100 protein-coding genes and 1 riboswitch (2 of these 101 only partly in view) are annotated in these 115,343 nt (G+C 49.4%); of the genes, 54 read left to right on the top strand and 46 right to left on the bottom strand.

Annotated features, from left to right (window positions below; genetic code table 11):
* Both ADH68_RS10270 and ADH68_RS10265 read right to left on the bottom strand, forming a co-directional pair.
* A protein-coding gene (locus ADH68_RS10270; RefSeq protein ID WP_068960596.1) for a transposase crosses the window boundary here: on the bottom strand, positions 1 to 381 show its beginning. The gene continues 1,002 nt to the left of window position 1, outside the view; the window shows 381 of its 1,383 coding nt (coding positions 1-381); it begins with the start codon at positions 379 to 381; its stop codon lies beyond the left edge, outside the window.
* 156 nt (positions 382 to 537) lie between these two features.
* The gene (locus ADH68_RS10265; RefSeq protein ID WP_068960889.1) at positions 538 to 1,005 is read right to left on the bottom strand and encodes a hypothetical protein; all 468 of its coding nucleotides are present in this window, start codon (positions 1,003 to 1,005) and stop codon (positions 538 to 540) included.
* 194 nt (positions 1,006 to 1,199) lie between these two features.
* Here ADH68_RS10265 and ADH68_RS10260 point away from each other — a divergent pair, with 194 nt between their 5' ends.
* The 3 genes from ADH68_RS10260 to ADH68_RS10250 all read left to right on the top strand — a co-directional run bounded on the left by ADH68_RS10260 (position 1,200) and on the right by ADH68_RS10250 (position 4,656).
* Positions 1,200 to 1,430, top strand: coding sequence for a hypothetical protein (locus ADH68_RS10260; RefSeq protein WP_068960890.1), 231 nt, complete (start codon positions 1,200 to 1,202; stop codon positions 1,428 to 1,430).
* A 65-nt stretch (positions 1,431 to 1,495) separates the two neighbouring features.
* The gene (locus ADH68_RS10255; RefSeq protein ID WP_068960891.1) at positions 1,496 to 4,063 is read left to right on the top strand and encodes a DUF5686 family protein; all 2,568 of its coding nucleotides are present in this window, start codon (positions 1,496 to 1,498) and stop codon (positions 4,061 to 4,063) included.
* Positions 4,064 to 4,152: 89 nt separating this feature from the next.
* On the top strand, positions 4,153 to 4,656 hold the full coding sequence (locus tag ADH68_RS10250) for a flavodoxin (RefSeq protein WP_068962061.1): 504 nt from the start codon (positions 4,153 to 4,155) through the stop codon (positions 4,654 to 4,656).
* 182 nt (positions 4,657 to 4,838) lie between these two features.
* On the opposite strand, the gene ADH68_RS10245 is transcribed toward ADH68_RS10250, so the two are convergent.
* From ADH68_RS10245 to ADH68_RS10165, 17 genes are all read right to left on the bottom strand, one after another.
* Complete coding sequence (locus tag ADH68_RS10245; protein WP_068962062.1) at positions 4,839 to 5,369, bottom strand: DUF5063 domain-containing protein; 531 nt, start codon at positions 5,367 to 5,369, stop codon at positions 4,839 to 4,841.
* A 20-nt stretch (positions 5,370 to 5,389) separates the two neighbouring features.
* Positions 5,390 to 5,986: a nicotinate (nicotinamide) nucleotide adenylyltransferase gene (gene nadD / locus ADH68_RS10240; RefSeq protein WP_068960892.1), complete on the bottom strand. Its 597-nt coding sequence runs from the start codon at positions 5,984 to 5,986 to the stop codon at positions 5,390 to 5,392.
* A gap of 82 nt (positions 5,987 to 6,068) precedes the next feature.
* On the bottom strand, positions 6,069 to 6,641 hold the full coding sequence (gmk, locus tag ADH68_RS10235; RefSeq protein WP_068960893.1) for a guanylate kinase: 573 nt from the start codon (positions 6,639 to 6,641) through the stop codon (positions 6,069 to 6,071).
* 51 nt (positions 6,642 to 6,692) lie between these two features.
* On the bottom strand, positions 6,693 to 7,568 hold the full coding sequence (locus ADH68_RS10230; protein WP_068960894.1) for a YicC/YloC family endoribonuclease: 876 nt from the start codon (positions 7,566 to 7,568) through the stop codon (positions 6,693 to 6,695).
* Between the two features lie 109 nt (positions 7,569 to 7,677).
* Entirely contained in the window at positions 7,678 to 9,315 is a 1,638-nt protein-coding gene (gene groL / locus ADH68_RS10225; protein ID WP_068960895.1) for a chaperonin GroEL, read from the bottom strand.
* Between the two features lie 42 nt (positions 9,316 to 9,357).
* The gene (locus ADH68_RS10220) at positions 9,358 to 9,633 is read right to left on the bottom strand and encodes a co-chaperone GroES (RefSeq protein ID WP_068960896.1); all 276 of its coding nucleotides are present in this window, start codon (positions 9,631 to 9,633) and stop codon (positions 9,358 to 9,360) included.
* Positions 9,634 to 9,866: 233 nt separating this feature from the next.
* Positions 9,867 to 10,580: a response regulator transcription factor RprY gene (gene rprY / locus ADH68_RS10215; RefSeq protein ID WP_068960897.1), complete on the bottom strand. Its 714-nt coding sequence runs from the start codon at positions 10,578 to 10,580 to the stop codon at positions 9,867 to 9,869.
* Positions 10,581 to 10,588: 8 nt separating this feature from the next.
* On the bottom strand, positions 10,589 to 12,112 hold the full coding sequence (locus ADH68_RS10210; RefSeq protein ID WP_068960898.1) for a sensor histidine kinase: 1,524 nt from the start codon (positions 12,110 to 12,112) through the stop codon (positions 10,589 to 10,591).
* A 312-nt stretch (positions 12,113 to 12,424) separates the two neighbouring features.
* The gene (locus ADH68_RS10205; protein ID WP_068960899.1) at positions 12,425 to 14,677 is read right to left on the bottom strand and encodes a glycoside hydrolase family 31 protein; all 2,253 of its coding nucleotides are present in this window, start codon (positions 14,675 to 14,677) and stop codon (positions 12,425 to 12,427) included.
* Between the two features lie 191 nt (positions 14,678 to 14,868).
* Complete coding sequence (locus ADH68_RS10200) at positions 14,869 to 16,410, bottom strand: calcineurin-like phosphoesterase C-terminal domain-containing protein (protein WP_068960900.1); 1,542 nt, start codon at positions 16,408 to 16,410, stop codon at positions 14,869 to 14,871.
* A gap of 20 nt (positions 16,411 to 16,430) precedes the next feature.
* Entirely contained in the window at positions 16,431 to 18,089 is a 1,659-nt protein-coding gene (locus ADH68_RS10195) for a RagB/SusD family nutrient uptake outer membrane protein (protein ID WP_068960901.1), read from the bottom strand.
* 18 nt (positions 18,090 to 18,107) lie between these two features.
* Positions 18,108 to 21,068: a SusC/RagA family TonB-linked outer membrane protein gene (locus tag ADH68_RS10190; protein WP_232321338.1), complete on the bottom strand. Its 2,961-nt coding sequence runs from the start codon at positions 21,066 to 21,068 to the stop codon at positions 18,108 to 18,110.
* Between the two features lie 36 nt (positions 21,069 to 21,104).
* The gene (locus ADH68_RS10185) at positions 21,105 to 22,709 is read right to left on the bottom strand and encodes a BACON domain-containing protein (protein WP_068960902.1); all 1,605 of its coding nucleotides are present in this window, start codon (positions 22,707 to 22,709) and stop codon (positions 21,105 to 21,107) included.
* Positions 22,710 to 22,722: 13 nt separating this feature from the next.
* Positions 22,723 to 23,703 (bottom strand): BACON domain-containing protein, encoded by a 981-nt coding sequence (locus ADH68_RS10180; RefSeq protein WP_088294809.1) that lies wholly within the window; start codon positions 23,701 to 23,703, stop codon positions 22,723 to 22,725.
* A 377-nt stretch (positions 23,704 to 24,080) separates the two neighbouring features.
* Complete coding sequence (locus ADH68_RS10175) at positions 24,081 to 25,001, bottom strand: NAD(P)-dependent oxidoreductase (protein WP_068960903.1); 921 nt, start codon at positions 24,999 to 25,001, stop codon at positions 24,081 to 24,083.
* 24 nt (positions 25,002 to 25,025) lie between these two features.
* Complete coding sequence (gene serC / locus ADH68_RS10170) at positions 25,026 to 26,093, bottom strand: 3-phosphoserine/phosphohydroxythreonine transaminase (protein ID WP_068962065.1); 1,068 nt, start codon at positions 26,091 to 26,093, stop codon at positions 25,026 to 25,028.
* Between the two features lie 185 nt (positions 26,094 to 26,278).
* On the bottom strand, positions 26,279 to 27,742 hold the full coding sequence (locus ADH68_RS10165; protein ID WP_068960904.1) for a DUF1846 domain-containing protein: 1,464 nt from the start codon (positions 27,740 to 27,742) through the stop codon (positions 26,279 to 26,281).
* Between the two features lie 341 nt (positions 27,743 to 28,083).
* Here ADH68_RS10165 and dapF point away from each other — a divergent pair, with 341 nt between their 5' ends.
* The 7 genes from dapF to ADH68_RS10130 all read left to right on the top strand — a co-directional run bounded on the left by dapF (position 28,084) and on the right by ADH68_RS10130 (position 41,968).
* On the top strand, positions 28,084 to 28,938 hold the full coding sequence (gene dapF / locus ADH68_RS10160) for a diaminopimelate epimerase (protein WP_198161551.1): 855 nt from the start codon (positions 28,084 to 28,086) through the stop codon (positions 28,936 to 28,938).
* A gap of 36 nt (positions 28,939 to 28,974) precedes the next feature.
* Positions 28,975 to 30,213: an LL-diaminopimelate aminotransferase gene (locus tag ADH68_RS10155; RefSeq protein WP_068960905.1), complete on the top strand. Its 1,239-nt coding sequence runs from the start codon at positions 28,975 to 28,977 to the stop codon at positions 30,211 to 30,213.
* Positions 30,214 to 30,249: 36 nt separating this feature from the next.
* Positions 30,250 to 32,439: a glutamine synthetase III family protein gene (locus ADH68_RS10150; RefSeq protein WP_068960906.1), complete on the top strand. Its 2,190-nt coding sequence runs from the start codon at positions 30,250 to 30,252 to the stop codon at positions 32,437 to 32,439.
* Positions 32,440 to 32,540: 101 nt separating this feature from the next.
* Entirely contained in the window at positions 32,541 to 37,049 is a 4,509-nt protein-coding gene (gene gltB / locus ADH68_RS10145; RefSeq protein WP_068960907.1) for a glutamate synthase large subunit, read from the top strand.
* Between the two features lie 62 nt (positions 37,050 to 37,111).
* The gene (locus ADH68_RS10140) at positions 37,112 to 38,539 is read left to right on the top strand and encodes a glutamate synthase subunit beta (RefSeq protein ID WP_068960908.1); all 1,428 of its coding nucleotides are present in this window, start codon (positions 37,112 to 37,114) and stop codon (positions 38,537 to 38,539) included.
* A 70-nt stretch (positions 38,540 to 38,609) separates the two neighbouring features.
* Positions 38,610 to 40,499: an amidophosphoribosyltransferase gene (locus tag ADH68_RS10135; RefSeq protein WP_068960909.1), complete on the top strand. Its 1,890-nt coding sequence runs from the start codon at positions 38,610 to 38,612 to the stop codon at positions 40,497 to 40,499.
* A 245-nt stretch (positions 40,500 to 40,744) separates the two neighbouring features.
* Positions 40,745 to 41,968, top strand: coding sequence for an IS4 family transposase (locus ADH68_RS10130; protein WP_068960910.1), 1,224 nt, complete (start codon positions 40,745 to 40,747; stop codon positions 41,966 to 41,968).
* A gap of 142 nt (positions 41,969 to 42,110) precedes the next feature.
* Here the strand turns inward: ADH68_RS10130 and ADH68_RS10125 are convergent, their stop codons facing one another.
* On the bottom strand, positions 42,111 to 42,884 hold the full coding sequence (locus ADH68_RS10125; protein ID WP_068960911.1) for a hypothetical protein: 774 nt from the start codon (positions 42,882 to 42,884) through the stop codon (positions 42,111 to 42,113).
* Here ADH68_RS10125 and ADH68_RS14285 point away from each other — a divergent pair.
* Positions 42,837 to 43,076 (top strand): PepSY-like domain-containing protein, encoded by a 240-nt coding sequence (locus tag ADH68_RS14285; protein ID WP_084274035.1) that lies wholly within the window; start codon positions 42,837 to 42,839, stop codon positions 43,074 to 43,076. The genes ADH68_RS10125 and ADH68_RS14285 overlap by 48 nt on opposite strands.
* A gap of 96 nt (positions 43,077 to 43,172) precedes the next feature.
* On the opposite strand, the gene ADH68_RS10115 is transcribed toward ADH68_RS14285, so the two are convergent.
* From ADH68_RS10115 to ADH68_RS10105, 3 genes are read right to left on the bottom strand one after another with little or no spacing between them, the layout of a single operon-like run.
* Positions 43,173 to 44,054 (bottom strand): carbohydrate kinase family protein, encoded by an 882-nt coding sequence (locus ADH68_RS10115; RefSeq protein WP_068960912.1) that lies wholly within the window; start codon positions 44,052 to 44,054, stop codon positions 43,173 to 43,175.
* Positions 44,055 to 44,088: 34 nt separating this feature from the next.
* On the bottom strand, positions 44,089 to 45,270 hold the full coding sequence (locus tag ADH68_RS10110; protein WP_232321340.1) for an MFS transporter: 1,182 nt from the start codon (positions 45,268 to 45,270) through the stop codon (positions 44,089 to 44,091).
* A 29-nt stretch (positions 45,271 to 45,299) separates the two neighbouring features.
* Positions 45,300 to 47,150, bottom strand: a complete 1,851-nt coding sequence (locus tag ADH68_RS10105) for a DUF4980 domain-containing protein (RefSeq protein ID WP_068960913.1) — start codon at positions 47,148 to 47,150, stop codon at positions 45,300 to 45,302.
* A gap of 286 nt (positions 47,151 to 47,436) precedes the next feature.
* On the opposite strand from ADH68_RS10105, the gene ADH68_RS10100 reads away from it, so the two are divergent.
* The 5 genes from ADH68_RS10100 (at position 47,437) to ADH68_RS10080 (ending at position 56,859) form a co-directional block, all read left to right on the top strand.
* A complete protein-coding gene (locus ADH68_RS10100; RefSeq protein ID WP_084274036.1) occupies positions 47,437 to 48,228 on the top strand; it encodes a substrate-binding domain-containing protein in 792 nt (263 codons plus the stop codon).
* 33 nt (positions 48,229 to 48,261) lie between these two features.
* The gene (locus ADH68_RS10095) at positions 48,262 to 50,193 is read left to right on the top strand and encodes a hybrid sensor histidine kinase/response regulator transcription factor (RefSeq protein ID WP_084274037.1); all 1,932 of its coding nucleotides are present in this window, start codon (positions 48,262 to 48,264) and stop codon (positions 50,191 to 50,193) included.
* A 236-nt stretch (positions 50,194 to 50,429) separates the two neighbouring features.
* On the top strand, positions 50,430 to 53,486 hold the full coding sequence (locus tag ADH68_RS10090; RefSeq protein ID WP_068960914.1) for a SusC/RagA family TonB-linked outer membrane protein: 3,057 nt from the start codon (positions 50,430 to 50,432) through the stop codon (positions 53,484 to 53,486).
* Positions 53,487 to 53,515: 29 nt separating this feature from the next.
* On the top strand, positions 53,516 to 55,285 hold the full coding sequence (locus tag ADH68_RS10085; protein ID WP_068960915.1) for a RagB/SusD family nutrient uptake outer membrane protein: 1,770 nt from the start codon (positions 53,516 to 53,518) through the stop codon (positions 55,283 to 55,285).
* Between the two features lie 122 nt (positions 55,286 to 55,407).
* On the top strand, positions 55,408 to 56,859 hold the full coding sequence (locus ADH68_RS10080; RefSeq protein WP_068960916.1) for a glycoside hydrolase family 32 protein: 1,452 nt from the start codon (positions 55,408 to 55,410) through the stop codon (positions 56,857 to 56,859).
* A 348-nt stretch (positions 56,860 to 57,207) separates the two neighbouring features.
* Here ADH68_RS10080 and ADH68_RS10075 read toward each other — a convergent pair whose 3' ends face one another.
* Complete coding sequence (locus ADH68_RS10075) at positions 57,208 to 58,305, bottom strand: DUF4831 family protein (protein ID WP_068960917.1); 1,098 nt, start codon at positions 58,303 to 58,305, stop codon at positions 57,208 to 57,210.
* Between the two features lie 25 nt (positions 58,306 to 58,330).
* Positions 58,331 to 59,845, bottom strand: coding sequence for a bifunctional ADP-dependent NAD(P)H-hydrate dehydratase/NAD(P)H-hydrate epimerase (locus ADH68_RS10070; protein ID WP_068960918.1), 1,515 nt, complete (start codon positions 59,843 to 59,845; stop codon positions 58,331 to 58,333).
* A 214-nt stretch (positions 59,846 to 60,059) separates the two neighbouring features.
* On the opposite strand from ADH68_RS10070, the gene tsaD reads away from it, so the two are divergent.
* The 5 genes from tsaD to ADH68_RS10045 all read left to right on the top strand — a co-directional run bounded on the left by tsaD (position 60,060) and on the right by ADH68_RS10045 (position 63,643).
* Positions 60,060 to 61,076 carry a tRNA (adenosine(37)-N6)-threonylcarbamoyltransferase complex transferase subunit TsaD gene (gene tsaD / locus ADH68_RS10065; RefSeq protein ID WP_068960919.1) on the top strand — a complete coding sequence of 339 codons (1,017 nt, stop codon included), beginning with the start codon at positions 60,060 to 60,062 and terminating at the stop codon, positions 61,074 to 61,076.
* Positions 61,077 to 61,103: 27 nt separating this feature from the next.
* Positions 61,104 to 61,601 (top strand): CinA family protein, encoded by a 498-nt coding sequence (locus tag ADH68_RS10060; protein ID WP_068960920.1) that lies wholly within the window; start codon positions 61,104 to 61,106, stop codon positions 61,599 to 61,601.
* 65 nt (positions 61,602 to 61,666) lie between these two features.
* A complete protein-coding gene (hpt, locus tag ADH68_RS10055) occupies positions 61,667 to 62,224 on the top strand; it encodes a hypoxanthine phosphoribosyltransferase (protein ID WP_068960921.1) in 558 nt (185 codons plus the stop codon).
* A gap of 265 nt (positions 62,225 to 62,489) precedes the next feature.
* Positions 62,490 to 63,074, top strand: a complete 585-nt coding sequence (locus tag ADH68_RS10050; protein ID WP_068960922.1) for an adenylate kinase — start codon at positions 62,490 to 62,492, stop codon at positions 63,072 to 63,074.
* Entirely contained in the window at positions 63,071 to 63,643 is a 573-nt protein-coding gene (locus ADH68_RS10045; protein WP_068960923.1) for a hypothetical protein, read from the top strand. Before ADH68_RS10050 ends, ADH68_RS10045 begins: the two co-directional genes overlap by 4 nt.
* A gap of 67 nt (positions 63,644 to 63,710) precedes the next feature.
* On the opposite strand, the gene ADH68_RS10040 is transcribed toward ADH68_RS10045, so the two are convergent.
* Positions 63,711 to 64,274 (bottom strand): porin family protein, encoded by a 564-nt coding sequence (locus ADH68_RS10040; RefSeq protein ID WP_068960924.1) that lies wholly within the window; start codon positions 64,272 to 64,274, stop codon positions 63,711 to 63,713.
* Between the two features lie 32 nt (positions 64,275 to 64,306).
* Complete coding sequence (locus ADH68_RS10035) at positions 64,307 to 64,579, bottom strand: HU family DNA-binding protein (protein ID WP_068962068.1); 273 nt, start codon at positions 64,577 to 64,579, stop codon at positions 64,307 to 64,309.
* A gap of 251 nt (positions 64,580 to 64,830) precedes the next feature.
* Between ADH68_RS10035 and ADH68_RS10030 the strand changes: the two genes are divergently transcribed.
* The 4 genes from ADH68_RS10030 to ADH68_RS10015 are packed head-to-tail and all read left to right on the top strand — an operon-like array spanning position 64,831 to position 69,757.
* Complete coding sequence (locus tag ADH68_RS10030; protein ID WP_068960925.1) at positions 64,831 to 65,607, top strand: rhomboid family intramembrane serine protease; 777 nt, start codon at positions 64,831 to 64,833, stop codon at positions 65,605 to 65,607.
* 13 nt (positions 65,608 to 65,620) lie between these two features.
* Entirely contained in the window at positions 65,621 to 66,430 is an 810-nt protein-coding gene (locus tag ADH68_RS10025) for a rhomboid family protein (protein WP_157755889.1), read from the top strand.
* The gene (locus ADH68_RS10020; protein ID WP_068960927.1) at positions 66,427 to 67,563 is read left to right on the top strand and encodes an endonuclease/exonuclease/phosphatase family protein; all 1,137 of its coding nucleotides are present in this window, start codon (positions 66,427 to 66,429) and stop codon (positions 67,561 to 67,563) included. The genes ADH68_RS10025 and ADH68_RS10020 overlap by 4 nt, the downstream gene beginning before the upstream one ends.
* Positions 67,564 to 67,588: 25 nt before the next feature.
* The gene (locus tag ADH68_RS10015; protein ID WP_232321342.1) at positions 67,589 to 69,757 is read left to right on the top strand and encodes a M3 family metallopeptidase; all 2,169 of its coding nucleotides are present in this window, start codon (positions 67,589 to 67,591) and stop codon (positions 69,755 to 69,757) included.
* 100 nt (positions 69,758 to 69,857) lie between these two features.
* On the opposite strand, the gene ADH68_RS13950 is transcribed toward ADH68_RS10015, so the two are convergent.
* The 12 genes from ADH68_RS13950 to ADH68_RS09960 all read right to left on the bottom strand — a co-directional run bounded on the left by ADH68_RS13950 (position 69,858) and on the right by ADH68_RS09960 (position 77,220).
* On the bottom strand, positions 69,858 to 70,121 hold the full coding sequence (locus ADH68_RS13950; protein WP_133165683.1) for a hypothetical protein: 264 nt from the start codon (positions 70,119 to 70,121) through the stop codon (positions 69,858 to 69,860).
* Between the two features lie 399 nt (positions 70,122 to 70,520).
* Positions 70,521 to 71,588 (bottom strand): hypothetical protein, encoded by a 1,068-nt coding sequence (locus ADH68_RS10005; protein ID WP_068960930.1) that lies wholly within the window; start codon positions 71,586 to 71,588, stop codon positions 70,521 to 70,523.
* Positions 71,589 to 71,600: 12 nt separating this feature from the next.
* Positions 71,601 to 71,798 carry a hypothetical protein gene (locus ADH68_RS14015; RefSeq protein WP_068960931.1) on the bottom strand — a complete coding sequence of 66 codons (198 nt, stop codon included), beginning with the start codon at positions 71,796 to 71,798 and terminating at the stop codon, positions 71,601 to 71,603.
* A gap of 5 nt (positions 71,799 to 71,803) precedes the next feature.
* Positions 71,804 to 72,112: a hypothetical protein gene (locus ADH68_RS09995; RefSeq protein ID WP_068960932.1), complete on the bottom strand. Its 309-nt coding sequence runs from the start codon at positions 72,110 to 72,112 to the stop codon at positions 71,804 to 71,806.
* Between the two features lie 14 nt (positions 72,113 to 72,126).
* Positions 72,127 to 72,804, bottom strand: a complete 678-nt coding sequence (locus ADH68_RS09990; protein ID WP_068960933.1) for a hypothetical protein — start codon at positions 72,802 to 72,804, stop codon at positions 72,127 to 72,129.
* On the bottom strand, positions 72,801 to 73,655 hold the full coding sequence (locus ADH68_RS09985) for a hypothetical protein (RefSeq protein ID WP_068960934.1): 855 nt from the start codon (positions 73,653 to 73,655) through the stop codon (positions 72,801 to 72,803). The genes ADH68_RS09990 and ADH68_RS09985 overlap by 4 nt, the downstream gene beginning before the upstream one ends.
* Entirely contained in the window at positions 73,652 to 74,209 is a 558-nt protein-coding gene (locus tag ADH68_RS09980) for a hypothetical protein (RefSeq protein WP_068960935.1), read from the bottom strand. The genes ADH68_RS09985 and ADH68_RS09980 overlap by 4 nt, the downstream gene beginning before the upstream one ends.
* A gap of 6 nt (positions 74,210 to 74,215) precedes the next feature.
* Complete coding sequence (locus tag ADH68_RS09975) at positions 74,216 to 74,680, bottom strand: hypothetical protein (protein ID WP_068960936.1); 465 nt, start codon at positions 74,678 to 74,680, stop codon at positions 74,216 to 74,218.
* On the bottom strand, positions 74,677 to 74,853 hold the full coding sequence (locus tag ADH68_RS13945; protein ID WP_157517405.1) for a hypothetical protein: 177 nt from the start codon (positions 74,851 to 74,853) through the stop codon (positions 74,677 to 74,679). The genes ADH68_RS09975 and ADH68_RS13945 overlap by 4 nt, the downstream gene beginning before the upstream one ends.
* A 3-nt stretch (positions 74,854 to 74,856) precedes the next feature.
* Complete coding sequence (locus ADH68_RS13940; protein WP_068960937.1) at positions 74,857 to 75,789, bottom strand: carboxypeptidase-like regulatory domain-containing protein; 933 nt, start codon at positions 75,787 to 75,789, stop codon at positions 74,857 to 74,859.
* Positions 75,790 to 75,791: 2 nt separating this feature from the next.
* A complete protein-coding gene (locus ADH68_RS09965; protein WP_068960938.1) occupies positions 75,792 to 76,592 on the bottom strand; it encodes a TonB family protein in 801 nt (266 codons plus the stop codon).
* 4 nt (positions 76,593 to 76,596) lie between these two features.
* Positions 76,597 to 77,220, bottom strand: a complete 624-nt coding sequence (locus ADH68_RS09960; RefSeq protein WP_088294808.1) for a radical SAM protein — start codon at positions 77,218 to 77,220, stop codon at positions 76,597 to 76,599.
* A gap of 156 nt (positions 77,221 to 77,376) precedes the next feature.
* Between ADH68_RS09960 and ADH68_RS09955 the strand changes: the two genes are divergently transcribed.
* A complete protein-coding gene (locus ADH68_RS09955; protein ID WP_068960939.1) occupies positions 77,377 to 78,273 on the top strand; it encodes a GSCFA domain-containing protein in 897 nt (298 codons plus the stop codon).
* Positions 78,274 to 78,357: 84 nt separating this feature from the next.
* On the top strand, positions 78,358 to 79,416 hold the full coding sequence (locus tag ADH68_RS09950) for a GNAT family N-acetyltransferase (RefSeq protein ID WP_068960940.1): 1,059 nt from the start codon (positions 78,358 to 78,360) through the stop codon (positions 79,414 to 79,416).
* 100 nt (positions 79,417 to 79,516) lie between these two features.
* Here the strand turns inward: ADH68_RS09950 and ADH68_RS09945 are convergent, their stop codons facing one another.
* Positions 79,517 to 79,942: a DUF4293 domain-containing protein gene (locus tag ADH68_RS09945; RefSeq protein ID WP_068960941.1), complete on the bottom strand. Its 426-nt coding sequence runs from the start codon at positions 79,940 to 79,942 to the stop codon at positions 79,517 to 79,519.
* A 300-nt stretch (positions 79,943 to 80,242) separates the two neighbouring features.
* Here ADH68_RS09945 and gdhA point away from each other — a divergent pair, with 300 nt between their 5' ends.
* On the top strand, positions 80,243 to 81,580 hold the full coding sequence (gdhA, locus tag ADH68_RS09940; RefSeq protein WP_068960942.1) for an NADP-specific glutamate dehydrogenase: 1,338 nt from the start codon (positions 80,243 to 80,245) through the stop codon (positions 81,578 to 81,580).
* Between the two features lie 93 nt (positions 81,581 to 81,673).
* On the opposite strand, the gene ADH68_RS09935 is transcribed toward gdhA, so the two are convergent.
* Positions 81,674 to 82,405, bottom strand: coding sequence for a C40 family peptidase (locus tag ADH68_RS09935; protein WP_068960943.1), 732 nt, complete (start codon positions 82,403 to 82,405; stop codon positions 81,674 to 81,676).
* A gap of 138 nt (positions 82,406 to 82,543) precedes the next feature.
* Here ADH68_RS09935 and ADH68_RS09930 point away from each other — a divergent pair, with 138 nt between their 5' ends.
* From ADH68_RS09930 to ADH68_RS09870, 14 genes are all read left to right on the top strand, one after another.
* A complete protein-coding gene (locus tag ADH68_RS09930) occupies positions 82,544 to 84,991 on the top strand; it encodes an endonuclease MutS2 (RefSeq protein WP_068960944.1) in 2,448 nt (815 codons plus the stop codon).
* A 113-nt stretch (positions 84,992 to 85,104) separates the two neighbouring features.
* Entirely contained in the window at positions 85,105 to 85,569 is a 465-nt protein-coding gene (locus ADH68_RS09925; protein ID WP_068960945.1) for a Fur family transcriptional regulator, read from the top strand.
* A gap of 28 nt (positions 85,570 to 85,597) precedes the next feature.
* Complete coding sequence (locus ADH68_RS09920) at positions 85,598 to 86,866, top strand: adenylosuccinate synthase (RefSeq protein ID WP_068960946.1); 1,269 nt, start codon at positions 85,598 to 85,600, stop codon at positions 86,864 to 86,866.
* A gap of 5 nt (positions 86,867 to 86,871) precedes the next feature.
* A complete protein-coding gene (locus ADH68_RS09915; protein ID WP_068960947.1) occupies positions 86,872 to 88,119 on the top strand; it encodes a DUF1015 domain-containing protein in 1,248 nt (415 codons plus the stop codon).
* Complete coding sequence (locus ADH68_RS09910) at positions 88,119 to 88,547, top strand: SoxR reducing system RseC family protein (protein ID WP_068960948.1); 429 nt, start codon at positions 88,119 to 88,121, stop codon at positions 88,545 to 88,547. Before ADH68_RS09915 ends, ADH68_RS09910 begins: the two co-directional genes overlap by 1 nt.
* A 94-nt stretch (positions 88,548 to 88,641) precedes the next feature.
* Entirely contained in the window at positions 88,642 to 89,547 is a 906-nt protein-coding gene (locus ADH68_RS09905) for an RnfABCDGE type electron transport complex subunit B (RefSeq protein ID WP_068960949.1), read from the top strand.
* Between the two features lie 9 nt (positions 89,548 to 89,556).
* Positions 89,557 to 90,918, top strand: coding sequence for an electron transport complex subunit RsxC (gene rsxC / locus ADH68_RS09900; protein WP_068960950.1), 1,362 nt, complete (start codon positions 89,557 to 89,559; stop codon positions 90,916 to 90,918).
* 47 nt (positions 90,919 to 90,965) lie between these two features.
* On the top strand, positions 90,966 to 91,919 hold the full coding sequence (locus ADH68_RS09895) for an RnfABCDGE type electron transport complex subunit D (RefSeq protein ID WP_068960951.1): 954 nt from the start codon (positions 90,966 to 90,968) through the stop codon (positions 91,917 to 91,919).
* Positions 91,916 to 92,587: an RnfABCDGE type electron transport complex subunit G gene (locus ADH68_RS14070; protein WP_068960952.1), complete on the top strand. Its 672-nt coding sequence runs from the start codon at positions 91,916 to 91,918 to the stop codon at positions 92,585 to 92,587. The genes ADH68_RS09895 and ADH68_RS14070 overlap by 4 nt, the downstream gene beginning before the upstream one ends.
* 3 nt (positions 92,588 to 92,590) lie before the next feature.
* Complete coding sequence (locus ADH68_RS14065) at positions 92,591 to 93,178, top strand: RnfABCDGE type electron transport complex subunit E (protein WP_068960953.1); 588 nt, start codon at positions 92,591 to 92,593, stop codon at positions 93,176 to 93,178.
* Between the two features lie 2 nt (positions 93,179 to 93,180).
* On the top strand, positions 93,181 to 93,762 hold the full coding sequence (locus tag ADH68_RS09885) for an electron transport complex protein RnfA (RefSeq protein ID WP_068960954.1): 582 nt from the start codon (positions 93,181 to 93,183) through the stop codon (positions 93,760 to 93,762).
* A 213-nt stretch (positions 93,763 to 93,975) separates the two neighbouring features.
* Entirely contained in the window at positions 93,976 to 96,603 is a 2,628-nt protein-coding gene (locus tag ADH68_RS09880) for a valine--tRNA ligase (protein ID WP_068960955.1), read from the top strand.
* A gap of 128 nt (positions 96,604 to 96,731) precedes the next feature.
* Positions 96,732 to 97,433 carry a hemerythrin domain-containing protein gene (locus ADH68_RS09875; RefSeq protein WP_068960956.1) on the top strand — a complete coding sequence of 234 codons (702 nt, stop codon included), beginning with the start codon at positions 96,732 to 96,734 and terminating at the stop codon, positions 97,431 to 97,433.
* Positions 97,430 to 98,026, top strand: coding sequence for a response regulator transcription factor (locus tag ADH68_RS09870; RefSeq protein WP_068960957.1), 597 nt, complete (start codon positions 97,430 to 97,432; stop codon positions 98,024 to 98,026). The genes ADH68_RS09875 and ADH68_RS09870 overlap by 4 nt, the downstream gene beginning before the upstream one ends.
* 163 nt (positions 98,027 to 98,189) lie before the next feature.
* Here the strand turns inward: ADH68_RS09870 and ADH68_RS09865 are convergent, their stop codons facing one another.
* From ADH68_RS09865 to porQ, 4 genes are all read right to left on the bottom strand, one after another.
* Positions 98,190 to 100,403: a DUF3857 domain-containing protein gene (locus tag ADH68_RS09865; RefSeq protein ID WP_084274040.1), complete on the bottom strand. Its 2,214-nt coding sequence runs from the start codon at positions 100,401 to 100,403 to the stop codon at positions 98,190 to 98,192.
* A 19-nt stretch (positions 100,404 to 100,422) separates the two neighbouring features.
* The gene (locus tag ADH68_RS09860) at positions 100,423 to 102,225 is read right to left on the bottom strand and encodes a transglutaminase-like domain-containing protein (protein ID WP_068960959.1); all 1,803 of its coding nucleotides are present in this window, start codon (positions 102,223 to 102,225) and stop codon (positions 100,423 to 100,425) included.
* A gap of 125 nt (positions 102,226 to 102,350) precedes the next feature.
* On the bottom strand, positions 102,351 to 102,908 hold the full coding sequence (locus ADH68_RS09855) for a Crp/Fnr family transcriptional regulator (RefSeq protein ID WP_068960960.1): 558 nt from the start codon (positions 102,906 to 102,908) through the stop codon (positions 102,351 to 102,353).
* A gap of 160 nt (positions 102,909 to 103,068) precedes the next feature.
* Positions 103,069 to 104,091, bottom strand: coding sequence for a type IX secretion system protein PorQ (gene porQ / locus ADH68_RS09850; protein WP_133165684.1), 1,023 nt, complete (start codon positions 104,089 to 104,091; stop codon positions 103,069 to 103,071).
* A 237-nt stretch (positions 104,092 to 104,328) separates the two neighbouring features.
* Between porQ and ADH68_RS09845 the strand changes: the two genes are divergently transcribed.
* The 10 genes from ADH68_RS09845 (at position 104,329) to thiC (ending at position 111,803) form a co-directional block, all read left to right on the top strand.
* Positions 104,329 to 104,832, top strand: coding sequence for an energy transducer TonB (locus ADH68_RS09845; RefSeq protein WP_084274041.1), 504 nt, complete (start codon positions 104,329 to 104,331; stop codon positions 104,830 to 104,832).
* Between the two features lie 137 nt (positions 104,833 to 104,969).
* On the top strand, positions 104,970 to 105,329 hold the full coding sequence (locus ADH68_RS09840) for a hypothetical protein (protein ID WP_068960962.1): 360 nt from the start codon (positions 104,970 to 104,972) through the stop codon (positions 105,327 to 105,329).
* 28 nt (positions 105,330 to 105,357) lie between these two features.
* Complete coding sequence (locus tag ADH68_RS09835; RefSeq protein ID WP_068960963.1) at positions 105,358 to 105,900, top strand: 1-acyl-sn-glycerol-3-phosphate acyltransferase; 543 nt, start codon at positions 105,358 to 105,360, stop codon at positions 105,898 to 105,900.
* Between the two features lie 3 nt (positions 105,901 to 105,903).
* Entirely contained in the window at positions 105,904 to 106,731 is an 828-nt protein-coding gene (locus ADH68_RS09830) for a nitrilase-related carbon-nitrogen hydrolase (RefSeq protein ID WP_068960964.1), read from the top strand.
* 27 nt (positions 106,732 to 106,758) lie between these two features.
* Positions 106,759 to 106,857, top strand: a riboswitch (TPP riboswitch).
* Positions 106,858 to 106,938: 81 nt separating this feature from the next.
* Positions 106,939 to 107,751 carry a bifunctional hydroxymethylpyrimidine kinase/phosphomethylpyrimidine kinase gene (gene thiD / locus ADH68_RS09825; RefSeq protein WP_068960965.1) on the top strand — a complete coding sequence of 271 codons (813 nt, stop codon included), beginning with the start codon at positions 106,939 to 106,941 and terminating at the stop codon, positions 107,749 to 107,751.
* Positions 107,752 to 107,837: 86 nt separating this feature from the next.
* A complete protein-coding gene (gene thiS / locus ADH68_RS09820) occupies positions 107,838 to 108,038 on the top strand; it encodes a sulfur carrier protein ThiS (RefSeq protein WP_068960966.1) in 201 nt (66 codons plus the stop codon).
* Positions 108,028 to 108,633 carry a thiamine phosphate synthase gene (locus ADH68_RS09815; RefSeq protein ID WP_068960967.1) on the top strand — a complete coding sequence of 202 codons (606 nt, stop codon included), beginning with the start codon at positions 108,028 to 108,030 and terminating at the stop codon, positions 108,631 to 108,633. Before thiS ends, ADH68_RS09815 begins: the two co-directional genes overlap by 11 nt.
* 17 nt (positions 108,634 to 108,650) lie before the next feature.
* Positions 108,651 to 109,274: a thiamine phosphate synthase gene (locus ADH68_RS09810; protein WP_068960968.1), complete on the top strand. Its 624-nt coding sequence runs from the start codon at positions 108,651 to 108,653 to the stop codon at positions 109,272 to 109,274.
* 31 nt (positions 109,275 to 109,305) lie between these two features.
* Entirely contained in the window at positions 109,306 to 110,076 is a 771-nt protein-coding gene (locus tag ADH68_RS09805) for a thiazole synthase (protein ID WP_068960969.1), read from the top strand.
* A gap of 23 nt (positions 110,077 to 110,099) precedes the next feature.
* Positions 110,100 to 111,803, top strand: coding sequence for a phosphomethylpyrimidine synthase ThiC (thiC, locus tag ADH68_RS09800; protein ID WP_068960970.1), 1,704 nt, complete (start codon positions 110,100 to 110,102; stop codon positions 111,801 to 111,803).
* A gap of 15 nt (positions 111,804 to 111,818) precedes the next feature.
* Here the strand turns inward: thiC and ADH68_RS09795 are convergent, their stop codons facing one another.
* Positions 111,819 to 112,538 (bottom strand): tRNA1(Val) (adenine(37)-N6)-methyltransferase, encoded by a 720-nt coding sequence (locus tag ADH68_RS09795; RefSeq protein ID WP_068960971.1) that lies wholly within the window; start codon positions 112,536 to 112,538, stop codon positions 111,819 to 111,821.
* A 211-nt stretch (positions 112,539 to 112,749) separates the two neighbouring features.
* Here ADH68_RS09795 and yihA point away from each other — a divergent pair, with 211 nt between their 5' ends.
* Positions 112,750 to 113,394 (top strand): ribosome biogenesis GTP-binding protein YihA/YsxC, encoded by a 645-nt coding sequence (yihA, locus tag ADH68_RS09790; protein ID WP_068960972.1) that lies wholly within the window; start codon positions 112,750 to 112,752, stop codon positions 113,392 to 113,394.
* A gap of 11 nt (positions 113,395 to 113,405) precedes the next feature.
* A protein-coding gene (locus ADH68_RS09785) for a RelA/SpoT family protein (protein WP_068960973.1) crosses the window boundary here: on the top strand, positions 113,406 to 115,343 show its 5' portion. The gene runs 270 nt beyond the window's last position; the window shows 1,938 of its 2,208 coding nt (coding positions 1-1,938); it begins with the start codon at positions 113,406 to 113,408; its stop codon lies off the right edge, out of view.

The following is a 115,343-nucleotide window of genomic DNA, read 5'->3' as shown; positions in this document are numbered from 1 at the left end:
GGCTATGCGCTGACGGATAGCACTGACTATCTTGCCGTTCTTTATGGGCTTGGCGGGATCTATGAGCACCCCGCAGAACATCTGCATGTGTATGTTGCCGTTGAGCATCTCGATCAGGCCGTCATCCGATTGTCCGGTATATGGTTTGAGGAACATCAGCGCCACCTCTCCCTCCGGCGGGAACATCGGCGTGTTGCCTTGAGGATGCGTTTTGGGAAAATGCGAGCGGATTTTCTCTGCCAGCTCCTTCAATGGCAGTTGCGCATGGATGCGCCCGAGCTCGCTTACGGCAAAACTCTCGCGATATTTTTGCATAAAATCGAACTCGGTAAACGGCAACGTGGCCGTAATCTCAGATATTTTCCGTAACTTCACGAACATTTATTTTTAAGAATTACCTCCGAATAAGCCCGTGATGGGTTCATCGGGGGTTCTTTGTAAAGTTACAAAATATCTATAACTCTGCCAAATAATCAGTTAGCCATTAACTGAATATCCCTACTTAAGAAGTATACCCATTCAGGCAAATTAGCAAATTCATCCATTTGCATTCAAATCTTTTCTATATTTCCAAACATATCCGTATGCACTTTTTTGACGGCCAACAAGGACATTTTTCACATTGTCTGCCCTTTTTACACCGAAATAGGTAGCTATTTCATCAAACGAATAAAATTCTTTAATGACATTCCCATTTTGGTCTAAAGCAACAATAGCGTTTGTTTCAGCATATTCATAAAGAGCTTGTTCTGCTATAGAAGACCCATTTTCTTGCAGAAACTCTTGAAACTCCATTTGAGTTTCCTCTTCAATATCTGCCCTAACACAATCAAGAGTTTCAGCTATTGCAAAGCCATCACCTAAACCATCAACGTCTTCTTCGAGATTATTTTCTTCTATATTCTCTATATTAAAAGATTTTGGGAAACAAAATAATTCATGGTTAATACATCTTTTTATAACAAAATCTTTTTCCTCATCATTAAGAGATTGTCTAAAATTCATATTACTTTGCTTTTGAGAGTCTTGTCGGTGTCTTTTTGTTTATTCTTCGGTCATGTAGCTACGGCTACACTCCCTCATCACAAGCAAAAATCCATCAGACAATCCTTCTCAAAATCGGTATCATATAAATTTAGACAATCTCTAAATGTTAATGCACAGCATACAATCAAGTTTATTCGCTATAGTACTATAATATGGGTGCTTTAAACATTCATAACGAAGAACTTATTTACGCGGTATTCGACAAAGTTACAATAAAAAATGAAATATCACCCTGTCTATTGAAGAGGAAAAGCGGATGTAGCGGATATGAGACAAAAAAATGGCTCATAGATATAATTTACGTCATACTTTACAAACTCAAAAACAGCTGTAAGTGGAACTTCCCACCCGCAATATCCCCAATATTAGCTAAAAACGCATAAAATACGTTGGCATGGCATGGATTATGGCGGAATGTAAGTACCTTTGCAGGTTGATTCACTCATAAATGGCATTCTTCCGCAACTATATCATATATCTCCCCCGCATCATAGCCATAATTCTGCTTGCCGCCACAGGGAGCGGCATCGTCATTGCTGACAATGTAGAGGTGAAGGGTGTGGTATTCGACAGCCGTAGCCGCGAACCTGTTCCCTACGCCGCTGTAGCGCTCACAACCACGCCGGGCGGCACTCTGACCGACGATGCCGGCCGATTCTCGCTACGCTCCTACTCACAGACCGACAGTGTAAGAGTAAGCGTAATGGGATACACCACCGCCACCATACCCATAAACCGCAGCTACAGCCTCCAGATGATTGTAGAACTCGACCCTACAGGAGTGCAGCTGGCCGAAGTAGTAGTAAAGCCCAAGAAAGAGAAATACCGCAAGAAAGGCAATCCCGCAGTGGCATTCATGGAGAGGATAAGAGCCGCACGCAACCTTACCGACCCCCACCGCAACCCCTACTACAATTTCGACAAGTATGAGCGCATGTCGATAGCCGTCAACGATTACAAGCCCGACACCACATCGTGGCTCGACCGGAAATTCGCATTCCTGCGCGACCATGTCGACACATCTGCCATGTCGGGCAAGCCGATACTCAACATAGCCATGCGCGAGAAGGCCTCGACCGTCAACTACCGACACAGCGACGACCGCGAGCGCGAACACGTAACGGGACTACACCATGAAGGCCTCGACGACATAATGTCCAATCAGGAAAACGTGCGCAAAGTGCTCGAGGACGTGTTCCGCGAAATCGACATCTATAGCAACGACATCACCCTGTTGCAAAACCGCTTTGTAAGTCCATTGTCGCCTATAGCCGCCGACTTCTACAAATTTTATCTCTCCGACACTGTGGTCGTGGCGGGCGACTCGTGCGTAGTGCTCAGCTTTGTGCCCCACACCCCACAGACATGGGGATTTCTCGGAAAGCTCTATGTGCCGAAGTCCGATTCGACAATGATGGTCAAGAAGCTCGAGCTGTATCTCCCCCACAGCATCAACGTCAACTTTGTCGATGGCATGACACTCACACAGACATTCGACCGCGCACCCGACGGATCGCGTCTGAAGACATCCGACGACATGTCCATGGAGTTGAGCATTCTCCCCGGCATGCCCGGCCTGTTCGTGCGGCGCAACACTACATACAGCCGCTTCAACTTCGACGCCCCTGCCAACGAAGACCTCGCGTTCGGCCATGCTGAATACCAGATTGTGGCCGACGACGCCTACTCGCAGGACAACGACTTCTGGAGCACACACCGCAATGTGCCGCTCGCCCGCTCGGAGAAATCACTTGCCACTATGGTAGAGCGCATGCGCCGGGTTCCGCTCTACTATTGGACCGAGCGCACACTCCGGCTGCTTGTAAGCGGATATGTACACACCGGCAAACCAAGCAAATTCGATTACGGACCTGTCAACACCTCAATCAGTTACAACACCGTGGAGGGTATACGTCTGCGCACCGGAGGCATGACCACCGCAGCGCTGTCGCCACGCTGGTTTGCCCGTGGCTACGTGGCTTACGGACTGCGCGACCACAAATGGAAATACCGCGGCGAGGTAGAGTACTCATTCCTCGACAAGAAGCTCCACAGCCGAGAGTTCCCTGTACACTCCCTGCGCTTCACATCGCTCTACGACATCGACCAGCTTGGCCAACGCTATGTATACACCAACGCCGACAACCTCTTCCTGTCGCTGAAACGCATGGAAGATACGCGCCTGACATACCAGCGCCGACAGCAACTCGAATACACACTCGAACTGCGCAACAACTTCTCGCTCGTGGCCTCCGCCGCCTTCGAACGCCAGGAAGCCACCCGCTGGATACCCTTTGTCAACGGCCACGGACAGAGTTTCGGCCACTACAACGAGGCCATGTTCGAACTGAAACTCCGCTATGCGCCGGGAGAAAAGTTCTACCAGGGCAAGACCAACCGCATGCCAATCAACCTCGACGCACCGGTATTCGAACTTACCCACACATTTGCTCCGAAAGGATTTCTCGGGAGCATGTTCACCATCAACCGCACCGAGTTGCGCTACTCCCAGCGCTGGTGGCTCTCGGCATTCGGCTACATAGATGCAGTTGTGAAAGGCGGCCACGTGTGGAGCAGCACACCATACATGAATCTCATGCTCCCCAACGCCAACCTCTCATACACCATACAGCCCGAAAGTTTCGCGTTGATGAATCCGCTGGAGTTTATCAACGACTCCTACGCCATGGTCGACTTCACCTATTGGATGAACGGCCTTATATTCAACCGCATTCCGTTGCTTGACCGACTGAAACTCCGCGAGGTAATCAACTTCAAAGGGCTGTGGGGACATCTAAGCCGGCGCAACAATCCGCTGTACAATCCGCAACTGTTTGTATTCCCGGCCGACGTCCACACCACCACAATGACCGACCGTCCATATATGGAGATAAGCGCCGGACTTGACAACATTTTGCGCGTGTTCCGTGTCGACTACGTGTGGCGACTCACCTACCGCGACAACCCCTATGCCCCGCGATGGGGCATACGTGTGGCTTTTCACCTGGCTTTCTGACGGTTCCGCGATTGAGCCACAGTCAGTCGGCAAGTGAGAACTTTTTGTCATTCTTCGTGTTATAATATCAGAATTATATATTAATGACAATGAAGAAAATAGGTATATTCTACGGATCAAGCACCGGCATGACAGCCGAGGTAGCAGAAGAGATAGCCAAAGCCATGGGTGTCGACACCGCCGACATCCATAATGTCGCGGATTCCGCCCCATCCGACGTCGAGCCATACGACGTACTGATTTTCGGCTCAAGCACATGGGGCTCCGGAGAGTTGCAGGACGATTGGTTTGATATGGTCGACGGTCTGGAGGCAACCGACCTATCCGGCAAGAAGATTGCACTGTTCGGCTGTGGCGACGAGTCAATGAGCGACACTTTCTGCGGCGCTTTGGGCGAATTATACACCCGCCTTCTCCCTACAGGAGCAAAATTCATAGGCCATTTCAACGCCGACGGCTACGACTTTGAGTCGACTGAGGCTTTCCAGGACGGCATCTACGTAGGGCTTATGCTCGATAACGTAAACAAAGAAGATCTCACCGCCGAAAGGATAAAGGCCTGGACCGACCAGCTCAAGAAAGAAATAGCATAATCCCAAGCAGCCTCATAGGCACACATTGCCAATGCCCGCAAGCGAGGCACAATACATAATACAAGAGTCTCAACTTACCCCGTCCGTATTAATGGAGAGAGGCCGGACGGGGGAGACTCTTTTTTTTATCTTCCGGAATTGGTAGCACGCTGCGCCGGCCACTCGATAGCCGGCCATTATTATTACTCGTCGGCTGTGGTGGAAGTATAGCGTATATGGTTGAGCGCACGCAACACGTTGCAGAGCACACGGCTCCAATAGGACTCAAAGTCATCTTTCACCGCAACAAGAGCCGAGAGCACGACCTCTTCAGGCATATCACGTATGGCATCAAGCAGATTGTACATCACCTGAAAGATATCGGCAAGACCTTCCGACACCGACGCCGCTATAGGCGTGTCGGAATATTTCATGTCCTCCTCGAAAACTTCCAGATATGTATCGTCAGGGCCAAGCAGATTCTCCACGCTACGCCTTACCGAGTCGTAGAAATCCTCGTCAAGACGCCCTTCGAGATACGCATCTTCAGCAAGAAACTGATTCAGTTGCAGGTCGGTGGCCGATATATATATTCTGGGAAGCAGGCGCAGCATATTCTCCACGAAAGGGATGCGTTCACTCTCGCGGGCACTTTCAAGCGCCTGACAATATTCATTTGACAGAGCTATGAAAGCCAGCGTGTTGTTGTTGAGCAATGATGATTGAGTGGTCATAAGATACATTAAGATTTATGTCACTGCACTGAGCCGTACAGTCCGTTTTCGATTATATATTGATATACCCCCGGAGGGAGGAAAAAGTTCATGTCGCGGCCGGCGGCTATGGCGTCGCGGATAAATGTCGACGACAGTTCTACCTGCGGAGCTTCGACACATGTGACTCCCGGAGTACCCTCACACCCGTCTGTCGAATATCCGGGACGCGGATAGACTATCAGACCGTGACGCGACACAATCTCGTCGGGAGAACGCCATTTACCGAACGATTCCCAGTTGTCAGCTCCGACAATAAGACGGAAGTCGCAGTCGGGATACATCTCCGATAGTCTGGCGAGGGTGTCTACCGTATAGCTCGGACGCGGCATCGAAAGCTCTACATCACACACGCGGAGAAACGGCGAACTCCCCACGGCTATACGCAACATCTCAAGCCGGTGGGCATCATCGGCCAGATTGAGATTTCGCTTAAACGGATTTTGGGGAGAAAGCGTAAGCCACACCTCGTCAAGGGCGCCCCATTGCGCGATATACGAGGCCACAATCATATGACCGGCATGCACGGGATTATACGAGCCGCCCATTATGCCTATGCGCTTGCGTTGTACCGACATAACTATACAATATTATCATGAACGGTCAATGAGCCAGGTATCATGCCTCTGTCAGTTGGAAGCGGTGGAGATACCCTGCCAATCAGTCGCGCTCGATGAAATCCTTAATAATCCTGTGGGCCTCTTCTACAGCATCGTCGAGACGGTCATTTACGACCGAGCAGTCATACTGCGGAGCAAAAGTAAGCTCATAGGCTGCCTTCCCCACCCTCTCCTCGATTACATCTGGAGCATCGGTGGCTCGGCCTTCCAGACGACGGCGCAATTCATCAATCGACGGTGGCACGATATACAATGTGAGTGCTCTGTCACCGTAGATACGCTTTACATTCAAGGCTCCCTTCACATCTATATCAAGCACCACATTTGACCCACCAGAGGTAATACGGTCAATCTCGCTGCGCAACGTTCCGTAGAAACGCCCGGGATACACCTCTTCATACTCCACAAAATCGCCGGCATCAATACGGCGTCGAAACTCTTCTGCCGTCAGATAATAATAATCCACGCCATGCTTCTCCGTGCCGCGCGGGGCTCGCGAGGTAGCTGAAATTGAAAATGCAAGATTGAGGTCGCCACGCTCCATCAGCCGTCCGATGATGGTCGACTTGCCACAGCCCGAAGGTGCCGAGAGTATTATGATTTTTCCATCCATAGGGGATAATATTCTCCAAAAATCAATGATAGAAAATGTATTTTCAAACGGTTACAGCACATTGAGCACCTGCTCTTTTATCTGCTCCAGTTCGTCTTTCATCTTTACCACAATGCGCTGCATCTCGGCATTGTTGCTCTTCGAGCCAAGCGTATTGATTTCGCGCCCCATCTCCTGGCTTATGAAGCCAAGTTTCTTACCCTGCCCTTCGCCGTTGGCCATTGTCTCCATGAAATAGCTGAGATGCTGCGACAGGCGTTGCTTCTCTTCGTTGATATCCAGCTTCTCGATATAGAAAATCATCTCCTGCTCAAGACGGTTTTTGTCGAGAGCCACACCTTCGATTTTAGCGAGATTCTCCTCAAGACGTGCACGTATCTTCTCTACACGCTCTTTCTCGTAAGGCTCTACTTCGGCAAGCAGCGCCCTTATACGCTCGATGCGCACAGTGAAGAATTCCCGAAGTCTTTCGCCCTCCTTGCTGCGAAATTGCACAAGAGCCTCAAGAGCCTCCTCCACAGCCTGATGCAAAGCCGCGATGTCATCATCGGTAAGAGTGTCGGGCAACTCGCTCTTTACAGTTTCAGGAAAACGCATAAGCACACTATACCAATCCTCGGGCCATGGAATACCCAATGCCACAGCCATCTCCTCAACCTGGGCCTTATATGCGGCCATAAGAGGAAGATTGAGCGATACAGTGGTCTCCACGCCTATCGGTTCGGAATATATCTGCATATCGACCTTGCCGCGCTGCAGACGCGATGACACCATATTGCGCAAATCAAGTTCTTTCTCGCGAAAAACGGCTGGTATACGTGTGTTTATGTCAAGTTGCTTTGAATTCAGCGACTTAATCTCGACTGTTATCTTTTTTGTTGGGATTGTAACGACAGCTTTGCCGAATCCCGTCATAGACTGAAGCATGGGCGTGATTATTTTTGACAAAATTACTAATTCCCCGCAAAAAAAGCAAGGGACACCGCAGCAAGAATTGCCGCAATGTCCCATTGTATAATTAGAAACAGACAGTTGATTACATCATGCCGCCCATTCCGCCCATGCCTCCGGCAGGCATTGCAGGAGCAGGATTATCTTCTTTCTTGTCGGCAATCACACACTCGGTGGTGAGGAACATGCCGGCTATAGAAGCGGCATTTTCAAGAGCCACACGTGTCACCTTTGCAGGGTCAATCACACCGGCAGCGAGCAGATTCTCATACTCACCTGTGCGGGCATTGTAACCGAAGTCGGCGTTGCCATCCTTTACTTTCTGTATAACAACGGCACCTTCCACACCGGCATTGGCCACAATCTGACGGAGGGGTTCCTCAATGGCACGGCGTATGATGGCGATACCTGTCTCCTCATCGTCGTTGTCGCCCTTGAGGCCGTCGAGAGCCGAGATGGCACGGATGTAGGCCACGCCACCGCCGGGCACGATACCTTCGGCGATTGCAGCACGAGTAGCGCTCAATGCATCGTCGACACGGTCCTTCTTCTCCTTCATCTCTACCTCAGACGGTGCGCCGATATGAAGTACGGCTACACCGCCTGCAAGCTTGGCGAGACGTTCGTGGAGCTTCTCCTTGTCGTAGTCACTTGTGGTAGTCTGAATCTGAGCCTTAATCTGGGCTACACGCGATGCGATAGCCTCTTTCGAGCCTGAACCGTTGACGATGGTGGTGTTCTCCTTGTTGACGGTGACAGTCTCTGCCTGGCCGAGCATATCGAGAGTTACCTTTGCAAGCTCCATACCTTTTTCCTGGCTTACAACGGTACCGCCTGTAAGCACAGCGATATCCTCAAGCATCTCCTTGCGACGGTCGCCGAATCCGGGAGCCTTCACAGCGCAAACCTTGAGCGAACCGCGCAGACGGTTTACAACGAGAGTGGCGAGAGCTTCCTGATCTACATCCTCGGCAATGATAAGGAGAGGACGTCCGGTCTGAGCCTCAGCCTCGAGCACAGGGAGGAGTTCCTTGAGGTTGGAGATCTTCTTGTCATAGATAAGGATGAAAGGACGATCCATGTCACACTCCATCTTCTCTGTGTTGGTAACGAAATAGGGAGAGATGTAGCCGCGGTCAAACTGCATACCCTCTACAATGTCCACAGTAGTCTCTGTGCCCTTGGCCTCGTCGACTGTGATGACACCCTCTTTCTTCACCTTGCGCATTGCCTCTGCGATGAGCTTTCCGATTTCGGCATCGTTGTTGGCCGATACGCGGGCTACATCCTCAATCTTCTTGAGGTCGTCGCCAACTTCCTCGCTCTGGCCCTTGATGCTCTCGACTACTGCTGCTACCGCTTTGTCGATTCCGCGCTTGAGGTCCATGGGGTTGGCGCCTGCGGTGACATTCTTGAGGCCTACGTTGATGATTGCCTGAGCAAGCACGGTAGCGGTGGTGGTACCGTCGCCGGCATCGTCGCCTGTTTTGGATGCTACCTCCTTGACAAGCTGTGCGCCCATGTTCTGGAACGGGTCCTCAAGCTCTACCTCACGGGCCACGCTCACACCATCCTTGGTAATATGAGGAGCACCGAACTTCTTGTCGATGATTACGTTGCGTCCTTTAGGACCGAGAGTTACCTTAACGGCATCAGCAAGAGCGTCGACACCTTTCTTGAGCTCTTCGCGAGCCTTGATATTGAATTTTATATCTTTTGCCATGATAGCTTGTGTTTTTAGTGACTAAATAAAATTGAATCTGTATTATTCGGCTATTACAGCGAACACGTCGCTCTGACGCATGATGATGTATTTCTCACCGTCAAGCTCGATTTCTGTGCCGGAATACTTGCCATAAAGCACCTCGTCATTGGCTTTAAGCACCATTTCCTCGTCCTTAGTGCCGTTGCCGGCAGCGATTACTGTGCCACGGAGGGGTTTCTCTTTAGCGGAATCGGGGATGATGATTCCCGAAAGTGTACGTTCTTCGGCAGGTGTGGGCTTGATAAGCACTCTGTCGGCAAGTGGTTTGACGTTCATATCAGTAATAAGTTTTTTAGTTTAGTTAATTCGTTCGTTTATTGGTTATGATCATGTGTGAGCGAAGGAGCATTGTCTGCCTCCGCCCCCACAATAAGTAACAACATATATCGTGCCAATGTTGAATTATGACAGAAATATGCGACATTTTGGCAGTATGCGCCGACCCGCGACACGGCCTGTCATGCCATTGTCGCGGGTCGGTATGCTATACTTTGACAACCGTGGGCCGATTACTGTGCCGGAGCTGTCTCTACTTCAGGAGCGATTAGCTTGTAGCCCTTGCCATGGATATTGATAATCTCGATGGCGGGATCGTCCTTAAGGTGCTTGCGCAACTTGGTGATGTAGACATCCATCGAACGTGCATTGAAATAATTATCGTCAATCCATATGGTCTTGAGGGCAAAGTTACGTTCAAGGATTTCATTGACATGGGCACAGAGCAGACTGAGCAGTTCCGACTCCTTGGTAGTGAGTTTGGTTACTTTGTCATCAATCATGAGCACTTGCTTCTGAGTGTCAAATGTGAAGCGTCCGATTTTGTACATCGTGATTTCCTTACCCTTCTTGCCCTTTACTCGACGCAGAATGGCCTCGATGCGGAATACCAGCTCCTCCATAGAGAAGGGTTTGGTTATGTAGTCGTCAGCTCCGATTTTGAAACCCTCGAGAATATCTTCCTTAAGCGATTTTGCTGTCAGGAAGATGATAGGAATTTCAGAATTGACTGTACGGATTTCCTGCGCAAGCGCAAATCCGTCCTTCTTAGGCATCATCACATCAAGCACGGCAAGATCATATTTGCCCTTGAGAAATGCCTTATATCCGGCTTCTCCGTCGGGATAGAGGTCGGCGTTGAAGCCCTTTGCTTGCAGATATTCCCGCAGCAACATGCCAAGATTCTCATCATCTTCGCATAAGAGTATACGCAAACGTTCTTCCATAGTTGTTGTCAGTTAGTAAGTGGTAATATAATTATAAATGTTGTTCCTTGTCCGAATTCGCTTTCCACTCGTATCTCGCCATGCAGCTCGCCTATCATCTTATGCACATAGGCCAGGCCGAGCCCAAAGCCTTTCACATCATGACGGTTGCCGGTAGGCACACGATAGAATTTTTCGAATATCTTTTTCAGTTCGTCGCGCCGTATGCCGATACCGTTGTCACTGACACGGATTTCAAGGCGTTCGGGGCTGATGTCGGCTGTGCTTACGCGCAAAGTCAATGGCACATCCTCGCGACGGTACTTGACGGCATTGTCAAGCAGATTGAATATTACATTTGTAAAATGCATCTCGTCGACTTCGACTATTGCATCGTCGGCCGCAAGATCACTCTCGATATGTCCGCCACAGCTTTCGACCTTGAGTTTGAATGTGCTCACTATATTGGAAATCGTCTTGTTGGCATCAATCTCCTGAAGGCGCAGAGTGGCTTTCTGACGGTCGAACATCGACATCTGAAGCACCTTCTCTACCTGGAAGCGCAGTCGCTTTGTCTCATCATTGATTACGGTGGAGATATGCTGCATCATAGTGGGCGATTTACGCACACTGTCATCATTGAGCATCTGCGCTGCAAGCGATATCGACGATATGGGTGTCTTGAATTCATGCGTCATGTTGTTGATGAAGTCGTTTTTCATCTCGGTGAGCCGCTTCTGCCTGAATGCTATTATGATAGTATACAAAAACACAACAAGCAAGATAAACGTGAACACAAACGACGGTATCATGAACTTTACCGACGACATGATATAATCTTTCTTGGTCGGGAAATATACCTTAATATAATATACCTTATTGGCCGGGTCGTTGGGGAACAATGTCTGGACAAACATATTGTTGCGCCCGGCATCGCTGCTATTGAATCCCGCGGTATGGTATATTGCGCGTCCGGCGCGGTTGACAACAGCAAACTCAAACGGCAGATTGAGCCCGTTGTTTTCAAACTCTCCTGCAAGATAACGAGCCACAGTAGCCGAATCGGCTCGCTCAGCGATAGGACGGTTGCTCGACTGGCTGAGGATATTCAGTATGACCTCGTTGAGCAGACCTTTCTGATACAGATACTGCCCCTTTATTGTCTCTTGAAGCGACCTGTAGCGGCCCGATGCGGTAGGAGAAATAGATGATGACCGGCCCCGAAGGTCGCCATGGATTGTAAGGTCGCCATGAAGGCCGTCAGGAGTGGTAAACGAATACTTCATGCTCCCCGACGTGGAGTTTTTCGACCCGGTATCAAGCGACCCGTATACACTCTGCTCTATCGCGGCGGCATCCTCTTCAAGGAAATGCCTTGTCTCATCCTGCTCAAGAGTCGATGTCACGGCATACAGGGAGCGGCGTACACCCTCTGCAAACTGGTCGTCGCGCATACGGATCATGTTTTTCATATACATAATCTGAATGTACAGCAACCCGCAGAAGGTCAATGCCATTATAATTGTAAGAATCCAGATAGTTTTCTTCTTCATTTTAAATAATATATACGTCTGTTGGGAGTCATTTATATTATATAATGTTAACAATTTATACGCGCAAATGTTTGCACAGCTTATAAGCGCTCCGGCATACTCGGTAAACAAGTATCTCGCATTTAACACATGAATGCAAAATTAACATTTACATTTAACACTTGCAACGATATGTCAGTTTTACTTCATGCCAAAAATCTTATAAATCGCCCGACGTGAGCTTAAATAACGTTAAATAAAAAAATAAACGCGGCTACATCACTCAAAGTTGACATAGCCGCGTAAAATTAGGGATAGAATGAATTCTATAGTCTACTTATCATATTCTATAGTAATACGACGTGACAATGGCATTGCAGGCACCGACACGACATGACAGCCCACAGTGTCGTCATACGAAGGCTTCACTATCTTGCCGTTGACCTTGACCTTTGCTCCGGACTGAAAGGCCGGAAGCTGAAGTCGATAGGCGCGACGTTTGACGAGTCCCGGATAACCGCCCTCGACAGGTTCGACCGAAACTATTGCCTTATTGCCCGACTGGATATAGCGCAAAGGAGTCGTGGCATATACCCCTTTCTGATAGTCAAGCGAGATGCCATCGTCCTCATATAGCGTAAATGTATTGTCGACATCCTTAGCAGCGGGATACACGCGCATGACAAGCGTGTCAAGAGGAGCCGACGCCGGACGCGGAGTATACGGCTGCATCGGAAGCACCCAGCCACCACGCACATAGAGCGGAAACTCATCAAGTGGCTTGGAGATATCGGCCGTATGTCCGCCCTGCTTCATTTCATGTGTGAAATAATCATACCATACCTCTCCGGCCGGGAACCATACCCGCTGCGAGGCAGTAAGATTGGCGCCTGTTCCGGGGCTCGATATCGGAGCGGCAAGCAGAATGTCGCCAAATGTAAACTGCTGCGGCTGGCCGAACGATTCCTTCTGGTCGCCATAGTCGATAAACATCGAGCGATTTAGCGGCACCATGGTATTGTGGGTCTGCCATACACTCGAATATATATAAGGCATCATCTCCGAACGCATATGATACATACGGCGCATGGCCTTTGTCTCTTTCTCGCCTGAAATCCACGGACGCCGGTCGAGACGTTTGTCCTTGGTGGAATGGACACGCAGAGCCGCCGACAGAGCGCCAAACTGAGTCCAGCGCACACTTAATTCAGGATTTGGCTCGCCTCGGAAACCACCGATATCATGCGCCCAGTAGTAGCAGCCGCCCTGACCGCTGCATGCCGTTAGCTTTACCTCAAACGCAAGCATCTCCCAATTGGCCTGGGCATCGCCTGAGAACTGAATCGGGTGCCTGTGGTCGCCCCACCCGGCCCAGCGACTGTAACCCGCGCCGCGGCGGTTTCCTTGCTGAGAGTCGCGATAGTAAAGTTCGTTGATCCATGACAGTGAAGTAGAATGATGTCCGCGTACGTGGGGATACAGATAATTCTGCTGCCAGTCGAGCCACCAGAAGTCCACCCCCATATCCTCGCTCGGACGATGGGCGTACTTGAAGAAATTATCCATATATCTGCGGTCAGAAAGATCAAACAGCGGCACCTCGCCATCCTTTGCCCCCATAGCAGCCGCAAACTCCGCATAATTGTGTTCGTGAGGACGTATACCGTCGTGAGGATGGTCGTTGAGCGACACCGTTACCCCGCGTGCATGCACAGAGTCGATAAGAGCCTTGGGGTCGGGTATAAGTTCGCGGTTCCATGTATAGCCGTTCCAATTAAGATGCCCGTTATGTCCGGTGCCGAGCGTAGCGTCGTTGGTATGCCAGCCCATGTCAAATACTATGTTGTCAAGCGGGAAATCGTTCTCGTCATATCCACGGATAATATCAAGAAACTCATCGGATGTATAGTCCCAGTAGCGACAATACCACACGCCATGGATATACTTCCGGGTCATCGGCACACGTCCGCTTATTGCTCCGAGAGATGCGAGCGCGCTCCGGTAGTCATTGCCGTAGATAAAGCAATACTGGTCCTGAATGTGTGTGTTGGTATCGCGCGGCCTTATCCATCCGTCGGGAGTAAGGAGATCAGTACGTTCATCGTCAATCATATACCATCCGTCGCGGCTGAGCAGACCGTCGTCCATCGGTATCTCACGCGTCACACGGTCAAGTGTCTCTACCGTACCGCCAAGATTGTTCTTGGGCAGAAAACGGTTGGTAAATTTCTTGCGTTTGCCGTTGAGATCGTAATAAACCATCAGATTGGATGTAGAGAACGGAAAACCGTCGTCGTGATAGTTTATTGTCAGAGCCGAGGTGACAATCTCATAGCGGTTATCGCCAAGGTCAGTAATCTTGATGCTATCCATAGGCAACATGCTCGTACGGTCGTAGGCAAACAGCGTGGGCTCATCGACAAACTTGCCATCCTTGGCAAACTCAAGACGCAAAAGCGTAGGCGTAATCACCGAAAGACGAGCGTTGCCGAACACCATCGGATTATCCTTCGGCATGGCAGCAAACCCCGGCAGTGACATCCCTAACACGGATGTCCCCAGAAGCAATGAATATAAGATTCTCATGTTTATTTAGAAAGAGGTATTAACACACGAATTTATACAATAAATATGGAATATTAAAAAATATATTTTAAATATAAAAACCGGGCATCAAAAAAGGAGAGCTACAAACCATTTTCTGATACCCGGAAGATAGGCTATAACAAAGATTATAAAATCATAGCGGAGATTGGAGAACGAGCTTCGAACTGTAGCTACTCATTGTTAACAGATGCATTGTAATTGTTGCCATAGCCATCAGTAGCACGCACATTAAGAGTCCGCCAGTTTTTATTGGCAGGCTTATATAGGAACATGTGGTCACAATTCTTTTCAGGCTCGGATGTCGGACGTTGTTCCCAAGAGTTGCTATACTCAAGTTCGCGTACAGCACGCGGGTCAAGAATATTGCGCACCGGATGAATCGGAGTCCAAGAGCCACCATCGACCTGTACATCAACTGTCCAATCGGTATGCCAATAAAACACATTGATAAGCAATGTTTCATCATCCCGTATACGAGGTTGCGCATCGGCGGGAGACGCAATAGTACCGGGCACACGACCTGCTCTGAACGTAGCTTCAGCGGGAAGATAAATCTTAATCTGATAGTCTTCAGGTGTATCACATCCGTAATATTTGTTATTTACCACCTTGCTACCGCTCATATTGAGCAGAGCATATCCACGAGGACTTCCATCATTGCATATCATGCCGTTCCACCATGCTCCCATAACAGCGCCAATCGATGACTCCCGAATATTGGAAGCGATATCATAATGCTGATTATTATGAAGATGCCCGGAAAGAATCTGTACCTGATGGTAATCTTTAACCAAATCATATAGTTCATGATTATTGGTGACATGACCTGAAGAATTCCTGCGTATAGTCGGAATATGAAGTCCGATAAGTATAGACTTGGATTTGTCCACATACTTTAAATCCTCTTTAAGCCAAGCCATCTGCTGGTCTGTAATAGTTGCAGCATAGTCACTGTGGGATGTATAAAGGACATCATCCAGAGCAACAATATGCCAGTCACCGATATTAAGCGAATAGTATGTAGGCCCCATGGCATCGCGGTAATTCTTATCAGTAGTAATATCTCCTGTACCACCCTTGTCGTGGTCATGATTACCTATAACAGATAGCATTGGCACACCAAGTTGGGCGATACGGTTGCGATAAGTACTATAGTGAGCGGGAGCGTTCCAACAGATATCGCCAAGAGATATTCCAATCATATTACCGGTAAGTGAGGCTACATAATTTTTCCAACCAGTATTGGCCAAGATGTCATCAAGCATGCTTATATCAGTATCTGTTCCAATCTGTACATCGGCAAGAGTAAGGAGAGTGAAGTCAGTCTTTTCCGGAGCAGATGCCAAGTCGAAATTGAGCTGTATGGCGGCATCCTGACTCAAGTCGATTGTCTTGTAGAATTTGCAGAAACCACCATCTACAGGAACTTGGCAATCGGCCGGCACCGACACAAACACATGCTGCCGGTCAAGCGATTGCATCTGGTATTCGCCTTTATCATTGGTAGCGACTACATTTACACCATCACTTACCACAACTCCGGCACGCGGACGTCCGTCAACTGTCACTCGGCCCACTACATTCATTCCGGGCTCGCGTTCAATATCAATAGGCACACTCTCACCAGGCTGACGATAGTTGATTTTGTCATCTTCACACGACAGCAATGAGAAAGCCAAAAAGGCTAATGCGAGATATTTCATGATTTTCATTTCAATCTAATATTAAGGCATTAATAACCGGGATTCTGAACAAGGAGTGGATTACCTGCAAGGTACTTGTCGGGAAGAGGAAACCGACATTTGTTCTTATCGTTGGTAGCGGAGTGTGCCCACCAGTCCTCAGTAGTCCAAAGTCCCCAACGAATAAGATCGGTACGACGGTGTCCCTCTCCAAGAAATTCAATAAGCCACTCGTCGGCCATACGATATATGTCAAAATTGTCGGGCACTGGATCGGGGTCTATACCATTTGCAAAGTTGCGTCTGCGCACCTCGTTGATGAGATCTGCGGCACCTTTTTTATCGCCTGCACGCCACTTGCATTCGGCCAACGCATAATATACTTCGGTAAGACGATAGATTGGCATGTCAGGATTCCAAAGCAGGTCGTAATCATCGTCTGTTGGAATAGGCGACTTCACGAGACATACACCTGAGTTTTCCTGCCCCTCCATCTCGTGACTCTTGGTGCCTCCCGGAACGTCGACACAATCGACACGTGTGATATCCTTGCCTGCAAATTCCTTGGCACCCTTGACAGTCTGACCGGTACGTGGACTGGTTAGCTTACCGACAAGGAACATGCCTTCATACTTTTTATTGCCAAGATATACATATGGTTTCTTGCGCAGGTCTGCGTCGTTGAACTTCTCATAACTATTCCCGAGTTTCCACTGGGTGTAGATGGCACCGTTGGCAGTAGGTCGCGACGGTGTAAGAATAAAACCATTGTATATTGACGCAGGGAAAGAAACATCGAAGTATGTCTTGGCGTTTTGGGGAAAGAAGTAGCGATACCACCAGTTCCACTCCATCAGCGAGTGTTCCGACATCAGGTTCCATATCGCTTCAGGCGACTTGTCATTATCAAAGCCATGAGGCCCAGACCACGTTGGGTCAAGCTCGTAAGGACCATAATCACCTCGTATCACGCTCTCAAACTCCTTGGCGGCGTCGGCAAAGCGATCCTTGCCGATATATGCTTCGGCATTTAGATACAGCATGCCGAGCATCACAGTAGCTCCGGCCTGAGTGATAAATCCGTCCTGAGCCTCATTGATTGATTTGCGTATCTTTAGATTGGGCCGTGAAGAAATAATGAGCTGCTCTATATGATTGAACGTCTCCTCATCAGAGGAGCGCCCGCGCACTGCATCGGAAGTAGAATATACCACAGGCACCCCGCCAAAGAAATCTAACGCACGCATATAATAGTATGCGGTAAGACAATCGAGCTGAGCAAGCTGCCAGGCCTTGTCCTGACTGGTAAGTCCGAGTGCCACATAGTCGACATTGGCAAGGTCCTCTCGTGAGGCTATCGAACGGGCCACACCCTGAATTGGAGCGATATAAGAGTTCTCAATAAAGCGGTCGACAGATGTCCATGTATGCTCCTGCAGGCGCACATACTCGCCGTTGTTGTAGAAGTCCTTGCCCTTTGTACGGAAGGGGCAGGTCATCTCGTCGGTAGTAAGTTCCTGAAGATACCAGCGGTCGTTGGACATAAAGTATTTCAGATGAGTAAACGGACGTCCGAGCACCGCATAGGTATTTTCCGGGGCGGTGAAGAAGTTATCTGGAGTGACCTTGGAGTAAAATTTCTCATCAAGATCGCATGATGTCACGGACGCAACAGCAAGGAGTCCGAATAAGGCATATTTCAGTTTCATTGTATTGCTTTTAGTGTGTTAGAAAGTAAGCTGAAGTCCCAGAGTCCAGCGTGTAGTCTGAGGATACATGGTATAGGTGCTCACAACATACTCAAAACCCGGGAAGAGACCGTTGATACTGACTTCCGGATTATAGCCTTTGTATTTGGTCCATGTGTAAAGGTCACGTGCCGTAACGTAGGCACGCACTTTGCTCAGATACTTGTTGTACTTGGACAGATTGAGTGTGTAGCCAAAAGTAAGCGCGTCAATCTTCAGGAATGTTCCATCGCTCAGGAAGTAGTCGCTGAGAATACGCTTGTCGTTGATGGCTGCATTGTCGGTATAGGCAATTTTGAGAAGATTTTCTGCCGATGACTGCTTGATGCCATGATAGAGATTTAGCTGAGAGAATACATCATAGTCAATCCATGAGCGGAGCGAAATGCCAAGGTCGAAGTTACGATAACGAAAATTGTTGTCCATCGACATGATAAGTGTAGGCACACCATTGCCTACATAATGCTTGTTGTCGTTGTTGAGATTCTCGGCGGTACCCGGTACAATGTTGTTATTCTTGTCGTAGATGAGCCATTTGCCATCGGAGTCAAGACCAGCATGCTTGAAAAGCCAGAACTCGCCTATTCTCGAACCATTGACGATACGTGATGCATTGCCCATGGATGCCGGAAATGCATCGCCGAGCACCACAGCATCCTCAGTGCCAAGATTGTCTATTTTCGAGGTGTTGTGGCTCATGCGCAATGTGGATGTCCAGGAGAAATCATTCATAGCGAAAATATCGCCAGAAATCTCAAATTCCCATCCGTTGTTGGTAAGCGAGCCAACGTTGGTCATCAGCACGGAATGTACCATGGGAAGCACAGGAGCGGGCACCTGGTAGAGCATGTCATCGACACGACGGTGATAAATGTCAAACTTGCCATAAATCCTGTTATTAAGAAACGAATAGTCTATACCGACGTTTAGCTCTTTCTTCTGCTCCCACTTCAAGTCTGGGTTCATGTTGATTGTTGTACCATAAGCGTTCTGCCAGATACCATTTACAGCCCACATGCCCTCAGTACCTACAGAATACATACGCACGGTGTATCCGGCACCGAAGTCGTTGTTGCCTGTAATTCCATAGCCAACGCGTAACTTCAGGTCGTTAATCCAAGTCAGATTTTCCATGAACTTCTCGCGCGAGATACGCCATCCCCCTGACACCGACCAAAAATCGCCCCATCTGTTGCGCGGCCCGAACTTCGAGGAACCTTCTCTACGATAGCTTGCCGTAAACATGTATCTGTCATCAAACGAATAGTTTGCTCTTCCGAATACAGAGATGAGACGCTCACGCGGATCCTTGCTTGATGACATATCGGCCTCCCCGTCCTTGAGGTCGGTACCGGCACTCATGTCCCATGGTCCCAATCCATCGACCGAGAAGTTAGCGTTACTCATACTGAATGCTTCGCCATTGGTCTCCCAGAAGCTCCATCCGACAACAGCATCGAACCGGTGCTTCCGGTTAAAGTCGCGCATGAATGTCGCATATGCTTCAAATGACTTGTTGTCGGTCTTGCTGAACGAGTGGCTTGCCTTTCCACGCTTGTTACCGGTAACACTGTTACGGTGTTCGAAGTTGTAGTATTCATACTTCTGATACTGACGCTGGTCAATACCCATTGTGCCTTGAATCCACAGGCCATCAAGGATGGTGACTTTCAGTGTGGCATCTCCGAGAAACCACTTGTCCTTGCCGTCAAATTTCTTGAGCATGATGTCGGCAACAGGATTCCAGGTAGTGCTACCAAGGCCATAGCCGCTGACATTGTACTTAGCCGGAGCCTCGGGATTCATCATCGGAATTGTCGGATTGAGTGTTAGCGCCTGCTGAAACGAATAACTGCCCGTGCGGTTGTCGCGATCAGCCTCGCGGAACTGAGTGCGGACACCTATTTCGACCCTGCCATCCCACATCGTATAACGCCCGTTGAGTCGAGCCGAATAATCCTTGCGGCCATCACCAATCACAATACCTTTTTGATCAGAGTAAACAAATGACGAATAGAGCTGGAGATTCTTTGTTCCGCCATTTATGGCAAGCGAATGGCGCTGTGAGAATGGATGGTCGTTGGTTAGTTGTTTATACCAATCGGTATCATATCCATAGTCCTGTCCAAGTCCATACTCGGTATACTCCTGCGAGGAAAGCAGGTCGAGATGCTTGCGCACACTCTCAGTAGAGAGCTCCATAGAGTAAGTTACCTGGGTCTTGCCCTCCTTAGCACGTTTTGTGGTAACGAGAATCACACCCGCTGCAGCACGTGTACCATAGATTGCACCTGCCGAGGCGTCCTTTAGAACATCAATGCTCTCGATATCTTCCTGATTGATGATTCGCAAGTCACCACCGGGCACACCATCTATTACCACAAGGGGGCCTTTCCCGGCATTGACCGAAGCAACTCCACGCAGCTGATAGCCGTTGGAGGCATTGGGCGAGGCACTGCCGGAGATTGTAAGACCGCTCACCTTGCCCTGAAGGGCGGTAGCAATAGTAGATCCGCCGAGACCACTGATAAGATTATCACCTTTGATTGAGGTAATCGATGAGGTTACGCGCTTCTTTTCCATTGTGCCATAGCCCACGACCACGACATCCTGAAGCACTGTAGAATTCTCCTTAAGCACAATGTCAATATGATTCTCAGAATCAACCTTTACGACGGTAGTCTCATATCCTACTGAACTTACACGAAGCGACTGCCCGGACTTTGCATTAATTGAGAAATTGCCATCGAAGTCGGCCGATGTGCCGACAGATGTGCCTACTACCATTATAGTGGCTCCCGTCAGAGGTTCTCCTTCAGGGTCGACAACAGTACCGGTGACTTGTGCGGAGGCGTTCATAGCACCAATTGACAAGACGAGCATAAGCAGCATTATCATGGCGCGACCGCATAAGGCCATATTTCGATATATTGATTTCATTACTTTTTATTTACATTAAATCTATATTGCATGGAATTAGTTAGCCACACGCTTGATGCTTACCTCATCAATAAGCCAACGACGATTGTATTTTGCAGCTGGATTCTTGTCCTTGTCGTCCATCACGGTGGGTCGGATGATAAAGCGGGTATCGGAGGTAACCTTGTTGACTGTTAAAGAAAGATTTTCCCATTTCCACTTCTTTGTTTTGTCTTGATTAGGCACTTTGAACTCAGGTCCGAGTTTTGCAGTCTGGCCGCCAACAATCTCACCGGGACCCTCGATTTCAACAACAAGAACAATATTATCAGTGCCGTTCTTGCAACCTTTGAACGATAATTCCACATTCGCACAATGACCATTCTCAATATCAAGAGGCACACCGGTCTTTAGGCCTACCGTGTTGCTGGAAGCACCCATACGCAGGTATCCGTCAAGAATAAATACCCAGTCGCGCTTATCGGATGTATATTCTTTTACGACCTCCCATTTACCACCCTGCTCAGCATAAAAATATGGTGCGTATTTTAATCCGTCGCCATCATATATATTCAGATTCTTGGCTCCCGAACCATTGATAAGATTCATCTGATCCATATTGTTGGCAAAAGAGGGGTCAGTCTTACGGCGCTCCTCGGCAGCATCATGACACCAGTCGAACGGTTCCCAGAAATAACTGTAGCCTACCTGACGGTTGTCAAACGGAAGATTCCCGGCCTGCAACACCATAAGAGTAAATATGGCTCCATGCTCCGAAGTCAGCACAATATTCCCCGCACGCGGATCTCCGCTGTTGGGCTGCACGTTGAGCGTGATATTTGTGGTACCCGGCTGCCCGTTGTCGGGAGTTACAGTAAGCCACTCCGGCTTCTCGGTTACAGACCATGCCTCGAGAGCCGTGACGGGAGCCACGAGAGGTTGTCCGGCAGAAGTAGCTGTACCGTCGATGTCTATGTCGATGGCATCTACAGGCACTGTGAAACCTTTGGCGTCCTGTGTGATTGTTATATCGACTCTCTTGTCGCCGATTGTCACGGTGACACGCCCGCTGCGTGTGGCACGGGTATCGTTGATGCCAACATGGAGAGTCACAGCCGTAGTACCGGCCTGCCCACTTGGAGGCTGAGCTGAAATCCAGTCGCTAGACTCAATCGACCATGCATAGGTTGAGGTGACATTGAAAGTCGGATTACCACCATTTGGCAGATTGCCAATCATATTAACATTAAAGTTGGAGACAGATGCCGACACATCTCCCTCAAGACGAGTTTGGTTCACATAAAGCAATTCCGGTTTTCCTCCTACTGCAGCAAGTTCGATGCAACCGCGACGATTTTGGTCGGTAGTGTTGGGCTCGGCAGTAAGGTGCATCACTACCCGTCCACGACAGCCTGAGGTATAGTTGAGCTTAACCCAGTCGGGACATATGCGCACGCTCCAGTCCCGATTGCAACCTAGCTCAAATGTAGGACGCTTGCCGTCTGCATCAAGACCCTCGGCATCAAGATTAAATATAGTCTGCGATGCCTCGATATAAGCCTCAGGCTCCTTATCATCGTCGCACGAAACAAGCAGGCTACTCCCGCTCAATAATATGACGCCACACATGAGCAGCGCCTTGAAATTGCGATACATATTCATATGTAGACAGATATCAGAGTTTAGTTTCCTTTAATGAAATCTCATTGAGCATCCAGCGGCAATAATCGGCAGTATTACCGTCGGTGCGCAATGCTATGCGTGTATCGGAGGATATATCTCGCAACACGTATTCTACAGTATGCCACATAAGTTGCACGGTAGGTGGTGTGAATACCGGACTCTTCTTTGCGCTTCCGGTCGCACCGACATAGCCGCTGCCGCTTTCAATTGACACCACGAATGGTACTTTGTCGAGACCACTCTTAAGCGAACCTTCCGGACAAATCTGCACAGTAATGACTGCATTAACCTTTTCCGTACCCAAATCAAGGCGTGGAAGTATCACACCGGCATCGTACGACTTATACTCCGGATGGTATTTCTTGAAATTATTATTGAAATGTATGTAACTAATATAAGCCGACACCTGTTTGCCCTGCATATTATATATTGTAAGGCCAGTGGCTTCCCAGCCTGACTTTATTGGGTCGGCAAGTACATCCTGTCGTTTTTTTCCGCTCGTATCCTGATCTCCCACCGGATCGGAATTAGGTTGGGCAAGAGGTATACACCATTCAAAATCCTGATGATAAAACAAACGCATTGGGTCGGGAGCCTGCTCGGTCTGAGTCACTACAAGCTCCTCGTAAAGATTACCGCTACGCACAAGCAAAGTGCCAGTACGCAGCGCACCACTTTCATTTTCTTTCGCAACAATCAGTACGTCGTTCAGACCGTGCCCTGTAGGTTTGTCGACGCCGAGCCAATCCTGCTCTGATGTTATTTCATAGCCCTTGTTGGCTATCACTCTGAACTTGACATCCTGGTCGAGAGGTGACCTGCCGTTGCGGGCAAGTGTGGCCTCATGAGTGTCAATGCTGAGACGCGCCACCGCTTCTTCAGCCTTATCCTCTGTGTTACAGGAGGTTATACCCCCCCCCCACAAAATCATGAAGGCCAGCGATGTAGCGACTTTCTTCTTCATGTAATTCATTCTAATAATGATTGGTATTAAAATTAAAAAATCGGCACGAAATCTAATAAGCGATATCGACCAAACCAAATAATATCAAGGAATTCTTGAATTTAAACAAAAAACACCTTGATACAACCGCATCAACCGCACGATACGATTCAAGACTTAGGCACTTAGAGCATAATGCTCTTATTCAGGATTAGATAATTGATATAATTAAAGCGCATTCGAAACATATTAATTTCGTTTCACAACAAAATTATATATTAAATAAATTTTATGCAAAAAAAATCTCCCAATATTTATATTATACTCCCCTTTTTAACATTTACACCTTTCAAATCGAAAAGGGGCTGTGTTAAACACAGCCCCTTTTATAAGATTATTTGCAAGAATTACTTGTTGACCTGGAAACGGTTGATGCCGTCGCGGAGGTAGGCCACGGTCTGGTTGGCGGCGGCGATACCGGCGTTGATGTTGGCCTCGGCGGTCTGTGCACCCATTTTCTTGGGGGTAAAGAACACGCGGTCGCCAAATTTCTCTTTGAGCACATCGGCATTATCGGGCTTGATATCAGCCATGTACTTGATATCCGTACGGGCTTCAAGTGCTTTTTCGAGACCGGCTTCGTCGATTACCTCCTTGCGGGCGGTATTGATAAGAATTCCGCCTTTGGGCATTTTGGTAATAAGGTCGTAGCCTATGCTGCCTTTTGTCTCGGGAGTGGCCGGAATGTGAATCGACACTACTTCATTACCTGAGTACAGTGTGTCGGTGTCATGCAGGGGAGTAACACCCTCGGCCTCCATGGCGCCATCGGGGCAATAGGGATCGAATGCGCTTACTTCCATGCCGAATCCCTTGGCCACGCGGGCTACGTTGCGGCCTACCTGGCCATAGGCCTGAATGCCGAGGCGCTTGCCTTTGAGTTCTGTGCCTGAAGTACCGTTGTAGTAGTTGCGCGCAGCCATCACAGCCATGCCGAATACGAGCTCGGCCACTGCGTTGGAGTTCTGGCCGGGTGTATTCTCTACTACTACATTGTGGGCAGTGGCTGCAGCGAGGTCTACGTTGTCGTAGCCGGCACCGGCGCGCACTACTATCTTGAGGTTCTTAGCTGCGTCGAGCACTTCTGCATCCACTTTGTCTGAACGTATAATCAGACCATCGGCGTTGGCTACTGCAGCGAGGAGGTCGGCACGGTCGGTATATTTTTCAAGAAGATCGAGTTCGTAGCCGGCTTCTTCGATTACCCGGCGTATACCGTCGACGGCTACTGCCGCAAACGGTTTTTCGGTTGCTACCAATACTTTCATTTCCGTAGTGATTAATGTAATGTATCAGTGTTTCTTTTCAAACTCGTTCATTGCCTCGACGAGCACTTTTACGCTCTCGATGGGGAGTGCATTGTAGAGCGATGCACGGAATCCGCCTACCGAACGGTGGCCCTTGATGCCCACTATGCCCTTTGTAGAGGCGAAGTCGATGAATTCTTTCTCAAGCTCCACATATTCGGGCTTCATAACGAAGCATACATTCATTATCGAACGATCCTCAGGCTCGACAGTACCTACAAACATCTTGCTGGAGTCGATGGCGCTGTAGAGCAGTTCGGCCTTGGCAAGGTCGCGGCGTTCCATCTCTTTCACACCGCCGAGTTCCTTGTAGTACTTGAGGGTCTGGAGAGCTGAATAGATGGGGAGCACGGGGGGAGTGTTGAACATCGAGCCCTTTTTGATGTGGGTGCGGTAGTCGAGCATGGTGGGGATAGCGCGGTCCACATTGCCAAGGGCGGAGTCCTTTACGATGACGATTGTCACACCGGCAGGGGCGAGATTCTTCTGCGCACCGGCATAAATGACGTCATATTTGCTTACATCGACAGGACGGGAGAAGATGTCGCTCGACATATCGGCCACCAGAGGTACGTTTACATCCGGGTCGAAGCGCACTTCGGTACCGAATATTGTATTGTTGCTGGTGAAGTGGAAATAGTCGGCATCCTCGGGTACTGTGAAGTTCTTGGGGATATAAGTATAGTTCTTGTCTTTTGAAGAGGCCACTACATCGACCTCACCGAATAGTTTGGCTTCCTTTATAGCATTTGCGGCCCATGTGCCGGTATCGGTATAGGCGGCTTTCTTCTTGAGCAGGTTGAAAGGCACCATGCAGAACTGCATTGACGCACCTCCGCCGAGGAAAAGCACGGAATATCCTTCGGGGACTTCGAGAAGTTCCTTTACAAGGGCCTGTGCTTCATCCATAACGGCTGTAAACTCCTTGCTGCGGTGTGATACCTCAAGAATGGACAGACCGGTTCCGGCGAAGTCCTTGATTGCCTCGGCCGTGTTCTTTATTGTGTATTCACTAAGAATCGACGGTCCGGCATAAAAGTTATGCTTCTTCATACAGAGTACTTTTATATATATGTAATTTGTTATGCAGTATGCATGCATTCACGGATTATCCGCTCTTGCATGTGCAAAATTACACAATTTCTCAAAAGACGCCCACCATTTGACAAGAAAAATACCCCCATTAACGAAATTTTTCTTTAATGGGGGCATTGATTATCTTTCAGGCGACTCCTCTGTCATTTCTTCTTTGCAGGGTCACAGGTGAGCCCTACTCCGAGTTTTTTGAATATCTTGTGGTCGACTTCGCCGAGCATTACTGTAGAATGCACTTGACATCCGTCAAGTTCGGGTAGCTTCTCCAGCGCGCGGCGGCAGTTTTCGTCGCGCGGACTCAGTACCGACAGGGCCACCAGCACCTCATCGGTATGTAGGCGTGGGTTGCGGCTGCGCAGATAGTTTATCTTAGTATGCTGTATGGGCTCTATGAGGTCCTGCGGCAGCAGCTTTACATCGTGACCGATGCCGGCCAGATGCTTGATGGCATTCAGTATCAGCGCGGCGCTCGGGCCAAGCAACGGCGAGGTTTTGGCTGTGATTATAGTGCCGTCGGCCAATTCTATCGCCGAGCATGGCACACCGGTCTCTTTCGAGCGTGCACGTGCAGCGGCTATAGTCTTGCGGTAGCTGAGGTCTATGCCGGCCTGATTGAAAAGGAGCGCAATCTTATTTACCTCGGCGTCATTGCTCTCGCCCAAGGCCATGCGGTTGAGCGCAGTAAAGTAACGGCGGATAATCTCGTTGCGCGAAGCATCACAGCATACATCATCGTCGCTGATGCAGAATCCTACCATATTGACTCCCATGTCGGTAGGTGACTTATATGGATTCGCCCCATAGATGCCGCGGAACAGAGCATCAAGCACCGGGAATATCTCGATATCGCGATTGTAGTTGACCGCTTTCTCTCCATATGCATCGAGATGAAATGGATCAATCATGTTTACGTCATTAAGGTCGGCGGTTGCAGCCTCGTATGCGATATTAACGGGATGCCGTAATGACAGATTCCATACCGGGAATGTCTCAAACTTGGCATATCCGGCCTCTATGCCGCGCTTGTGCTCGTTATAGAGCTGACTGAGACACACGGCCATCTTGCCGCTGCCCGGACCCGGAGCTGTCACGATTACCAGGGGCTCCTCAGTCTCGATATAGTCATTCCGGCCAAAGCCATCGTCAGAGGCGATAAGCCCTACATTGGCAGGATATCCGTCAATTATGTAGTGAACATAGCTCTTTATGCCCATGCGTTCCAATCGCTGACGAAACGCATCGGCACTGGCCTGTCCGTTGTAGTGTGTGATGACGATTGAATTGACTCTGAATCCCCGGTTCTGAAACTCACTTCTAAGTCTGAGGGCATCCATGTCATAGGTAATGCCGAGATCCTGCCTGACCTTGTTCTTTTCAATATCTACAGCACTGATTACTATCACTATTTCGGCATGATCTGCAAGCTGGCTCAGCATACGCAACTTGCTGTCGGGCTGAAATCCGGGGAGCACGCGGCTTGCATGATGGTCGTCGAACAGCTTGCCTCCAAGCTCCAGATAAAGTTTGTTGCCAAACTTTGCAATCCTGTCCTTAATATGGCTGGACTGGATTTTCACATATTTCTCGTTGTCGAATCCGTGTTTCATAACGGGACACAAAATTACGCAAATTCCATGGATTAACATCCCAATCAGACAAAAAAACTAAATAATGTTTATTATCCTTATTATAATATTAGGTATGACATAAGAGTCGGCTCTCTGTTAACATAGTATATCACCCGCACGACAATGCATCATAGCAAAATTTCACCAACGCCCATAAATATACAGCATTTTGCAAGCACAAACACAAAAAAGACTCATAATATCAAGAAATTTAAAGTTTTTTCGAAATTTTTTCACATTCCCTATTGCAGAGAAAACGGAAATTACTAATTTTGCAGACGTAACGGGAGCCGAATCCCCTACAACCAATCTCTAAACCTATGATAAAAGAGATTCCATTCACCAAGATGCATGGCATAGGCAACGACTACATATATATCGACTGTATGGAGCGTGTGCCGGAAAATCTGCCACAGCTTGCCATCGAGATGAGCGACCGCCACACAGGTGTAGGCGGCGACGGAATCATCCTCATCTGTCCTTCGGAATGTGCCGATTTCAAGATGCGTATTTTTAATGCAGATGGCTCCGAAGCGCGAATGTGCGGCAACGGCAGCCGCTGTGTCGGACGCTATGTCTACGAATCCCGACTGACCGACAAGACAACCGTCACTCTCGAGACACTTTCAGGAATAAAAACATTACGTCTCCACCCCGACCGTCAGGGCAACATAACATCTGTCACAGTCGACATGGGGATTCCCGTGACCGCTCCAGTCGAAGTCCCGGTAAGATTCAATGCTCCCAGGATGGTCAGCGAAAATGTACCTACATCCCAAGGTCCGGTAAAGATTACAGCCGTATCAATGGGAAATCCTCATGGAGTCATATTGGTCGATTCTGCCGATAATGCCCCCGTAGAAATTCTTGGCCCGGAACTCGAACACCATGTCATATGGCCTGACAGGGCAAACATCGAGTTTGTCGAAGTAGTAAATACCACCGAATTGCGAATGCGCGTGTGGGAGCGTGGCAGCGGCGAGACAATGGCATGCGGCACGGGAGCATGCGCCTCGCTTGTGGCATGTGTACTCAATCGGCTCACGGAGCGCCACGCCATAATACATCTGCTCGGAGGCGACCTCGAAATAGAATGGAATCCTGACGACTCACATGTGTACATGACCGGACCGGCCGAAACCGTATTCAACGGCACCTACCGCCGACTACTATAGATTAATATACAGGGACTGACAAATAATGGGATAACAATGATAAGGATTAACGATAACTTCCACCGGCTCGCGCCTACCTACCTTTTCACCGAAGTAGCCCGCCGACTTAAGGCCTACGCCACGGCTAATCCCGATGTGGATATAATCCGTATGGGCATAGGCGATGTAACGTGCCCGATATGTCCGGCCGCCGTTGAAGCAATGAAAAAAGCGGCCGACGACCAGAGCGACCCCTCCACATTTCACGGATATGGTCCCGAACAGGGTTATGAATGGCTACGCCGGGCCATAGCCGAAGGCGACTATATGTCGCGTGGAGTAAACGTGGATATCGACGAGATTTTCGTAAGCGATGGTGCCAAAAGCGATACAGGCAACATAGGTGATATCATTTCTACGGAATGCCGCGTAGCCGTCACCGACCCTGTATATCCGGTATATGTCGACACAAATGTAATGGCCGGACGTGCCGGTACACCCACCCCCGACGGATGCTGGAGCCGCATAAGCTATCTGCCGTGTATAGCAGAAAACGCATTCATACCGGCTCTCCCGACCGACAGTCCCGATGTAATCTACCTGTGCTACCCCAACAATCCCACAGGCACGACTCTTACCCGCGATGAACTCGCCAGATGGGTTGAATACGCACGTGCCCACGGTTCGCTTATATTATTTGATTCGGCCTACGAGGCATATATAACCAGTCCCGACGTGCCCCATTCAATATATGAGATTGAGGGTGCCCGCGAGGTAGCCATCGAATTCCGCAGTTTCTCCAAGACCGCCGGATTCACAGGGCTGAGATGTGGATACACCGTAGTACCTAAAGAACTGAAAGGTGTAGCGGAAGATGGTACCATTGTGAGTCTCAACAGCCTATGGCTACGCCGGCAATCTACAAAATTCAACGGTGCGAGCTACATTATACAGCGTGCAGCCGAGGCCCTCTATACTCCCGAAGGACACCGACAGGTAGCAGACACAATAGCCTACTACATGCGCAACGCAAGGATATTGCGCGAAGGCCTTGAGCAGATGGGACTGCATGTATGGGGAGGTATTGACGCTCCATACATATGGCTCCGCACTCCCGACAGCATGTCATCATGGGAATTTTTCGATTTTCTTCTCAACCATTGCCATGTGGCCGGTACCCCCGGCTCAGGCTTCGGCCCATCAGGCGAAGGATATTTCAGACTCACTGCATTCGGCCGCTACGAGGACACAGTGCGTGCGGTGGAGCGGATGCGCCAGCTTTCTGTAAATGAATAGATACAAACCAACTAATAATCATATATTCAAAGTGTTATGTCAAAGTTGAGATTTAAAGTAGTGGAAGAGGCTTTTGACCGTAAAGCCATACCTGTGGAAACTCCCAAAGAGCGTCCGACAGAGTATTACGGAAAATACGTCTTCAACCGTCAGAAGATGTTTGAGTATCTTCCCAAGAAAACCTATGATGCACTTGTCGATGCTATCGACAACAAAAAGACCTTGTCTCGCGAAGTCGCCGACAGTGTGGCCGCAGGCATGAAGCAGTGGGCCATTGACAACGGTGCGCGCCACTACACCCATTGGTTCCATCCACTGACCGACGGCACCGCAGAAAAGCACGATGCTTTCGTTGAGCACGACGGCAAAGGCGGCATGGTCGAGGAATTCACCGGCAAGCTACTTGTACAACAGGAGCCCGACGCATCGAGCTTCCCCAATGGAGGTATACGCAACACATTCGAGGCACGAGGTTATTCGGCCTGGGACATATCGTCGCCTGCGTTCATCCTCGACAAGACTCTCTGTATCCCGACAATCTTCATCGCCTATACCGGCGAATCGCTCGACTACAAGACACCTCTGCTACGAGCCCTCAACAGCGTTGACAAGGCCGCCACAGCCGTAGCCCGATATTTCGACCCCGAGGTAAAGCATGTCAACTCGTTTCTGGGATGGGAGCAGGAATACTTCCTCGTCGACGAGGCTCTCTACAGTGCACGTCCCGACCTGGTGATGACCGGTCGCACTCTCATGGGACATGAAAGCGCCAAAAACCAACAGCTCGAAGATCACTATTTCGGTGCCATACCCTCACGTGTCGAATCCTTCATGCTCGACCTTGAAATCGAGTGCCACAAACTCGGCATTCCCGCCAAGACCCGCCACAACGAGGTAGCCCCCAACCAGTTTGAGCTTGCCCCCATATTTGAGGAGACCAATCTTGCCAACGACCACAATCTACTGCTGATGTCGCTCATCGCAGAGGTGGCACGCCGCCACAATTTCCGTGTACTCCTCCATGAGAAGCCATTCGCAGGCATCAACGGCTCGGGCAAGCACAACAACTGGAGCCTTGGCACTGACAAAGGTGTGCTGCTATACGCTCCCGGCAAGACCCCAAAAGATAATCTGCAGTTTATAACATTCGTGGCCAATACAATGGCGGCGGTACATCGCCACAACGGGCTGTTGAAAGCCTCGATTATGTCGGCTACAAACGCCCACCGTCTTGGAGCCAATGAGGCGCCCCCGGCTATCATATCCATATTCCTCGGCTCACAGCTGTCAGAAATATTCGACAAACTCGAAAAAAGCGACTCCGACGATCTCATAGAACTGGCAGGGAAAAAGGGCTTGAAAATCAACGTAGACCAGATTCCCGAAATCATGGTCGACAACACCGACCGCAACCGCACGTCGCCATTTGCCTTTACCGGCAACCGCTTCGAATTCCGTGCAGTAGGCTCGTCGGCCAACTGTGCCTCGGCCATGATTGCACTCAATGCCGCCATAGCCGAGCAACTGATGGACTTCAAGACAAAAGTCGACGCACGCATCGCCGCCGGCGAAGGTCTCGACCACGCTCTCCTTGCCGAGGTAAAAGAGATACTGCGCGAGTCAAAGGCTATACATTTCGACGGCAACGGATACTCCGACGAATGGAAGGAAGAAGCCGGCCGCCGAGGCCTCGACTGCGAGACATCGGCACCAAAGATTTTCGACGCATATCTTTCACCCTCAAGCATCGAGATGTTCAGCAAGACCGGAGTATTCACCAAGCTCGAGCTCGAGGCACGCAACGAGGTGAAGTGGGAGATGTATACCAAGAAACTCCAGATTGAAGCCCGCGTACTCGGCGACCTCGCCATCAACCATGTAATACCCGTGGCAATCCGCTACCAGTCTGTACTCACCGACAATGTGTTCAAACTCAAGACTCTATTCCCCAACGAAAAGGGCGACAAGCTCGCCGCAATGGATCTCGACACCATCGAACGCATATCAACCCACATGGCCACAATCATGGAAGAGGTGAAAAAGATGGTCAATGCCCGCAAAGCCGCAAACAAGATTGATGACGAGAGGGAAAAAGCCATCGCATACCACGATAATGTGCTCCCCTGCATGGATGTCATCCGCTATCACATCGACAAGCTCGAGCTGATGGTTGATGACGAAATGTGGCCACTGCCCAAGTACCGCGAACTGCTCTTTATCCGCTAAACCGGACATATACACATACATGAATGGAGGCGGCATTACGCCGCCCCCTTCTCTTCTCTTCTCTCCTACCTCATTAAGGAAAGTTTTTTAAGAAAAAAGATATGCATAAAGGTTTGCCAACGTCCAGAGGGCTATATGACAGCCGCTACGAGCACGACGCCTGCGGCGTAGGACTGCTCGTCAATATCAAGGGCGTAAAATCGCATCAGCTTGTTGAAAAAGGACTGCAGGTGCTTGAGCACATGGTCCACCGAGGTGCCGAAGGCGCCGACCCCAAGACCGGCGACGGAGCCGGCATAATGGTACAGATACCTCACGAGTTTATTCTGCTGCAAGGAATCGCAGTGCCCGAAAAGGGCCGCTACGGTACCGGCCTTGTGTTTCTCCCGAAAGATGAGTACATACAGCAGACAATACTCGACATTATCGAACGCGAAGCAATGGAGGCCGGACTGTCGCTCATAGCCGTGCGCGATGTCCCCACCAACAACGACCAGCTCGGTATCGTGGCCCGCGGAGCCGAGCCGGCCATACGACAGATATTCATCGCCGACGAAAGCAGCGACGAACCGATGGAACCTCGACTGTATATACTGCGCCGACGCATCGAGAAGAAAATCGCATCGCTTGACATCCCCGACAAGGAGCAATTTTATATCGTGAGCTTGTCATCGCGCGTGATTGTATATAAAGGAATGCTGTCGAGTCTGCAACTGCGCTACTATTTCCCCGACCTGATGAATCCGCATTTCACCACCGGGATGGCGCTTGTACATTCGCGCTTCTCCACCAACACTTTTCCGACATGGGCACTGGCACAGCCGTTCAGAATGCTCGGTCACAACGGTGAAATCAATACCATACAGGGCAACCGCATGTGGATGAAAGCCCGCGAGTGTGTGCTGCATCCCGCTGTGCTGGGCGACAACGACGTAACTCCTATCATACAGCCGGGCATGAGCGACTCGGCCTCGCTCGACAACGTACTTGAGTACTTCGTCATGTCGGGCATGTCGCTCCCCCACGCCCTTGCAATGCTTGTGCCGGAGTCATTCAACGATCGCAACCCCATATCACCGGAGCTGAAGGCATTCTATGAATATCACTCAATCCTCATGGAGGCATGGGACGGTCCGGCCACACTGCTCTTCAGCGACGGACGCTATGCCGGTGGCATGCTTGACCGAAACGGCCTGCGCCCGGCACGCTATCTGATTACCAACAACGGCACTATGGTAGTGGCGTCGGAGATAGGAGTGCTTCCGTTCGAAGCATCGGAAGTGAAGGAGAAAGGACGCCTGCGCCCCGGCAAGATGCTGATGGTCGACATGGAGAAGGGAGAGATATATTATGACCCTGAACTCAAGGAAAAACTTGCCGGAGAATTCCCTTACCGAGACTGGCTGCAACGCAACCGCATCATACTCGACAAGATTACCACCGGCAGAAAGGTGGAGAACACGGTAGCCGACTTCCACAGACAGCTTAAGGCATTCTCATACCATCGCGAAGATATCGAAAAGATAATGACTCCGATGGCTGCTGATGCAAAAGAGCCGGTCAACTCTATGGGCTGCGACACACCTTTGGCAGTACTGAGCCGTGAGCCGCAGATTCTCTTCAACTACTTCCGCCAGCACTTTGCCCAAGTCACAAACCCGCCTATCGACCCGCTCCGCGAAGAGCTCGTGATGAGTCTCGACAGCTACATCGGAGCCATAAATCTCAACCTCTTTGAGCTGTCGCCCGAACTGTGCAAGATGGTGCTCTTGAAGCGCCCCATCATCACCAATCGCGAGCTCGACATACTCTGCAATCTGCGCTACAAGGGATTCAACACTCGCAAACTCGCAATGACATTCCCGGTCAAAGATGGAGCCCAAGGTCTGGAGGATGCCATCGAGCGTCTTTGCAACGAAGCCGAGCAGGCCGTCGACGAAGGCTGCAACTATATCGTGCTCTCCGACCGCGGCGTCGACCGGGATAATGCCCCGATACCGTCGCTGCTCGCCACTTCGGCGGTTCATCACCATCTGATTGACAGAAAAAAACGCTTACAGACTGCGCTTATAATCGAGACAGCCGGTGCACGCGAGGTAATGCACTTCGCTCTGCTCTCAGGCTACGGAGCCAGTGCCGTAAATCCCTACCTTGCGTTCGCCGTCATCAACGACCTGGTAGAACGCAAAGAGCTGCAGCTCGACTTCCACACCGCCGAAAAGAACTTCATCAAGGCTGTCGACAAAGGTCTGCTCAAAGTAATGTCAAAAATGGGCATATCTACCCTCACTTCGTATAAAGGAGCACAGCTGTTTGAGGCAATCGGCATCTCGGAGGAGCTGACACGCAGATATTTCGGTTCTACCGTAAGCAAAATCGGAGGTATAGACCTTGCCGACCTGACCCACGAGATACTTGCCACCCATACCGCAGCATATACCGGAGAAAGCGACCCCGACGAGCCGCTGCGCCATATCGGACAATACGCATTCCGCAAGGATGGCGAAAGCCACGCATGGACTCCCGAAGCCATAGCCACACTGCAGATTGCCACACGTCTGGGAAGCTATAAGAAATTTAAGGAATTCACCTCAATCGTCGACAATAAGCCGGCGCCCATATTCATACGCGACTTCCTCGAGTTTCGCAAAGGCTCACCTGTGCCTGTTGAAGAGGTCGAGCCGGAGGAAGCGATTATGCGTCGGTTCGTTACAGGGGCCATGTCGTTCGGGTCAATCTCACGCGAGGCCCATGAAGCGCTCGGTATAGCCATGAACGCCATCGGAGCACGCTCCAATACCGGCGAAGGTGGAGAAGACCCGGAGCGATTCAAGCCACGTGAGGATGGTTCGTCGGCACGTTCAGCCATCAAGCAGGTGGCATCCGGACGTTTCGGTGTTACTGCCGAATACCTTGTCAATGCCGACGAGATACAGATTAAGATAGCTCAGGGCGCGAAACCCGGCGAAGGCGGCCAGTTGCCGGGCTTCAAGGTCGACAAAATTATTGCCCGTACACGCCACTCTATACCCGGCATATCGCTCATATCTCCCCCGCCCCACCACGACATCTATTCCATCGAGGACCTTGCCCAGCTTATCTTCGACCTGAAAAATGTCAATCCTCAGGCTGCTGTGAGCGTCAAACTGGTAAGCGAGAGCGGTGTCGGCACTATAGCCGCCGGTGTCGCCAAGGCCAAGAGCGACCTGATAACCATCTCGGGCAGCGACGGAGGCACCGGTGCGTCTCCCGCCAGCTCAATCAGATATGCCGGTCTGCCTGTGGAAATCGGATTGGCTGAAACCCAGCAGACCCTTGTGCTCAACAATCTCCGCGGACAGGTAAAGCTCCAGGCCGACGGTCAGCTGAAGACAGCGCGCGACGTCATCGCAATGGCTATGCTCGGAGCCGAAGAATACGGATTCGCCACAAGCGCGCTGATTGTGCTTGGATGCGTGATGATGCGCAAATGTCATCTCAACACATGCCCTGTAGGTGTAGCCACACAAAATGAGGAACTGCGCCGACGCTTTGTCGGCCGCTCGGAGTATGTGGTCAACTTCTTCCGTTTCCTTGCACGTGAAATCAGGGAGACTCTGGCAGAGATTGGCGTCCGCTCGCTCGACGAAGTAATCGGACGCACCGACATGCTATGCGTCAAGGCCGACTATACCACACCAAAGACATCCCACCTCGACTTCTCGCGTCTGCTCTACATGCCGTCGGAAGCCAAGGTCAACGCCATAATCAATGTCGTGCCCCAGAAGCACGACATCGACCATGTACTCGACCGTGAACTGATTTCCAGAGCATATCCTGCCATTGAGTCGGGTATGCCTGTCGAACTCGAGTTCCCCATACACAATACTGACCGCTCTGTAGGCGCCATGCTCTCGGGCGTGATTGCAAGAAAGTATGGCAACGCCGGTCTGTCCGACGGAACAATATCATGCACGTTCCACGGCTCGGCAGGTCAGTCGTTCGGCGCATTTCTCGCCCACGGCATATCATTCAGGCTTGAGGGAGACGCCAACGATTATGTAGGCAAGGGACTGTCAGGCGGACGCATTGTAATAGTGCCGCCGACAGGAGCTAAATTCCTGCCACAGGACAATATAATCGCCGGAAACACATTGCTCTACGGAGCCACCTCAGGCGAAATATACATCAACGGACGTGTAGGCGAACGATTCTGTGTGCGCAACTCGGGCGCAATCGCCGTAGTGGAAGGTGTAGGCGATCATTGCTGCGAATACATGACCGGAGGACGTACTGTAGTGCTCGGCTCGACAGGGCGTAACTTTGCCGCCGGCATGAGCGGAGGCATTGCTTACGTATGGAATCCTGATGGCAATTTTGACTACTTCTGCAACATGGAGATGGTCGAGCTGTCGCTCATCGAAGATATGGCCGACAACCGCGAACTGTACCGTCTGATTGGCAACCACTACAAGCACACACGCTCACCACTCGCCGGAATGATGCTCGACAACTGGCAGCAGTATGTCGACCAGTTTATCAAGGTCATTCCATTTGAATACAAAAAGGTGCTCCACCAGGAAAAAATGGATCGCATGCAGGAGAAGATTGCCGGCATCGAGCGCGACTGAGCCATCTATCAGTCGGCCAAGATATTACCAACTAATCAAGAATACATAACGCAACACAATATATGGGAAATCCCAAAGCGTTTCTAACAATACCGCGTAAAGAGGCCGGCTACCGGCCCGTCAACGACAGAATAAAGGATTACGGAGAGGTAGAGCAGACTCTCAATCCGGAGGATCGCCGCCTGCAGGCATCGCGCTGCATGGAATGTGGAGTACCGTTCTGCCATTGGAGCTGCCCTCTGGGTAACAAGCAGCCAGAATGGCAGGACCGTCTTTACAAAAACGACATACGCGGAGCATACCGTCTGCTCACAGCCACTGATGACTTTCCCGAATTTACCGGACGTGTATGCCCGGCCCTGTGCGAGAAAGGATGCGTGCTCAACAAGGAGCATGAGCCGGTAACAATACGTGAGAACGAAGCCGCAATCGTAGAGCGCGCTTTCCTCGAAGGAGTGGTGGAGCCACGCATACCGTCGACACGTACCGGAAAACGGGTGGCCGTAATCGGTTCGGGCCCTGCAGGTCTTACATGCGCCAACCGTCTCAACCAGCATGGGCACATAGTCACAGTATTTGAGAAAAACGAAGCCACAGGCGGTCTGCTGCGTTTCGGCATACCTGATTTTAAACTCAACAAAAGCGTGATTGACAGGCGTGTGGATATTCTCAAGCAGGAAGGAATAGAATTCCGCACAGGAGTTGAAGTCGGTACCGACATTCCGTTGTCACAAATTACCGAAGAATATGATGCGGTATGTATAGCCATCGGTGCAGAAGTACCGCGCGACCTTCAGGTGGAGGGCCGCGGGCTGCACGGAGTCCATTTCGCACTCGAACTACTACAGCAACAGAACCGCGTAAATGCCGGCCTTGAGTTCCCGGCCGATATCCGTATCTCGGCCAAAGACAAGAACGTGCTTGTAATCGGGGGAGGCGATACCGGCAGCGACTGCGTAGGTACAGCCAACCGACAAGGCGCACGGAGTGTTACCCAGATTGAAATCATGCCTATGCCCCCCGAAGGTGAGAATCCCGACACCCCATGGCCCTATTGGCCTGTTGTACTCAAGACTTCCAGCAGCCATCTGGAAGGATGCACCCGAAGATGGTTACTCGACACTCGCCGTTTCATAGGAGACAGCGACGGGCGTGTAAGCGAAGTCGAGGTAGAGGAAATCGAATGGGTCAACGATGCCGCCACCGGCCGAAAGACTATAAAAAGGTCGGGCAAGACTGAGAAGATAAAGACCGAACTGGTGCTCCTCGCCCTCGGATTTACCAATCCAAGAGCCGAAGGGCTTCTTGAACAGGCCGGTGTAGAGATAGACGCGCGCGGAAATGTAAAAGTCAACGCCGACATGTCGACATCCGTATCTGGAATATTTGCCGCCGGCGATGCCTCGACCGGGGCATCACTCGTGGTAAGATGTATCGCATCAGGCCGACAGGCCGCTGAAGGCATACACCATTACTTATCGTCAAAATAGCATTTTCATATAGAGCCGCACACCTTCCGACAGGGATGCGGCTCTTCTATTATAACCAACTTACCGATAGATGGAACCTCTCAAACATGAATGCGGCGTGGCTATGGTGCGCCTGCTCAAGCCGCTGAGTTACTACAAGGAAAAGTACGGCACATGGCATTACGGCCTCAACAAGCTGTACCTGCTGATGGAAAAGCAACACAACCGCGGACAGGAAGCCGCCGGCGCCGGATGTATCAAGATGCACTCCCCCGCCGGCAGCGAATATGTGTATCGCGAGCGTGCGCTCGGCTCAGGAGCCATAAGCGAGATATTCTCGTCAATCAACCATCAGATAGAGCATGCCCGGCTCGGCGACCATAGCGCAGAATGGGTCGAGGAGGAAGCCCCGTTTATCGGCGAGATATACATGGGCCATCTACGCTACTCTACCACCGGGCGCAGCGGCATGAGCTATGTGCATCCGTTTCTGCGCCGCAATAACTGGTGCTCGCGCTCGCTTATGCTCTGCGGAAACTTCAACATGACCAATGTCGAAAGTATATTCTCTGAAGTGGTGGCCAAAGGGCAGCATCCGCGCATTTTTTCCGACACGGTAATCATACTTGAGCAGCTCGGCTACTCCCTCGACAAAGAGAACAGCCGTCTGCACCAGGAGTTCACCCTGCAGGGTCTTGACGGCATAGAACGCGCCCGTGCGATAGAGGACAATCTCGACATACCGTCTATCCTGCGCTCCACAGCCCCAAGCTGGGACGGCGGATATGTAATATGCGGAGCCGTCGGATCCGGTGACATATGGACATTGCGCGACCCCCATGGCATACGTCCGGCATTCTATTATACCGACGACGAGATTGTGGTTGTAGCCTCCGAACGCCCTGTAATACAGACTGTAATGGATGTCGCAATCGACGATGTGCACGAACTGGCTCCCGGAGCGGCTGTCATTGTGGCAAAGAGCGGAAATGTAAGTGTGGAGCAGGTGCTCCCGACTGCCTCCGACGCCCGCTGCTCGTTTGAGCGCATTTATTTCTCTCGTGGAAGTGATGCCGACATATACCGTGAACGCAAGGCTCTCGGATGTCAGCTCGCCGCACCTGTTACCGAAGCATTGGGAGGCGACCTTCGCCATGCAGTGTTCTCCTTTATTCCCAACACGGCAGAAGTGGCGTTTATCGGTATGTGCGAAGGGCTTGAGAGTGAACTTGACCATCGCCGGACAGAAGCAATACTTTCCGCACAGAAAAGGGACGAACTTACACCCGCAGTACTCGAAGAGATAATGAGCGACAAACTGCGCGTGGAGAAAGTGGCCATAAAGGATATCAAGCTACGCACGTTTATCGCAGAAGGTGCTACACGCACCGATCTCGCCACACATGTCTACGACGTGACATACGGTCTGATTGAACCGGGAGTCGACTCCCTTGTAGTGATTGACGACTCTATCGTGCGCGGCACCACTCTCCGCCAGTCGATTCTGCGCATGCTTGACCGTCTGTCGCCGCGACAGATAGTAGTGGTAAGTTCATCACCGCAGGTGCGCTATCCCGACTGCTATGGTATCGACATGTCGCGTATGGGAGAATTCTGTGCATTCCGTGCAGCCGTCGCACTACTGAAAGAGAGCGGACGCACACACGTGCTCGATGACGTATACCATCGCTGTCTGGAGCAGGAATCGATGTCCGATACAGAGATTATAAATTGTGTAAAAGACATATATGCACCCTTCTCCGACGAAGAGATTTCAGCCCAGATAGCGCGCATGCTTACCCCGGATGGAACACGCGCAGAGGTAAAAATCATATATCAGACTCTCGACGGACTGCACCGCGCTGTTCCATCGTCGCCTGGCGACTGGTACTTCTCGGGCGATTATCCTACACCCGGAGGCACACGTCTGGTCAACCGTGCCTTTGTCAACTACTACGAAGGCCATCCCGACCGCCGCTGACAATCCATTCCACTACAACAAAAACATAGAGTTAGTCTGTATCGTAATCAACATTCAATTACGACACAGACTAACTCATTAAATTATTGCTTTAAGAGTCTTGCCAGCACAATAAAAAATGACAATTATTATTATTACTGTCCGCTAAACTTTTTTTGAGCGATTGAAAAATTAGGGCTGACACCTATTGCAGGAGTCAGCCCTAAATGGTTATTTTGGTGTCGCCAAACAATCCATGAATAACCATGAGTAAAAGTAGTAATTTCTTCGGACAGCCGATATATGGACAGCTGATAAAATCACTCAATCGTGAAAAAATTGTTGAATTCAGCCGAAAACACGGCGGAGAGAAGTATGTAAAGAGCTTTGACGGCTATACGCATCTGCTTACGATGCTCTATGCCGTGATCCAGCGCTTCGACTCATTGCGTGAGATAGAGACATCTATGACAGCGGAGGTTCGCAAACTGCACCATGTCGGAATTGATACTGTACCAAAGCGCAGCACCCTGTCGGATGCAAATGCCCGACGGTCAGAGAAGTTCTTTGAGGATGTCTATCGCGACCTGTATGCAGCCAACAAAGACATTCTTTCATCGGACAGCAGACGCAACGGCACGGAAGAGTGGATAAAGCAGCTTAGGATTATCGATTCCACTACAATCACATTGTTCTCCAACGCCATTTTCAAGGGTGTTGGCCGACATCCCAAAACCGGAAAGAAGAAGGGAGGTATCAAGGTACACTCGGTAATACATGCCAACGAGGGCGTCCCCTGCGACGTGCAGTTCACTTCGGCGGCGACCAATGACTCTTTCATGCTTGCTCCGAGCCATTACAGCCACAACGAGATAGTCGCTCTTGACCGCGCCTATATCAATTATGCCAAATTCGAGGAACTGACGGACCGTGGCGTTGTATATGTCACCAAAATGAAGAAGAACCTAAGTTATGAGGTACTTGTAGACTGTATGCATCAGAACCCGCAGGGACTGATGGAATACCGTGAACAGGTCGTGGTGTTCCGTAAAGACGGCATAAACCACATCGCCAGAATAATTACATACGTTGACATCAAGAAGAACGGGAAGCCAAAACTCATATCGCTTCTGACCAACGACTTCGACATGCCGCCAGAGACAATCGTGGCGATATACCGCCGCCGATGGCAGATAGAGTCTCTTTTCAAGCAGATCAAACAGAACTTCCCCTTGAGATACTTCTATGGCGAGAGCGCCAACGCCATCAAAATCCAGATATGGGTTACACTCATCGCAAATCTGCTGCTGTCAGTACTTCAAAGCAAACTCGAAAGACGTTGGAGCTTCTCCGGGCTGGCTACAATCGTCAGAATTGTGCTGATGTATTACCTGAATCTCGAAAAGTTCCTCAATCAGCCCGATGCAGACCTGAAAATCATGCTCGCCGAAGCATCGGAATCGCCTCCCGAAGTTCCTGAAAACTGCTGAGGGGGCTTGTCAAATACAAAAAGTAAGCCCAACTTCTGCCGTTCAGGAAGTTGGACTCGCCTTTTTATGGTTTAGCGGACAGTAATAAATTATTATCTAATCAGCATCATACATCATATAAGATGCTTTTCTAAAATAAAGTTTATGGCTGCGTACATATCTCATTATTTCTAATATCCTTATCCGTATGCACAATGTGTTTTATCACACGTCGGACATTGCTCCACTTCGGGAATATGGCAAATGGACGAACCGAACTATAGCTTACAAGAATCACCAGCAATGATGTAAGCGCTACAATAATAAGAAGCCATCCGTAAATTTCCTTCATTGATACTACCAACGCCTGAGTCTGTACAATTCCATAAATCCGAGCAATCGGGATATGGGTCAAGTCGGGATTAAAGTCGACAATGTTGGCACTGAGCAAATCGGCATTCTTTGCCATAGTCCTACGCAAAATCTCGCCAATAACTGCGGGCCCAAATGTAGCCCCCATCACAGCTCCGGTGAATCCGTTTATAGTAAGAGCCTGCGGAAATACCTGAAACGGCAGCCCACTCTGGACTATTGATGTAAGAAATACAATCGAAATTATTACTGCCCCCGCTCCACGAATGAACAGCGGGACAAACAGCATCTCTTTCTCTACACCATAATCAATAACGAAGTAGAAATATGCAAGATATATGACAGCCAGCCCAAAGGCAATCGCAGTCATGGTCTTGTATCTCCATTTTCGGATAGCAAATGTGAAATATGTAAACGCACATCCGGCAATGATTCCGGCAAACACATACCAATTGAGATCAATGAGATTGGTCTCATCGAACCCGAGAATGTTTGCAGCATAGCTGTGCTCAAATACATGTTCTGTGGCAATAAGAGTAAAAAACACCAGATAAAAGCCGCCCATAACATTATCCCGGCGGCTATATCAAAATTTGTGTCAACCAACTTCTCAGGCCAAGACATCGTAGAAATTTCCCGTAAACGAGGAGGATATGAAATAGAATTAACAAATGGCACCGAGTTAAAACTCACTGAGGATGCCAAACCTCTCACCGAGCAACCTCGCCGTCAGAATGGTAATCGTCCACGCAAGTAATACATACTGCAATTCTAAATCCAACTAATTACAAGCAAAACCGCACGCCTATAAGTATTCTGTAGACGTGCGGTTTAGTTATGTGTTAATTAATTATCACTTGGTGTACTCATCAGGAAGCACAGGCATTGCACCATTGCATGTACATACAAATGCAGAAGTAGCAACAGCCCTGCGGTGAGCCTCTGCCACCGGCATACCCTTAAGTACACAGGATATGAATGCGGCGGTAAACGAGTCGCCGGCACCTACAGTATCTGCGACCTCAACCCTCGGAGTAGGCAGGAATGATACATTGCCGGGGGTAAATACGTAACTGCCATTGATACCACATGTAAGAATAAGCATCTTCAGATTGTATTTACCAAGGAGAATCCAGCACTTGTCCTGAAGGTCTATGCCTGGATAGCCGAACATGCGGCTTACAGTGACCAGTTCTTCATCGTTAATCTTCAGAATATTGCAGTGTTCCATCGATTTACAGAGAATCTCCTTATTGTAGAATCCCTGCCGCAAGTTCACATCAAATACCACAAGAGTATCCTCATCCCTGGGCATAGTGTCAAGGAAGCGGTTGATGGTTTCGCGCGACACGACATTGCGCTGGGCAAGCGAGCCAAAACATACGGCTTTTGTTTTTTTTGCAAGAGTCTCAAGCGAAGTAGTCCAGGGAATATTATCCCAGGCCACATTCTCCTTTATCTCATACTGAGGCACTCCGGCCTGATCAATCTCGACCTGCACGGTACCCGTAGGATAAGGCACCTTTTCGATAAGTTGCTTGAGTCCTTTTGAGGTCAGATTCTCAAGTATCTCATCGCCAAGAGCATCATCACCTACAGCGCTTACGACGCAACTTGGTAGACCAAACTGTGACACATGATAGGCAAAATTGGCGGGTGCTCCACCTATTTTCTTTCCTTCAGGGAGAACATCCCACAGGGCCTCTCCCATTCCTACGACTACATTGTTGTTCATAATGATGGTATTAAAATATTTATTGGGGTAACTTTTATTTCTTTATTTTTATTGTATAGTACATGAGATATATCACTCCGGCAGTCATTACGGCTACTGCACCGACCTGTCCTACCGCGTCAGCGGCAAAGCCCATGGCCAGAGGAAACACAGTGCCTCCAAAAAGACCCATAATCATCAGTCCCGACACTTCGTTTTTCTCATTGGGAGAAGTGTTGAGAGCCTGTGCAAATACCACTGAGAATACATTTGAATTGCCGAATCCGATAAGACCGATACCTATATACAGGGCTGTAAGAGTGTCACACACGAATAGCATCCCCATAGCCACAAGCATCATTGCGACACTGAACCCGAAGAACAGTCTGGGAGACACCGAGCGAAGGATAAAAGCACCGAGGAAACATCCGGCAGTACGGAAAATAAAATATATACTTGTTGCAAAACCGGCCTCTTCAAGAGGTAGTCCGAGGCGCTCCATTATAATTTTTGGAGCAGTAGTATTGGTGCCCACATCAATACCAACATGACACATAATACCTATAAAGCACAAGAGTATAAACGGACGACCCAACAATTTGATGCACTCTCCTACACCGGAGGCTTTGTCAGGACGCTCCTCCTGAATCGGAGTAGCGCCAAGCACCGATATAGACAAGAAACTTATAACTGCATAAATGATAAACAGCGATCGCCAGCCAAGGCCGAATGTAGGAATAGCAGTAGTGGCACCCCATGCGGCGATAATCGGCGCGAGAAAAGAGGCTATTGCCTTCACAAACTGTCCGAAAGTAAGAGTCGACGCAAGTTTGTCGCCACTTATAAGATTAGTCACCAAAGGGTTAAGCGATGTCTGCATTACTGCATTCCCGATACCTAAAAGAGAAAATGAAATAAGCATTATTGCATAGCTGTCGCCAAAAGCCGGAATGAATAGCGATACTGCTGTGATTACAAGGCTTATAAGCACTGTCTTTTTACGTCCAATCTTATTCATGAGCATGCCTGTCGGCACTGAGAAAATCAAGAACCAAAAAAAGACAAGCGACGGGAAAAGATTTGCCTCCGAGTCGGAGAGAGCAAGATCTTTCTGTACATAATTTGAAGCTGTGCCTACGAGGTCGACAAAACCCATTGCAAAAAAGCATAGCATTACCGGCACAATCTGCATCAGTGAAGTTTTGCGGTCCACGGCAAGCGGTTGTGATATTTCCATATGATTTAGTTTATTCTACTGTTATAATTTCAGTCATTAACATCCTTTATAGAGAATATTTTGAGATTCCTTATATCTGCCTTTCCACCATCCGCGCTGAAAGAGATACGATTGTAAGGAGCAGTAGGGAACACCAGATTGGTCATAGCGAATTTTCCGTCAGCTTCAAAAACCTCTATACTTGACCTGTCGACAAATATACGCAGTTTTAGAGTTGAATCGTCGTAGGAGAATGTCGGCGCGACAGTTACTGCAGGGAAATCCTGGCTGAAATCAGTAACTCCACTCTTGCGGCGATCAAAAGTAAGAGTACTTTCCGACGGATTATAAACCATATCTACATAATCTCCTTCATCATTCGACAGCATTACCGACACAGGAGCTCCTTTGCGTGAATCAATGTCAAGAAGAATCTCACATATTCCATCGTTGTCCGCTGGGAGTGATATTTTCCGTGGATTCTTACCGACAGATAACTTACTCTGACGGCTTACAAGACGGTCGCGGAGCATATCAACTTCGGGCGACGGAACGGTAGATACGTATATCTGTCCGTCAGAAGCCTTAAACAGCCCCATTTCACGCGGGAGTGTATTGGCGCTTCTGAACTGCATCGTCGGAACTTCGGCCGCATACTGCCAGTTGCTCATCCATCCTATCACAGTACGACGGTTGTCAGGAGCATCGCTCCAACTTACCGTAGCGTAATGATCCTTACCGAAATCCATCCATTTTGTAGGCACATTCCCATCAGCATCCTTGTCGGGAGTAAAAGTCTTGCCGTCAAAATCACCAATGAAATATTGAGCTGCGCTGCCGCCGAACGGACCGCCGGGATTGATATTGCATATCAGCATCCACTTTTTTTCTCCGGAACCCTCCACAGTGAGTTCAAACAGGTCAGGACATTCCCATACACCATCCTGCGCTCCAAGGCCTTTGCCAAAAGCGCTGTTCAGAGTCCAGTTCTTCAAATCAGGCGAGCGGAATATCAGCATCTCGTGGTCAAGAGCATGGGCGAGGAGCAAATTCCATTCTCCGGTAGCTGCGTTCCAGAACATATTAGGGTCGCGAGCCTCACTTTCAAGAGTGATTACCGGATTGCCGGGATATATCTCAAACGTCATTCCGTTGTCTTTACTGTGGGCAAGACTCTGTATCTGGCTTGCAGCCGCCGAAGTATATAGCGATATTATGGCATCCTTCCCGAATCCTGCGGTATTGTCCGGGTCAAGCACCGAACTGCCACTGAACACATATCCCAGCCCGTTTGGCTCGATAGCTACCGGATGATGCTCCCAGGTTACAAGATCCTTGGACGATGAATGCCCCCAGCTGAGATTCTGCCATTTTGAGCCATACGGATTCCACTGATAATACAGATGCCATATCCCATCTTTATATACCATGCCGTTAGGATCGTTCATCCATCCATACAGAGGGGTGTGGTGGAAAGCCGGACGATACTTTTCGCGATTTGAAGTGTCAAACGTGTCAACAAGAGCAAAACGTGACCAACAAGCATCCTCCTTGGCATCACGTACCGACGAACGACTCTGTGAAGTTACAATATTGAGTACAACGTCGTGACCGGCATACTGCTCCATGTCAAACGGCACACAATAATCCACCTTAGTTTTTGCCAGACGCACATGAAGAGTGCGGTCGAGCTTCCCGTCGACAAGTATATTTACGGTCGCATCATCGTTACTCTCCTGAACAGGCATCAGCAGAAACTTCCTGCCGCTGTCCACGCGCACAAGGGTATTGTTTACTCCAAGATGGTCCACAGTAACTCCGTCGGCACAATTGGCGTTCGATGCCATCATAAGAGAAGCTCCTGTCATAAGAGCGGTAAGTCCGGTTTTTATTTTATCCATATTGATTTTATACTGATGTGAGTGGTAAAATTTTCAGGTTAATGCAAATCTAAAACAATCTTTTCTCCATTGAATAAAGTTCCTGTCGACAACGGAATTGCCATGTGTTGTATCCGTTGCGTTTCCATACTGCAAAACTACTATATTGCCCAATTACAGCCTATAAAAAATCGTGCATTGTCTATTAAATTCGTTGTATGCACATCATTTTTATTATCATAAGCACTGTTTTTCATATGATTATCAATATCTTTGCAGTGTTGATTACCTTATATGCGCAATTCTCATGAAAAAGTTGTCTATATACCTGTTTATTATCACATTTCTCACCACTGCTCTTGCAGCATGTTCCGACAGCAGAATATATAAAATCGGAGTATCACAATGCAGTCAGGATGACTGGCGCTCGAAAATGAACGACGAAATCAACCGTGAAATAATGCTTCATGAAGATGCGGAAGTAGAAATTCGTTCAGCCGACGACAGCAATCCGAAACAGATTTCCGACATACGCTACTTCGCCGACAACGGGTTTGATATAATAATTGTATCGCCCAACGAAGCGCAAGCCCTCACTCCTATTATAAAAGAGGTATATGAATCGGGAATACCGGTAATAATATTCGACCGGAATATTATCGGCGATTCATATACCGCACATATAGGTGTCGATGACAAAAGCATTGGCCGGGAAGCCGCACATTATGCATTCCACATACTCACCGAGCCACCCAAAGTAATCGAGATATACGGACTGCGCGGCTCTACTCCTGCTGAAAACCGACACAACGGATTCGCAAATGAACTGACCGCCGGTGGAGGCAAAATAATAGCAAGCGAGGCCGGCAACTGGAATAAAGAAGAGGCAATACCTATTGTCGACTCATTACTGAAAGCTCATCCGGAAGCCAATCTCATATACGCTCATAACGACCGAATGGCTATAGCCGCCGCTGAAATAACTCGCCGTCATGGGCGCAATGACATAAAGATAATCGGAATCGACGCGGCACCCGAAATTGGTATAAAAGCAGTGGCCGACAGTATTATCGACGCTACATTCCTATATCCTACCTAAGGACACCGCTTAATACAAACGGCACTCGCGATATTGAAAGGCGAGCCATATCAGCGTGAGGTTGAGATACCGGCATCATCAGCAGTCGACCTCTCCAATGCCGACATATTGCTCCTTCAGAACGAGACTCTGACCGAAGAGACACGAAAAATGAAACTTCTGAAAGAGAAAATCGATGATTACTGGGCCAAACACTCGTCGCAGACATCGCTATTCTATGCAAGCATAGCTATGATCGTGCTACTATTCGGCGTATTCTTTCTTGTGCTAAGATCATTCTGGCAGCACCGCCGCCATCAGATGGCGCTCATGGAACGCAACAGACTACTGGAAGAACAGCGCGACATGCAAAAGTCTCTTAACGAAAAACTACAGGAAGCCACTCAGTCTAAACTTATGTTTTTCACCAATGTATCTCATGATTTACGCACTCCTCTCACACTTATATCCGAGCCTGTATCACAACTTGCGGATGCAAACAATCTAACGCCTCAGCAACATACACTAATCAAAATTGCCGACAAAAATGTAAAAATCCTTCGTCGCCTTATAAATCAGATACTTGACTTCAGAAAATATGAAAACGGCAAACTCGACCTGCATCTCTCTGAGATAGATTTCGGACATGCGATAAACGAATGGATGGAATCATTCTACGCTGTAGCCAGGAAACGCGATATCAGACTGTCGCTTGATACACCCGCTGGCGCACCTGTCACAGGAGCATTTGATGCAGAAAAAATCGAGCGTATATTCTTCAATCTGATTTCCAATGCATTCAAATATACTCCCGACAATGGCTCCATACATGTGTCATATAGCGTAGAAAACGAACGACTTACACTTAAAGTGGCCGACACCGGCGAAGGCATAAGCGAACGCGATCTCGGCAACATATTCGACAGGTTCTACCAGGCCGACCGTATACATCCAAGAGGATCTGGCATAGGTCTTTCACTGGTAAAAGCATTTGTAGAACTACACGGAGGCACAATCTCTGTAAAAAGCGCACTTAACGAAGGGTCGGTATTTACTGTCGAACTTCCCATAAGGCACATTTCCGACACGACCGTTGCCACCGAGCAAAATATCACCCCCGAGGATGTAGCAACAGAATTATCCGGAATCGAAGCCGACCTGACCTTTGATGCGGCGAAGCCTCTCTTACTGATTATTGATGACAATAAAGACATACTCCGCCTTGTAAGCGAACTCCTCAATACATCCTACAATATAATCACGGCTACAAATGGTCGCGACGGCATAAGAATGGCAACAAAATATGTGCCTGACCTTATCATTTGCGATGTCATGATGCCTGTGATGGACGGCATGGAATGCTGTCGGCGTATAAAGGAAGAGATATCCACCTCACACATACCCATACTCATGCTCACCGCATGCTCTATGGATGAGCAACGTATACAGGGATACGACAATGGAGCCGACGGATACCTTGCAAAACCGTTCAGCGGAGCCGTGCTGGCTTCAAGATGCGCATCGCTCATCTCCAACCGCAAGCGTATAAAGGAGATATGGAGCGGTGACACTACTCCTGCGGCGGCATCTGCGACTAAATGTATGTCACCGGACCCACAGAATCCGGCAAGCAAGCCGACATTACCGGTATCAGAAATCGACAATGATTTCTATCGTCGATTCATCGAAATATTAAAGGCCGATATGGGAAACTCCGATTTGAATGTCGACAAGATTGCTTCGAAGATGGGGCTTGAGCGCTCACAATTCTATCGCAAGATAAAAGCTCTGACCAACTATTCTCCGGTAGAACTGATAAGACGCATACGCCTGAAACACGGTCATAACCTAATCGTATCGACCGATAAAACGATAAGTGAGATTGCCTATGAAACCGGCTTCTCTACTCCGGCCTATTTCACAAAATGCTATCGCGATGCCTATGGAGAAACTCCTACCGAGGTACGCAATCGATTGGGAAAATAGCAATCCGTCAGTTCAGTGAATGTCTCCTCTGTGGGCATGACACATTCATACCCCACATAACAGTCATGTAAATCAACGGATTAATACCATTTCACAATCTATTATCACTTTTGTTGCATATTCTGTCAAAAATCGTGCGACACACAGATTTTGATAACCGACGCAACATCCATTATATGCTGCACCATATTGTGCGAATTAAATTTGCAGCATAAAATTTACCAACCAATATCAACATGAAAAAACAGATTCTCAGTGCGATTTTGCTGTTTGTCTTTGCAATTGCCGCACAAGCACAGAACATCACGGTGCATGGAACAGTGCTTTCCAAGACCGATGACGAGCCGCTGATTGGCGCAAGTATTATTTCAGATGTGAAAGGGAGCATGGGTGCCGCCACCGATTTCGACGGTAACTTTACCATGACAGTTCCCGAAGGCTCATACATAACGGTGTCGTACGTCGGCTATACTACAATGAAAGCTGCGGCTCAGCCCACTATGACAATATACCTTGAAGAGGATGCCGAACACCTTGACGAGGTTGTGGTTGTAGGCTATTCTTCCGAAAAGAAATCCGACCTCACAGGGTCAGTCTCTGTTGTAAAGATGAAAGATGTCGCCGACACTCCTACAGGCAATGTAATACAATCCCTGCAGGGACGTGTAGCGGGCATGAATATCACTACCGACGGTACTCCCGGTGGCCTGAGCACAGGCACATCTATACGTGGCGCCTCGTCATTCCGAAGCGATGCCAACGGACCGCTCTATGTAATCGACGGTGTGATGACCCGTGAGAATCCGGGGACAATTCTCAACAGCAACGATGTAGAATCAATTCAAGTACTGAAAGACGCCGCATCTGCATCAATCTACGGCGCACAGGCAGCCAATGGCGTAATCATCATCACCACCAAGCGTGCCAAAAAAGGCGAATGCCGCGTGACTTTTGATGCAACACTCACACTACAGACCTACCAGAGCGGACTTGACATGCTCAATGCCGACCAGTGGGGTCAGGTATATTGGTCCGCCTACAAGTATTCCTACGGCACCACCCCAAATTCCGAACTATACGGCAATGGCGCTACTCCAAAACTACAGCCCTACACTAATCTCAATGGCGTAATCGTAAATCCTCAGAATACCGACTGGGAAAAGGAGATACACCGCACAGCTCTGATGCAGACATACAGCATCGGCATTTCAAAAGGCGATGAAAACGGCTCATCATCTCTGTCGGTCAGCTGGCTCGACCACGACGGTATCATCAAAGGTTCCGACTTCCAGAAAGCCAACACCCGTTTCAGCTCCGACTACGGATTCCTCAACAACCGTCTGCGTGTCGGTGGCAATGTTACTGTCAACTGGTGGCGTCAGCACAATGCTCCCGGCGGCATAGAAGAAAATGCTATCAAAATGCATCCGGCCCGTACTGTCTACGACTCTGAGGGCAACTACAACGACCAAGTGGCATTCGGCCTCAACGACACCCCCAATATCATGCGACAGATTGAAGAAGAAGGCAACAACAAGCGTGAATATTGGCGCATATTTGGAAATGCATACCTATCTGTAGAGCCCATTAAAAACCTCATACTGAAAACCAATTTCGGCGTAAACTACCACAACGGTAACGACAAAATTTTCACTCCGGCCAACCTTCGCGACAACACCAACAATCTGTACCAGTATTCAAGCAAGACTACCGACTGGGTATGGACCAATATCGCACAGTATAACGCCGACTTCGGCAAAAACTCAATAATGGCTCTTGTCGGCATAGAAGCAAAGCGCAACCACTTCGAAGACATGTTCGGAGAGGGAAAAGGCCTCGAGATCGAAGACCCCAACTACCTGTATCTCGGCAACGTAACCGCAAACAAGAATACAGGGTCCGGTGCATCCAACTACTCTATGTTCTCCGTTTTCGGCAAAATCAACTATAGCTGGGACAACAAATACCTACTTTCGTTCACTCTCCGGCGCGATGCATCCTCTCGTCTGTCGACTGCCCACAACTACGACTGGTTCCCGTCTGTTTCTGCTGGATGGCGCATATCTCAGGAAAACTTCATGGAAGCCACACGTTCATGGCTCAGCGACCTCAAAATACGCGGTGCATACGGTGTCAACGGTAACGACATCATCGCCAACGATGCCTTTTATGCCAAATATGCGATGGATCTCGACCGTGCCGCTTATGCAATCGGCGGAGGGAACACACTCCTCCCGGGAGCACTCCGTTCTCGCAGCACCAATCCTGACCTCACCTGGGAGAAGACATATCAGACCAACTTCGGTTTCGACGCATCCCTATTCAACCACAAGCTGGCTCTATCATTTGACTACTTCCACAAAAAGACCGACAACATGCTCGTAGAAAAGCCATATATAGCCACTATCGGCGAAGGCGGATACTGCTGGTACAATGGCGGCTCCATGGTAAACAAGGGTGTGGAAATCACCGCCGAATGGCGCCAATCGATTAATAAGGATTTCAGCTATAGCATCGGTCTGAACGCTACCGTGATGAAGAATGAAGTCACTGATTTGATGGACGATATATACTACACCTGGGGTGGCGGCAACGGCATAGACAAAAGTATCGTAGGACAATCACTCGGCTCTTGGATGGGATACAAGACCGACGGCATATTCCGCACTCAGGAAGAAGTAGACGCCTATAAAGCGGAATATAAAGTAAGTTTCGGTAATCCCGCCGTAGGACGAGTACGATATGTGGACACCAACGGCGATAATGAAATCAACGACCGCGACCGCACATGGCTCGGTACTGATTTACCCAAAGCTCAGTTCGGTCTCAATCTCGGAGCCAACTGGAAAGGTTTCGACCTCAGCCTATTCTTCAACAGCATCATACGCGACGCATGGAACAACTCCAAATACTACACCGACTTCTTCCCTCTATGGACAGGCAATCATGGTATACAGTTGCTTGAGGCCTCCAACGCATACGACCGCTTCCTCCAGACCGGCTATTATGATTCCGACGTACCCGCTCCGGCTGTCGACAACTCAAACAACGAGAATGAAAGCTCGGAATACTTCATCGAAGACGGCTCATTCATACGCCTGAAGACACTCTCTCTTGGATATACATTGCCCGAGAAGCTGCGCAAGACTCTCCGCCTGCAGAACGCACGCATATATTTCCAGGCTCAGAATCTGCTGACCCTTACCAAATACTCAGGTGCCGATCCTGAAGGTCTCGGATATCCCTACGCCCTGCCACGCCAATACACTTTCGGCATACAGTTTGGCTTCTAATATACTCCCAATCATCAAATACTACAAAAATGAAACTGAAAAATATATTACCGATTGCACTTATCGGCCTCTCATTAAGTGCTTGTAGCGACGACTTCCTGGAAAACAAGCCACAAGGTCCGTTATCCGATGCAAACATGAATGATCCCGAGGCTGTCGACCTTCTCGTCCACGGAGCATACGCCACATTCGGATGTAGATATGCCGACTCCAATGATCCACACTGGTTTCCCGTTACAAACTGGAGCTACGGCGAGGTACGTGCCGACAATGCCTACAAAGGCGGCGGAGGTGAGACCGATGCATGGGAAATCCACGATATGGAAACCGCAAAAATCCAGCCCAACAACGGATTTCTTGATGGCAAGTGGTTTAACGTATACTGCGGAATATCCCGCTGTAATTCCGCCATCCGTGCACTCCGCAAAGTCGATGAAAGCATAATCCCACAAAAGAACACCCGTATAGCCGAAATATGCGTAATCCGCGACCACTGGTATTTCGAACTTGTACGCCTATTCAACCGCATCCCATATATGGATATCGACCTCCCTGAAATTGAATATCCCTACGTGCGCAACGATGAATTCTCACGCGAGCAACATCTTGACCGCATCGCAAAGGATCTACTCGCCGCAGCCGAGAATCTGCCCGACAATCAAAGCGAAATAGGTCGTATAAACCGCCGCATCGCTCTCGCCTACGCAGCCAAGGTCAAGCTATATCAGGCATATGAACAGGATTCACAGACTAATGCTGTAATAAATATTAACAAAACCCTCATGGGTGAGGTTGTGGAGCTTATCGATAAGGTTCAGGGGTATCAGCTCCTTGATGACTTCCAAAAGCTCGATCTCCTGGAATATGAGAACGGACCGGAATCGGTTTTCGCCATCCAATTCTCAAAAGACGACGGCTCAAGCGGAGTTGGCCGCATAAACTGGTCTATGCTGCTCAACTCCATGACCGGCCCCGGCTGCCCTTGGCAGGGTGACGGCTTCTTCCTCCCCTCGCAAGATCTTATCAACGCCTACCAGACCGATGCCAACGGTCTCCCCGTATTCGACTATCAGCAAAAGCCCGACTATGGTACAGTAGTCTTTGACAATAACGGAGGATACACACTCGGAAACGTCGACGGCAATGTAGACCCTCGTCTCGACTTTGTCATTGGGCGTCCTACCATAAGATATAAGACATACGAAGAACGTCCCTGCGGACTTTGGGTACGCAACAGCGACACCTACGGCTACAACAACACCAAGAGATTCTGGCTCTCGCCTGAGTCAAAAGACGCCACCCAGGGATGGCCTTGGGGAGCATCCGCTCTCAATTGGCAGGTTATCCGATATGCCGACCTGCTGCTCTACAAGGCCGAAGCATTGATTGAAATCGGTGGCAACGGTCTTGAGGAAGCACGCACACTCATCAACCAGGTACGTCAGCGCGCACAGAACAGCGCTTATGTCAAGGACTTCAACGACCCCACTAAAGATGCTGCCAACTACAAAATCGGTCTCTATCCGTCTGCGGGATGGAATCAGGATTACGCCCGCAAGGCTCTCCGCACAGAGATGCGACTCGAAAAAGCCATGGAGGGTGAGCGTTTCTTCGACCTTGTACGCTGGGGTATCGCCAAAGAGACGATGAACAATTACTTTGCCGCAGAGAAAGACAACCGTATTTACTACCAGAATGCTTCATTCGACACCGGTGAAGAATATTTCCCGGTACCGGTAGCTCAGTACAACTTCTCCGGAGGCATATACATACAGAATCCCGGATACCCCTCTTTCTGATACAGACACTACATCAACCAAATATTTTGAGGTAACAACAATGTGGAGAGACAAGCTGATTAAATCGGTGGTCTTCCACTTTTTCAAACTCCATCTACAACTTAAACCATATAAATCAAATCATGAGATTAATCTTCCTGCTACTATTTACAAATCTTGTTATCACGCTCTTTGCTTCCGACAGCATAACGTATAAAGAGAAGTATCGTCCGCAATACCACTTTACCCCGGCCCACAGATGGATAGGAGACCCGTGTGGAACGATTCGCCACAATGGCCGATACATGGCTTACAGTTGGGGAGCCGCAACATCCGACGACCTGATTCACTGGAACGAACTCAATGACCACGCTATAAAGGGACTTCCCCGCGATATCTCTGCCTTCACAGGAAGCATAGTCGTAGACCGCGGCAATACCGCCGGATATGGTGCCGACGCATTGATTGCAGCATTCACGTCATTCGACGAACACTCAAAAAAGCAATCCCAGAGTATAGCATTCAGCCTCGATAACGGGGCTACATTCCAATACTACGACCTTAATCCGGTAATAGACATCTGGAGCACTGAATTTCGCGACCCTACTGTAATATGGCATTCAGAAAGCAACAGATGGATAATGGCAGTGGCAAAAGCACTTGAAAAGAAGATAGCATTCTATTCATCCACAGATTTGAAGCACTGGGAATGGCTGAGCGATTTCGGTCCTATGGGAGACTCCGAGAAATCATGGGAATGTCCCGACTTATTTCAGTTGCCGACTGAAGACGGCAAGAAGAAATGGGTGCTTGTCATATCCGTAAACTGGGCCCGTGAACAATACTTTGTAGGCGATTTTGATGGAAAAAGATTCATACCCGAACGCCCCGAGGCCTCGCCTCTGTATGTAGATGACGGATTTGACTACTATGCATCACGTGTGTTCCAGAACTTCGACAATCCGTCAGCCGACGATGTATATACTATCGGATGGGTAAATACCTGGGACTACGCCACTGCAGCTCCCTCAGAATGGGGCAAAGGCATATGGTCGATTCCACGCAAACTGTCGTTATACTCCACTCCCGACGGCATGCGTATGCGACAGCAGCCTATCGGTTCTCTTGCCACTCTCCGCAAATCTCCGATAAAAATAAACCGTCGACTTCGCCCGGGTGTGACTAAGCTCCCTGCTATTTCTCCATTTGGCAATGTATATGAAATGAAACTCGCCATAAAGACCGACAAGCCCGACATATGCGGAGTAAATATATGCAGCGGCAACGGATACAAAGTGACAATCAGCTACGACAGCCAGACAAAATACCTTGTTGTCGACCGTACCGCATCGACCGACGTGTCGATACCAAAGTTCGACAGAATATCGCACACACGTATTCCGGATAAAAACGGAATACTCGACCTTGATATATTTGTCGACAAATCAACTGTCGAAATATTCGTCAACAATGGAGAAAAAACATTGACCATGCTCACATACTCGCCAGATACATCGACAGAAGCCAATCTGTTCTCTCTAAACGGCACCACCGAAGTCTCTCTTTCAGCATGGCCTATGAAATCAATCTGGTAAAACAAAATCCGGATACGCTCTCGCGCGGCCGGATTTCTAACCTATGATTCACTTATTTGTTGTTGCTTTTTTCTATTTCCATCAACCTCTATGCTTAGAGGAATCGAGCCTGTCATCATGAAAATGACTAATGCCATAATTGACAAAAATATGGCCCGGTGAAGAAAGCCGGGCCATATTGTAAATATTTTTATAATTTTGTTTTTTAGTATGGTATCCGATTTTCTACGTAGCAAAACTAAGTAATATTATCGAATTATCCAAATAAAACTGCTATTAATTTTCATATATCAACGATGGTTCGCTTATATATGATTTAAAACAATGTCATACAACATATCGAATGGTCTAAGGCTGGACAACAGCTACACTGCCAAGCTCACGAATCGCGCCGGTAACAGGATTCAGTATAAGATATGATGGATCCTTACGGTCATTAAATGGCTTGGGATCGAGCCCGAATACAATACCATACTGTGCGGCATCGATACTACCCTCCCACATGACATCGCCACGAAACGATATGCTCAGAGAAGCACTGCCGGGAATACAATAGGCTATGCCTCCCTTTGGAAATTCCTTAGGCTGTCCTTTCTCGTTCAGAGGCAGCCGTCCGCGGTCTGTGACCCGCAATGATAATGTTATAGGATCGCCCGACAGGTCGTTTGCATCGACTATGCCGCCGATAGCTGAAATTCGGGCTATGACCTTGCGCGATACGTCATCACCGGGAGTATACGTGATGGTATTGACATCAGTCTCGGTCTGAGTCGTACCGACAAACATCGCCGTAAGAGCAGCTTCCTGTGCTGCTATCTCATCAATTACAATTTGCATGGCCTTTCCATCCGGGGGCATCTGGTCGGCCTGTCCGGTTATCAGATCCGATCGGCTCTGACGCAATTCATATATGCGTTGTGCGGCAAGCTCGGCACGCTTTGCCACCGACTGGCTCTGCAGCATCTCAGCTGTGATTACCTGGTTGGCCGCAGGGGTCTGCAAAGGAGTCGGTTTAGCCGACACCGGCACAGGAATGACAGGGTCTTCCGCCACCGGCACATTTTCCGTATTGATAGCAACCGGCAGGTTGTTCTCGTCCATTATCAGATAAGGAGTGTAGCCTGGTTTAAACTGCATCAGATAGCGCTCAGAGTTGTTTGCGACACCACGCGCATTTACTACAACTGATTTTACACTCCAGCTTTCCGATTTCTTGGTAATCGGATTATCCACATTGAGATACTTCTTCGCATACAGGTAAAACTCGCCGGGCTCCTTGACAACATGCTCAGCCTCGATTGTAATATCAAGCACTGTTACAGGAAGGGAATATACAAGCCCGTAGTCATTGGCTTTTGTGGCCGAAAACTTCTGTGTGGTCTGGGCATTGCCCGCTCCTATCGCAAGCAGGCATGCCGAGATGAGTAGTGCACGGTTGTATTTCATATCTATGATGTTATCTGTTGTTGAATCAGTTTAAAATATCGCGTATGGCCTTTGAGATATTACGGGCAACATCTGTGGCGAGCACTCCAAAAGTTCCGTCATTCTCAGCAGCCAGCGTGCCTGCCATTCCATGTATATATGCCCCGATGGCTGCAGCAAGATCAGGAGTATACCCCTGGGCAATGAAAGAACCTACTATACCGGTAAGCACATCACCACTGCCAGGTGTGGCAAGTGCCTGACAGCCGCTACCGATAAAATATATCTTGCCGTCGGGACGCACTACACTTGTGTAACGCCCCTTTAGCAATATTATTATACTATAGTATGCCGACTTCTCTACGGCAGTCTTCAATCGGGACTCATGAGATGTATGCGGCCCGAACAATCTGTCAAATTCTCCGGCATGAGGTGTAATGACCGACATCGGCGGCACATGCTCCAACAGATTGGGACGCTGTGCGATACAGTTGAGTCCATCGGCATCAATCACCAATGGATTTGTGGACATATTGATAAAATTCTCTACTGCCCGCACGGTGTAATCATGAGTGCCGATGCCCGGACCAAGCGCCACGACATCATATTCATGCTTTGGCGATATGTCTGTGATTACGATATCATGCTGGTCGGCATGAAACATCGCCTCAGGTACGGATGTCTGCATAGGAATAAACCCACATCTGGGACCATGCACCGTAAGGCGTCCAATACCTGAACGGAGAGCTCCAAGAGCTGCCATCTGCGACGCGCCTATCATTCCATAACACCCGGCAACGAGAAGCATTGAGCCGAAATCGGCCTTAGAGCAAAATTCCGGACGCTGACGGAGTATCCGTTTTACATCTTTTTTCTCAAGCAGATAGTACGGACTCTGCTCGCCTCGCGACTCATTGCTCGCAAGTTTTATATCAAGCACCTTCCATTCGCCTAAAAACTCCGCATTGTCCTGAATAAAAAAAGACAGACGGGGGAACTCGATGGCAAGAGTAAGAGTAGCATGAACAACATCGCGCGACAAAGTAGCTTCGTTCCATTCGCCAAACATTCCCGAAGGCATATCGATTGAAACTATCGTTGCATTCGAACTGTTGATATAATCTACCAGCGACTTGAATCCTCCTTTAAGCGGTTCCTTAAGTCCGGATCCAAAGAGTCCGTCTATCACTATTGCGTCGCGGGTTATCACAGGCGGATTAAAATCATTCGTGATTTCTGTAAATGACACTCCAGGCACATTCGTAAGTTCATCGCGATAGTGGCGACACGCGTCGGAAAGTCCTCGGTCAGTGACATTGAACAACAGGACGGTGACAGTATAGCCCTCATCGGCAAGCATACGGGCCACCGCTAAAGCATCAGCGCCATTATTACCCGGACCGGCAAACACCATCATCGGACGCGATGGACGCCAACGGCTCATGATTTCCCATGTAATAGCCGAAGCGGCACGCTCCACAAGCTCAATTGACGTAACGCCCTCCTTTTCTATTACGGCATTTTCAATCGAGCGGATCTGGGCACTTGTAAATATCTTCATTAATGTCTTTGTCTATGTTTAGAGCATTCTGTCACAGTCATTGTTGCATCTCAGGCCATATGCACCAGCTGTATGGCGCGTCTGCACATATGTCGGCGCTCCTAAAAACGCTCTTATATATCGCAAAATTACAAAATCTTATCAGCCCATGAAAGATTTGTCGTGATGAAGTCATAAATTTCCTATAAATTTGCATTGAAAAAAATTGAGCAATATGTCCACAATAATACTCGGTATCGAATCATCGTGCGACGATACATCAGCAGCCGTAATAAAAGACGGACTTCTCCTAAGTAATGTAATCGCGAGCCAGAAAGTTCATGAAGAATACGGAGGCGTCGTACCAGAACTTGCATCAAGAGCTCATCAACAGAATATCGTACCTGTAGTCGATACAGCCATACGACGCGCCGGCATATCTCCATCCGACATATCGGCAATAGCGTTTACACGTGGCCCCGGCCTTCTCGGCTCCCTGCTTGTCGGCACATCATTCGCCAAAGGCATGGCTATAGGTCTCGGCTGCAGGATTGTCGATGTCAATCACCTGCACGGCCATGTACTGAGCCACTTCATACGCAATACTGTAACCGACCGTGTGCCCGAATTTCCATACCTCTGTCTGCTGATATCCGGAGGCAACTCCCAGATTATACTCGTCAACAGCCCCAGAGACATGCAAGTACTTGGACAGACTATTGACGACGCGGCCGGAGAGGCGTTCGACAAATGCGCGAAAGTCATGGGCCTCCCATATCCGGGAGGCCCGCACATCGACCGTCTCTCGCAAGAAGGCGACCCGAAACGATTCAAGTTTGCCAAACCTCATATCCCTGAACTCGACTACAGCTTCAGTGGGCTAAAGACATCTTTCCTCTACACACTTCGCGACAATGTAAAAGCCGACCCCGATTTCATTGAAAACAACAAGGCCGACCTTGCCGCATCGTTACAGGCCACCATAATAGCCATACTCCTCGATAAGCTAGACAAAGCAGTCAAGATTACCGGTGTGAAAACCGTGGCAATCGGAGGTGGAGTGTCGGCCAACTCCGGAGTGAGAGCAGCTGTCGCTGACTACTGTGCCAGCCACAATCTTGCGGCCTTCATCCCTGAACGCGCATTCACTACCGACAATGCCGCAATGGTGGCAATAGCCGGATATTTCAAATATCTTGATGGTGACTTCTGTGCCATGGATGCCGCACCATATGCACGAGTTTCCGTATAAGCGATTTCTTTAATTCACGCTACAGATATGAACGAGACCTCATACTTATCACCTGAAATAGAAGCAAAAGCTGTATTTGATATTCTTCAGCAACGCAACATCACTATTTCTACAGCAGAAAGCTGTACAGGAGGGAATATAGCCCACTATATCACCCTCATCTCCGGCAGTTCCGAGGTGTTTATGGGTGGCATCGTATCCTACAGCAACGATGTAAAGCACAGAGTGCTCGGAGTCAGTGAGTCTGCCCTCGCAACATATGGCGCAGTAAGCCGGCCTGTAGTCGAGCAGATGGCAGAAGGCGCATGCCGGGTATGCGCCACCGACTGTGCCGTAGCCACCTCCGGAATTGCAGGCCCCGGGGGAGCTGTTCCCGGTAAACCGGTAGGCACCGTGTGGATTGCCGCCCGTTGCCATGGCACTACAGAGTCACGTCTCTTCCATTTCTCCGGCAATCGCTCCGACATCATAAATCAGGCTACAGCCTGTGCCCTTTCATTGCTTCATAGTCTGATTCTCAAATAAAATCCGCACTCTGACGTTTCTATGCCGATTTTTTTTGTAATTTTGTCGAAACAATCATTTTCAAGATGGAAACAGTGACATATAACGGGCTGACATTCCAGCCCTATATTACCCACGAAACGATACAGCGCCGCATCGCAGAAATCGGGAAGGAAATAGGCCGGGAGTATGCCGGGAAATGTCCGCTTATACTCTGTGTGCTCACAGGTGCGTTCCCTTTTGCCTCCGATTTGTTCCGTTCGATAGGCATTGATGCGGAGATTGCGTTCATACGTCTGAAAAGCTACGAGGGCACCTCTACCACCGGCAATGTCAAGCAGGTGCTTGGTCTCACCGAAAATATCGAAGGCCGCCACGTGATTGTCGTGGAAGATATCGTAGATACCGGCCATACAATATGTAATCTTCTGAAAGACCTTAATGCGAAGAACCCCGCATCGATAAAAGTAGCGACCCTTCTGTTCAAGCCTCAGTCGGAACAATGTGGCGTCGTTCCCGACTATGTCGGTTTCGAGATACCTACAAAATTTATCATCGGATTCGGCCTCGACCTTGACGGCCTGGCCCGCAATCTTCGTGACATATATGTCATCTGCGACAAAGCAAATGACGCCAATGCTTAGAAACTTTTTAATTTATATGATACCGATTTTGAGAAGGATTGTCAGATGGATTTTTGCTTGTGATAAGGGAGTGTAGCCGTAGCGACATGACCGAAAAACAAACAAAAAGACGCCGACAAGACTCTCAAAAGCAAAGTAATATGAATTTTAAACAGTTTCTTAGACCGCTCCCATGCGGTATGGATGAATCTCACTGCTTGTAAACGCTACCTCGACCTATATTCATTTATATATATATTCCAATTTACCCAATCGTCATAAAGTTATGTTTAACATCGTCATATTCGGTGCCCCCGGGAGCGGCAAAGGCACCCAAAGCGACAAACTGATCGAAGAATACGGTCTTTATCACATATCAACCGGAGAAGTGCTACGCGACCACATCGCCCGCGGTACCGAACTCGGCAAAATTGCCGACAGCTATATATCCCAGGGACAGCTTATACCTGACGACCTGATGATAAAAGTGCTGGAGCATGTACTTGACAATACTCCTGAAGCCGAAAAAGGAGTGATATTCGATGGATTTCCCCGCACAATCCCGCAGGCAAAAGCACTTAAGGAGATGCTATCCCGACATGGCTCAAAAGTCCATGCCGTAGTAGGGTTGGAAGTCGATGACAAAGAACTCGTCGACCGACTGCTGAAACGCGGACAGATGTCGGGACGCAGCGATGACAATCTCGATACAATAACCCGACGCCTCAACGTATACCACTCCCAGACCTCCCCTCTGCGCGACTACTACAAGGAAGAGGGTAAGTACCATGCGATTCCCGGCTCGGGAGAAATTGACAGCATATTCTCTGACATCAAGACCCGGCTTGACGCCATTAAGGAAGATAAATGACAAAGGAAAATCCCATACAGTCAGCGGCGAAGGAAGTATACGACATGCTCCTTCGCCGTCAGGCTTTTGAAGCCATGCAGCTCGCCGACGAACTCACCGCCGACACAATGGCTCAGTGGCAACGCAACAATTCGCCACGACACGCCGATGACCTTTTGACCGCTGCATGCGCTTTGGCCGAGTCGCAGATAGCTGCCGGACGACTGAAGCAGGCCATAAATACCGCACTCAAAGCTATAGCCACCACTGCCCGCACCGAGGCCGGCAACGAACAGCGGATGATATGCTATCTGACAGCATGGAATGCTCTTGAGCAACTGCTCAACCTTACTATTCCCGATGACAGCCGACGCAATGCCGTAGCCGACGCCACACGCCATCTTGGCTCTCTGCTCTATCACTATTATTACGCCACAGGCCGCGACAACCCCGATTGCGCCGCTCTGCATGATGCATATGATGCTCTGAAAGTAATGTCCACTCTTGTAAAAATAGACTCGGACGCCGATACAACACAGACACTGCATCTGCTAATATCATCACTCGGAGCTGCAGATATCGCCGAATAAACATACCTTACATAAAGAGCCGGACTGCATAATGCAATCCGGCTCTTTATGTAGCGTATGAAGCGGCTTAGAAAAGCCATGCGGCTGTCACTGTCCAGAAACGATTCTTCCCATCAGCTCCATCAGGAGTCTCATAGGCTTTCGACAGGCCAAGGCCATAATTGCCGGCCAGCTGCAGATGCTTGAACAACTCTACACCAAGACCGAAATTCCACGAGAAATTGGATTTATTGTCATCAAGACCATCAACTTTGGTATGATGCACAAGATATGCCCACTCAGGACCGGTAGAGAGGAATGGCACGACAATACGGTTCACAACAGGAAAGCTGAAACGATACTTCAGGTTAACAGGGATAGCAACATAATCACTGTGGAAATTCTTACCGGCCTCACGACGCACATACATCAGCGATGCATCAAACGCAAAACCAAGCAGCGGCATATGGCCGTCAATCATCACACCTCCGGTAAATCCGGTACGGTTAGCAGTGTTTAACACATCCTTGTTGAAATGAAGCTCATTCACACAGATACCGACTTTCGGGCCAAATGAAATCTGGGCCGATGACGGCAGGGCAAATGCCAATGCGACAATGACAGTTGCAAGAATAGTTGATAGTCTCTTCATAAAATATATTTTATAAGTATTATGGTTTATTGTCAGCGTATACGTGTATCCATATCCGCACCACACTTGAAGCGAACAGCCCGACGGCCAGGAATTTCGATATGCTCGCCCGTGTGAGGATTATATCCGGCACGAGGCATCTTCTCTGATACAGAGAATGTGCCGAAGCCGGCCAGAGAAACCTTGCCGTCCATCTCAAGAACGTTGGTTATCGTATCGAAGCAGCAGTCAATAACCGCACGCACATCGTTACGCCCTACGCCGGTAATATCGGCCACCTTGGCTACAAGTTCGGTTTTATTCATGATGATGAGAGATCGATTTACGGTAAAAAAATATAGCGGAATATGCTTTATATACATAGCAGCTGTATTCAGGTCTAGACCTTTTATCGCACAAATTTACATTTAAAATTCATATTTCACGGCCTTTCTGTTAAATTTTGTCGAAATTTTCTTTAAAAATGCTGTATTAGGATGGCTGGATGTGGCATTCCGGCTATTTTTACGTAATTTTGCAAGTTGAAATTTTAATGAGAAATATTGTAATCTGACTTATGTTACGCAACGGCAACTCATTCTGGAGCGCCATGCCTCCGGTAACCAAAAATCTCATCATAATCAATGTAATCATATGGATTGCCATGATTGTGCTTCCCGCTTCCACTACCGGGAAAATACTCGATATCGGAGGGCTCCATTACTGGAAAGGCAACGACTTCCATGTGGCCCAGTTGTTTACATACATGTTTATGCATGATACCGGGAGCATCGCCCACCTGTTTTTCAACATGTTCACCCTGTTCATGTTCGGCATCACTCTCGAACGCGTGCTCGGGGGACCGCGCTATCTGTTCTACTATATCACATGTGGAGTAGGAGCCGCCATTATTCAGGAATTTACCTGGATGCTTACAGCCGAGAATATGGCTATAAAGATTCTGTCCAATGCATATGGAGTCGGATTCCCCGAAATGGCCGACGCAATAAATCGCGTCGATATGGGTTTCACGGTAGGCTCAGTGGGCGAAAGTCTTCAGACATTTTACAATCATTACCTGGTGACGATAGGCGCATCCGGCGCCATCTATGGTGTGCTGCTGGCCTTTGGAATGCTCTTTCCCAATCGTCCGCTATATCTTATGTTTATCCCCATCCCGATAAAGGCCAAATGGATGGTAATCGGCTACGGCATCATCGAATTGGGATTGGGCATCAGTTCAGCTACCGACGGCATCGCCCACTTCGCTCACCTTGGCGGCATGATATTCGGCGTGCTTCTTATTCTTTACTGGAAACATCAAGGTGTAATCCGCAGAAATGATTTCTATTAATCCGCTCACAACAATGTGGCACAACAGTTCTGCCACAGTACGGCTTATAATCGTCAACACCGGAATTTTCGCCTTAATCATACTCGGCCGGCTCGTCGCGTCTCTGTGCAATTCCGGTATAATGGTCGAGCTTATGCCCCTGATTGAGTGCCCCGACAGCATGCTTATGCTTGCCTCGCGCCCATGGACACTGCTCACCTACATGTTTGTGCACGCCGACCTGTTCCACCTCATCTTCAACATGCTGTGGCTCTACTGGTTTGGAAGCGTGTTCATGCTTACAGGCATCTCCAGGCAGATTTACTTCCTATATATTGCAGGAGGCATAGCCGGAGCGCTGATGTTTGTAGCCGTAGGCACAACTCCTCCATGGCACAGCTATGGTCTTCTCGCCGGTTCTTCGGCATCGGTCATGGCTGTCGTTACAGCCACTACAGTGCTCCACCCCGACTACCGGTGGAATATGATTATATTCGGAGAGGTGGCTCTAAAATGGGTCGCTGTGATAACCATCGTTATAGCAATGCTTGGCGATGGTAGCAGAATAGCCCATATCGGCGGTGCCTCTGCAGGAATAATATATGCAGTGGTGCTGACACGCGGTCGTGATCTTTCTGCCTTTCTCTCGCGTTATAACTGCCACAGAAAGAATGCTAAAAGCAGTACATCCGGCTTCAACAAGGCATCCGGGGGGAGCAGGACAAACGAAGAGCAGCTTGATGAAATCCTTGACAAAGTGCGCCGGTCGGGCTACGCATCTCTGTCCAGTTCCGAAAAAAAGAGACTGATTGATATATCCCGCCACACCAAAGATAATGTATGAATATAAATCCGATAAGTAGATTAATACGATTTGGCATCCTCGCTTTCGACATTCTCGTAGCGGCCGGACTGCTCTTATCCGCATATGGAGGTGCCATTGACCCCAACAAGTCAGTCTGGCCTCAAATATTCGGTATGACTTTCCCGGCATGGATTATACTCATGCTTGTAATGGTGCCCGTATCGTTTATCATATGGCGCAAATCGGCATTACTCCCGACAGCGGCTCTCCTAATAGCCATGCCGGCAATTCTTACAATATCACCCCTTCATATCGGGGGGGCGCTATCACAATCGGAGCGTGCCCGCAGTTTTTCAGTAATGACATATAATGTATACGGCTTTGTCGACCACGAGTTCGAGTCAGATGACTCCGGCGGAAAAGGAGCAAAAGAAAGCCGAAGCCTGCAACAGATTATCGACACTCAGCCCGATATCGTATGCATGCAGGAAGGATACAACCCAAACTACAGATTCAAGCTGCAGATGGATACCATCAACAAGATATATCCATATAGCAATTTCATACCCGAGGGCGGAGAGATTATATTTTCTAAATATCCTTTTAAAATCGTCCCTACTCCACAGCCCGCATGGCATACAGCCCATTATTCCGCATACGAACTTGATGTGGACGGGCATCCGCTGCTCGTTGTAAACTGCCATCTGCAATCAATCGGACTGACACCCGACGACAAAGCGCTATATCGCGAACTTACCGACAAACGTATCGAATCCCCTACCCGCTCTGAACTCTCAAAGGTAAAAAACAGCATCCTGTCAAAACTCGCGGTTGCATTCAAGCTACGCGCCGAACAGGCACGACACATCCGACAGTTCCTTGAGGAGCATCCGGGCAACGCGATTCTTGTCGGTGACTTCAATGACGTGCAGGGCAACTACGCCTACCGGAGCATCTGCAGCGCCGGAATGCGCGACGCCTATGCCGATAGCGGATTCGGTCCGACCATCACATATATCGACAACAGATTCTATTTCCATATCGACCAGATATTCTACCGCGGCGACATGCGCGCCGTCGATATAGTGCGGGGCGATATAAAAAGTTCCGACCACTATCCGATGACTGCCACATTCGTATGGAATGCTCCTGATATCTCTCACACCGACTAATTCACCAATCAATATCATAAATATTTTGAACCGTTTATTAACTACCCTCGCATCAGCCGCTATTGTGGCCGGATGCGCCTTGACAAGCAATCATGCCATGGCCCAGCAACGTCAGAATCCGTTTCTGGTAAAGTATGACACTCCCTACCAGATTCCGCCGTTCGACCGCATCACTGTCGCCGACTACCTCCCCGCTCTGAAGGCAGGAATAGCCGAACAGCAGAAGGCTGTCGACGCAATCGTCAACAATCCCGAAGCACCGACTTTCTCCAACACAATTGTGGCTCTTGACCACAGCGGTCCGATTCTTGAGAAAGTATGCATGGTATTCTTTAATCTCGACGAGTCAAACTCGACTCCTGAGATGACGGCTGTAGGCGAAGAGTTTTATCCACTCTATTCGGCCCACACCGATGAGATTTCCATGAATCCCGGACTGTTCAGGCGCATAAAGACTCTCTACGACAACCGTACATCGGCCGGCTATACACGTCCGCAGATGCTCGCCGTTGAAAAAGCATACAAAGATATGGTGCGCAGCGGAGCTCTCCTCGATGCCGAAAAGCAGGAACAGCTAAAAACCATCAACACAACTCTCGCCGATCTCTATCTGAAATTCAATAAGAATCTACTCTCAGCTACCAACGAATTCTCAATCGTGGTCGATGACAGCAAGGAGCTGGCAGGACTTCCCGCTACAAGCGTTGCCGTAGCAAAAGCAGAGGCCGAAAAACGGGGTCTTGGCGAAGGAAAGTGGGTGTTCACTCTCCATGCCCCATCACGCCTCCCCCTACTCCAGTATGCCGACTCACGCTCACTGCGTGAGAAGATGTACAAAGGCTACACTACTCTCGCCTCTTCAGGAAAGTACAACAACTATCCCATAATCGCCGAAATCGTAAAGGCACGCACACGCAAGGCCAACCTGCTCGGATATAAGAACTATGCCGATTACATGACAGAGAATGTCATGGCCAAGAACGTGAAAAATGCCGAAGACCTCCTCATGCAGATCTGGAAACCGGCTACCTCCCGTGTGGCCGAGGAAGTAGCTGAGATGCAGGCTCTCGCCAACAAAGAGGGACACCAGATCACCATCGAACCCTGGGACTACTATTACTACGCCGAAAAGGTGCGTAAAGCCAAATACGCTCTTGACGAAGACGAGGTGCGCCAGTATTTCCATGTCGACAGTGTGCGCAAAGGCATATTCACCATGGCCAACAGACTGTATGGTGTCACATTCACCGAAATGCCCGACGCTCCCAAGTACGACCCCGAAGTTACTGTATATGATGTGCGCGACGCCGACAACAATCATGTGGCAGTATTCATGACCGACTATTTCACCCGCTCCTCCAAGCGACAGGGAGCATGGATGAGTGAGTTCAAGGGCTCATGGGTAGGAGATAACGGCGAGGTAGAGCGCCCCGTCATCTTCAACGTCTGCAACTTCACCCATCCTACCGGCGACTCTCCCTCGCTGCTCACAATCGACGAGGTCGAGACCATGTTCCACGAATTCGGCCACGGCCTCCACGGCATGCTCTCACGCGCCAAGTATAAGAGCCAGGCAGGTACCAATGTCGACCGCGACTTCGTAGAACTCCCCTCGCAGATTCACGAGCACTGGGCCATGGAACCGGAACTTCTGCGCCAATTCGCCCGCAACTACAAGACCGGCGAAGTAATACCCGACGTTCTTATCGAGAAGCTACAGAAAGCATCGACCCACAACCAGGGCTTCACTACCACCGAACTCGCCGGAGCCGCTCTGCTCGACCTTGAATGGGGCAAACTCACCTCGGCCGACGATATAGATGTCGAAGGCTTTGAGAAGGCTGTAGCCGCCAAGCTCGGAATGCCACGCGAGGTACAGTACCGCTACCGTTCTCCCTACTTCAAGCATGTATTCGGCAGCGACGGATATGCTTCGGGATATTATACATATCTTTGGGCCGAAGTGCTCGACACCGACGGCTTTGAACTCTTCAAGGAGCGCGGCATATTCGACCCCGCCACAGCCAAGGCTTTCCGTGAGAATGTGCTCGAAATGGGTGGCTCGGAGGATCCGATGCAGCTATACATCAACTTCCGTGGCCGCAAGCCCGACGCAAATGCCCTGCTCCGCAACCGCGGACTTATTCCAGAGGACAATAAAAACATTCCTGTGAAATCGGCCGAAGGAAAATAATACATCGGATTCATTAATCTATAGTATAGGCGGCATGCTGTCATCTCAACAGATAGCATGCCGCCGTTATTTATAGCCTGTTCGACACTCATGCCCTCACTTACCCGATTCCATTTTTATCTTTGTCTCGACGGAATAGCTGATAGCCAAAGAAAGCCAATCCAAATGTCGGAAGTAAAGTAAACGTGCCGATTGTCAGAATGAGATAACCAAACAATTCAATATCCGCATAAGTCTCTTTGGAAATCCAAGCATAAAGCGGGGTACTAATGAAAAACGATACCCAAAAGATTGCAGATAGAATCAAAAGAGAAATCACCTCATATATAATTCCAAATACCGCCCAATGCTTTCCGTCTGCCATAAGCCATGTCATAAGACCGCTTATCATGCACGAACCTACTATAATTAGTTTAAACCCCAACATGCTTGAGCCGAACAACAAGTCGACGATTTCCATCAGCAATACTGAATACAATATGCAGAATCCCTCAAATATCAAAAAGCGTTTATCCGTCAGTCTCATAAGTAAGTGGTAAAAATCATTTGGCGATTAGTATTATGACGTAAATCCACAAAATCGTTGTGACTGTCCAAGACCTGATTGTCCATTCTCTTTGTACCTTTTGTGGTAACTTGAGAAACTCCGAATAGTAGTGCCGAGTCTTTCTGTTATTAAAAACCGCATGAATAATAGCTCCGTAAATGGAGATAATTGCCCACCCCTATCGCGAACGTCACACGAATTAGATTTTTCATAATATCAATCATTTGAAACCCACAGTTCAGTCATTTCCTTATAATATGTCTGCATTGCCGGATTGTCAAGTCGGGCGATGGCTTCGTCGATGATTTTGCGAGATTGTGGAGTATATGTATAATAGAATCCAAGCGGTCTTGTCAAGGTCATTGATTTGTAGTCACGATTATCGTAAACCCACTTCAAGACCTTTTCAGGCTGTGGCAAGAATACATATTTGAAAAAATGATAAACGAATGATTCATAGGAAGCCGCATCAACCCGATTTCCCAAATCGTTCCATCGGTCAAGCACATGCTTATCGGAATAAGGATAGCGGGTCAGTGAGAGTATCTCATTCATTAGTTTCCATTCCTTCTTACTGTCTGAACCACGCCTTAATCTAAACACTCCATCTTCATATCCGTCTTCCATAGTTATGTCGATTTTACCGTTCGGCTCTATGTTACAAGTCATTGATGCCATTTGAGAGTAGGTGGTTGTGTCCTTGTCGGTATTGACGTTATGTTCTATTTCTTTGTATTCATGGTTATAAGTAAACTCATGGTCTCCAATAAAATACACTAAAGTATGATCGACGGAGACTAACTCTGTAGAGTCCGTCAGATTATAAGCTAATTCCGACTTATCCCAATCGTTACCTGCGAACATTGCGTCAATCAGATGCCCGTCAGTATCGTATGTGGCAATATACACATCTTCGGCATCGCTGAAAAGATATTTGTATTGACATAGGATTACATTATCGTTTATTTGACGGACTGCTACAAGATATGCCGATGCGGTATCCGACGGGGCAAAATCAGGAGTGATTATGCCTCTTAGTAATGAACACTGCTCATGAGTGGTGAGGAGAAAATCACGGTCAGATGGGGCCGGCAAAGAATCATTTTTAGCGATAAACGATTCATATTCTATGCCGAGTTTTCTTAAGAACTCAAAAGACCTGTTGTCATCTATCGCTGCAATCGAGTCATGAGGGCTATCATTCGATGCCGACGCTGATCCTTTGCCCCTGCACGAGACACACAAGATCAATATGGCTGTAATTATCAAAAGTATATGTTTCATATTCTAAACACTTTATGACAATAAATCCGTTAAATGAGGTTGATATTTACTGCCTCCGGCGATGTCAGCCAATTGCTTGGCACTCCATTTTTGCCTGTCTGAAAAGAGAGTTGACAGGCTGTTCTCTTGCAATGCAAACAAAAGGTCGAGATATGATTGCGGATCCTTGGCAATATAATTTACAATGCGGTTATCGTCCGCCCAGTCCATTTCGACTATCTCCCCGGTCGCTTTATGAATTGTAAGCGGAAAAGCCTCTCTCCATCCAAAAAAATAAATAGCTCTGTATCTTTCAATTCATCGGACCGATTGAAACTGAAAATCATTATTGTCAGCTTGGAGACATCATAATTTGACATCAAGTCTATAATAGCATTTTCCGGCTCAACATTCGTGTGAATACTCTTATTGCCAATGAATAGTTCGTCCAGATAGATTTGGGCGAAACCTTCAGGCAATTTCGTGAACTTACTTTCATCAGGAGTTATCTCCCTTATGGCGGTTACAAATCCGGCTGCTGTCATATCTTTCTCAACTTTTACTTGATATTTCTGAAATGGTAGTTGAATTTCAGGTTGTCATGGTCAATAAGTGACTCGCCTAACATAACTCTATCATAAGCTAGGATAGTATCGTTCCATGGAAAATTGCAATAGCTGATATAGACATCTTTACCTTTGATGCTGTCAATAGTGAGAGCAGCATCCTCGGCTCTAATATGTATACTCTCAATATGTTCCGCTTTACTGTTATAAATTCTAAGGTCGGCGTAGGAGCCAAATGCACCCTGGTCAAAAATAACCAACTCTGCCTGACCGCCATCAAAACTGATAGATTCGACTCGTTGTGGAACATCATGACTGTCACCGCTAAATAGAGCAGCCGCAAACACGAACATTCCTATTTGAATAAAGGGTAGAAACATCTTTAGATGATACAGAATGTCATTATCGTTTACAGGTGCAGTCTTCCGTTTCCCCTTTTGGTAATAACCTGCATCCTTGGGAAAGTTGTATTTTATGATAATGCCGACATCCGGCACCAGTTTCAATATCTTTGAAGCACATACCGACCCGAGAACCGCCATCGCTGCAAAAAACGCAAACAACCACCAATTCAAGCCCGTTCCAAGCATTACGCCAGCGCCCAAAGCCCCAACAAATGACATTATCAATGCAATACTAAGCAAAAATGATTTACTACCTGTCAGTTTCATTGCTTGCCCCCTTTCAGCTTTTCAAAGAAAGTTCTGACTTCTTTGGGTGTGAGATTGCCGACAGAATCTATGGGATAAGGCAATTCGATGATTCCGTTATTGATAATAGTAACCCGCAGACTGTCGCCATCAAGACGGTCAATAGTATTATAATTTATAGAATCCTCATAATTAATACTATAGGAATCATAATTTATTTCGGCGAAGTTGTCCGGGAAAACGAATGTCCCATGATAATAATCCCTGAACAAAGGTTGAGCTTGATATATGCTATCAATCAACTCGGTTATATCTTCCGCATATTGATGATATTTTATGGAGTCAAGCGGCAAAACCCATGAAACCTGAGCACCTCCACTGTTTAACCCATAAAAACAGCCCCTCAGAGTATCGACTTTGAAACAGTCCATCTTTCCATTGTCATAATCATTTATTCTAACAGATTTAGCCATAGGTCGAATAAATAGACCTTCTTTTTTACCTAAGGCATAGTGTGGCGCGGCCATCATTAAACCGCGTGTGTGATAGAGAACGTAATCACCATCTTCTGCATCTATATTATGTCTTCCGACATAAAAGAGCAATGGTAATACAAGAATTGCCGGTATAGCTGAAAGCCAGAAATCTATTCTTAACCACCATTTCAGTAGTTTTGGTTTTTCAAGCCCACGGCTGAGTGGAAGGGCAAGTAATCCGAGAATATAGCCGCCAACCATCAGCCAGTTAAGCAAATTCCATCGCCATATCAGTCCATTATTCGTGACAGCAAGCATTATGTAGATAATTGGCAGGAGCGCGAGTTGCACCCACACCATCCAAAGTACTATCTTATATCGGAGAGAGGTTTTCATATCTTGGCTCTTGGAATTAATGTGATTGATTCAAGTTTGGCGATATTGGTTGATATCAGCTTGATAGTCAGCCTTACATCGTACTGTTCAGGAAGTAGCTTTACATTTGGGTAGTTGTTGAGATTGTAACTTCTCCAAAAAGGAGTTCCGTTATAACGGAAACACACCTCATCTATTCGATTTGTTGAATATCCATTTAGAGAAGTTACTAAGGTTGTTGGAACGATGGACTGCGCCTTTATATTCCAATAGCTAAAGAGAGCAAAGAAAACTAAAAGTCCACCAATGGCAATAGATTTCAGATACTTCCCGTATTGGGATTTCCACGAGAGAACAAAACAACCGATTGCAACAAGCCATACGGCAATCATCAGGAAATCATATATCCGACTGGAGATAAGAAATCCTCTTGAAATCCATAACACTGCACCCATAAGCACTATAATCGCCCAAAGAGAATAGTCAACCGTCCGAGTACGAACAGCCTTATATATCTCCATACCAACGGCATAGACTATGACGGCAATGAATATGTATCTCAAAACATCTTCCATGGCGATTTAGAAGGGAATATAGCCGTTACCATTAGGCAGTTTATGCTTGTAAAGTGATGCAGTTCTTAATGTGGACACAGACGTGTCATTAAATACGAATTGTCTGTTATGAGTGTTTATCTCGATCCTATCTAATGATGATGAAAAATTCTCAGGCAATGGGGCTATTATAAACACTTTAGATGTATCTGAGGCAAAGACTCCTACATAATCATCTGATGAACGGATTTCGTTTTTCATTATTTCAAATTTTGTTGGCTCTAACTCTATTAGGCAGTAAGGACCGCCAACGATTTGTTTGTCTATTATATATCCTTCGATAGAATATTCTACCCTTGCAAAGTATCCATCTTGTTCTTTTTTGAAATTCTGAGTGAAATATGAGAATACCCCAAAGAAGCAAATTATAACAGTCAAGACACATGCCAATCCGCACAATATCCATAATGACATTTTTATAGCTCTCTTCATCGCTTTCCTCCTTTCCGATTGATGAGCCAGAGAAGTCCGCCCCAAAACAGCACGTTTGCACTGACCAGCAGGATATTGGTCAGTGTGTCGGGGGAGTCGAAACAGAATATCAGGCTGAACATGAATAAGAACATGACCACCGCCGATGCTATGAATTTGCCAATCTTATCCATAGGCTATTTCTTTTTGTGTTTGAACTTGATGGTTTTCTTGGCGTTGCGTTTGGGGTACTTGACCTTTATTATCACAGGGTCGTCGTAACCCTCAGCTTCGATGCGGAGTGTGGCTTCTTTTAATGGCTTGTCATCTTTGTCTTGGAGTGCCAAGTCATAATCCCAATAAATGCGGCATGGATGATTCTCGTCAAAGTACTTTGGATTAAGATATTCGTAATCCTCCTCTCCGTCCTCATCAATCCATATTCTCGAAATGTCTAAATTATCACTATCCATCAGATTGCCATGCTCGTCTATCACATTGAGGTCGAGATAATGATTCTCTTCTTGTCTTGCATCCAATACTACAACTTCTCCCATAAATGCTTGGTACGGAACAAGTGTGATTTCCACATTTCTCATATCCTCGGTCACGACAATCGTTTGCGGTTCATAACCGACATATTCCACTTCCAATGTATCACCGATACAGGCGGGCAGTCCGAAATGGCCTTCCAAATCTGCTATGGCTCCTAATGCTGTGCGATTGTTTGATATCGTCGCTCCGATTAACGGCTCTTTTGATATGCCGCCGTCCGGCAACGTGTCACCACTCAGCACTATGCCTTTGACTGTGATTGTATCTGTCACTGCCGGTATGCTCCCTTTCAGAAAGTCTTGACGCTCCTGTTGCATCTGTGCCTCCGTGCTGATAGGCATTAGCATGGCGAGGGATGCCGCCGAGATACCGGCGATAGCTACGGCTTTACCCATGCGCTGACGCGAGCGGAGCTGCTGCTCAAGGTAGCGCACCTCGGCCTCGCACTTGGGGCATGTGCCGAGGCAGTCGCCCTTATAGCGACATTCCGAAGTGGCGAACTCGATGCCGTTTGCCTCGGCTATCTGCCGACGTATCTCTTTAAGTATCTTGCAGGTCTGCTTTCCTCGTGCCATAGTCAATATCGGTTAGGGTCAAAACTTATTGGCAAATTCATATATACATTAACTTTCCTGCCCTCATGTTGTCCCGGAATGAAATCAGGGAACAGCCTCACGACTCTCAAGACTTCTCTATCAAGAGCGGAATCCAGACCTCGGACTATCTGTGGGTCACATACATGGCCTAATGTGTCAACATAAAACCTTACTCTGACACTTCCTTGAAAACAACCAACTGTTTCTTTCGGATATTTGAGATTGTCACCAATGAACTTCAACAATGCAGCCTGCCCTCCCGGAAACTCCGGCATTTGCTCCACTACATTATATATTTTGACTTCATCAGTGTCATCTTCCGGTTCCATTGCGATATCGCCTTGTATTACTATGAACTCGGAGGCGTTGCTAATCTCGCCTTCTTTGGCACCGTTAATTTCAGGTGTCAAACATGAAATTGAATCTTCAAACAAGGGCATTTCGCCTTCATCAGTATCTTCTACTTCTTCAATCATTTCGGGCGATTCAATAAATACGCCAAGAAGATCATCATTGTTCTGATTTTTTGTTGATGTGCCGCTGCACCCCGACATGAGAATCATTCCTGCCGAGATACCGGCGAGGGCTACGGCTTTTCCGGCGAGGGAGCGGGCGCGGAGCTGCTGCTCAAGGTAGCGCACCTCGGCTTCGCATTTGGGGCATGTGCCGAGGCAGTCGCCCTTATAGCGACATTCCGATGTGGCGAACTCGATGCCGTTTGCCTCGGCTATCTGCCGACGTATCTCTTTCAATATCTTGCAGGTCTGCTTTCCTCGTGCCATAGTGTCAGTGTTTGCGGATTTGGTAGGTGAATAAATCGAATCGGATGAAGCCGAGGGCTTCAAGAGCCTTGCGGCTGTTCTCACGGTCAGCATCGGTGTTGTAGCCGGGTATCAGCGGTATGCGGACTATGCAGTCGCTTTGCCGTCCGGATTCCGCTATCAGACGGAGATTTTCGATAACAAGAGCGTTGCTCTGAGCCGTGTAGTCGCGGTAAATGTCGGGGTTTATGTCCTTGATGTCGATAATCAGGGTGTTGGCCACCGGGAGCAACGCCTTGATGTTGGCAACCGGCACATTGAGCGATGTTTCAAGATTGAGCTGCCACTCCGGACCGCACAACCCACGGAACTCACTGATAAACTGCGGGCGCAGACAAGGTTCTCCGCCGCCGAAAGTCACGCCGCCATTTGTGGCGATGAAATAAAGCTCGTCAATGCGGGTCTCGGCATATAGCTGATCCGGCGAATATTCTCGGAAACGTCCGCCGTCGCCTAACGACTGCGGGTTAAGACAATATCGGCAACGGAGCGGACAGCCGTGAAAAGCCACGAGCGTAGTCACGCCATCACCGTCAGTCGAGAGGCGATGCCGCGCAATGCCTATAATCCTTGCCCGCTGCTGTGCCATATTCCTCATCATTCCAAAGATATAAATAAAAGTTTGATTTACCATATTATATGTTCTTAAACAGTTTCTTAACCTTCGGTCCACTTTGAGTTTGACGGAAGATTGACTAACTTTGTAGCCGATGCCGATGTTTAGAGCATAAAACGGTTTGATAATATGAATACAGAATTTCGCACCATAGTACAGCCGCTTAAAGGATATCAGGGGCTTGTAAGCCACGAGCAGCCTGTAGTAATGCTCGGTTCATGCTTTACCGACAATGTAGGAGGCTGTCTGCTTGGAGGAGGATTCCCCGCATGTGTCAACCCATGCGGCACGCTTTACAATCCGGCAAGTATCGCATCGGCACTGCTCGACATTCTATATGAACGTCCCTACACTCGCGACGACCTATTTCAGCACGAAGGACTGTGGCATAGCTGGAGCCATCACTCCCGTTTCTCCGGGCCCGACCCCGACGCAGTGGTCGAGCATATCAATAAGTCGCAGGCCGAGGCGTCGGAAGCTCTGTCGAAGGCATCGGCATTATTCATCACCTTCGGCACATCATGGATTTTCCGTCTTACCGAAGAGGGACGCGTGGTAGCCAACTGCCACAAAAAGCCGGCTACACTCTTTCAGCGCGAAATGCTCAACACCCAGAAAGTCTATGGTCTGTGGAAAAAAATGCTCCGTGAGCTACAGGCACGCTATCCGGCCCTGAAGACTGTGTTCACCGTAAGCCCCATACGCCATCTCGCCGACGGCGCACACGGCAACCAGGCAAGCAAATCGACACTGCTGCTTGCAATCGACCAGCTGACACAAGAGTTCAAGGACACATCGCTATACTTTCCCGCCTACGAGATAATGATGGACGACCTGCGCGACTATAGGTTTTATGCCGCCGACATGCTGCATCCATCGCCCGTAGCCGTCGCATACATCTACGACAAGTTCTGCGAATCCTTCATGACACAGGCTACAGTGATGAAAGCGCTCCAGGCCGAACGCGAAGCCCGTCGCGCTGCCCATCGCCCGCTTCATCCCACTTCGCCGGCCAATCCTGAATAAGCCACCCTAAATTGTGAATTTCTAAACCACACATGCCCCCTGAATGTTTATGGATAAACACCAACAACTGTTTATTCACAAACTATGAGTACCAAGGACAATGTAAGGGAAATCTGGAGCGAATGTTTCGATGATACGCCGCAGTGGATTGATATGTTCTTCTCGGAAGTATATCGCGACGACGAAGCCGTAACATTGTGTCGCGACAAGCGCACCGTAAGCGCGCTTATGCTTCAGCAATACTCGATGAACTTCCACGGCTGCAATATCCAGGCCGGATATATATGTAGCGCCGCCACTCTCACACCATATCGCGGAGATGGATGCATGACCGAACTAATGTCGCAGGCCCTGCGCCAGAGCTACAAACGTGGCGACGTGGTCTGCACACTCATTCCGGCCAATGACGGACTATATCGGTTCTATGAAAATCTCGGATTCTCGCCGGCGTTTCACATCAATCTTGAACGCTACTCGTCAGCCCACACCTTCACCACCTCCGGACAATACACCGCCACCGACGCATCATCGACCGACGGAGCCTACACCCTGTTTCAGGAGATGATGATGCAACGCCCCTGTTGCATACAGCACTCACGCGAACAGTGGCAGCACATACTCAAGGACATCTCTATCGACGGCGGCTGCGCATACATATTGTCGGATGCAGATGGAAACGGTGCAGCCATTGTATTTGCCGTACCGGTCGACAACACTTCAGTACGCATCACTGACATTCTGGCACGAGACTCCGACGCCCGACTCGGCGCCCTCTCGCTGATTAGAAAGAAGTATTGCAATCTCCCGATTGAGGTATACGGATATTTCGATGCGCCACAAGGCACAGATACCCCCAGAGGAAGTATGCGTATAATAAATGTGTATATGCTGTTGCGGTCGCTTGCCGCAAGCTACCCCGAACTCAAGGCCAATATAAAAGTATACGACCCGATTCTCGGTCAGAACAGCCACATATACACCATCGACCGTGGATTTGCTGTAATCAACGACGGCTACATGGGTGCCCTCGACTACGATGTCGACATCGAAGTACTAACCTCCATGGTATTCGGCAACGATGTCACACGCAAGATTCTCGACTTCCCGGCCACTCGTCCGTTCATCTCCCTCATGCTCGACTGAGCCATATACAAAACCCTCCATAAAAAGTCGTCTCAGCCCATATGAATAGACTGAGACGATTTTTATTCTATGGATTATAATGTTATTCCGAACTTGTATCTTAGCGTATGCGGTCGTAGCTTTTAAGAAGCCGTTCGTCGGCACGCATGCGCCGGTTGGCCCATATGAAAAATATCACAGCCACAACAGGCAGACCAATCGTCCAGCGCCAGGCCACCGTCCCGGCTTCCACAACCTGGTCAAGCGACATAACGGCGGCCACAGTGAGTGCAAGTGACACAAGCGACATGAATGCGGCAATCATAGCCACACGCTTCTGCATTTTAAGATTATTGAACAGGAAAATGTCGATAAACGCCACCAGCGCCGTAGCGCAGTTAAGAATGAAAAGAGGAATGCAGTCAAGAGAGTGCCAGCACACCATCCCGTCGGTAACGCCTATGCATACTGTACCAAGAAATGCAAACAGTCCCATGGCTATAGCGCCAATAAGCAGAAACACGCTCTGCCAACGTTGTATTACCATAATATATGAGCTTGTTTAATAATTGTAGAAGTTAATATCTCATTTTTTGTCTGAACAAAATTACTCAACTTTCACAGAATATGCAACATTATGACAAATTGTTGCGACAGTTTAAGCATTTTGCAACCAAAAGGCGTCCATACACCATCCGGCAAGCGTTTTTATGTCCTTAAACATAAAAAAATCACGCTGTCTTTATAGCTAAATGTCAGAATTAACTGTTATATTTGTGTGTCACATGACAACAGAACTCACAACATAAACAGAATTCAAGTTTATCAATCAAAAAAAGTTTTTGATATGGATATCAACAATATCATCACATCTCTCGAGGCAAAGCATCCCGGAGAGAAAGAGTATCTGCAGGCAGTGCGTGAAGTGCTTCTGAGCGTAGCCGACGTATACAACCAGCACCCCGAGTTTGAGAAAGCAAAAATAATCGAACGAATGGTCGAACCCGACCGCATTGTCACATTCCGCGTCACATGGATTGACGACAAAGGCGAAGTGCAGACAAATATCGGCTATCGCGTACAGTTCAACAACGCCATAGGCCCGTATAAAGGCGGCATCCGATTCCACGCGTCTGTAACCCTCTCCATACTTAAATTCCTCGGATTCGAGCAGACATTCAAAAACGCCCTTACAACCCTGCCGATGGGTGGAGCGAAAGGCGGCTCCGACTTCTCGCCACGCGGCAAGAGCGACCGTGAGATAATGCGCTTCTGCCAGGCATTCATGCTTGGCCTTTGGAAGAATGTAGGCCCCGACCGCGACGTACCCGCCGGCGATATCGGCGTAGGAGGCCGTGAGGTCGGATACATGTACGGAATGTACAAGAAACTCGTTGAGGAACACAACGGCACATTCACCGGAAAAGGGCTCGACTTCGGTGGCTCGCGCATCCGTCCCGAAGCAACCGGATTCGGAGCTATCTATTTCGTAAACAATATGCTCGCACTGCGCAACGAGACCATAGCAGGCAAGACCGTGGCCATATCCGGCTTCGGAAATGTAGCATGGGGCGCAGCCCTTAAGGCAAGCGAACTCGGAGCAAAGGTTGTCACAATCTCCGGCCCCGACGGATACGTCTACGACCCTGCCGGCATATCAGGCGAGAAGATTGAATACATGCTCGAACTCCGCGCCTCAGGCAACGACATCGTAGAGCCCTATGTTGAAAAATTCCCTGAAGCCAAGTTCTTCCCCGGACGCAAGCCATGGGAGCAGAAAGTCGACATAGCACTACCATGTGCCACACAGAACGAGCTCGACGGCGACGACGCACGCATGCTTGTCGACAACGGCGTGGAAATGGTGGCCGAGGTCAGCAACATGGGCTGTACCCCCGAGGCCATCGACCACTTCATCGAGACCCACACCATCTATGCCCCCGGCAAGGCTGTAAATGCCGGAGGTGTCGCTACCTCCGGACTCGAAATGAGCCAAAATGCAATGCACCTGCAATGGAGCGCCAAAGAAGTCGACGAAAAACTCCACTACATCATGGACAACATCCACGAGCAGTGTGTGAAATACGGCACACAGCCCGACGGCTACATCAACTACATGAAGGGCGCCAACATCGCAGGCTTCATGAAGGTAGCCCACGCCATGATGGGACAAGGCATCATCTGATAGCAATCAATCGACAATAGTCATCAAATCAAGGGCTGTTTCGTGTGAAGAAACAGCCCTTATTTCATTATGGCAGATACAATATCATCCCGCTCAGTCAAGAAACGATGAATAAATCGAATCGATACGCGCCTCGACTTCCTGATTCATATTAAAGCGCAGCGGGTCTGTCTCCATCCGTTGAGGAGCAGGCGTCGACGGATTTACCTCAGGTTCTGCAACCGGTGTCGTAGGCGGAGCCACCTGTTTCTCTTTCTTATTCTTGTTATTGTTGCGATGCTTATCCGATGAGCGCCCGACATGTCCCGACGAATGGTATGTGCTCGCATAATAACGCTCACCCATATTGCTTATTATAACACCCTTGCTCCCCGAGGCATGTACAATCTTTCCGTCACCGACATACATTCCAACATGCGATACACGGTTCTTATCACGCCCGGTACTGAAAAACACAAGGTCGCCAATCATTAGCGCACCCTTGGATATCGACTTGCAGAACTGCTGCTGCTCACGCGATGACCGAGGAATCTTTATGCCAAGAGCCTTGCGGTAGACCTCCATTGTAAGCCCCGAACAATCGGTACCGTTATAGTCGCTTCCTCCATAGCGGTAGGGAGTACCGAGCCATGTAAGAGCTTCATCTACAAGTTTCTTATCCTCACCCTGCATTTTTCGGGTATCCGGACGGCTACGGTCAAGACCTCCGGCCGTGGTAGAAACAGACTCATTGCCCCGCACCACCCTGCGCGAGGAGCGACATCCGGCAAGCGACAACACAGCCGCGACAACACATATATATGATATAAGGCGAATAGATTTCATGTGTGGATAATGTGATATAAAATAGACACCTTCCTTTACACAAAATTAATTATTCCCACACATTCACATGTAGTAACTTTCCCTAAAAAATGCAAATAGCATCTCATTTTGCAAATTCTTGCTAATTTTGCAGAAGCTATGATTTATCCCGACACTTTTGAACACAAGATAGGCTTCGCCACACTGCGCGAATGGGTGGCCGAACGCTGCATATCGACACTCGGACAGCGCCATACCCAGGAGATGACGTTCTCGTCTGATTTCCCGACTGTACTCCATTGGCTCAGCTCCACATCCGAAATGCTGTCAATACTTAACAGCGACGAGGAGTTCCCCCTCGGAAGCGTGCGCGACGTAAGCGAGGTACTCACCCACGCCCGCGTGCCTGGCACATTCATTACCGCTCCTGAACTGCTCGACGTACGCTCGTCGCTGGCAGTCATGTCTGACCTCGCGGTATTCTTCAACGCCCATCGCCATGATAACGGCCATTCCGACTATCCACATCTTGATGAAACCGGGATAAAAATAGCCTCGTTCCCACTCACCGTAAAATCGATTGACAGAATAATCGACCGGTTCGGCAACATTCGCGACAACGCCTCTCCCGAGTTGCGCGAGATACGCTCGCAACTGTCATCCACATCCGGAGCCATAGCCTCCATGATGAGACGCGTCATGTCGAATGCAGTCGAGGCCGGATATATCGAAAGCGACGTTACACCATCTATGCGCGACGGACGTCTCGTCATCCCTGTACCCCCGATGTACAAACGCCGTATTTCAGGTATAGTCCACGACGAATCGGCCTCCGGAAAGACCGTATACATCGAGCCGGCTGAGATAGTCGAGGCCAACAACCGTGTGCGCGAGCTCCAGATGGAGGAGCGCCGCGAAATAACCCGAATACTAACTGTACTCACCGACGAATTGCGTCCTGATATACCGCAGATAATCGAATCGCTCGACATCGTAGGCTATCTCGATTTCATCCAGGCCAAGGCCCGTCTCGCCCGCGATATCGATGCACACATGCCCGCGCTGACCGAGAAACCCGAAATGGAATGGTACCATGCCACCCATCCCGTACTGCTGATGTCTCTGCGACGACAGTCAAAAGAGATTGTACCCCTCGACATAACCCTCACCCGCGATTCACGCATACTCATAATATCCGGTCCAAATGCGGGAGGAAAATCCGTATGCCTTAAGACTGTAGGTATTGTGCAGTACATGCTGCAATGCGGTCTGCTTCCACCGGTCTATGAAAACTCCCACATGGGCATATTCGCCGACATATTCATAGATATAGGCGACGACCAGTCAATCGAGGACGACCTGTCAACCTACAGCTCTCACCTCCGCAACATGAAGTATTTCCTCCAACGCGGCGACGCATCTACCCTCGTTCTGATTGATGAATTTGGAGGCGGAACAGAGCCGCAGATAGGCGGTGCCATCGCCCAGGCCGTATTGAGCCAGTTCAACGACCGCCACATGTGGGGTGTAATAACCACACATTACCAGAATCTCAAGCACTTCGCAGAAGACACCGACGGACTCGTCAACGGCTCAATGCTCTACGACCGTCATCTCATGCAACCGATGTTCAAGCTCTCAATCGGCAATCCCGGCAGTTCGTTTGCCATTGAAATAGCACGCAAGATTGGACTCCCCGAGACTATCATTACCGATGCCGAGAAAATAGTCGGAAGCGATTACATCAACCTCGACAAGTATCTACTCGACATCGCCCGCGACAAGCGCTACTGGGAAAACAAGAGAATGGCCATTCGCCAGAAAGAGAAAAAAATAGAAAGCCGCCTCGCACAATATGAGGAAGACGCCGAACAACTGCGCGAGAAACGTCGCGAAATTCTGGCCGAAGCCAAGGAAGAAGCCCGAAAGATACTCGACGGTAGTAACGCAGCCATCGAACGCACCATCCACGAGATAAAGCGCGCCCAGGCCGAGAAAGAATCCACACTCGAAGCACGACGCCGACTCCGTGAGGAAAAAGAAGGACTGCTCCACACCGGCGGCAAAGAGAATGCATTGCTAAAAAAAGCGCCCAAACGGCGAAAAGAGAGCGGAAAAACACGACAGGCCGCAGACAACGAGCCCGTACGCGTTGACGACAACGTACGTCTCGACGGCCAGGGAACAGTAGGCAAAGTGCTTGCCATAAACGGGAAGAAAGCCACAGTGGCATTCGGTATGTTACAGACCGAGGTACCCGTAAATCGTCTGCGACGCACCATAGCCCAACCCTCCTCCGGCATGAAATCGGGAGCATCGCTCGTCGGTGCCACATCCGACGCACAACGGCAGCGACAGCTCGACTTCAAACAGGAAATCGACGTGCGCGGAATGCGCGTAGACGAAGCCGTACAGGCCGTAACATACTACATCGACGATGCCATACGATTCAATGCCGAGCGTGTGCGAATACTTCATGGCACAGGCACGGGAGCACTCCGACAGTACATACGACAGTATCTCGACACAATCCACGGCGTACGCAGCTACCACGACGAGCACATACAGTTTGGAGGAGCGGGAATAACCGTAGTCGAACTGCGTTGAGCCACCATTGGTCAACACACTCTGTATATCCCACAGCATGCTATAAGTCATGACCAATCGGGCATTTACAAAAATTTGGTAAAAGCTAAGGATTTAAGTATCTTTGCATCGCAATGGTCGACGACAAGACACGAAATGCCGCGCACGCAGCGTTAACAGCCTACCTCTCAGCAAAGAAACTGCGGCGCACTCCCGAACGCTTTGCCATACTCGACAAAGTGTGCGAGATGTCACACCATTTCGACATCGACGAGCTATATAGTGCTATTGAGGCCGACGGATACCATGTAAGCCGTGCTACAATCTACAACACTATCGACCTGCTCACCGATGCCGCGATAGTGCGGTGCCACCGTTTCGGGTCAAATCCGGCTCAATACGAATTGACCGGAATATCCAACCACCTCCACCTCATCTGCACACAGTGCGGCAAAGTGAAGGAAGTGAAAGACCCCGAGCTTGCGGCATTTGTTGATGGAAGACACTACTCCGCATTCCATTCTTCGTACTTCCGTCTGTATATCCATGGCATATGCGCGGCGTGTACCCGCCGCAACCGCAGAAAAAAGAAACAATAACACTACAATAAACCAACACAGAATCAAAATGAAAGTTGACGTATTGCTCGGCCTCCAGTGGGGCGACGAAGGCAAAGGCAAGGTAGTTGACGTGCTCACTCCCGACTACGACGTGGTAGCCCGATTCCAGGGCGGACCTAACGCCGGACACACTCTTGAGTTCGAAGGCAAGAAATATGTGCTCCGGTCTATCCCCTCCGGTGTGTTCCAGCATGGCCAGACCAATATCATCGGCAATGGAGTAGTACTTGATCCGGTACTGTTCCGCGAAGAAGCCGAAGCGCTCGAAAAGAGCGGAACCGACCTACACAAAGTGTTGAAGCTATCGAAAAAAATCCACCTCATACTCCCCACCCACCGCTTGCTTGACGCGGCCAACGAACGGGCCAAAGGTGGAGCTAAAATCGGCACCACCGGTAAAGGCATCGGCCCTACATATACCGACAAAGTAAGCCGCAACGGTCTGCGACTCGGCGACATATTCCACAATTTCGGCAAAAAATACGAGGCTGCACGCAACCGTCATGTTGCGATGTTGCGCTCGATGGGCGAAGAGCCTGAATTTGCCGAGCTGGAAGCAAAATGGCTTGATGCAATCGAATATCTGCGCACATTCGACATTATCGACAGCGAGCATTATATGAACCATTGCCTCAACGAAGGCAAGAGCGTGCTATGCGAAGGCGCTCAAGGTACAATGCTCGACGTCGACTTCGGCAGCTATCCGTTTGTCACATCATCCAACACAATCTGTGCCGGAGCGTGTGCCGGACTTGGCGTGGCTCCACGCAAAATCGGCGACGTCTACGGTATATTCAAGGCTTATTGCACCCGTGTAGGCGCCGGGCCGTTCCCGACCGAACTGTTTGACGAGACCGGCAAACTTATCCGCGACCTCGGCCACGAATACGGAGCAGTGACCGGCCGCGAGCGCCGCTGCGGATGGATTGATCTTGTAGCTCTTAAATACGCAATCATGGTCAACGGAGTCAACAAGCTCATCATGATGAAGAGCGACGTACTCGACGGATTCGACGAAATCAAGGCTTGCGTGGCCTACGAAATAAACGGCGAGCGCGTAGAGGAGTTCCCCTTCTCAATCGAAGAAGATGAAATCAAGCCCGTCTATATCACTCTCCCCGGCTGGAAAACCGATATGACAAAGATGCGGAGCGAAGAGGAGTTCCCCACAGCCTTCACCGACTATATCGCATTCCTCGAAAAGGAACTCGGAACTCCTATTGTAATCGTATCGATTGGCCCGGACCGCGAGCAGACCATCATCCGTAAAAAATAAGCATCATGGCAAAGATAAAACCTTTCCGCGGAGTACGCCCTCCACGCGAACTCGTTACAGAAGTTGCCTCACGGCCATATGACGTACTCAACTCCGAAGAAGCCCGCGCTGAAGCCGGCGACAACGAAAAGTCGCTTTACCATATCATAAAGCCTGAAATAGACTTCGAGCCCGGCACTGACGAGCACGACCCCAAGGTATACGACCGTGCGGTAGCCAACTTCAATGCATTCCAACATAACGGATGGCTCATACAGGACCGGGAAGAGCACTACTACATCTACGCCCAGACCATGAACGGCCATACACAGTACGGATTCGTAATTGCGGCCAACGTAGAGGACTACATGGAGGAGCGCATCAAGAAGCACGAACTCACACGTCGCGATAAAGAAGAAGACCGCATGAAACACGTGCGCATCAACAATGCCAATATCGAGCCGGTATTCTTCGCATTTCCCGACAACGACGAGCTTGAGACGATAATCCGCAATGTTACCGCCGCCGAGCCCGAATATGACTTCACCGCTCCCGACGGTTTCGGCCATCACTTCTGGGTGATTGACGACCATGCCATTATCGACCGCATCACCGAGCTATTCGCAGCCATTCCGGCACTGTACATAGCCGACGGCCACCACCGTACGGCCGCCGCCGCACTCGTCGGCAACGAGAAGGCCAAAAACAACCCCAACCACAAGGGCGACGAGGAATACAACTACTTCCTTGCAGTAGCATTCCCTGCATCACATCTCAACATTATCGACTACAACCGCGTAGTCCGCGACCTCAATGGGCTTAACCCAGAAGAGTTTCTTGAAGCTCTGAAAAAAGACTTCTGCGTAGAGGATAAGGGCACCGAAGAATACCGTCCCGCTGCATTGCACAACTTCTCACTCTACCTCGAAGGAAACTGGTATAGCCTTACTCCGCGCGAAGGAAGATACAACGATGCCGACCCTATAGGCGGACTCGACGTGACTATATCAAGCGACCTTATTCTGCGAGATATCCTAGGAATCCACGACCTGCGTTCCGACAAGCGTATCGATTTCGTAGGCGGCATACGCGGCCTCGGCGAACTGAAACGCCGCGTAGACTCCGGCGAGATGAAAGTAGCCCTGGCGCTCTACCCGGTATCTATGGAGCAGCTGATGAGAATCGCCGACACCGGCAACATCATGCCACCCAAGACCACATGGTTCGAGCCCAAACTACGCTCGGGCCTGGTGATACACAAACTTGAAGACTGATGGAATATTCACTGCGCCATCACGGCATAGTGACCGGCATAAGCTCACGGACGCTATCGGTATCGATAGCGTCCGGAGCCGATTGCTCCGGATGTGCGGTCAAGTCGGTATGTCATCCGGGCGGAAAACCGCAGGATGAGATTATTGTCAAAGCCACTATTCCCCGCTCGGAAAGAACCAGTAATTTCCACATAGGCGACAAAGTGGAAATATCCATCACTACTTCAAAGCGTATGCGAGCCATACTTATGGCGCTTGTCATGCCATGCCTGCTGTTGGTCTGCGGTACATTCACAGCCATATGGCTGGGCACATCACAGACGATGGCCGCCACAATGGGAATTGCCGTCACCGCAATCTATTATATCATTCTGTATATCTGTCGCGACAGACTGTTAGCTAATCCCGAATGGATTGTATCAGGATAACATGTCCGACACATTAGCATACTACAACACAAGACAGATATCCATCCTCTCTACTCCCTGACTCTCTGATACCTTTTTTAACAAATATCCAAATATGTCCATAATCAGTGCAATTATCGTGCTTGGAGGGATTGGGTTGCTGAGTGCAGCCATCCTTTATGTAGTATCCAAGCGATTTTATGTCAAAGAAGACCCGCGCATTGCTTTGGTGGAAGAACTCCTCCCGGGAGCCAACTGTGGAAGTTGTGGCCGGTCGGGATGCCACGATTTCGCATGTACATGCGCTACGGCTGCGTCTCTTGACAATCTCGTGTGCCCCGGTGCAGGCGAGGAGGCAATGAAAAAAATTGCCGATATTGTCGGACTCGCACCAAACATTGCCAAGCCACAGGTAGCAGTACTCAAATGCTATGGTACATGCGAGAACAGACCGATGACCGCCAGCTACGACGGGCCGGCATCGTGTGCCATGTTACACACCACAGGTTCAGGTACCACATCATGTCCTTTCGGATGCCTTGGGTGCGGCGACTGTGTGAAAGCATGCCGTTTCGGTGCCATGTATATGGATCCTGTGACAGGCTTGCCGGTCATTGACCCGGAAAAATGCACCGGGTGCGGAGCGTGCTCAAAAGTATGTCCGCGCCATATAATCGAACTCCGCGACAAATGGCCGCGGGGCATGCGCGTATGGGTAGCCTGCTCCAACCGCGAGAAGGGAGCTGTGGCTCGCAAAGAATGCAACGCAGCCTGCATCGGATGTGGCAAATGCATGAAAGCATGCCCTCACGACGCAGTGTCGGTAACTGACAATCTTGCATATATCGACTTTACGAAATGCAAGCTATGCCGCAAATGCGTGCTCGCCTGTCCGACAAGCGCTATCCACGACGCCGGATTCCCCATATCGGCGGCCGATATGGCTGCAATTGCCGAGCGCAAGCGCAAAGAGGCGGAAGCCAAAAAAGCAAAGGAAAGCAATGTTGAACCGAAAGATTGATTAACCCGTATGCGTACATTTCATATCGGTGGAGTGCATCCGCCTGAAAACAAACTGACAGAATCAGCAAAAATCATAAACACCGAACTTCCCCGGGAAGTAACTCTGACTTTCGGACAGCACATCGGGGCTCCTGCTAGATGTCTCGTAAAAAAAGGAGATTATGTCGACAGAGGCTCTGTCATCGCCGAAGCCTCCGGATTCGTATCGGCCAACGTACACACTCCGATTTCCGGTACCGTAACCAAAGTCGACCAGATAAAGATGCCTAACGGAATGCCATCTCCATCAGTGACGATTGCCGCATTAGATGATGACCATGAGAAAGACCTCAGGACAATAAGCGACCTCACACCACTGCGCGGCGATGACGAAATAGAGGCTCTCGACCCGAAAGCTATCATTGACATTGTAGACAAAGCAGGAATCGTAGGACTTGGAGGCGCAACATTCCCCACAAAAGTAAAACTGTCTCCCCCTCCGGGAATGAAAGCCGACCTGGTAATCATAAATGCTGTCGAGTGCGAGCCATACCTCACCAATGACCATGCTCTAATGCTCGAAGAACCCGACGCGATACTCGCCGGGACAAGACTCCTGATGAAGGCCGCGGGAGTGGAACGAGCTATAATCGGTGTCGAGGCGAATAAGCAGAACGCTATAGACCTCTTGCGCCGGCGTATTGCCGAACTCGGCATCAATGGCATCTCCGTGACAGAACTGACGGTGAAATATCCCCAGGGCGGCGAGAAACAGCTCATCGAAGCAATAACTGGAAAAAAAGTCCCCTCCGGCTCCCTGCCTATTGCCACCGGCGCGATAGTGCAGAATGTAGCTACTGCCTATGCAATATATCAGGCTGTACGCTTCGGACAGCCTCTGATTGAACGAGTAGTGACCGTTACCGGTCCCTCGGTACAACGTCCCGGTAACTATCGTACAGCCATCGGAGTATCCGTAGCCTCTCTTATCCAACAGGCCGGAGGAGTACCTGCCGACACCGGTAAAATTATCCTCGGAGGCCCTATGATGGGAAAAGCGATTGTCAATATCGACGCACCGACAACCAAAGGAGTGTCAGGCATACTGTTGCTTCCTGAAAGTATGTCGCAACGCCCGCGCATCGAACCATGCATCAGATGTGCACAATGCGCATTCGCATGCCCGATGGGGCTTGAGCCGTTCCTGCTCGCCACACTCTCAAGATTCGGCGAATGGGAAGAAGTCGAAAAAGAGAAGATTATGAACTGTGTCGAATGTGGATGCTGCAGCTACAGCTGCCCCTCGTCACGACCGATTCTCGACTTCATACGATTAGGGAAACAGACCGTAGGCGCCGCTATCCGGGCACGCCAAAGCCAGAAAAAGTAATCTTCCCGGATAATACTCAAATATTTCAGAACAGTCACATAACAGCAATGAACCAATTATTAACCATATCGGCATCGCCCCACCTGCACACAAAGCGGACAGTAGCGTCATGCATGTGGCATGTAGTCGTGGCCCTTCTCCCCGCACTTGCCGCCTCTCTCTACTTCTTCGGTTTAGGAGCCGCGATTGTAGTGCTTACAGCAGTAGCCGGGTGTGTCGCTTTCGAATATATAATAAACCGCTGGATGTTCGGGCGCCCATCCACCATATTGAATGGCAGCGCAGTGCTTACCGGACTTCTTCTCGCCTTCAACCTACCCTCCAATCTGCCCATATGGATTGTACTTATCGGCTGCCTCGTCGCAATCGGTATCGGCAAGATGTCGTTTGGCGGACTTGGCTGCAACATATGGAATCCGGCACTGGTAGGACGAGTGTTCCTGCTTATTTCCTTCCCGGTGCAGATGACCTCATGGCCACTGCCTCTTGTCAACCGATGGGCATATGCCGACGCAACGACAGGAGCCACTACTCTGGGGATACTCAAAATGGGAGGAGACCCCTCGTCGATAGATTTATGGCAAAGCGCTACAGGCGCAATAGGTGGCTCGCTTGGCGAGGTAAGCGCAATCGCGCTGGTAATCGGCGTAGTCTACCTTCTGGCAATGCGCGTCATCACTTGGCACATACCGGTAGCCATTATAGGCTCCGTAGCGTTGTTCACCCTCTGCATAGGAGGTAATATCGGTATAGAATTACTGTCTGGAGGCCTTCTGCTCGGCGCCTTCTTCATGGCCACCGACTATGTGACTTCGCCTATGTCGCGCAAAGGGATGCTTGTCTACGGCATAATGATTGGTATAATCACAATCGTTATACGACGCTGGGGAGCATATCCAGAGGGTATGTCATTCGCAATACTGCTCATGAACAGCTTTGTACCGCTCATCAACCGCTATATCAAGCCCCGCAAATTCGGAGAAAGGAGGGTAAAGAAATGAAGAAATTACCATCCACATTATTGAATATGGTGCTGTCGCTCGGCATCATCACAATCGTGGCCTCCTCCCTTCTGGCATGGGTCAACAGCCTCACCGCCGGTCCGATTGAAGAGGCTCAGCAGAAAGAAGAGATTGAGGCTATCAAATCGGTAACACCACCATTCGACAATAACCCCAAAAGTCAGGAATGGAAATGGACACCGGACAACGACACCATACCGTTTATGGTATATCCGGCCATGGAGAATGGCAATCTGGTGGGAGCGGCCGTAAAGGGCTACACTAAAAACGGATTCGGAGGCGAAATCCGTATCATGTACGGATTCAGTACCGACGGCTCAGTCACCGGATATCAGGTGCTCTCACATGCTGAGACACCCGGCCTTGGCGCCAAGATGCAGGAATGGTTCCGCATGGATATAGGCAACCGCAGCGTCATCGGTAAAAATCCCACAACCACATCAATGTATGTAGCAAAGGATGCAGGAGGCGCCATCGACGGCATCACCGCGGCTACAATCACATCCCGCGCCTTTCTTGAGACCCTGCGCAATTGTTTCACTGCTTTCGAAGCCTATAAGACCGACCACGGATTCTCCACCACTCCATCATGCATGGCCGGCGAGGGAACTACCGGAGCCACTACCCACACATCATCTAAAGAGTAAGACATGAATAAGCTACGTATAATATATAATGGTCTCATAGCCGAGAATCCGACTTTCGTATTGCTTCTCGGCATGTGCCCTACCCTCGGCACTACCGGATCGGCAATGACAGGCATGTCGATGGGACTTGCCACAACCGGCGTGCTGATATGCTCCAATATAGCCATCTCTGCAATAAAGTCGCTTGTGCCTGACAGAGTACGCATCCCCGCCTATATCGTAGTGATAGCTACATTTGTGACTCTCCTACAGATGTTCATGGCCGCCTACCTTCCGGAACTCAACGCCTCGCTCGGCATCTTCATCCCGCTTATCGTGGTAAACTGCATACTGCTCGGACGCGCTGAAGCATACGCGTCGAAGCACACGGTATCCGATTCCTGCTTCGACGGAATAGGTATCGGACTCGGCTTTACCCTGGCTCTGACTCTTCTTGGAGCAGTACGCGAGATACTCGGCGTAGGAACTGTGTTCGGACTACGTCTGTTTCCCGAGACATTCGGCTCGCTGGTATTTGTCCTCGCACCCGGCGCTTTCATTGCCCTCGGATTCCTTATCGCATTGATCAACTACATTAGAAACCGCTCCTGACCATGCTTACATATCTTTCGATAATCGTTACGGCGATATTTGTCAATAATATCGTTTTCGCACAGTTCTTAGGCATATGCCCGTTTCTCGGTGTATCAAAAAAACTGAGTTCTGCCGTAGGCATGGGCGCTGCGGTAATGTTTGTAATGACCCTTGCCACCTGCGTCACCTGGCTCGTCCAGCATGGCATTCTCGAGCCATGGGGCCTCGGCTACATGCAGACGATTGTGTTTATCCTCGTTATCGCGGCCTTGGTACAGATGCTCGAGATAATCATCAAGAAGATTGCCCCCGGACTATATCAGGCACTTGGTGTATTTCTCCCGCTCATCACCACCAACTGTGCCGTACTTGGCGTGGCCATTCTGGTAATACAGAAAGGGATGAATCTCGGCGAATCCATTGTATATGCTGTTGCTACAGCCATCGGCTTCACTCTCGCACTGGCTGTATTCGCCGGCATACGCGAACACCTGCGCCTTGTCGACGTCCCGGCCCCCATGCGCGGGATACCCATCGCACTCATATGTGCAGGCATGCTTGCCATGGCCTTCATGGGATTTTCAGGCATCACCATAGGATAAGAGCATCTTTTCCGTCAAAATACACAAACTGCGCGGTGACACCAAAAAAATACAGGGATGTCACCGCGCAGTTCTATTATATCCTCACCACACTCATCCACCCTCATTTGCATCCACGCCGACAGTATCAGAGAGGTTTGGTGATGTGGAGTTTTTTGGCTAAATTTGCAGGAAATTTCACATAGCGCAACTAAGATATACAACAATATAATTATGAACGAGTTAGCAAAAAACTACAGTCCTGCGGAAGTAGAAGACAAGTGGTATGCCTACTGGATGGAGCACAATCTGTTTGGCTCCACACCCGACCAGCGCGAGCCTTACACCATTGTAATACCGCCGCCAAATGTAACAGGCATTCTCCATATGGGCCACATGCTCAACAATACCATACAGGATATCCTTACACGCCGTGCGCGTATGGAGGGTAAAAATGCTCTGTGGGTACCCGGCACTGACCACGCATCAATCGCCACAGAGGCTAAAGTTGTAGCTAAACTCGCTAAAGAAGGCATTAAGAAGACCGACCTTACCCGCGAGGAATTTCTCAAACATGCATGGGCATGGAAAGAGAAGCACGGCGGCATAATTCTGGAACAGCTGAAAAAACTCGGTGCATCATGCGACTGGAGCCGCACGGCGTTTACAATGGACGAACTCCGCTCGAAGAGTGTGATTCGTGTATTCGTAGATCTCTACCGCAAGGGACTCATCTACCGCGGAAAGCGTATGGTAAACTGGGACCCAAAAGCATGTACAGCACTGAGTGATGCGGAAGTTATCTACCGCGAAGAGCACAGCAAGCTCTACTATCTGCGCTATAAAATCGCAGGCGAGGACGGATATGCGATTGTGGCCACCACACGTCCCGAGACCATAATGGGAGACACCGCGATGTGCATAAACCCCAATGACCCCAAGAACCAGCATCTCCGCGGCAAACGCGTTATCGTGCCTCTCGTAAACCGCGAGATTCCGGTCATTGAGGACGACTATGTCGACATCGAGTTTGGCACAGGCTGTCTGAAAGTGACTCCGGCCCATGACATGAACGACAATATGCTCGGTCAGAAACACAATCTCGACACAATCGACATATTCAACGAAAACGGCACTATCAGCGAAGCAGCCGGAATGTATGTAGGCATGGACCGGTTTGATGTACGCCGTCAGATTGCAGCCGACCTTCAGGCTGCCGGCCTCATCGAGAAAATCGAGGAATATGAAAACAAGGTGGGATACTCCGAGCGAAATCCTGACACAGCCACCGAACCCCGTCTCTCCGACCAATGGTTTGTCAAGATGAGCGAAATCGCCAAACCGGCCCATGCAGCTGTGATGGACGACGATATCCGATTCATCCCCGAGAAATTCAAAAACACCTATAACCACTGGATGGAAGGCATAAAGGACTGGTGTATCTCACGTCAGCTGTGGTGGGGACACCGTGTGCCCGCATATTATCTGCCCGACGGTTCGTATGTCGTAGCCGAAACTCCTGAAGAAGCCCTTGAAATGGCAATAAGCCGGACCGGCGACTCATCCCTGACTATAGGCGACATACGTCAGGACGAAGACTGCCTCGACACATGGTTCTCATCATGGTTGTGGCCTATCACACTGTTCAACGGCATCCTTGACCCCGACAACGAAGAATTCAAATATTACTATCCCACAGCCGACCTTGTCACCGGTCCCGACATCATCTTCTTCTGGGTAGCACGCATGATTATGGCCGGATACGAGTTTGCAGGCAATATGCCGTTCCGCAACGTATACTTCACCGGTATCGTACGCGACAACCTTGGCCGCAAAATGTCAAAGCAGCTTGGCAACTCACCCGACCCGCTGGAGCTTATCAAGCAATATGGCGCCGACGGTGTACGCATGGGCATGATGTTGTCGGCTCCTGCCGGAAACGACATTCTCTTCGATGACAAACTATGCGAACAAGGTCGTAACTTCTGCAACAAAATCTGGAACGCATTCCGCCTTATAAAGGGCTGGGAGGTGTCGAATACGGCAGTTCAGCCTGAAAGCGCTGCAAAAGCCATTGAGTGGTTTGAGGGTAAACTGGGCGAAACAGTTGCCGAGGTCAACGACCTCTTCTCCAAGTTCCGCATCTCGGAGGCTCTGATGGCTGTATACCGTCTGTTCTGGGACGAATTCTCATCGTGGTATCTCGAAATGGTAAAACCGGCCTACGGCTCACCCATCGACAGCGCCACATATGCCGCCACACTCGGATACTTCGACAGCCTTCTGCGGATGCTCCATCCGTTCATGCCATTCATCACTGAAGAACTGTGGCAGCACCTTGCAGAGCGTCACGACGGAGAATCAATCATGTACGCTCCGATGCCTGAGGCAAAATGCACTGACAGCACTCTGCTCTCGGCTATGGAACGCGCCAAAAGCGTAATAAACGGTGTGCGCGGTGTGCGTGCATCAAAGAACCTCTCGCCGCGCGATGCACTTTCGCTCAACGTAATCGGAGAATGGAATCCTGGACTCGATTGCGTTATCAGCAAGCTCGCCAACCTCGATGCCATCACCTCCGTGACCGAAAAAGACCCGGCAGCCGCATCGTTCATGGTCGACACAACCGAATTCAACGTGCCTCTGCGCGGAGCCATCGATATCGAGGCCGAACTTGAACGCCTCAATAAGGAGCTCGCCCATTATGAAGGATTCCTTGCGTCGGTCAATAAAAAACTGTCAAACGAGCGCTTTGTCAACAATGCTCCCGCCGCTGTAGTCGAACTCGAACGACGCAAACAGAGCGACGCAACCGACAAGATTGCTGCCATCAAGGCATCAATCGCAGGTCTTGCCCGATAAAAGACATCACCATACTAATATCGATTATGACGCGGCGTGCCGCGTTGCATCAACCCCGCAATACACCGGATGTTCATGCAACGCTACACACCGCGTTGGTTTTAACGGAAAATGCTTTATCATCAAACATGTCAATCAAGAACGCAAAAACATTCAACGGCTCAGAGACTGTAATCGAACTTATCCGCCATGATTACAACATACTGCCGATACTGAGCCGTTTCAATATACCTCTGGGATTCGAAAGCAAACGTATCGACTGCGTATGCAGAGAAAACGATATCGACCCGCAGGCTTTTCTGTTTATCGTCAATTTTATCCTTAACGGAACTATCGATTCAGACCTCCTGCCGGCAATCTCACCAATCGCTATTGTGGAGTTTCTGCAAAACAGCCACGACTACTTCCTGAAATACAAGTTCCCGCATATACGCCAGAATCTCACATCGGCGCTTGAGGAGACACACAATGACATAAATCCCGCCATCATCGCCTTCTTTGATTCATATCTGGAAGAGGTGAAAAAGCACTTTGCCTACGAAGAGAAAAAAGTATTCCCCTACATACGCGCGCTTGTAAGCGGGGAGCCTACAAGCTACAACATAAACGTATTCAAAAAACATCACGACGAAGTCGGCGAAAAGCTCACGGAGCTGAAAAACATCATACTCCAATTCTATACCACAAGCCAGCCCAACAAGATGTATGACGTGCTCGTCGACCTCTACAACGCCGAGGAAGATCTTGAGAGCCATTCGGAAATCGAGAATCACATACTCATACCTCTTATTGCCCAGAAAGAGATTACACGCGACAACACCATGCAATGAAACCCCTGAACATCCTCATCGTCACCTCTTCGCAGATAATCGCAGGAGGGTTGCATGCGACACTACAGCGTATGCGTACTCTCTCTACAGGCGACATCTGCACCATCGAACCGGATAAAGTCGCCGACTACATAGAAAAAAATCCCGCACGACTGCTTCTTATTGACCCCATTGGCATAAACCGGGCCGACCTCGACAGTCTGCGTAAATCTCTGCCACAAGCTACTCTCGTGGCAATCTGTTCGTGCCTGCTCCCAAAAGAATACACCAAAAGCTACGACTATACCCTATCCATTTATGACAATCCATCGTCATTGGCCGACATCATCGGCCGCATGAACACTGATGCTGCCAATAATGAAGATACTAAAAGTCTAAGCCAACGCGAGAAGGAAGTTGTGGTAGGCATCGTGAAAGGCCTTAGCAACAAAGAAATCGCTGCCGAAATGAATGTCTCGGTCAACACAGTGATGACCCACCGGCGCAACATAACCGCCAAATTGCAGATTCACTCTGCCGCAGGACTTACCATCTATGCGATTGTAAGCAAACTCGTGCGCCTCGACGAAATCAGCACACATCTGCCTGTATAAAAAGTCACAAAAATCTTCAGGCGACACCGGCCAGACAATCACTCGTCGTCATACCACAAAAAAATGGGGCTGCACTTATCACATTTTGAGTGCAGCCCCGCGCATATGTAACCTTGAAGCGCTTGATATATTTTATCTGATATCGACTCCTAAACACCCTCTCTTACTTCTTTTCCAGCAGAATGGACACATTGTTCCACTCCGAAGCCATGTCAAGCACCGACAGCATTTCGGGCCATTCCGATACGGGAAGAACACCCTTATTGTATCGCTTTATTATATCGACCTGTAGCTTGTCGGGAGATACCAATGTAGTGTTTGCCGAGAAAGCCCCCGATTCATTTAATATTAACCGATTGAGCCCTGAAAGCGAACTCTCATTTACAGTATATCCCGACGGAATATCCACACTGATACGCGTAACGTACTCGCGGGGTGTGCCGAAATAAGCATCAACATCACGTTCGCGGTCTGACGGAAGCAACTCGAGCTGATCGCAGAAAAGTTTGCCAAGAGAAAGGATGACATTATTGCCGGCACGCTTTACGAGATTATCCATCTTATACGACAACTCATACACAAGAGCGGTGCTGTCGGGATTTATACCAAGGCTCGTCACCTTACCGTCAACAAATTCCGACGGATACTCGCCATGATACTCCCTGATTTCATTCTTGAAGTCCTCCTTCTGCTCTTTACGTCCATCGGCATAACGCTCCATTCGTTCGGCTGCTCTCTTCTTGTTTTCCTTAACACTGACTGTATGTCCGTATCGTGACAGGTATTTGCGATAGCCTTCATTTACATCCTCTTCCGAAAGAATCGGAAATGCATGCCTCTTGGCGGCACCGGTGTGTATCTCCTTGCGATTGATATCAATCACACTGCCGTCAATGACTGCATCAACATATGTAATATTACGATTTTTGGCCAAAGTCGTAGCCGGCAATCTAAAGTAATTGTCGCCATCGGGCACTTTCTTCCGCTCTTTTGGCTTACGCCACATCATCGCCACACGCCCATTAGCACCAGGAATCATGTCCGATGGAGAATATATCCCGTTTTTGGGAGGAAAATAGTAGCGCGAGGAATCACCTTGCAGACTGGTGAAAAATATCGTATTGTTTAAATTAATTACATCGTACAGCGGCTCCTGGTCTGGGACAGACGACAGACCCGCCTCTATCGGAAATTTATGAGCCTTAAGCAGACTGTTGTACTGTAAAGCAAAGTCATGCGCATTAAGCCTGGCAAGATTGCCTATATACAGATAGCACAGCAGATTGTAGAGATAATCCGCACCCTCACGCACTGAAATTCGGCCATCCTTCACCATTTTTCCTATATCCTTGGCTATCTTATGCCCGTCCTTGAGATAATTCTTCATCACAAGATTCCCGGCCACAGCCCCGTTTTCAAGCCACCAGTCATCCTGGTCCCAACGGTCGCCGATTATCCACTCGGCAGGCGGATTGCACTGCATGCCGTCAAATCGCGCGCTTTTAGGGGTAAAGTCACTGCTGTTTCGGCGGTTGAACAGATACATCTTTATTTGAGGCGACTGCTGCGACTGATTGTACCACAGGCGCGGCTCCTTCGCCGAAATATCGGCAATCTCCAGATCCAGCACATAATTGCCGTCATCATCGCGTGTCACATCAAAATCCGGGGCACCGTTAAGTATACGGTATTGCGCAGTCAGATTGTCATCAATCACACAATGTATACGGTAGTTGAGTATCGGAGCCGACTCTTTAAGATAAAACGTAAGCGGATCCGGATGCACATTCTGCATACGGGTCTCAGTGTAAAAGAATACATCTATGTCATCCCCGACCTCAAGACCGGGAATAGCAAGTTTACGGCGCTTATTCTCGCCTGTTTTGCCCTCCTCGACCTCCACGAAATCGGACGTGTCAATGTCCACTATTCGATTGTCGGTTTTTATGAGACGTGCTCCCATCACATGACGGTTTTTCTCATAACCCTCGAAATAATTTTTCTTATTGTCGATACCGAAATCAAATTCGGAATACTTCTCCAACGCGGCCTTGTCGTTGATATGTATCAGCATGCGGGTAAGATGCCCGGCCTCTATACGCGCCCGCCGGGATATCGTAGGGAGCATCATCGGTCCCGGACGAACTCCAACACCGGTCTTTTTCTTGGCATCGAAATTCTCATATATGGCCTTGTATACGGCCGACTCGTTACGATACTTTTCCGGAATATCCCTTACCTTGAAAGCCGGCAAATCCATCGAATACACATCGGCGCGCACTGTATCGGCAAAAGCCCGGTATTCAGCCATACTGTCGGCATGCATGGCAACAATACCCAACAGCAAAAATGTAAAAAGTACAAATTGTTTCCTCATATGTTATAAGCTGTAACGGTTATGGTTTTCTAAGTTCGACCTGGAGGCTGCAGGCTTCTTTCCATGCTGAAAGATGATTGTTCCATTCAGGGATATCAGCCAGCGGGATACGGGTTCTGACCACCTCCATGCGTTTTGTCATAGACACCGTACTACCATCGCATGCAAACGTGCATGAGAAACGGCCATATGGACACTCCGACTCATAATTCTCCGGCAATACGGCACTGTAGCCATCTGGCATCTCTACGACAGTGCGTCTCTCTACTGATGCGGGCACATAAAACTCAAGGTCAGCACGGCGGTCGTCAAGATCAATACGTTCGCCAAATGGCCCGTCAGAAGAATTAAGGTCAATATATATAGCATCTGAAGCCTCTGTTATGGCCGACTTATTATATACCGGAGCGGTGAGAGTAACAAATCCCGGCACAGAAGTATCATACACAATACTGTCTTTACAGGCGACCATATTAGAAGCAGGCACAAGCATTCTGGCCAACAATTCATTCACATGCTGGCTTGGAACATTATTGAATATTGACACAAAACGTTCGGCCATATCCTCCCGACAGCTACGCACCGCCTTTCCGGCAAGGCCTTCCGAAGTAAGCCTGTAATCATACGTTATCACATCGTCCGACATCCGCGGCGATTCCTCCGGGATATTCACCATCTCATATCCGTCAGGCAGTATCATCATGGCATCCTTCCCACGTATACCCCATGGTATATGATACATTGAAATCTGTCCGTTGGTCGGGTCAAGAAACAGAGAGGCACCCTCTTTACGAGGAACAATGCATATCATATGGTTGGAAGCCGACAGCGACGGATTCTCTGCAATGCCGTATGGTATGGAACGCGTTCCCACTATGGCCACATATGCATCTATACCGTTGCGGTTAAGCAATGTGGCAAGCAGCATGGCCATCCCCTTGCAATCGCCATAGCGCTTGCGCAGCACTTCGGCCGGTGTGTCCGGACGATATCCGGCCTCTCCTTCCTCAAAAGCCACATACCGAACATTGTTCTGAACATACCGGTAAAGACGCTCTATGACTTTGTCGCGGTCTTTCGTGTCGCCAAGTATATTCCTGACAATACCTGACACATCAGGAATCACAGTATCCACATCAAGAAGCCGGCGATGATAGCGGTAAAGCGAATCTGTATCCGGGAAATACCCCTTTACCATTATATATGGCAGAGAAGCCTTGGGCGACGGTGCCGACTTATCGTCAGCCGCCGGACCGACATCAGTCAGCGTATAAGTTATCCTACGTGAACCATCAGGCGCCTTTGTATCTGACCGCACTATACCCTCCGCAGGAAAATTACAGTCAAGAAGTTCGATGCCCGGAAGTGAAGCCGGTATATCCACAGAGATTGTCTTATTGCGTATCGGATACTCGTCAAGAGGAAAAATGCCGGTAAAATATGCCGGGTCGGTAAAGGTACGACGAAACTGAGCCTTTGCCTTCTTGTTGCTGCTTAGAAAGAATTCAAAGAAACATACCTTACTGTCATCGTGGAACACCGTAGGTGAATTAGCATTACGGTATTGCGGCTTCCCTCCCGATGCTTTGTCGAGACGTATGTTATTGTCATGAAATATATGAGGCTGTATTTTCTCCGAACGTCTTGTAGCAAGATACTCGTCGGCAACTGTATGCACAACCTCAAAGCCTCCTTTTACCTGCACAAAACGATACGACTCCTTCCCCTCGGATATCACAACATTATCGTCGGGAACAACGGCGTCGACCTGCATTATGGCTGCAATAGTGAGCACTGTGGCTGTTAAAATGCGTTTTGTCATGTCGGATAAGGTTAAAAGTCTGTTTAAAATTCTCTAATTTACGCACATGACAGCTAAAAAAGTGTGACAAAAATCACACTTTTTCAATATTACACCAAAAAAGAACACAAAGTCGGAGAAAAAGACTATTTACACATCCTTGCACGCATCCTCGACAATGTCTCCCGTGTCACACCGAGATATGACGCTATCGCAGAAGTCGACATGAAACTCTTGACATCCGGCATCCGTTCGAGAAGTTCGACATATCGCGACTCGACCGACTGACAGCGGTATGATATGCCTCTCATCATAAATGCATAGGCTATGGCATACGTAAACCTCAGCCGGTAATCGGGAGATATTGTATCCATATACTCGACAACCGTATCCAGCGCAAGCGCCGATACCTCCGACTTACACAATGCCTTAACATCAAAACCGGATTTCCGGCCGGGCATCATCGAGATATACGAGCCCACAAGTTCGTCGGCAAAAGCAAGAGAGCATGTCTGGTCATCGCCCTTGTAGTCAGGTCTTACAAATGCAAATCCGCCGGAATTAACCACACCGATATCCGGGGCATTCTCGCCAATTCTACAGAAACATTCACCCTTGCAGTACACGCGGCATTCTCCATGCTCTCGTATATAATCGCGCAGGGGCGACATATCAAACACGTCATAAAGTTTAAGATCGGCCATATCGAGGAAAAGTATGCGGCATATGAAAGTCCGGCTCAGACAGCGACTCCAACATACACAATATGCATGATTACATTTTTCGACTTTAGAGCTTGTTTAATAATAAAGCTATCTCTTGTTTCGTATACCCTGGCGGCAACATTTATTATTAAACAAGCTCCTAGAATTCCCACAGACGCGTCGACAGGTTGAGCATGAATGTGGTAGCTCCTGTATGAGGCTGATCCAAAGCTATTCCGACTGAAAATCTGCTTACATTTATACCGGCACAAGCTGAGAATCCACTGAAAAAGCTGCGGGAATATGTGCCCATGTCGGTACGCGTCTTGTAGTTGTATCCCACACCTATATACAACCTGTCGGAGGGCAACCACTCCACACCGAACACCAGATGGCGGAACAGATTGGAGCCGAACGAATCTTTCTCCTCCATTTCACTGGTGGCAGAGCCGTCGCCGGCATCATAATAAGGCAGATGCCATTTTGTGAGATTCCATGCGGTAACCGACAGACGCAACGGCACATCGGCAAGTTGCTTGCTCAATCCAAGACGCACATCGACAGGCATACGGTCATAACGCTCGTTAAATCTCTTGATTTGTCCTCCGAGATTTGCCACTACAGCCGACAGCGAGACACCCCTGTCGGGGTCATAATAATTGATACCGAGATCGGTGGCAAGCGCAAATGCCGAATATGACTCATAGGCCGAATATATACCCTTGACTGTGATACCGCCACGGAGACTCCCGGTAATATCATGGCTGTATGTAGCGGAAAATGCCATATCCTTGGCCGAAAAAGTACCGGTAATATTCCCCGTCACATCGGCCGCCTTCATATCGCCATAACCGAAATACTGTATCCCGGCTGCCCAGGCTCCATGCTCTCCGGCTGCCATACCGTATCGCACGCCGGCAAAATTTGCGTCGCCGACGTAATGCATATAATTAAGTCCCAGCTGTTTCCCTACCTCCGGACCAAGCAGCCCCGGATTCTGGTCAATCGAGTTTATATCGTCGTCGACAATAGATATATTCACACCACCCAGACCGTAAATACGGCTTGAGGATGTTATATTCAGAAAATTATATGCTGTCGAGCCATCTGCGGCACATAGCGGAATCATACCGCCGGCCACAAGCGCGACTATAAATGATATTATATGATTTCGTATCGTCATTACTGTTACCATTGCAGGAAGCGCGCATGCGATTCCTATATTTTAGAAACGTGCTTCTTCACGCCATATTGCGCCCCGCATCCGGGAAAATGCAAATAAACTTAAAACATCGCTAAACAAATCGAAAATTGCGGACATACTGTTGCATTTAACACAACAGCACTATAAATTTGCATATGTCACAATGCTGGACGCCTCTCTTGCCGGCATTGCAGCACCATACCACTCACATGTTTTATGATTAAAAAATCTACTCCTGACTTATCTCTACTGCCCCTCTCCACTCTCCTGCTTATTGCGGCACTTCTATTGTCGGCACGTTCGGCTCACGCACAAATGCGTAGAATAGCCGTACACACAACAGACCAGTCACTCGCCCTCACAGAAATAAATCCCGGTCATAACTTCTGCGCCGATGTAATCGAGGCATATGACTTCGAGACCGTCGACGAGCCTCCCACATTTCCCGGCGGATACGGTGCTCTGATGCAGTTTATCAACGCCTCCCGCACATACCCTGCTGCTGCATACGCCCGAAAAATACAGGGACGTGTACTATGCTCTTTTATAGTACAGCCTGACGGTGAGATAACCCACATCAATGTACTCCGCGGCATCGAACCTTCGCTTGACAGGGAAGCAGTAAGAATACTTGACGGCATGCCGCGCTGGCACGCTGGACGAATGGGCGGCAACAATGTGCCGGTATACTGTATATTCCCAATAACATTCAGATTATAAGTAGATTACAAACAGCATCAGATAGCGTGTCAGGATTCATCTCCCGACACGCTATCAACTTTATGGGAGTTTATCATCATTTTTCGGGAAATTAGTGTTATATTCGCAAACGAAATAACCTCAAATACATTTTGATTATGGCAAACAAACGTAATCTCAAGAAGGCTGTAAAAGCCGTATGCGGCAACATAGCCGGCGAATGCATCATCGCACGCAACCTCATCCCGGGAATCGATGCCGACAAGATGAATAAGACTGTAATCGATATAGCCGACCTCCAGTACCAGACTATTGCCAACGTATCATTCTCATTCGACAAAGGCAAAAAGGCATTTGAAAACGCTCATGACTACAAGGTGGCCCGCGACAAATATTTCCGCAAAGCCTACACAAAGCTCACCTCCGACTTCAATAAAGGCATTGAAGAAATCGTGGCTCAGATGAACGAAGCCCTCCCGGCCGCACAGAAAGAAGCCAACGTTGCCGCTGCAAAATAAGTAAAACATTACGGATATCCGACAGATTATGGGTTTATCCAAATGGTTGCTGCGTATGGCCGGGTGGACGGTTGAATATACCGTGCCCGACTATCCCAAATGTATAATATGCGTGGCTCCCCACACATCCAACTGGGACTTCATACTCGGCGAACTGACCATACGCTCCATAGGCCGCAAAGCCGGATTTCTGATGAAAGAATCCTGGTTCCGCTGGCCCTTGGGAGTAATATTCAGAGCTATCGGAGGCATACCTGTGCCGCGTAAAAACAAAAAGCAGTCGCTCACAGAGACTATCGTAAAGAAATTCCGCGAATCAACACGTCTGGTACTTGCAATAACTCCCGAAGGCACACGCAAGGCCACGGCAAAATGGCATAGCGGATTCATCTACATAGCCCGCGACGCCGGCGTGCCTCTGGTGCTTGGCGCCATCGACTACAAATACAAGCGTATTGTAGTCGACCGATGCTATACCCCTACAGGCGACATCGAGCAGGATATGCGCAACATCAAAGAATACTACAGTCAGTTTCACGGCCGTTACCCCGATAAATTCATTACCGATTAGCCAATGACCTGCAACAATACAAGGCCTCACCTCAACGGCCCGCTGACAGTGGCGGCAATCGGACTTGACATTGCCACCTCCGACAAGAAAGCCAACCTAAAGGCTGCATCAACAGCAATAGAGGCCATTGCCGGACACGCTGACATTGCCGTTCTGCCGGAGATGTTCTCTACCGGATATATACTTCAGGCCGATACTGCCCGCAATCTCGCCGAGCCATCCGACGGCCCTACGATAGAATGGGCAGCAAAGCTCGCCTCGGCATGCAATCTGGCCATAGCAGGGTCGTTTATCGCGCTCGACCACGACGGTCGGCTGTTCAACCGGGCATTCCTTACCGAGCCATCCGGCGAAACCACCTATTACGACAAGCACCACCTGTTTTCAACCGGTGGAGAGGACAAGGTATATACCTCCGGCCATAAGGCAATACCGACAATACGATTCAGAGGCTGGAATATAGCGTTGGCCGTATGCTACGATTTGCGGTTTCCGGTATGGCTACGCAACAGCCACAACGGATACGATTTGTTGATTATAGTCGCTAACTGGCCCGATTCAAGAGCATATGCATGGAAACACCTGCTAATAGCACGTGCAATTGAAAATCAGGCATACGTAGTCGGATGCAACCGCACCGGAAGCGATGATTTCGGCAACTATTCCGGCACTTCTGCCATAATCGACCCCAAAGGTCAGACTATAGGCACAGAAGCACACCTGTCCGACGGAATACAATGCGTCATGGGGCGTATATCCCACTCCTCACTCTACGAATTCCGCGAAAAGTTCCCGGTACTTCTCCACAGCGACAGATTTACAATCGATTGACAGTCAGTTCGACAATAATTTAAAACAACATAAACAAAGGGGTGCCACTCCATAAAGTGTGCTGAGATTATACCCTTCGAACCTGACGCGGATAATGCCGCCGAAGGGATTGTTTTCCATCCCGGTCATCGGGTCCGGTTTTCCCGGAAACAGGAGCAACACACACATTCTCAGCACCGGAACGACACTGCATATTTTCATACCATCATGCTGAGATACATCCCTGTGCTATCAATAGCTGGCTCCGATTCATCAGGCGGCGCCGGAATCCAGGCCGACATCAAGACAATGTCGGCAATAGGTGTATATGCCATGACGGCAATTACGGCAATTACCGTACAGAACACTCTCGGAGTAACAGCCGTACAGGCCATCCGCCCCGACATTGTAACCGGGCAGATTGATGCCGTATTCGCCGACATCCCCCCAAAAGCCATAAAGATAGGTATGCTGTTCGACGCTCCTACCGCCGCTGCGGTAGCCGATTCGCTCACATGCCACCGCGCCACCAACATAGTGCTCGACCCGGTCATGATTTCCACATCCGGCTCACGTCTTCTTGCCGCAGATGCTGTCGACGTAATAGTACAGCGACTCATCCCGATGGCCGACATCATTACCCCCAACGCAATGGAAGCGGAAGCAATCACAGGCACAAAAAATCCGGAAACCCAGATAGAACTTCTGCGCGAAATGGGTGCGAAGTCAATCTTGATAAAGGGTGGTGACTCCGATACACTTCTTGACATAGTGACCGACTGGCTGTATACTCCGCAAAGAGGCATCATGAAACTACAGGCGCCACGCGTACGCTCAGTCAATACCCACGGCACAGGCTGCACACTCTCTTCGGCAATAGCCTCCTACATGGCAATCGGCCATGATATTGCCAATGCCGTCACGAAATCAAAAGAATATATCTCAGACGCCATTAAGGCCGGAGCCGATGTGGCAATAGGTCATGGACACGGCCCGGTCAACCATCTGTTTGCCCCGTCGGCCATGCTTGTCAGAGAATAATTCCACTGCTGAATTCATCTTTTCCACCGTCCCACGCGTTCTGAATATTAAGAACATGTTTTAGACAAAAACAACATCGATATATTATGGAAGTAACTGTCAACGACAAAAAAATCAATATACCCGACCATACCTCGCTCCAGGGAGCCCTTAATCTGGCCGGAATAAACCCTGAAGGGGTAGCTACAGCTCTCAATGGCGAGGTTGTGCCTCTGACCCAACGCGACTCCACAATCCTCAAGGAAGGCGATTCAGTGCTTGTAATCCAGCCTTTTTATGGCGGATAATCTGTTGCGGATTGCCATCACGCCTCCCGATATACGTCCCGAAGAAGCCGAGGCGATAGCTGCAATACTCGATGCCGGATGGGACTTCGTACACCTGCGCCATCCCGGCGCATCGTTGCGCGACATGCGCAATCTGATTGAAAGCATCGGCCCGCACAATCACCGGCGGCTCAAACTGCATGGACATTTTGACCTGCTGTGCGACTTCAATCTCGGCGGCATACATCTCAACCGGCGCTGCCCTGAAGCACCATCATACTTCAGCGGTAACATATCGCGTAGCTGCCATTCCATAGCCGAAGCCAAAGAATGCGCCCGTAAGTACGACTATATAACGCTCAGTCCGATTTTCACAAGCATATCCAAGCCGGGCTACCATGGCGCCTTCACTGCGGAAGAATTGTCGACAATTCCTCCTAACAAAGTAGTGGCACTCGGAGGCATCACACCGGAAAGAGTGGCCGACATACGTAGTCTCCCTTTCGCCGGATATGCCGTACTGGGCTATCTGTGGGAGGGCGCCGACATGGCAGAGCGCCTTGATGCTTTCGCCTCAATAGAGCGAGGCCAAAGTCCGATTCCTCAATCAGAATAATCATACACACAACACATATGCTTCAGTTCATCACCCATCCATCACCACGCTTCTCCATCACGGAAGAGGTGCGGCTCGTACTCGAAGGAGGCTGCAAGTGGATTCAATTACGCATGAAAGACGCATCTTACGACGAGATGCGTGCCACAGCACTCGAAATAATACCCCTCTGCAAAGAGAACGACGCAATAATGGTAATTGACGACAACGTCAGGCTCACCGACGAACTTCGCGTGCACGGAGTGCATCTCGGCAAGAATGACATGCCCCCCCGACAGGCACGTGAAGAGCTCGGTCCCCATGCAATAATCGGCGTCACTGCCAATACAGCCGAGGATATCCTCGCCATGCGCGGCATCGATGTCGATTACGTAGGCCTCGGGCCATTCCGATTCACCACCACCAAGAGCGCATTGTCACCTGTAATCGGCCTCGACGGATACCGCGACATAATGTCGGCCATACGCAATGCCGGCAGTGAGCTTCCGGTAGTTGCTATCGGCGGAATCACCCTTGACGACATAGACCCGCTGATGGAAACAGGAATCAACGGAGTGGCCATGTCCGGGGCTATAATCAACGCTCCCGACCCAAAAGAATACACCGCAAAGGTAATCGAGGCCCTCAACCGCTATCAATAACACAACAAACAATATACTCTCATTATCAGCAATGGACAGACTTATAATCGGAGGACGCGAGTTTACATCGCGCCTCTTTATGGGAACAGGCAAGTTCAGCAGCAACCGTCTTATGCTTGAGGCGATACTTGCCTCCGGTTCGCAGATGATAACAGTGGCAATGAAGCGTATCGACATGGACAATGCCGACACCGACGACATGCTCGCACACATCAACCGCGACAATGTTCAGTTTCTTCCTAACACATCAGGTGTGCGCAACGCCAAAGAGGCAGTACTCGCAGCCCACCTCTCTCGTGAGATTTTCCATACCGACTTCCTCAAGCTGGAGATTCATCCCGACCCGAAATACCTGTTGCCCGACCCTATCGAGACACTGAAAGCCACCGAGCAGCTTGCCGCCGAGGGATTCCATGTGCTCCCTTACATCCAGGCCGACCCGGTACTCTGCAAACGTCTGGAGGATGTGGGAGCGGCTGCCGTAATGCCGCTGGGGGCTCCTATCGGCACCAACAAAGGACTGAAGACACGCGACCTGCTTGAGATCATCATCGCCGAGAGCAGAGTGCCGGTAGTTGTCGATGCCGGACTCGGCGCACCATCACATGCAGCCGACGCTCTGGAAATGGGTGCCGACGCTGTGCTTGTCAACACCGCGATTGCTGTTGCCGGCGACCCCGTGGCCATGGCCGATGCGTTCCGCCTTGCCGTAGAAGCCGGACGAAAGGCATATCTTGCCGGACTCGGACGCGTAAGCCACCGTGCCGAGGCTTCGTCTCCCCTCACATCTTTTCTCTCATAAAAATACACCTCATTTATCACGACATGAAAATCAACGACATCGACGTACGCAACTATCCGTCGTCGGAAAAAGTATATATCCATGGCAAACTCCACGATATCGACGTACCCATGCGCCGTATCGACCTTACCCCTACTGTAAAGATTGTGAATGGAGAGAAACTCACTCGCCACAACGACCCGGTCTATGTGTACGACACATCAGGCGTATACACCGACCCGTCAGTTACCGTCGACATCAACCGTGGAATCCCTCGTACGCGTGAAAAATGGATTGCAGCACGCGAAGATCTCGAGCAACTGCCCGCAATAACCTCGGAGTACGGACGCCAGCGCGAAGCCGACAAAAGCCTCGACTCCATACGCTTCGCCCACCGCTATGCGCCGCGCCGTGCCAAAGAAGGATGCGCCGTCACACAGATGGCCCTTGCCCGTCAGGGCGTAATCACTCCGGAAATGGAGTATGTGGCTATCCGTGAGAATCTCAACAATGAGGCGCTCGGCATCCACTCCGACATCACACCCGAGATGGTGCGCGAGGAAGTAGCCGCCGGAAGGGCTGTAATCCCTGCCAACATCAACCACCCCGAAAGCGAGCCGATGATTATCGGTCGGAAATTCCTGGTAAAGCTCAACACCAATATCGGAAATTCAGCTCTGTCATCGGGCATAGAAGAAGAGGTAAGCAAAGCCGTATGGAGCTGCTATTGGGGTGGCGACACACTGATGGACCTCTCGACCGGCGACAACATCCACGAAACACGCGAATGGATTATACGCAACTGCCCAGTACCGATGGGTACTGTGCCAGTATACCAGGCTCTGGAGAAAGTCAACGGCGATGTAGCGAAACTCACATGGGAAATATACCGCGACACACTCATCGAGCAGGCCGAACAGGGTGTAGACTACTTTACCATCCATGCCGGAGTGCTTCGCCGACATGCCGACCTCATCTCCGAGCGCCTTACAGGAATCGTAAGCCGTGGAGGGTCGATTATGACTCAATGGGCCGTAATGCATGGAGAGGAAAATTTCCTGTACACACATTTTGATGAAATCTGCGAGATACTTGCCCGCTACGATGTGGCTGTATCGCTTGGCGACGGTATGCGCCCCGGCTCAATCCACGATGCCAACGACACATCTCAGTTCCTCGAGCTCGATGTGCTCGGCGAACTCACCGAAAAGGCTTGGGCCCACGGAGTGCAGGTGCTCATCGAAGGCCCCGGACACGTGCCTATGCATAAGATACGCGAAAACATGGACCGACAGATATCGTCGTGCCACGAAGCCCCATTCTATACCCTCGGACCGCTTACCACCGACATAGCCCCCGGCTACGACCATATCACATCGGCCATCGGAGCCGCACAGATAGCGTGGATGGGCACAGCCATGATTTGCTACGTCACCCCAAAAGAGCACCTTTCTCTCCCCAATCTCGAGGATGTGCGCAACGGTGTAATCGCCTACAAGATTGCCGCCCACGCAGCCGACCTTGCAAAGGGACATCCCGGTGCACAGGTACGCGACAACGCCATGAGCCGCGCACGCTATGAATTCCGGTGGAAAGACCAGTTCAATCTCTCACTCGACCCCGCACGCGCACGCCAATATTACGTAGAGAGCCATAAAGCCGAAGGCGATCATTTCTGCACAATGTGCGGCCCCAACTTCTGCGCCATGCGCATATCACAGTCTGTAGCCGACGACTGCGCTCGTTAATGCCATTTCAATATCTCAAAGATAGAAATCACCCGTCAGGGCCTTGTATGCGTCACTGCCTATCAGTAGGTCTTCTACCTTAGGCGGTGACGCCTTTTTATCTTTGCGCATCTCCCACAACAGCCGAGAGGGCTCCTGTGCACCCGGTTTGGTGAACACTCTCGTCATACGCGACAGCCTGAGCCCGCACAGTTCCATATCAAACATTATATCATTCTGCCGCTCGGCCGGAGACACCATCGACAATATTCCGTCGGCCGACAACAGTCCGCACGCGCAAGCCCGCATTATAACTCCGTAATCCAGGTCGGCACCATGGCGTGCAAGCATGCGTCCTCGGTCCGGAGCCTTGATTTCCGTCTTGAAAAATGGCGGATTGCTCACTACGGCATCGAAACTCACTCCCTGACCGGCATACTCGCAAAAACCGGCATGCTCTATGGCGATACGTCCTGCCCATGGCGATGCGCCGGCATTCACCAGCGCTTCCTCACATGCCTCCTCTACAATATCTATTCCGGTAATAAAGGCATTGTCAAAACGCTGTGCCAGCATAAGGGCAATCAGCCCGCTGCCGGTGCCCACATCAAGCACCGTGGCCATCGAGGCATCAGGCACACACGCCCATGCGCCAAGCAGCACACCGTCGGTACCTACTTTCATTGCGCTCAGCGAATTGGCCACATCAAACCGCTTGAACCGAAACACACTCTCACGCGTCTTGCTCGTTCCCATAATCTTATTTATTTAAGTATTCTCATGAAAATTATATCTTCCCGCTCCCCAAAGTTATGAATTTTTCAATTAACTCCACCCATACCGAAACGAGAAGCATGCCATCGCCGGCATATGCCTATATAAGCAGACATAAACATAGTAAACATCAAAATCGTTATTGAAGTATCATCTAAAAGTGCTATCTTTACAAAAATAAATTACAGAAGCTATGGACATAACATCCTCGAAATTTGAGATCAGTAATTCCGACGTCAAAAAATGTCCCGCCACATGCTACCACGAGTACGCATTCATAGGCCGAAGCAATGTCGGAAAGTCCTCGCTGATCAATATGCTGACACGACACAAGGGGCTGGCGATGACATCGTCGACCCCGGGCAAAACCACTCTTATCAACCATTTCCTTATCAACGGGTCATGGTATATAGTCGACCTTCCCGGCTACGGCTATGCACAGCGTGGCAAGGAGCAGCAGCGGCAGATACGTCGCATTATCGAGGAATATATACTCAACCGACAGCAGATGACATGTCTGTTTGTGCTCGTAGACTCCCGCCACGACCCACAGAAAATTGACATCGAGTTCATGGACTGGCTCGGTGAAAATGGTGTCCCGTTTGCCATCGTATTTACCAAACTCGACAAAATGTCGGCGGCGGCAGCAAAGATTGTGACCGGCAAATACCTCGACAAACTAAAAGAAACATGGGAAGAGCTCCCTCCGGTGTTCTATACATCGAGCCACGACGGACGCGGCAGAGCACAACTGCTCGACTATATCGACGAGCTGAACCAACTCCCCACAATGACTACAGAGGAACTGTCCTACATCAACAGCACTGACAACACCTGACACCCACGAAAATGCCCAACGCATACTTCACCGACGACGAACGCCTGAGGCTTATCGAAATATCCCGACGCCTCCTTCGGCTCACACGCGACATCACACTGCCCGACGATGTGGCGCGGGTACGTGTCATAATGACCGAAGGCATCGAACAACAGCACTGTCCGCGCGACCGCTTCAGCATAAATCCCATAATCCATAATCTCGAAACAGCGCTACTGCTGTGCGAAAAGATTTCGCCCGACCGCAACATGGTGCTAGCCATACTGCTGTTCATACTCTGCAAAAGCGAGTTTATCGAAGAGAAAGAACTTGTAAAGGAATGGGGCGACGACATAGCGCGCCTCATTCGAGGCCTTCTAAAAGTATCTACACTGTATGCCCGGCAGGCGGCAATGGAGAGCGACAACTTCCGAAAGCTGCTCCTCACTTTCGCCGAAGACATACGTGTGATTATTATAATGATTGTCGACCGCCTCGCCATGATGCGTGCAATCAACCATCATCCCGATGAAAAGATGGTTCATGACGTGGCCTACGAGAGCAACTATCTCTATGCCCCGCTATCACATCGTCTGGGACTCTACTCCATCAAAAGCGAACTCGAGGATCTGTCGCTCAAATACACCAACCGACAGACATATACCGACATTGCCCACAAACTCAACCAGACCAAAGCGAGCCGCGACGCATATATCGCCGAATTCATCGCCCCTATAAAGGAAAAACTCGATGCGACTCCCCTGAAATATGAAATCAAGGGACGCACGAAGTCGATATATTCCATCTGGAACAAACTCGTAAAACAGAAAACGGATCTGGAGCATATCTACGACCTGTTTGCTATACGTATCATCATCGACGCCGAACAGGAAAAGGAGAAGAGCGATTGCTGGCTGGCATACTCGCTCATCACCGACATGTACCAGCCCAATCCTTCCCGAATGAAGGACTGGCTCAGCATACCCAAGAGCAACGGCTACGAATCGCTGCATATCACCGTGAAGGGCCCGGGCGACCGATGGGTGGAAGTGCAGATACGCACACGCCGCATGGACCTTATCGCCGAAAAAGGCCTCGCCGCCCATTGGAAATACAAGGGCATAAAGAGCGAAGAGTCACTTGATGCCTGGATGAACAATGTACGCGACATACTCGAGACCGCAGAGACAGGCCCGATGGAGCTGATGAAGAACATGCGCATGGACTTCTACGACAAGGAGGTGTTCGTGTTCACCCCCAAGGGCGACCTCTTCAAGCTCCCCTACGGAGCCACCGTGCTCGACTTCGCTTTCCATATACACACCAAACTCGGCATGTCGTGCACAGGCGCCAAGGTAAACGGACGCAACCAGAAGATAAACTATAAACTCCGCTCGGGCGATACCGTGGAGATAATGACATCCGCACAGCAGGTGCCCAAAATCGACTGGCTGGCATTTGTAGTAACCGGAAAAGCGCGCAACCGCATACGCCAGAGTATCCACGAGATGGAAAACCGCGCTTCCTCCCTCGGTAAAGAACTGTTGGAGCGCCGGCTGAAAAACCGCAAAATCGACCTTGTGGAGGCCACCCTGATGAAACTCATCAAAAAGATGGGCTTCCGCACCGTGACCGATTTCTTCAATGCCATTGCCGCCGAACAACTCGACATCAACGAGGTAATCGAACAATATGTCGCTGTCGACCGCCCGACAGAAACCACACCCGACAAGATATCGGCCGAAGAATTCCAGCTACAGCCTACAGCTCCAGACGATACACGCGGCTCGTCTGATGTACTCGTAATCGGCGAGGGTATAAAAGGTGTCAACTACCGTCTGTCGAAATGCTGCAACCCCATTTACGGCGACGAGGTGTTCGGATTCATATCCTCCGAAGGCGTCATCAAAATCCATCGCAACGACTGCCCCAACGCAGCCAACATACGCTCGCGCTACCCTTACCGGCTC

It is taken from the genome of Muribaculum intestinale (assembly GCF_002201515.1).
In the GTDB taxonomy this organism is placed as follows: Bacteria; Bacteroidota; Bacteroidia; order Bacteroidales; family Muribaculaceae; genus Muribaculum; species Muribaculum intestinale.
The sequence above is the reverse complement of the archived record's forward strand: the minus strand, read 5'-3'. Positions and strand labels throughout refer to the sequence as shown.

What these genes read in the sequence shown, in the direction of transcription:
- ADH68_RS10265 (WP_068960889.1), bottom strand. Translation starts at nt 1,005, where the DNA reads ATGAATTTTAGACAATCTCTTAATGATGAGGAAAAAGATTTTGTTATA.
- ADH68_RS10260 (WP_068960890.1), top strand. Translation starts at nt 1,200, where the DNA reads ATGGGTGCTTTAAACATTCATAACGAAGAACTTATTTACGCGGTATTC.
- ADH68_RS10255 (WP_068960891.1), top strand. Translation starts at nt 1,496, where the DNA reads ATGGCATTCTTCCGCAACTATATCATATATCTCCCCCGCATCATAGCC.
- ADH68_RS10250 (WP_068962061.1), top strand. Translation starts at nt 4,153, where the DNA reads ATGAAGAAAATAGGTATATTCTACGGATCAAGCACCGGCATGACAGCC.
- ADH68_RS10245 (WP_068962062.1), bottom strand. Translation starts at nt 5,369, where the DNA reads ATGACCACTCAATCATCATTGCTCAACAACAACACGCTGGCTTTCATA.
- nadD (WP_068960892.1), bottom strand. Translation starts at nt 5,986, where the DNA reads ATGTCGGTACAACGCAAGCGCATAGGCATAATGGGCGGCTCGTATAAT.
- gmk (WP_068960893.1), bottom strand. Translation starts at nt 6,641, where the DNA reads ATGGATGGAAAAATCATAATACTCTCGGCACCTTCGGGCTGTGGCAAG.
- ADH68_RS10230 (WP_068960894.1), bottom strand. Translation starts at nt 7,568, where the DNA reads ATGCTTCAGTCTATGACGGGATTCGGCAAAGCTGTCGTTACAATCCCA.
- groL (WP_068960895.1), bottom strand. Translation starts at nt 9,315, where the DNA reads ATGGCAAAAGATATAAAATTCAATATCAAGGCTCGCGAAGAGCTCAAG.
- ADH68_RS10220 (WP_068960896.1), bottom strand. Translation starts at nt 9,633, where the DNA reads ATGAACGTCAAACCACTTGCCGACAGAGTGCTTATCAAGCCCACACCT.
- rprY (WP_068960897.1), bottom strand. Translation starts at nt 10,580, where the DNA reads ATGGAAGAACGTTTGCGTATACTCTTATGCGAAGATGATGAGAATCTT.
- ADH68_RS10210 (WP_068960898.1), bottom strand. Translation starts at nt 12,112, where the DNA reads ATGAAGAAGAAAACTATCTGGATTCTTACAATTATAATGGCATTGACC.
- ADH68_RS10205 (WP_068960899.1), bottom strand. Translation starts at nt 14,677, where the DNA reads ATGAGAATCTTATATTCATTGCTTCTGGGGACATCCGTGTTAGGGATG.
- ADH68_RS10200 (WP_068960900.1), bottom strand. Translation starts at nt 16,410, where the DNA reads ATGAAAATCATGAAATATCTCGCATTAGCCTTTTTGGCTTTCTCATTG.
- ADH68_RS10195 (WP_068960901.1), bottom strand. Translation starts at nt 18,089, where the DNA reads ATGAAACTGAAATATGCCTTATTCGGACTCCTTGCTGTTGCGTCCGTG.
- ADH68_RS10190 (WP_232321338.1), bottom strand. Translation starts at nt 21,068, where the DNA reads ATGAAATCAATATATCGAAATATGGCCTTATGCGGTCGCGCCATGATA.
- ADH68_RS10185 (WP_068960902.1), bottom strand. Translation starts at nt 22,709, where the DNA reads ATGAATATGTATCGCAATTTCAAGGCGCTGCTCATGTGTGGCGTCATA.
- ADH68_RS10180 (WP_088294809.1), bottom strand. Translation starts at nt 23,703, where the DNA reads ATGAATTACATGAAGAAGAAAGTCGCTACATCGCTGGCCTTCATGATT.
- ADH68_RS10175 (WP_068960903.1), bottom strand. Translation starts at nt 25,001, where the DNA reads ATGAAAGTATTGGTAGCAACCGAAAAACCGTTTGCGGCAGTAGCCGTC.
- serC (WP_068962065.1), bottom strand. Translation starts at nt 26,093, where the DNA reads ATGAAGAAGCATAACTTTTATGCCGGACCGTCGATTCTTAGTGAATAC.
- ADH68_RS10165 (WP_068960904.1), bottom strand. Translation starts at nt 27,742, where the DNA reads ATGAAACACGGATTCGACAACGAGAAATATGTGAAAATCCAGTCCAGC.
- dapF (WP_198161551.1), top strand. Translation starts at nt 28,084, where the DNA reads ATGATAAAAGAGATTCCATTCACCAAGATGCATGGCATAGGCAACGAC.
- ADH68_RS10155 (WP_068960905.1), top strand. Translation starts at nt 28,975, where the DNA reads ATGATAAGGATTAACGATAACTTCCACCGGCTCGCGCCTACCTACCTT.
- ADH68_RS10150 (WP_068960906.1), top strand. Translation starts at nt 30,250, where the DNA reads ATGTCAAAGTTGAGATTTAAAGTAGTGGAAGAGGCTTTTGACCGTAAA.
- gltB (WP_068960907.1), top strand. Translation starts at nt 32,541, where the DNA reads ATGCATAAAGGTTTGCCAACGTCCAGAGGGCTATATGACAGCCGCTAC.
- ADH68_RS10140 (WP_068960908.1), top strand. Translation starts at nt 37,112, where the DNA reads ATGGGAAATCCCAAAGCGTTTCTAACAATACCGCGTAAAGAGGCCGGC.
- ADH68_RS10135 (WP_068960909.1), top strand. Translation starts at nt 38,610, where the DNA reads ATGGAACCTCTCAAACATGAATGCGGCGTGGCTATGGTGCGCCTGCTC.
- ADH68_RS10130 (WP_068960910.1), top strand. Translation starts at nt 40,745, where the DNA reads ATGAGTAAAAGTAGTAATTTCTTCGGACAGCCGATATATGGACAGCTG.
- ADH68_RS14285 (WP_084274035.1), top strand. Translation starts at nt 42,837, where the DNA reads ATGTTCTGTGGCAATAAGAGTAAAAAACACCAGATAAAAGCCGCCCAT.
- ADH68_RS10125 (WP_068960911.1), bottom strand. Translation starts at nt 42,884, where the DNA reads ATGGGCGGCTTTTATCTGGTGTTTTTTACTCTTATTGCCACAGAACAT.
- ADH68_RS10115 (WP_068960912.1), bottom strand. Translation starts at nt 44,054, where the DNA reads ATGAACAACAATGTAGTCGTAGGAATGGGAGAGGCCCTGTGGGATGTT.
- ADH68_RS10110 (WP_232321340.1), bottom strand. Translation starts at nt 45,270, where the DNA reads ATGGAAATATCACAACCGCTTGCCGTGGACCGCAAAACTTCACTGATG.
- ADH68_RS10105 (WP_068960913.1), bottom strand. Translation starts at nt 47,150, where the DNA reads ATGGATAAAATAAAAACCGGACTTACCGCTCTTATGACAGGAGCTTCT.
- ADH68_RS10100 (WP_084274036.1), top strand. Translation starts at nt 47,437, where the DNA reads ATGAAAAAGTTGTCTATATACCTGTTTATTATCACATTTCTCACCACT.
- ADH68_RS10090 (WP_068960914.1), top strand. Translation starts at nt 50,430, where the DNA reads ATGAAAAAACAGATTCTCAGTGCGATTTTGCTGTTTGTCTTTGCAATT.
- ADH68_RS10085 (WP_068960915.1), top strand. Translation starts at nt 53,516, where the DNA reads ATGAAACTGAAAAATATATTACCGATTGCACTTATCGGCCTCTCATTA.
- ADH68_RS10080 (WP_068960916.1), top strand. Translation starts at nt 55,408, where the DNA reads ATGAGATTAATCTTCCTGCTACTATTTACAAATCTTGTTATCACGCTC.
- ADH68_RS10075 (WP_068960917.1), bottom strand. Translation starts at nt 58,305, where the DNA reads ATGAAATACAACCGTGCACTACTCATCTCGGCATGCCTGCTTGCGATA.
- ADH68_RS10070 (WP_068960918.1), bottom strand. Translation starts at nt 59,845, where the DNA reads ATGAAGATATTTACAAGTGCCCAGATCCGCTCGATTGAAAATGCCGTA.
- tsaD (WP_068960919.1), top strand. Translation starts at nt 60,060, where the DNA reads ATGTCCACAATAATACTCGGTATCGAATCATCGTGCGACGATACATCA.
- ADH68_RS10060 (WP_068960920.1), top strand. Translation starts at nt 61,104, where the DNA reads ATGAACGAGACCTCATACTTATCACCTGAAATAGAAGCAAAAGCTGTA.
- hpt (WP_068960921.1), top strand. Translation starts at nt 61,667, where the DNA reads ATGGAAACAGTGACATATAACGGGCTGACATTCCAGCCCTATATTACC.
- ADH68_RS10050 (WP_068960922.1), top strand. Translation starts at nt 62,490, where the DNA reads ATGTTTAACATCGTCATATTCGGTGCCCCCGGGAGCGGCAAAGGCACC.
- ADH68_RS10045 (WP_068960923.1), top strand. Translation starts at nt 63,071, where the DNA reads ATGACAAAGGAAAATCCCATACAGTCAGCGGCGAAGGAAGTATACGAC.
- ADH68_RS10040 (WP_068960924.1), bottom strand. Translation starts at nt 64,274, where the DNA reads ATGAAGAGACTATCAACTATTCTTGCAACTGTCATTGTCGCATTGGCA.
- ADH68_RS10035 (WP_068962068.1), bottom strand. Translation starts at nt 64,579, where the DNA reads ATGAATAAAACCGAACTTGTAGCCAAGGTGGCCGATATTACCGGCGTA.
- ADH68_RS10030 (WP_068960925.1), top strand. Translation starts at nt 64,831, where the DNA reads ATGTTACGCAACGGCAACTCATTCTGGAGCGCCATGCCTCCGGTAACC.
- ADH68_RS10025 (WP_157755889.1), top strand. Translation starts at nt 65,621, where the DNA reads ATGTGGCACAACAGTTCTGCCACAGTACGGCTTATAATCGTCAACACC.
- ADH68_RS10020 (WP_068960927.1), top strand. Translation starts at nt 66,427, where the DNA reads ATGAATATAAATCCGATAAGTAGATTAATACGATTTGGCATCCTCGCT.
- ADH68_RS13950 (WP_133165683.1), bottom strand. Translation starts at nt 70,121, where the DNA reads ATGGCAGACGGAAAGCATTGGGCGGTATTTGGAATTATATATGAGGTG.
- ADH68_RS10005 (WP_068960930.1), bottom strand. Translation starts at nt 71,588, where the DNA reads ATGAAACATATACTTTTGATAATTACAGCCATATTGATCTTGTGTGTC.
- ADH68_RS14015 (WP_068960931.1), bottom strand. Translation starts at nt 71,798, where the DNA reads ATGGACTGGGCGGACGATAACCGCATTGTAAATTATATTGCCAAGGAT.
- ADH68_RS09995 (WP_068960932.1), bottom strand. Translation starts at nt 72,112, where the DNA reads ATGACAGCAGCCGGATTTGTAACCGCCATAAGGGAGATAACTCCTGAT.
- ADH68_RS09990 (WP_068960933.1), bottom strand. Translation starts at nt 72,804, where the DNA reads ATGAAACTGACAGGTAGTAAATCATTTTTGCTTAGTATTGCATTGATA.
- ADH68_RS09985 (WP_068960934.1), bottom strand. Translation starts at nt 73,655, where the DNA reads ATGAAAACCTCTCTCCGATATAAGATAGTACTTTGGATGGTGTGGGTG.
- ADH68_RS09980 (WP_068960935.1), bottom strand. Translation starts at nt 74,209, where the DNA reads ATGGAAGATGTTTTGAGATACATATTCATTGCCGTCATAGTCTATGCC.
- ADH68_RS09975 (WP_068960936.1), bottom strand. Translation starts at nt 74,680, where the DNA reads ATGAAGAGAGCTATAAAAATGTCATTATGGATATTGTGCGGATTGGCA.
- ADH68_RS13945 (WP_157517405.1), bottom strand. Translation starts at nt 74,853, where the DNA reads ATGGATAAGATTGGCAAATTCATAGCATCGGCGGTGGTCATGTTCTTA.
- ADH68_RS13940 (WP_068960937.1), bottom strand. Translation starts at nt 75,789, where the DNA reads ATGGCACGAGGAAAGCAGACCTGCAAGATACTTAAAGAGATACGTCGG.
- ADH68_RS09965 (WP_068960938.1), bottom strand. Translation starts at nt 76,592, where the DNA reads ATGGCACGAGGAAAGCAGACCTGCAAGATATTGAAAGAGATACGTCGG.
- ADH68_RS09960 (WP_088294808.1), bottom strand. Translation starts at nt 77,220, where the DNA reads ATGGCACAGCAGCGGGCAAGGATTATAGGCATTGCGCGGCATCGCCTC.
- ADH68_RS09955 (WP_068960939.1), top strand. Translation starts at nt 77,377, where the DNA reads ATGAATACAGAATTTCGCACCATAGTACAGCCGCTTAAAGGATATCAG.
- ADH68_RS09950 (WP_068960940.1), top strand. Translation starts at nt 78,358, where the DNA reads ATGAGTACCAAGGACAATGTAAGGGAAATCTGGAGCGAATGTTTCGAT.
- ADH68_RS09945 (WP_068960941.1), bottom strand. Translation starts at nt 79,942, where the DNA reads ATGGTAATACAACGTTGGCAGAGCGTGTTTCTGCTTATTGGCGCTATA.
- gdhA (WP_068960942.1), top strand. Translation starts at nt 80,243, where the DNA reads ATGGATATCAACAATATCATCACATCTCTCGAGGCAAAGCATCCCGGA.
- ADH68_RS09935 (WP_068960943.1), bottom strand. Translation starts at nt 82,405, where the DNA reads ATGAAATCTATTCGCCTTATATCATATATATGTGTTGTCGCGGCTGTG.
- ADH68_RS09930 (WP_068960944.1), top strand. Translation starts at nt 82,544, where the DNA reads ATGATTTATCCCGACACTTTTGAACACAAGATAGGCTTCGCCACACTG.
- ADH68_RS09925 (WP_068960945.1), top strand. Translation starts at nt 85,105, where the DNA reads ATGGTCGACGACAAGACACGAAATGCCGCGCACGCAGCGTTAACAGCC.
- ADH68_RS09920 (WP_068960946.1), top strand. Translation starts at nt 85,598, where the DNA reads ATGAAAGTTGACGTATTGCTCGGCCTCCAGTGGGGCGACGAAGGCAAA.
- ADH68_RS09915 (WP_068960947.1), top strand. Translation starts at nt 86,872, where the DNA reads ATGGCAAAGATAAAACCTTTCCGCGGAGTACGCCCTCCACGCGAACTC.
- ADH68_RS09910 (WP_068960948.1), top strand. Translation starts at nt 88,119, where the DNA reads ATGGAATATTCACTGCGCCATCACGGCATAGTGACCGGCATAAGCTCA.
- ADH68_RS09905 (WP_068960949.1), top strand. Translation starts at nt 88,642, where the DNA reads ATGTCCATAATCAGTGCAATTATCGTGCTTGGAGGGATTGGGTTGCTG.
- rsxC (WP_068960950.1), top strand. Translation starts at nt 89,557, where the DNA reads ATGCGTACATTTCATATCGGTGGAGTGCATCCGCCTGAAAACAAACTG.
- ADH68_RS09895 (WP_068960951.1), top strand. Translation starts at nt 90,966, where the DNA reads ATGAACCAATTATTAACCATATCGGCATCGCCCCACCTGCACACAAAG.
- ADH68_RS14070 (WP_068960952.1), top strand. Translation starts at nt 91,916, where the DNA reads ATGAAGAAATTACCATCCACATTATTGAATATGGTGCTGTCGCTCGGC.
- ADH68_RS14065 (WP_068960953.1), top strand. Translation starts at nt 92,591, where the DNA reads ATGAATAAGCTACGTATAATATATAATGGTCTCATAGCCGAGAATCCG.
- ADH68_RS09885 (WP_068960954.1), top strand. Translation starts at nt 93,181, where the DNA reads ATGCTTACATATCTTTCGATAATCGTTACGGCGATATTTGTCAATAAT.
- ADH68_RS09880 (WP_068960955.1), top strand. Translation starts at nt 93,976, where the DNA reads ATGAACGAGTTAGCAAAAAACTACAGTCCTGCGGAAGTAGAAGACAAG.
- ADH68_RS09875 (WP_068960956.1), top strand. Translation starts at nt 96,732, where the DNA reads ATGTCAATCAAGAACGCAAAAACATTCAACGGCTCAGAGACTGTAATC.
- ADH68_RS09870 (WP_068960957.1), top strand. Translation starts at nt 97,430, where the DNA reads ATGAAACCCCTGAACATCCTCATCGTCACCTCTTCGCAGATAATCGCA.
- ADH68_RS09865 (WP_084274040.1), bottom strand. Translation starts at nt 100,403, where the DNA reads ATGAGGAAACAATTTGTACTTTTTACATTTTTGCTGTTGGGTATTGTT.
- ADH68_RS09860 (WP_068960959.1), bottom strand. Translation starts at nt 102,225, where the DNA reads ATGACAAAACGCATTTTAACAGCCACAGTGCTCACTATTGCAGCCATA.
- ADH68_RS09855 (WP_068960960.1), bottom strand. Translation starts at nt 102,908, where the DNA reads ATGGCCGATCTTAAACTTTATGACGTGTTTGATATGTCGCCCCTGCGC.
- porQ (WP_133165684.1), bottom strand. Translation starts at nt 104,091, where the DNA reads ATGACGATACGAAATCATATAATATCATTTATAGTCGCGCTTGTGGCC.
- ADH68_RS09845 (WP_084274041.1), top strand. Translation starts at nt 104,329, where the DNA reads ATGATTAAAAAATCTACTCCTGACTTATCTCTACTGCCCCTCTCCACT.
- ADH68_RS09840 (WP_068960962.1), top strand. Translation starts at nt 104,970, where the DNA reads ATGGCAAACAAACGTAATCTCAAGAAGGCTGTAAAAGCCGTATGCGGC.
- ADH68_RS09835 (WP_068960963.1), top strand. Translation starts at nt 105,358, where the DNA reads ATGGGTTTATCCAAATGGTTGCTGCGTATGGCCGGGTGGACGGTTGAA.
- ADH68_RS09830 (WP_068960964.1), top strand. Translation starts at nt 105,904, where the DNA reads ATGACCTGCAACAATACAAGGCCTCACCTCAACGGCCCGCTGACAGTG.
- thiD (WP_068960965.1), top strand. Translation starts at nt 106,939, where the DNA reads ATGCTGAGATACATCCCTGTGCTATCAATAGCTGGCTCCGATTCATCA.
- thiS (WP_068960966.1), top strand. Translation starts at nt 107,838, where the DNA reads ATGGAAGTAACTGTCAACGACAAAAAAATCAATATACCCGACCATACC.
- ADH68_RS09815 (WP_068960967.1), top strand. Translation starts at nt 108,028, where the DNA reads ATGGCGGATAATCTGTTGCGGATTGCCATCACGCCTCCCGATATACGT.
- ADH68_RS09810 (WP_068960968.1), top strand. Translation starts at nt 108,651, where the DNA reads ATGCTTCAGTTCATCACCCATCCATCACCACGCTTCTCCATCACGGAA.
- ADH68_RS09805 (WP_068960969.1), top strand. Translation starts at nt 109,306, where the DNA reads ATGGACAGACTTATAATCGGAGGACGCGAGTTTACATCGCGCCTCTTT.
- thiC (WP_068960970.1), top strand. Translation starts at nt 110,100, where the DNA reads ATGAAAATCAACGACATCGACGTACGCAACTATCCGTCGTCGGAAAAA.
- ADH68_RS09795 (WP_068960971.1), bottom strand. Translation starts at nt 112,538, where the DNA reads ATGGGAACGAGCAAGACGCGTGAGAGTGTGTTTCGGTTCAAGCGGTTT.
- yihA (WP_068960972.1), top strand. Translation starts at nt 112,750, where the DNA reads ATGGACATAACATCCTCGAAATTTGAGATCAGTAATTCCGACGTCAAA.